At 55.4% G+C, this 115,343-nt stretch carries 104 protein-coding genes, 1 tRNA gene, 1 pseudogene and 3 riboswitches (1 of these 109 running past the window's edge); of the genes and pseudogenes, 89 read left to right on the forward strand and 17 right to left on the reverse strand.

What is annotated here, in order from left to right:
• Positions 1-221: 221 nt before the first annotated feature.
• Positions 222-866, reverse strand: a complete 645-nt coding sequence (locus J2Z49_RS04875; protein ID WP_307400356.1) for a DUF6431 domain-containing protein — start codon at positions 864-866, stop codon at positions 222-224.
• Between the two features lie 177 nt (positions 867-1,043).
• Here J2Z49_RS04875 and J2Z49_RS04880 point away from each other — a divergent pair, with 177 nt between their 5' ends.
• The 7 genes from J2Z49_RS04880 (at position 1,044) to J2Z49_RS04910 (ending at position 10,368) form a co-directional block, all read left to right on the forward strand.
• A complete protein-coding gene (locus J2Z49_RS04880; protein WP_307400357.1) occupies positions 1,044-3,086 on the forward strand; it encodes a S8 family peptidase in 2,043 nt (680 codons plus the stop codon).
• 55 nt (positions 3,087-3,141) lie between these two features.
• On the forward strand, positions 3,142-3,762 hold the full coding sequence (locus J2Z49_RS04885) for a sugar transferase (protein WP_307400359.1): 621 nt from the start codon (positions 3,142-3,144) through the stop codon (positions 3,760-3,762).
• 11 nt (positions 3,763-3,773) lie between these two features.
• Entirely contained in the window at positions 3,774-4,433 is a 660-nt protein-coding gene (locus J2Z49_RS04890; protein WP_307400361.1) for an acetyltransferase, read from the forward strand.
• Between the two features lie 60 nt (positions 4,434-4,493).
• Positions 4,494-5,702: a DegT/DnrJ/EryC1/StrS family aminotransferase gene (locus J2Z49_RS04895; protein WP_307400362.1), complete on the forward strand. Its 1,209-nt coding sequence runs from the start codon at positions 4,494-4,496 to the stop codon at positions 5,700-5,702.
• Positions 5,703-5,822: 120 nt separating this feature from the next.
• Positions 5,823-7,664, forward strand: a complete 1,842-nt coding sequence (locus tag J2Z49_RS04900; protein ID WP_307400597.1) for a polysaccharide biosynthesis protein — start codon at positions 5,823-5,825, stop codon at positions 7,662-7,664.
• 194 nt (positions 7,665-7,858) lie between these two features.
• Complete coding sequence (locus J2Z49_RS04905) at positions 7,859-8,932, forward strand: mannose-1-phosphate guanylyltransferase (RefSeq protein ID WP_307400364.1); 1,074 nt, start codon at positions 7,859-7,861, stop codon at positions 8,930-8,932.
• A 47-nt stretch (positions 8,933-8,979) separates the two neighbouring features.
• Positions 8,980-10,368: a phosphomannomutase/phosphoglucomutase gene (locus tag J2Z49_RS04910; protein ID WP_307400599.1), complete on the forward strand. Its 1,389-nt coding sequence runs from the start codon at positions 8,980-8,982 to the stop codon at positions 10,366-10,368.
• Between the two features lie 39 nt (positions 10,369-10,407).
• On the opposite strand, the gene J2Z49_RS04915 is transcribed toward J2Z49_RS04910, so the two are convergent.
• Positions 10,408-10,587 carry a hypothetical protein gene (locus J2Z49_RS04915; RefSeq protein ID WP_307400366.1) on the reverse strand — a complete coding sequence of 60 codons (180 nt, stop codon included), beginning with the start codon at positions 10,585-10,587 and terminating at the stop codon, positions 10,408-10,410.
• A gap of 2 nt (positions 10,588-10,589) precedes the next feature.
• Entirely contained in the window at positions 10,590-11,072 is a 483-nt protein-coding gene (locus J2Z49_RS04920; protein WP_307400368.1) for a type II toxin-antitoxin system VapC family toxin, read from the reverse strand.
• Positions 11,073-11,221: 149 nt separating this feature from the next.
• On the opposite strand from J2Z49_RS04920, the pseudogene J2Z49_RS04925 reads away from it, so the two are divergent.
• From J2Z49_RS04925 to J2Z49_RS04975, 11 genes and pseudogenes are all read left to right on the forward strand, one after another.
• Positions 11,222-11,419 (forward strand): annotated as a pseudogene (locus tag J2Z49_RS04925) (Uma2 family endonuclease); the annotation flags it as partial.
• Between the two features lie 27 nt (positions 11,420-11,446).
• Positions 11,447-11,596 carry a hypothetical protein gene (locus J2Z49_RS04930; protein ID WP_307400370.1) on the forward strand — a complete coding sequence of 50 codons (150 nt, stop codon included), beginning with the start codon at positions 11,447-11,449 and terminating at the stop codon, positions 11,594-11,596.
• Between the two features lie 164 nt (positions 11,597-11,760).
• Positions 11,761-13,503 carry an SWIM zinc finger family protein gene (locus J2Z49_RS04935; RefSeq protein ID WP_307400372.1) on the forward strand — a complete coding sequence of 581 codons (1,743 nt, stop codon included), beginning with the start codon at positions 11,761-11,763 and terminating at the stop codon, positions 13,501-13,503.
• Positions 13,504-13,581: 78 nt separating this feature from the next.
• Positions 13,582-14,769: an outer membrane protein assembly factor BamB family protein gene (locus J2Z49_RS04940; RefSeq protein ID WP_307400373.1), complete on the forward strand. Its 1,188-nt coding sequence runs from the start codon at positions 13,582-13,584 to the stop codon at positions 14,767-14,769.
• A 395-nt stretch (positions 14,770-15,164) separates the two neighbouring features.
• The gene (locus J2Z49_RS04945) at positions 15,165-15,329 is read left to right on the forward strand and encodes a hypothetical protein (protein ID WP_307400375.1); all 165 of its coding nucleotides are present in this window, start codon (positions 15,165-15,167) and stop codon (positions 15,327-15,329) included.
• 194 nt (positions 15,330-15,523) lie between these two features.
• A complete protein-coding gene (locus tag J2Z49_RS04950; RefSeq protein WP_307400377.1) occupies positions 15,524-15,763 on the forward strand; it encodes a YlcI/YnfO family protein in 240 nt (79 codons plus the stop codon).
• Positions 15,764-15,795: 32 nt separating this feature from the next.
• Positions 15,796-16,176 carry a PIN domain-containing protein gene (locus tag J2Z49_RS04955; RefSeq protein ID WP_207545645.1) on the forward strand — a complete coding sequence of 127 codons (381 nt, stop codon included), beginning with the start codon at positions 15,796-15,798 and terminating at the stop codon, positions 16,174-16,176.
• Between the two features lie 15 nt (positions 16,177-16,191).
• Positions 16,192-16,338 (forward strand): hypothetical protein, encoded by a 147-nt coding sequence (locus J2Z49_RS04960; protein WP_307400378.1) that lies wholly within the window; start codon positions 16,192-16,194, stop codon positions 16,336-16,338.
• A gap of 48 nt (positions 16,339-16,386) precedes the next feature.
• On the forward strand, positions 16,387-16,512 hold the full coding sequence (locus tag J2Z49_RS04965; protein WP_307400381.1) for a hypothetical protein: 126 nt from the start codon (positions 16,387-16,389) through the stop codon (positions 16,510-16,512).
• A gap of 26 nt (positions 16,513-16,538) precedes the next feature.
• Positions 16,539-18,209, forward strand: a complete 1,671-nt coding sequence (locus tag J2Z49_RS04970; RefSeq protein WP_307400383.1) for an S-layer homology domain-containing protein — start codon at positions 16,539-16,541, stop codon at positions 18,207-18,209.
• 89 nt (positions 18,210-18,298) lie between these two features.
• A complete protein-coding gene (locus J2Z49_RS04975; protein ID WP_307400384.1) occupies positions 18,299-20,182 on the forward strand; it encodes a tetratricopeptide repeat protein in 1,884 nt (627 codons plus the stop codon).
• 36 nt (positions 20,183-20,218) lie between these two features.
• Here the strand turns inward: J2Z49_RS04975 and hepT are convergent, their stop codons facing one another.
• Positions 20,219-20,641, reverse strand: coding sequence for a type VII toxin-antitoxin system HepT family RNase toxin (gene hepT, locus J2Z49_RS04980; protein ID WP_307400386.1), 423 nt, complete (start codon positions 20,639-20,641; stop codon positions 20,219-20,221).
• Positions 20,635-21,177 carry a type VII toxin-antitoxin system MntA family adenylyltransferase antitoxin gene (gene mntA / locus J2Z49_RS04985; protein ID WP_307400388.1) on the reverse strand — a complete coding sequence of 181 codons (543 nt, stop codon included), beginning with the start codon at positions 21,175-21,177 and terminating at the stop codon, positions 20,635-20,637. The genes hepT and mntA overlap by 7 nt, the downstream gene beginning before the upstream one ends.
• 186 nt (positions 21,178-21,363) lie before the next feature.
• On the opposite strand from mntA, the gene murJ reads away from it, so the two are divergent.
• On the forward strand, positions 21,364-22,944 hold the full coding sequence (murJ, locus tag J2Z49_RS04990) for a murein biosynthesis integral membrane protein MurJ (protein WP_307400390.1): 1,581 nt from the start codon (positions 21,364-21,366) through the stop codon (positions 22,942-22,944).
• Between the two features lie 141 nt (positions 22,945-23,085).
• Here murJ and J2Z49_RS04995 read toward each other — a convergent pair whose 3' ends face one another.
• On the reverse strand, positions 23,086-24,453 hold the full coding sequence (locus J2Z49_RS04995; RefSeq protein WP_307400391.1) for a DUF1015 domain-containing protein: 1,368 nt from the start codon (positions 24,451-24,453) through the stop codon (positions 23,086-23,088).
• Complete coding sequence (locus J2Z49_RS05000; protein WP_307400393.1) at positions 24,446-24,793, reverse strand: nucleotide pyrophosphohydrolase; 348 nt, start codon at positions 24,791-24,793, stop codon at positions 24,446-24,448. The genes J2Z49_RS04995 and J2Z49_RS05000 overlap by 8 nt, the downstream gene beginning before the upstream one ends.
• A 235-nt stretch (positions 24,794-25,028) precedes the next feature.
• Here J2Z49_RS05000 and J2Z49_RS05005 point away from each other — a divergent pair, with 235 nt between their 5' ends.
• The 26 genes from J2Z49_RS05005 to gatB all read left to right on the forward strand — a co-directional run bounded on the left by J2Z49_RS05005 (position 25,029) and on the right by gatB (position 54,017).
• The gene (locus J2Z49_RS05005; protein WP_307400395.1) at positions 25,029-25,730 is read left to right on the forward strand and encodes a hypothetical protein; all 702 of its coding nucleotides are present in this window, start codon (positions 25,029-25,031) and stop codon (positions 25,728-25,730) included.
• A 108-nt stretch (positions 25,731-25,838) separates the two neighbouring features.
• On the forward strand, positions 25,839-26,402 hold the full coding sequence (hpt, locus tag J2Z49_RS05010; protein ID WP_307400397.1) for a hypoxanthine phosphoribosyltransferase: 564 nt from the start codon (positions 25,839-25,841) through the stop codon (positions 26,400-26,402).
• Between the two features lie 36 nt (positions 26,403-26,438).
• On the forward strand, positions 26,439-27,983 hold the full coding sequence (gene guaA / locus J2Z49_RS05015) for a glutamine-hydrolyzing GMP synthase (protein WP_307400399.1): 1,545 nt from the start codon (positions 26,439-26,441) through the stop codon (positions 27,981-27,983).
• Positions 27,984-28,070: 87 nt separating this feature from the next.
• A riboswitch (guanidine-I (ykkC/yxkD leader) is annotated at positions 28,071-28,184 on the forward strand.
• 334 nt (positions 28,185-28,518) lie between these two features.
• Complete coding sequence (locus J2Z49_RS05020; RefSeq protein WP_307400401.1) at positions 28,519-29,895, forward strand: NCS2 family permease; 1,377 nt, start codon at positions 28,519-28,521, stop codon at positions 29,893-29,895.
• A gap of 22 nt (positions 29,896-29,917) precedes the next feature.
• A complete protein-coding gene (purE, locus tag J2Z49_RS05025; protein WP_307400403.1) occupies positions 29,918-30,451 on the forward strand; it encodes a 5-(carboxyamino)imidazole ribonucleotide mutase in 534 nt (177 codons plus the stop codon).
• Positions 30,448-31,740, forward strand: coding sequence for an adenylosuccinate lyase (gene purB / locus J2Z49_RS05030; RefSeq protein ID WP_307400405.1), 1,293 nt, complete (start codon positions 30,448-30,450; stop codon positions 31,738-31,740). Before purE ends, purB begins: the two co-directional genes overlap by 4 nt.
• Before the next feature lie 24 nt (positions 31,741-31,764).
• Positions 31,765-32,469 (forward strand): phosphoribosylaminoimidazolesuccinocarboxamide synthase, encoded by a 705-nt coding sequence (purC, locus tag J2Z49_RS05035; RefSeq protein ID WP_307400407.1) that lies wholly within the window; start codon positions 31,765-31,767, stop codon positions 32,467-32,469.
• A gap of 21 nt (positions 32,470-32,490) precedes the next feature.
• Positions 32,491-33,912 carry an amidophosphoribosyltransferase gene (purF, locus tag J2Z49_RS05040; RefSeq protein ID WP_307400409.1) on the forward strand — a complete coding sequence of 474 codons (1,422 nt, stop codon included), beginning with the start codon at positions 32,491-32,493 and terminating at the stop codon, positions 33,910-33,912.
• A gap of 13 nt (positions 33,913-33,925) precedes the next feature.
• Positions 33,926-34,966 carry a phosphoribosylformylglycinamidine cyclo-ligase gene (gene purM / locus J2Z49_RS05045; RefSeq protein WP_307400411.1) on the forward strand — a complete coding sequence of 347 codons (1,041 nt, stop codon included), beginning with the start codon at positions 33,926-33,928 and terminating at the stop codon, positions 34,964-34,966.
• 16 nt (positions 34,967-34,982) lie between these two features.
• Complete coding sequence (gene purN, locus J2Z49_RS05050) at positions 34,983-35,597, forward strand: phosphoribosylglycinamide formyltransferase (RefSeq protein WP_307400413.1); 615 nt, start codon at positions 34,983-34,985, stop codon at positions 35,595-35,597.
• A gap of 13 nt (positions 35,598-35,610) precedes the next feature.
• The gene (gene purH, locus J2Z49_RS05055) at positions 35,611-37,143 is read left to right on the forward strand and encodes a bifunctional phosphoribosylaminoimidazolecarboxamide formyltransferase/IMP cyclohydrolase (protein ID WP_307400415.1); all 1,533 of its coding nucleotides are present in this window, start codon (positions 35,611-35,613) and stop codon (positions 37,141-37,143) included.
• A gap of 21 nt (positions 37,144-37,164) precedes the next feature.
• Entirely contained in the window at positions 37,165-38,433 is a 1,269-nt protein-coding gene (purD, locus tag J2Z49_RS05060) for a phosphoribosylamine--glycine ligase (protein WP_307400417.1), read from the forward strand.
• Positions 38,434-38,581: 148 nt separating this feature from the next.
• The gene (locus tag J2Z49_RS05065) at positions 38,582-38,893 is read left to right on the forward strand and encodes a YerC/YecD family TrpR-related protein (protein WP_307400419.1); all 312 of its coding nucleotides are present in this window, start codon (positions 38,582-38,584) and stop codon (positions 38,891-38,893) included.
• A gap of 121 nt (positions 38,894-39,014) precedes the next feature.
• Positions 39,015-40,295, forward strand: coding sequence for a histidinol dehydrogenase (hisD, locus tag J2Z49_RS05070; RefSeq protein WP_307400422.1), 1,281 nt, complete (start codon positions 39,015-39,017; stop codon positions 40,293-40,295).
• Positions 40,296-40,426: 131 nt separating this feature from the next.
• Complete coding sequence (hisC, locus tag J2Z49_RS05075) at positions 40,427-41,500, forward strand: histidinol-phosphate transaminase (protein ID WP_307400423.1); 1,074 nt, start codon at positions 40,427-40,429, stop codon at positions 41,498-41,500.
• Positions 41,501-41,527: 27 nt separating this feature from the next.
• Positions 41,528-42,106 (forward strand): imidazoleglycerol-phosphate dehydratase HisB, encoded by a 579-nt coding sequence (gene hisB / locus J2Z49_RS05080; protein WP_307400424.1) that lies wholly within the window; start codon positions 41,528-41,530, stop codon positions 42,104-42,106.
• Between the two features lie 28 nt (positions 42,107-42,134).
• Positions 42,135-42,746, forward strand: a complete 612-nt coding sequence (hisH, locus tag J2Z49_RS05085; RefSeq protein ID WP_307400426.1) for an imidazole glycerol phosphate synthase subunit HisH — start codon at positions 42,135-42,137, stop codon at positions 42,744-42,746.
• Positions 42,740-43,486 (forward strand): 1-(5-phosphoribosyl)-5-[(5-phosphoribosylamino)methylideneamino]imidazole-4-carboxamide isomerase, encoded by a 747-nt coding sequence (gene hisA / locus J2Z49_RS05090; protein ID WP_307400428.1) that lies wholly within the window; start codon positions 42,740-42,742, stop codon positions 43,484-43,486. The genes hisH and hisA overlap by 7 nt, the downstream gene beginning before the upstream one ends.
• On the forward strand, positions 43,480-44,244 hold the full coding sequence (gene hisF / locus J2Z49_RS05095) for an imidazole glycerol phosphate synthase subunit HisF (protein WP_307400430.1): 765 nt from the start codon (positions 43,480-43,482) through the stop codon (positions 44,242-44,244). The genes hisA and hisF overlap by 7 nt, the downstream gene beginning before the upstream one ends.
• Positions 44,245-44,310: 66 nt before the next feature.
• Positions 44,311-45,081 carry a phosphoribosyl-AMP cyclohydrolase gene (hisI, locus tag J2Z49_RS05100; protein WP_307400431.1) on the forward strand — a complete coding sequence of 257 codons (771 nt, stop codon included), beginning with the start codon at positions 44,311-44,313 and terminating at the stop codon, positions 45,079-45,081.
• A gap of 470 nt (positions 45,082-45,551) precedes the next feature.
• Positions 45,552-47,756: a DNA helicase PcrA gene (gene pcrA, locus J2Z49_RS05105; protein ID WP_307400433.1), complete on the forward strand. Its 2,205-nt coding sequence runs from the start codon at positions 45,552-45,554 to the stop codon at positions 47,754-47,756.
• Positions 47,757-47,841: 85 nt separating this feature from the next.
• Positions 47,842-48,702, forward strand: coding sequence for a lipid II flippase Amj family protein (locus J2Z49_RS05110; RefSeq protein ID WP_307400435.1), 861 nt, complete (start codon positions 47,842-47,844; stop codon positions 48,700-48,702).
• Between the two features lie 23 nt (positions 48,703-48,725).
• Positions 48,726-50,732, forward strand: coding sequence for an NAD-dependent DNA ligase LigA (ligA, locus tag J2Z49_RS05115; protein ID WP_307400437.1), 2,007 nt, complete (start codon positions 48,726-48,728; stop codon positions 50,730-50,732).
• A 71-nt stretch (positions 50,733-50,803) separates the two neighbouring features.
• A complete protein-coding gene (gatC, locus tag J2Z49_RS05120; RefSeq protein ID WP_307400439.1) occupies positions 50,804-51,085 on the forward strand; it encodes an Asp-tRNA(Asn)/Glu-tRNA(Gln) amidotransferase subunit GatC in 282 nt (93 codons plus the stop codon).
• Between the two features lie 13 nt (positions 51,086-51,098).
• The gene (gene gatA, locus J2Z49_RS05125; protein WP_307400441.1) at positions 51,099-52,556 is read left to right on the forward strand and encodes an Asp-tRNA(Asn)/Glu-tRNA(Gln) amidotransferase subunit GatA; all 1,458 of its coding nucleotides are present in this window, start codon (positions 51,099-51,101) and stop codon (positions 52,554-52,556) included.
• Between the two features lie 15 nt (positions 52,557-52,571).
• Positions 52,572-54,017 carry an Asp-tRNA(Asn)/Glu-tRNA(Gln) amidotransferase subunit GatB gene (gene gatB, locus J2Z49_RS05130; protein ID WP_307400444.1) on the forward strand — a complete coding sequence of 482 codons (1,446 nt, stop codon included), beginning with the start codon at positions 52,572-52,574 and terminating at the stop codon, positions 54,015-54,017.
• A gap of 44 nt (positions 54,018-54,061) precedes the next feature.
• Here the strand turns inward: gatB and J2Z49_RS05135 are convergent, their stop codons facing one another.
• Positions 54,062-55,312, reverse strand: a complete 1,251-nt coding sequence (locus tag J2Z49_RS05135) for an L-lactate MFS transporter (protein WP_307400446.1) — start codon at positions 55,310-55,312, stop codon at positions 54,062-54,064.
• 429 nt (positions 55,313-55,741) lie between these two features.
• Between J2Z49_RS05135 and nifV the strand changes: the two genes are divergently transcribed.
• From nifV to J2Z49_RS05170, 7 genes are all read left to right on the forward strand, one after another.
• Positions 55,742-56,908 carry a homocitrate synthase gene (nifV, locus tag J2Z49_RS05140; protein WP_307400448.1) on the forward strand — a complete coding sequence of 389 codons (1,167 nt, stop codon included), beginning with the start codon at positions 55,742-55,744 and terminating at the stop codon, positions 56,906-56,908.
• 7 nt (positions 56,909-56,915) lie between these two features.
• Positions 56,916-58,172, forward strand: a complete 1,257-nt coding sequence (locus J2Z49_RS05145) for a 3-isopropylmalate dehydratase large subunit (RefSeq protein ID WP_307400450.1) — start codon at positions 56,916-56,918, stop codon at positions 58,170-58,172.
• Between the two features lie 24 nt (positions 58,173-58,196).
• Positions 58,197-58,697 carry a 3-isopropylmalate dehydratase small subunit gene (locus tag J2Z49_RS05150; protein ID WP_307400452.1) on the forward strand — a complete coding sequence of 167 codons (501 nt, stop codon included), beginning with the start codon at positions 58,197-58,199 and terminating at the stop codon, positions 58,695-58,697.
• A gap of 24 nt (positions 58,698-58,721) precedes the next feature.
• Complete coding sequence (locus J2Z49_RS05155) at positions 58,722-59,726, forward strand: isocitrate/isopropylmalate dehydrogenase family protein (protein ID WP_307400453.1); 1,005 nt, start codon at positions 58,722-58,724, stop codon at positions 59,724-59,726.
• A 228-nt stretch (positions 59,727-59,954) separates the two neighbouring features.
• Complete coding sequence (locus J2Z49_RS05160) at positions 59,955-60,329, forward strand: carbohydrate-binding protein (protein ID WP_307400455.1); 375 nt, start codon at positions 59,955-59,957, stop codon at positions 60,327-60,329.
• A 141-nt stretch (positions 60,330-60,470) separates the two neighbouring features.
• On the forward strand, positions 60,471-61,718 hold the full coding sequence (locus J2Z49_RS05165; protein ID WP_307400457.1) for a glycosyltransferase family 4 protein: 1,248 nt from the start codon (positions 60,471-60,473) through the stop codon (positions 61,716-61,718).
• A gap of 33 nt (positions 61,719-61,751) precedes the next feature.
• Positions 61,752-64,217, forward strand: coding sequence for a mannose-1-phosphate guanyltransferase (locus J2Z49_RS05170; RefSeq protein WP_307400458.1), 2,466 nt, complete (start codon positions 61,752-61,754; stop codon positions 64,215-64,217).
• Positions 64,218-64,248: 31 nt separating this feature from the next.
• On the opposite strand, the gene J2Z49_RS05175 is transcribed toward J2Z49_RS05170, so the two are convergent.
• On the reverse strand, positions 64,249-65,856 hold the full coding sequence (locus J2Z49_RS05175; RefSeq protein ID WP_307400460.1) for a glycoside hydrolase family 57 protein: 1,608 nt from the start codon (positions 65,854-65,856) through the stop codon (positions 64,249-64,251).
• Positions 65,857-65,873: 17 nt separating this feature from the next.
• Positions 65,874-66,623: a DUF4912 domain-containing protein gene (locus J2Z49_RS05180; protein WP_307400462.1), complete on the reverse strand. Its 750-nt coding sequence runs from the start codon at positions 66,621-66,623 to the stop codon at positions 65,874-65,876.
• 313 nt (positions 66,624-66,936) lie between these two features.
• On the opposite strand from J2Z49_RS05180, the gene J2Z49_RS05185 reads away from it, so the two are divergent.
• The 18 genes from J2Z49_RS05185 (at position 66,937) to J2Z49_RS05270 (ending at position 87,057) form a co-directional block, all read left to right on the forward strand.
• Complete coding sequence (locus tag J2Z49_RS05185) at positions 66,937-67,365, forward strand: CoA-binding protein (RefSeq protein ID WP_456151682.1); 429 nt, start codon at positions 66,937-66,939, stop codon at positions 67,363-67,365.
• Positions 67,365-68,054 carry an endonuclease III gene (nth, locus tag J2Z49_RS05190; protein ID WP_307400466.1) on the forward strand — a complete coding sequence of 230 codons (690 nt, stop codon included), beginning with the start codon at positions 67,365-67,367 and terminating at the stop codon, positions 68,052-68,054. The genes J2Z49_RS05185 and nth overlap by 1 nt, the downstream gene beginning before the upstream one ends.
• A 112-nt stretch (positions 68,055-68,166) precedes the next feature.
• The gene (trmL, locus tag J2Z49_RS05195) at positions 68,167-68,628 is read left to right on the forward strand and encodes a tRNA (uridine(34)/cytosine(34)/5-carboxymethylaminomethyluridine(34)-2'-O)-methyltransferase TrmL (RefSeq protein ID WP_307400468.1); all 462 of its coding nucleotides are present in this window, start codon (positions 68,167-68,169) and stop codon (positions 68,626-68,628) included.
• Positions 68,629-68,750: 122 nt separating this feature from the next.
• Positions 68,751-69,692: an AAA family ATPase gene (locus J2Z49_RS05200; protein WP_307400470.1), complete on the forward strand. Its 942-nt coding sequence runs from the start codon at positions 68,751-68,753 to the stop codon at positions 69,690-69,692.
• A 14-nt stretch (positions 69,693-69,706) separates the two neighbouring features.
• A complete protein-coding gene (locus J2Z49_RS05205) occupies positions 69,707-71,113 on the forward strand; it encodes a vWA domain-containing protein (protein ID WP_307400472.1) in 1,407 nt (468 codons plus the stop codon).
• A gap of 78 nt (positions 71,114-71,191) precedes the next feature.
• Positions 71,192-72,928 carry a sigma-54 interaction domain-containing protein gene (locus tag J2Z49_RS05210; RefSeq protein ID WP_307400475.1) on the forward strand — a complete coding sequence of 579 codons (1,737 nt, stop codon included), beginning with the start codon at positions 71,192-71,194 and terminating at the stop codon, positions 72,926-72,928.
• Between the two features lie 143 nt (positions 72,929-73,071).
• A riboswitch (TPP riboswitch) is annotated at positions 73,072-73,182 on the forward strand.
• 101 nt (positions 73,183-73,283) lie between these two features.
• Positions 73,284-74,063: a sulfide-dependent adenosine diphosphate thiazole synthase gene (locus J2Z49_RS05215; RefSeq protein WP_307400477.1), complete on the forward strand. Its 780-nt coding sequence runs from the start codon at positions 73,284-73,286 to the stop codon at positions 74,061-74,063.
• A gap of 73 nt (positions 74,064-74,136) precedes the next feature.
• Positions 74,137-74,547: a Fur family transcriptional regulator gene (locus J2Z49_RS05220; protein WP_307400480.1), complete on the forward strand. Its 411-nt coding sequence runs from the start codon at positions 74,137-74,139 to the stop codon at positions 74,545-74,547.
• A 136-nt stretch (positions 74,548-74,683) separates the two neighbouring features.
• Positions 74,684-78,082 (forward strand): DNA polymerase III subunit alpha, encoded by a 3,399-nt coding sequence (locus tag J2Z49_RS05225; protein ID WP_307400481.1) that lies wholly within the window; start codon positions 74,684-74,686, stop codon positions 78,080-78,082.
• 75 nt (positions 78,083-78,157) lie between these two features.
• A complete protein-coding gene (gene mtrB, locus J2Z49_RS05230) occupies positions 78,158-78,394 on the forward strand; it encodes a trp RNA-binding attenuation protein MtrB (protein WP_307400482.1) in 237 nt (78 codons plus the stop codon).
• An 88-nt stretch (positions 78,395-78,482) separates the two neighbouring features.
• Positions 78,483-78,674, forward strand: coding sequence for a putative signal transducing protein (locus tag J2Z49_RS05235; RefSeq protein WP_121451423.1), 192 nt, complete (start codon positions 78,483-78,485; stop codon positions 78,672-78,674).
• 20 nt (positions 78,675-78,694) lie between these two features.
• A complete protein-coding gene (gene accD / locus J2Z49_RS05240) occupies positions 78,695-79,537 on the forward strand; it encodes an acetyl-CoA carboxylase, carboxyltransferase subunit beta (RefSeq protein ID WP_307400484.1) in 843 nt (280 codons plus the stop codon).
• Position 79,538: 1 nt separating this feature from the next.
• Entirely contained in the window at positions 79,539-80,504 is a 966-nt protein-coding gene (locus J2Z49_RS05245) for an acetyl-CoA carboxylase carboxyltransferase subunit alpha (RefSeq protein ID WP_307400485.1), read from the forward strand.
• A 35-nt stretch (positions 80,505-80,539) separates the two neighbouring features.
• Positions 80,540-81,502 (forward strand): 6-phosphofructokinase, encoded by a 963-nt coding sequence (gene pfkA / locus J2Z49_RS05250; protein WP_307400487.1) that lies wholly within the window; start codon positions 80,540-80,542, stop codon positions 81,500-81,502.
• 13 nt (positions 81,503-81,515) lie between these two features.
• Positions 81,516-83,267 carry a pyruvate kinase gene (gene pyk / locus J2Z49_RS05255; protein ID WP_307400489.1) on the forward strand — a complete coding sequence of 584 codons (1,752 nt, stop codon included), beginning with the start codon at positions 81,516-81,518 and terminating at the stop codon, positions 83,265-83,267.
• A gap of 113 nt (positions 83,268-83,380) precedes the next feature.
• Positions 83,381-83,977: a DedA family protein gene (locus tag J2Z49_RS05260; RefSeq protein ID WP_307400491.1), complete on the forward strand. Its 597-nt coding sequence runs from the start codon at positions 83,381-83,383 to the stop codon at positions 83,975-83,977.
• A 99-nt stretch (positions 83,978-84,076) separates the two neighbouring features.
• The gene (locus J2Z49_RS05265) at positions 84,077-85,192 is read left to right on the forward strand and encodes an HD-GYP domain-containing protein (protein WP_307400494.1); all 1,116 of its coding nucleotides are present in this window, start codon (positions 84,077-84,079) and stop codon (positions 85,190-85,192) included.
• 254 nt (positions 85,193-85,446) lie between these two features.
• Positions 85,447-87,057, forward strand: coding sequence for an acyl--CoA ligase family protein (locus J2Z49_RS05270; protein WP_307400496.1), 1,611 nt, complete (start codon positions 85,447-85,449; stop codon positions 87,055-87,057).
• Between the two features lie 136 nt (positions 87,058-87,193).
• Here the strand turns inward: J2Z49_RS05270 and J2Z49_RS05275 are convergent, their stop codons facing one another.
• The 6 genes from J2Z49_RS05275 to J2Z49_RS05300 form a co-directional block, all read right to left on the reverse strand.
• Positions 87,194-87,925: a UPF0280 family protein gene (locus J2Z49_RS05275; protein WP_307400498.1), complete on the reverse strand. Its 732-nt coding sequence runs from the start codon at positions 87,923-87,925 to the stop codon at positions 87,194-87,196.
• A 61-nt stretch (positions 87,926-87,986) separates the two neighbouring features.
• Positions 87,987-88,388, reverse strand: coding sequence for an NIL domain-containing protein (locus tag J2Z49_RS05280; RefSeq protein WP_307400501.1), 402 nt, complete (start codon positions 88,386-88,388; stop codon positions 87,987-87,989).
• 20 nt (positions 88,389-88,408) lie between these two features.
• Positions 88,409-89,602 carry a homocysteine biosynthesis protein gene (locus J2Z49_RS05285; RefSeq protein ID WP_307400502.1) on the reverse strand — a complete coding sequence of 398 codons (1,194 nt, stop codon included), beginning with the start codon at positions 89,600-89,602 and terminating at the stop codon, positions 88,409-88,411.
• An 83-nt stretch (positions 89,603-89,685) separates the two neighbouring features.
• A riboswitch (SAM riboswitch) is annotated at positions 89,686-89,834 on the reverse strand.
• 129 nt (positions 89,835-89,963) lie between these two features.
• Positions 89,964-90,671, reverse strand: a complete 708-nt coding sequence (gene sigK, locus J2Z49_RS05290) for an RNA polymerase sporulation sigma factor SigK (RefSeq protein WP_307400504.1) — start codon at positions 90,669-90,671, stop codon at positions 89,964-89,966.
• Between the two features lie 185 nt (positions 90,672-90,856).
• Positions 90,857-92,344 (reverse strand): UxaA family hydrolase, encoded by a 1,488-nt coding sequence (locus tag J2Z49_RS05295; protein ID WP_307400506.1) that lies wholly within the window; start codon positions 92,342-92,344, stop codon positions 90,857-90,859.
• Between the two features lie 20 nt (positions 92,345-92,364).
• The gene (locus J2Z49_RS05300) at positions 92,365-93,885 is read right to left on the reverse strand and encodes a tagaturonate reductase (RefSeq protein ID WP_307400508.1); all 1,521 of its coding nucleotides are present in this window, start codon (positions 93,883-93,885) and stop codon (positions 92,365-92,367) included.
• A 220-nt stretch (positions 93,886-94,105) separates the two neighbouring features.
• Here J2Z49_RS05300 and J2Z49_RS05305 point away from each other — a divergent pair, with 220 nt between their 5' ends.
• The 13 genes from J2Z49_RS05305 (at position 94,106) to cooS (ending at position 109,541) form a co-directional block, all read left to right on the forward strand.
• On the forward strand, positions 94,106-95,107 hold the full coding sequence (locus J2Z49_RS05305) for a LacI family DNA-binding transcriptional regulator (RefSeq protein ID WP_307400600.1): 1,002 nt from the start codon (positions 94,106-94,108) through the stop codon (positions 95,105-95,107).
• 31 nt (positions 95,108-95,138) lie between these two features.
• Positions 95,139-96,653 (forward strand): sugar ABC transporter ATP-binding protein, encoded by a 1,515-nt coding sequence (locus J2Z49_RS05310; protein WP_307400510.1) that lies wholly within the window; start codon positions 95,139-95,141, stop codon positions 96,651-96,653.
• Between the two features lie 22 nt (positions 96,654-96,675).
• Positions 96,676-97,683 (forward strand): inositol 2-dehydrogenase, encoded by a 1,008-nt coding sequence (gene iolG / locus J2Z49_RS05315; protein WP_307400512.1) that lies wholly within the window; start codon positions 96,676-96,678, stop codon positions 97,681-97,683.
• Positions 97,684-97,707: 24 nt separating this feature from the next.
• Positions 97,708-98,706 (forward strand): ABC transporter permease, encoded by a 999-nt coding sequence (locus J2Z49_RS05320; RefSeq protein ID WP_307400514.1) that lies wholly within the window; start codon positions 97,708-97,710, stop codon positions 98,704-98,706.
• 127 nt (positions 98,707-98,833) lie between these two features.
• Positions 98,834-99,832, forward strand: a complete 999-nt coding sequence (locus J2Z49_RS05325; protein WP_013822730.1) for a sugar ABC transporter substrate-binding protein — start codon at positions 98,834-98,836, stop codon at positions 99,830-99,832.
• A gap of 257 nt (positions 99,833-100,089) precedes the next feature.
• Complete coding sequence (locus tag J2Z49_RS05330) at positions 100,090-101,121, forward strand: LacI family DNA-binding transcriptional regulator (protein WP_307400517.1); 1,032 nt, start codon at positions 100,090-100,092, stop codon at positions 101,119-101,121.
• Between the two features lie 188 nt (positions 101,122-101,309).
• Positions 101,310-102,512, forward strand: a complete 1,203-nt coding sequence (gene iolM, locus J2Z49_RS05335) for a scyllo-inosose 3-dehydrogenase (protein ID WP_207712929.1) — start codon at positions 101,310-101,312, stop codon at positions 102,510-102,512.
• Positions 102,513-102,581: 69 nt separating this feature from the next.
• Positions 102,582-103,604, forward strand: coding sequence for a zinc-dependent alcohol dehydrogenase family protein (locus tag J2Z49_RS05340; RefSeq protein ID WP_307400519.1), 1,023 nt, complete (start codon positions 102,582-102,584; stop codon positions 103,602-103,604).
• 37 nt (positions 103,605-103,641) lie between these two features.
• Complete coding sequence (gene iolN / locus J2Z49_RS05345) at positions 103,642-104,613, forward strand: 3-dehydro-scyllo-inosose hydrolase (protein WP_013822726.1); 972 nt, start codon at positions 103,642-103,644, stop codon at positions 104,611-104,613.
• A gap of 69 nt (positions 104,614-104,682) precedes the next feature.
• Positions 104,683-105,489 carry a 5-keto-L-gluconate epimerase gene (gene iolO, locus J2Z49_RS05350; protein WP_307400521.1) on the forward strand — a complete coding sequence of 269 codons (807 nt, stop codon included), beginning with the start codon at positions 104,683-104,685 and terminating at the stop codon, positions 105,487-105,489.
• Between the two features lie 53 nt (positions 105,490-105,542).
• The gene (locus J2Z49_RS05355; RefSeq protein WP_307400523.1) at positions 105,543-106,193 is read left to right on the forward strand and encodes a bifunctional 2-keto-4-hydroxyglutarate aldolase/2-keto-3-deoxy-6-phosphogluconate aldolase; all 651 of its coding nucleotides are present in this window, start codon (positions 105,543-105,545) and stop codon (positions 106,191-106,193) included.
• A 134-nt stretch (positions 106,194-106,327) separates the two neighbouring features.
• Complete coding sequence (locus J2Z49_RS05360; RefSeq protein ID WP_307400525.1) at positions 106,328-107,353, forward strand: sugar kinase; 1,026 nt, start codon at positions 106,328-106,330, stop codon at positions 107,351-107,353.
• Positions 107,354-107,630: 277 nt separating this feature from the next.
• Positions 107,631-109,541, forward strand: a complete 1,911-nt coding sequence (cooS, locus tag J2Z49_RS05365) for an anaerobic carbon-monoxide dehydrogenase catalytic subunit (RefSeq protein ID WP_307400527.1) — start codon at positions 107,631-107,633, stop codon at positions 109,539-109,541.
• A 163-nt stretch (positions 109,542-109,704) separates the two neighbouring features.
• Here cooS and J2Z49_RS05370 read toward each other — a convergent pair whose 3' ends face one another.
• Positions 109,705-109,992 carry a DUF3795 domain-containing protein gene (locus J2Z49_RS05370; protein WP_072871660.1) on the reverse strand — a complete coding sequence of 96 codons (288 nt, stop codon included), beginning with the start codon at positions 109,990-109,992 and terminating at the stop codon, positions 109,705-109,707.
• Between the two features lie 205 nt (positions 109,993-110,197).
• On the opposite strand from J2Z49_RS05370, the gene J2Z49_RS05375 reads away from it, so the two are divergent.
• The 6 genes from J2Z49_RS05375 to J2Z49_RS05400 all read left to right on the forward strand — a co-directional run.
• A tRNA-Pro gene (locus J2Z49_RS05375) sits at positions 110,198-110,275 on the forward strand.
• 469 nt (positions 110,276-110,744) lie between these two features.
• Positions 110,745-111,515, forward strand: coding sequence for a methyl-accepting chemotaxis protein (locus tag J2Z49_RS05380; RefSeq protein ID WP_307400530.1), 771 nt, complete (start codon positions 110,745-110,747; stop codon positions 111,513-111,515).
• A 315-nt stretch (positions 111,516-111,830) separates the two neighbouring features.
• Positions 111,831-113,273, forward strand: a complete 1,443-nt coding sequence (locus J2Z49_RS05385) for a methyl-accepting chemotaxis protein (RefSeq protein WP_307400532.1) — start codon at positions 111,831-111,833, stop codon at positions 113,271-113,273.
• Between the two features lie 234 nt (positions 113,274-113,507).
• Positions 113,508-114,659, forward strand: a complete 1,152-nt coding sequence (locus tag J2Z49_RS05390; protein ID WP_307400534.1) for a LysM peptidoglycan-binding domain-containing protein — start codon at positions 113,508-113,510, stop codon at positions 114,657-114,659.
• A gap of 89 nt (positions 114,660-114,748) precedes the next feature.
• Positions 114,749-114,937 (forward strand): ferredoxin, encoded by a 189-nt coding sequence (locus J2Z49_RS05395; RefSeq protein ID WP_307400536.1) that lies wholly within the window; start codon positions 114,749-114,751, stop codon positions 114,935-114,937.
• Between the two features lie 263 nt (positions 114,938-115,200).
• Positions 115,201-115,343 carry the start of a glycosyltransferase family 4 protein gene (locus tag J2Z49_RS05400; RefSeq protein ID WP_307400538.1) on the forward strand. Its footprint extends 1,018 nt past the window's final position, so 143 of the gene's 1,161 nt are visible here — the first part of the coding sequence; the start codon lies at positions 115,201-115,203; its stop codon lies off the right edge, out of view.

Genomic DNA, 115,343 nt, shown 5'->3' on the forward strand with positions numbered 1-115,343 from the left:
TACCGGTGCGATTAAAGAAAATTTCTTCAGGGCAATGGTTTCCCTTTCCTGGTCGGTGAGCATAAACTACCAGTCCTCCCTGTTACATTTTCTGGGAGGCTCTAAGCGCTTAAAGCCCTTTGACGCGTCACCAGCATAATAACACTTTCTCCGGTCGGCCCCAAGAAAAAAGGTTTGTTGGTGGTATCATGAACTGATTCCGGGTACTCTAAAGGTTCCTTTTATGCTAAAATATTGTGCAGAGGAGCCATAAAAGAGTACCCACATTGGGCATAAAACCTGCTGGAGAAGGTCTGGATCCGGGGAAATCCAGTTGCCACAATGTGCAGTACCTTTCTGGCTCCTTCTTTTTTGTCCGGGCTGTCCTGTGGGAGGCTGACCCTGGGGAGAAGCTGGCGCAGGCCCACTTTGATGTTGTTTAAGTTGGCTAAAAATCGCCTCACGTAAAATTGCAGATGGCTTGCTTCCCAGTACAGGTTCTCGAACAATTTTTTCAGCAGATTTAAACACTCGGAAAATGAGTGATGGGAAACCAGAGCATGCCAAAGGGTAGTAAAGATTATCTCGACCGTGTACTGGAAATACGGCAGGCAGAAGGAAGGCAGGTACGAAATGGTGGTCCGGCAGTATTTGCAATAGTAGCGGCGGATGAGAATCCGGCCACAGAAATTTGCCGCGATGACGTTGCGTTGATAAAAACCGTGTTTTTGAGGGGGTGCCTTGACCAGACAACCGGGGTTGGGGCATGAGAGTGGTTGGGGAAAAGGAAAATCTTTGCCCAGGCGGGCGTATTCTTCCGGCGGTACAGGCGTGTAAAATATCTGCTGCATGGCGGTCACTTCCAGCAAATATTCTACCTGTTCCACAGCCGGAAGAAAAGGGGTCAATCACTGGTTGTCATATTCTGGTGAATAGACGGACTGACTGACCTGAAATACCAGAACAATATGCGAAGCAGTTGCAGATTATTCTGGTATCGGAAATAGTTGCAGATTGTTTAGTCTGCGAAAATGGGCAGGGGTTGGGCTAAATTAAAGTGAGAATTGACACTTTTTGCTTCTCAAGAAGGTCTGGATGAGTTCAGAAGAAGGCTGGCACAAATGTCGCGTGGCGAGGTACCCACCAGAAAAGATATAATTTTTGCCGTAAAAGGGATTGAAGGCTGGACGCCCGAAGATCGCCAGGGACCGGCACTTCGCCAGGAGGGTATCCCGGAGGAGGAGCCGTTTATTGTGGATGTAGAACTTTGGCCTCTGGAGAGGGGGCCGCGGCGGGAACAAATGCTCAATTATTTCGAAAACTGGTATACAAAGAAAAACATAGTGAAAATAGACCGCGTTAACCAGGAAAATATCGTCATGTACAGGTTAAAAGTTACCCGGGAGTCGCTTCAGGCAATCCTGTTGCATCGTGATGTTCGTCTTGTGGACCTTCCACCCCGTTATCAATTGTCTGTAAGTTTGGTGCATATGTGTTTAAGGGATTTGCCGGAAATTCCTTCCCCGCCGGATGGTGCTCCTGGTGTTGTCGTCCTCGACAGCGGTGTGGCAACGGGGCATCCTTTGCTGGCACCGGCCATTGGTGATGCTCAGAGTTTCTTCCCTGGTTTGGGGCCGCAAGACGAGTCCGGTCATGGTACAATGGTTTGTGGTCTTGCCTTGTATGGAGATATTGAGGAGTGCCTTAATGAGGGGCGCTTTATACCAGAGTTTCGTATTTTTAGTGGCCGGATTATAGATGCTGCTAACCGGAATGATACTGGCTTTGTCGAGAACCACATTATTGCAGCAGTTAAATATTTTGTTGAACACTATAATTGCCGGATATTTAACCTATCTTTTGGGGATTTACGCAAAATATACCTGGACGGTCACGTTCGGGGGCTGGCAACGGTGCTGGATAGCCTGGCCAGGGAATACCAGGTACTTTTCGTGGTTTCAGCCGGAAATTTTGAGGGTACTGACGTTATTCCGGTCGATTGGCGGTCAGAATATCCAGATTATCTTTTCTCTCCCGAAGCACGGATAATTGACCCCGCACCAGCACTAAATGTTTTAACTGTGGGAAGCTTAGCCAGATATGAACAACCACGTATGGGGCAAAGACATCCTCATGATGTGGGATATCAACCGATCGCCCGTCGTGATCAACCGTCACCTTTCACACGAACGGGACCTGGTCCCCGGAAAGCGATTAAACCTGAGGTGGTGGAGTATGGGGGGAATTTCTCGGTAGACCTCAGGCTTAGTAATCGCGTTGCCGGACCAACTAATGGGCTTGGTGAAATAAGTACTGCGCATAATTTTGCTACCGGTAATTTGTTTAAAGTTGATCGGGGAACCAGTTTTGCAGCTCCTAAAATAGCGTACCTGGCCGGATTGTTGCTGCGGCGGTATCCTGATGCCGGTCCCAACCTTTTGCGGGCATTGATTGTAGCTCATTCCAGATGCCCAGAAGCCACAATAAATCTTTTTAATGGCGATCTAGAGAAAATATTTAACGTTGTTGGCTACGGAAAGCCGGACTGGGAAAAAGTTGTATATTCTTTTGAGAATAAAGTAACGTTAATTAATCAAGAAGAAATAGAGGGGGAAAGCCATCATTTCTATGAAATTCCTCTGCCGGAGGATTTCTTTGGCCCGCCAGCGAGAAGGCTGCGGCGGATAACAGTTGCTCTGGCTCACACCCCGCTCGTTCGCAGGACCAGAATTAACTATAAAGCAAGTGCAATAAATTTTAGGGTCGTTAAAAACAATAGTTTGGACAATGTTGTACGCGTTTTCCGGTATACACCACGAGAAGAACGGGAAAAGTTGATCCGGGAAGCAGGGAATTTTATCCCCAAGGCAAGGTTTCGAAATAATGGAACTGTCCAGGCGGCCACCTGGGATTTGCCCCAGGTTGATTCACGGTGGGGGAATAATAAGCTTTTTGTCGTGGTCACGAGAACAGTAGAACCATGGGCCAAAGATATTTTTGACCGCGAACCGTATGCTCTGGTGGTTGTTATTGAAGATTGTTCCAATCAACAGGTTAGATATTATTCACAAGTACGGCAAATGTTGCGTGCAAGGGTGAGAGTTTAGAGAGTTGGCTTAATAAATCAGGAAGTCTGGGTTTACTAAGGTGTGATTTTCGATTATGAGGTTTTTCTTTAAAAGATTAATGGATTTTTTTGGAGCATTGGTAGGTATCGTTCTTTTTGCACCACTAATGCTACTCATTGGCTTTTTCATTCGGTTGAAGATGGGGGCACCCGTGCTTTTTCGGCAGGTTCGCCCTGGTCTGCACGGGAGACCTTTTGTTATATATAAGTTTCGAACCATGAAGGAAGAACGGGACAGCAGGGGCGACCTATTGCCGGACGGGCAGCGTTTGACTCGTTTAGGGCGTTTTCTGCGTAGTACCAGTTTGGATGAATTGCCAGAACTTTTTAATGTTCTAAAAGGGGATATGAGCCTGGTGGGGCCGCGTCCACTTTTAATGGAATATCTTGAGCGTTACACTCCGGAGCAGGCCCGCCGGCATGAGGTAAAGCCGGGCATTACGGGGTGGGCGCAGGTAAACGGGCGAAACGCGATTACATGGGAGGAAAAATTCAAGCTTGATGTATGGTATGTGGATAACTGGAGTTTGTGGCTGGATGTAAAAATCATGTGGTTAACTTTAGTTAAGATTTTAAAGCGTGAAGGCATTAGCGCGCAGGGGCATGCAACCATGCCGGAATTTATGGGACGAAAAGGTAATGATTATCAGACTTGAGGGTGATCTTTTTGAAAAAATTGGTGATCATTGGTGCCGGGGGTTTTGCCCGGGAAGTAGCCTGGCTGGTCGAAGATATAAATGCAGTAAAAAAGGAATGGGAATTGCTCGGGTTCATTGATGAAAACCCGGTTAATCACGGCAAGGCGCTTAACGGTTATCCTGTGCTGGGCGATTTCGGTTTTTTCGTAAACCGGCAGTTTGATGAACCGGTGTATACGGTGTGTGCCGTGGGGAGCCCTTACGCAAAAATTAATCTAGTAAAAAAGGCTGCCGAATGCGGTTTGCAATTCACGAATTTGATTCATCCCTCAGTGAAGATGTCACGGTATGTGGAATTGGGAACGGGGAATATAATTTGTGCTGGGAATATTATCACTGTTAATGTTTCATTATCCAATCACATTATTGTTAACCTGAATTGCACAATTGGGCATGATGTTATTATTCAAGATTATGTAACAATATTACCTGGAGCTAATATTTCCGGTAATGTAAAGATAAAAAATGGTTGCGATATTGGAACCAATGTTTCAATCATTCAAGGGATTAACATTGGTGAATGGTCAATAATCGGAGCCGGGGCTGTTGTAGTCCGGGATGTCCCCCCCTATTGTACTGCCGTAGGCGTTCCGGCTAAGCCTATAAAATTTCATAAAATAGAGGCATAAAAAATGTTGCCGACTTTATATGATAATCGACTACAGAAAGGATAACGGGAGTGACTATCCTTGACTCTACTTGCCCTTGAGGGGGGAAACCCCATTCGGACAACACCTCTTGCCCCCTGGCCTTATTTCGAAGAGGATGAAATTAAAGCAGTTGAAAGGGTGCTGAAATCCGGCAGGGTAAATTACTGGACCGGCGAGGAAGGACGGTTATTCGAGCAGGAATTTGCGGTGTTTACCGGCTGCAAGTATGCCGTGGCCGTAGCCAACGGGACGGTGGCGCTGGAGCTGGCCCTTTATGCCCTGGGTATCGGTCCGGGGGACGATGTTGTTGTGACCAGCCGCACTTTTATTGCTTCGGCTAGTTGCGCCGTCATTCGGGGCGCCAGGCCCGTTATGGCCGATGTCGATCCAGTGAGCCAGAATATAACCGCTGAAACCGTTGCAGCGGCGTTAACGCCCAGGACGAAAGCCATCATTACGGTGCACCTGGCGGGGTGGCCCTGTGATATGGATCCCATTCTCGAACTGGCCCGGGAAAAGGGGCTTTTTGTTGTGGAGGATTGCGCCCAGGCCCACGGGGCCACCTATAAGGGGCGTCCGGTAGGTTCCCTGGGTGACGTTGCCGCCTTCTCCTTTTGTCAGGATAAGATTATCACCACGGGCGGGGAAGGCGGGATGCTTACTACCAACAGTAAGGAAATCTGGGAAAAGGCCTGGAGCTATAAGGATCACGGCAAGAGTTACGAGGCCGTTTATCACCGGCAGCACCCCCCCGGCTTTCGCTGGCTTCACGAATCTTTCGGCACCAACTGGCGGCTGACCGAAATGCAGGCGGCCATCGGGCGGGTGGCTTTGCGAAAGCTGCCAGGCTGGTTGCAGATTCGCCGGAGAAACGCGGCCATACTCACGGAATGCTTTGCAAATTTACCGGCCCTGCGGGTGACCCTGCCGCCGGAATCAATTGAACATGCCTATTACAAATATTATGTTTTCATCCGTCCTGAAGCCCTAAAAAGCGAGTGGGATAGAGATAGGGTGATGGCGGCCATATGTGCTGAAGGGATACCGTGCTTTACCGGTTCTTGCAGCGAGATCTACCTGGAGAAGGCTTTTGAAAAAGAAGGACTGCGCCCGCCTGAACGTTTAAAAGTAGCAAAAGAACTGGGCGAGACTTCTTTAATGTTTCTTGTCCATCCCACCCTGTCGGAGAAAGATATTTACGATACATGCCGTGCCGTAGAAAAGGTTCTTCGGGTCGCTACACGGTAAGCTTTACCTTTAGAGAAGGAAATGGAATTTTATTGTCGAATACTTGGATAGGTTTGCCATAAGAGAAGATGACAGAAGCGAAGCTTTTAAGGAGGACAGGCATTGGCCCGTTACCGGTGGATGTTTATTTTTATAGTTGTGGATGCCGTGTTGGTCAACATGGCCCTGCTTTTGGCGCTCTGGTTGCGTTTTGACGGGAACATCCCCGCCCAGTACTATGCTTCTTATCGTTCTACGGCTTTACTTTTCACGCTGGTGTGGTTGATATCTTTCTATGCCTTCGGTTTGTATGCCAGGATGTGGCAGTACGCCAGCGTAAACGACTTACTTTCGATTGTGGGAGCCGTCACCGCAGGTGTCTTTGTAAACATTTCTCTTGCCTATTTTTATATGGAGGGCGGCAAGTTTCCCCTGCCGCGCACTGTTTTTATCATCGCCTGGTTGCTGAATGTAGTCTTGATCGGCGGCTTTCGTTTTTCATGGCGTTTATTTTTAAAAAGGGGAATCCATTTTGGCAGGCTGCGCGCGGGTCGTCCGGTTTTGATTGTAGGTGCCGGCGAAGCGGGCGCGGCGGTAGCGCGGGAACTGAACAACCAGAACAATCATCACCACGTGCCGGTCGGCTTTGTCGATGACGATCCGGCCAAGCAAAAAATGCAGTTGTTCGGCCTTCCCGTGTTAGGTACGCGCGAAGATATTCCCCGCCTGGTGGACAGGTACGCCATAGAGGAAATCATTATTGCCATGCCTTCCGTTCCGGGGAGGGTGATCCGGGAAATTGTGGAGATTTGCCGCCCTACCGGGGCCAAGCTGCGGATCTTGCCGGGAATTTACGAATTGATTGACGGGAAAGTAACGGTCAGCCAGATTCGCAACGTTGAGGTGGAGGATTTGCTGGGCCGGGAGCCAGTGAAGGTGAACCTGGAGGAGATTGCCGGTTACCTGGAGGACAGGATCGTGCTGGTTACCGGGGCGGGGGGCTCTATCGGGTCTGAGCTTTGCCGCCAGATAGCCCAGTTTAACCCTCGAAAACTGATTTTATTGGGACATGGGGAGAACAGTATTTTTGAAATCCACCGGGAGTTGTCCCAAGGTTACCCGGAGCTTGAGCTTGCTCCGGCCATTGTTGATGTGCGTGATGCGGCTTCCGTAAACAGGTTGTTTGTGGTTCACCGGCCCCACGTTGTTTTCCACGCAGCAGCGCACAAGCACGTTCCCCTTATGGAAGAGAATGCCTTTGAGGCTTTAAAGAACAATGTGTGGGGGACCTTTAACGTTGCAAGGGCGGCCCATGATTATAATGTCCGGACATTTGTGCTGATTTCAACGGATAAGGCGGTCAATCCGGTCAGCATCATGGGTGCCACCAAGCGGGTTGCCGAAATGGTTGTGCAGGAGATGGCTTTAAAAAGCAAAACTTGTTTTGCAGCGGTGCGTTTCGGTAATGTGCTGGGCAGCCGGGGCAGCGTGGTGCCTATATTTAAAAAGCAGATTGCCTCCGGCGGGCCGGTAACGGTGACCCACCCGGAAATGACCCGTTATTTTATGACCATCCCCGAGGCCGTGCAGCTGATTATTCAGGCGGGGGCCATGGCCCGCGGCGGGGAAATTTTTGTGCTGGATATGGGTGAGCCGGTAAAGATTGTCGAGCTGGCCGAAACCATGATCCGCCTTTCCGGCTTTGAGCCCGGGGAAGATATCGAGATCGTTTTTACGGGCGTCCGGCCCGGGGAGAAGCTTTCGGAAGAATTGCTGACGAGTGCGGAAAAAGTGAATTCCACCCGCCACGAGCGCATTTTCATAGCCCGGCCGGAACCGGTGGACTCGGCCAAGTTGAACCATTTCCTCAGCGTGTTGGGTAATGCCGGATGGTTATCCGAAGAGGAAGCGGTCGCTTTATTACAGGGATTAATTCCAAATTTCAGGAAAGAGAAGTGGAATAAAGTTGCCCAGGTAGGGTAGACTTAAAAACTGCAAACAGAATGAAATTTCCTTTTTTCTTTTTATCCCGCATATCATAGTCATAAACGGGTGGTCAGGAGTGTTGGGAGGGTGCTGAAAAAGCATTTTGGGCCTCCGAAAAAAGGTGTGCGGGATAAAGACCCGGGTAGGGACGGCATAAGCGGCGCATGCCCCGCCGTACGGGGGGACGTGTTTTGTTTTATGCCGTAATTATGGCCGGTGGGGCGGGGGAGCGCTTCTGGCCCCTTTCCCGGCGGGATAGACCCAAGCAGTTTCTCTCCCTGGTGGGGGAGCGCACCATGCTGCAGCTTACTTTTGACCGGCTGGCAGGGTTGGTACCGCCGGAGAATGTGCTGGTCATTACCGGTGTGAATTATATCGAAACCGTGCGCCAGCAGTTGCCGGAGATTCCGCCGGAAAACATTGTGGCCGAACCGTGCGGCCGGGATACGGCGGCCGCCGTAGGGCTGGGAGCCCTCCATGTTTTGCGAAAGGACCCCCGGGGGATAATGGCGGTGCTGCCGGCAGATCACTACATTGCCCATGTACGGCGTTTTCAGTCAGTACTCAAAGCGGCAGTATCCCTGGCGGCCGGCGGACGGTGGCTGGTAACCATGGGCATTACCCCTACCAGGCCGGATACGGGATACGGGTACATATGCCAGGGAGAGTTGCATGAATATCAGGACGGGATACCCGTTTACCGGGTGGTAAGGTTTACGGAAAAACCGGGGCCGGAAAAGGCCCGGCAGTTTCTGGCTTCTGGCCGCTACCTGTGGAACAGCGGGATGTTTATCTGGCGGGCTGATTTAATTTACCGGCTGATTGAAGAACACCTGCCGGCCCTGGCAGCCGGGCTGGCGGAAATAGGGCGGGCCATGGACCGCGGCTCCTGTCAGGAAGTCTTATCCCGCGTATATCCCCGCCTGCCGAAGGTTTCCATTGATTACGGGATCATGGAAAAGGCCTCCAACGTGCTGGTCCTGCCGGGTGACTTTGGCTGGGACGACGTGGGTTCCTGGCCGGCCCTGGAGCGGTGCCGGGAGACAGAAGAAAACGGCAACGTAATAGAGGCGCGGGGGGTCTTTCTGGAAACCCGCAACAGCATCATCCACGCCCCCGGCAGGCTGGTGGCCACCCTGGGGGTGGAGAACCTGGTAGTGGTGGATGACGGGGAATGCCTGCTGGTGTGCCGCAAGGACTGCGCCCAGGAGCTGAAGCGTCTCACCGCCGCCCTTAAGGAAGCAGGTCTCGAAGATGCTTTATAAGGGAAAATGGTTTTGTGATGTAAGGAGGGTTTTTCGACTTGCCGAAGATATCTCCTTTCTTAAACCCCTCAATCTTCCGGGAATACGACATCCGGGGCGTGGCCGGAAAAGACTTAACCTTTGAAACTGCCCGTACCCTGGGAAAAGCCTTCGGCACCTTTCTTTTAGAACAGGGTTTAAGGGAAGTGCTGGTGGGCCGGGACAACCGGGCCAGCTCCGGAGAACTGCAAAACGGGATTTGCGAGGGGCTTTTATCAACGGGATGTGATGTTATTGATCTGGGCCTGGTGGTCACCCCCATCGTATATTTCGCCCGTTACCACCTGGGCGTAAAAGGTGCCGTGATGGTCACCGGCAGCCACAACCCGCCGGAGGAAAACGGGTTCAAGCTCGCTGCGGGCGGCGCGGAAACGATCTACGGGAAAGAAATCCAGAGGCTCAAGGAGATTAGCTCGCTCGGTTCCTTTGCCGCCGGCCGGGGGAAAATTAAAACTGCTGACGTTGTTCCCGCCTACCTGGAAATGCTGGCTGATAAAATTGAGCTTGGCCCCCGCCAGTTAAAAGTGGTCGTGGACTGCGGCAGCGGTACGGCGGGTTACTTCGCGCCGCAGCTCCTGCGCCGCTGGGGTTGTAACGTGATAGAGCTTTATTGTACTCCCGACCCGGCCTTTCCACACCACCACCCCGACCCGGTAAAAACGGCCAACCTCCTCGATTTGCAAAAGAAAGTTCTTGAGGAGGGGGCAGACCTGGGCGTGGCCTACGACGGGGATGCCGACCGCCTGGGGGTTGTGGACGACCGGGGGAACGTGGTCTGGGGAGATAAGCTGATGATCCTCTTCTGGCGCGAAATTCTTCCCCGCTTCCCCGGTGCCCCGGTGCTGGTGGAAGTCAAGTGCTCCCAGAGCCTGGTGGAGGAGACTGCCCGCCTTGGGGGGAAGCCCATTTTTTCCCGCACCGGGCATTCCTTGATCAAGGCCAGAATGAGAGAGCTAAACGCCCCCTTTACAGGGGAAATGTCCGGCCACATGTTTTTCGCCGACGAATATTACGGCTACGACGATGCGCTATATGCCACCGGGAGGCTTTTGCGTATTTTATCAAATACGGAAAAACCTCTTTCTCTGCTTTTGGCCGACGTGCCGCAATATCACTCCACGGCGGAGACGCGCGTACCCTGTCCGGACGAGGTTAAATTTGCCGTTGTAGAGCAACTTGTTAAGGAGTTTCAGCGCCAATTCGAAGTTATTGACGTGGACGGTGCCCGGGTACTGTTTGAGGACGGGTGGGGACTTGTGCGCGCTTCCAACACGCAGCCCGTGCTGGTGGCCCGCTGCGAGGCGAAAACGCCCGCAGGGTTGCAGAGGATCTGCGAACTAATGAAAAAAGCAATTACCGCCCAACCCCAGGTGGGAGATTTCGAGTGGGAGTTTTAGCGGACAACAAAGAAGAATAGATTTTCCCCGCCGGCATGTTTATTCAACTACCTTTTGGGGCGTGCTCTTTGCAGGAGAAATGCTGGCAAGCTTCTCATGATTTTTGCTTTCTTCTTCACGGATAAACTTGAAGAATTTATCCAAATCGCCTTTGAATTGATCGAGAATAAGTTCACGTGACTTTCTGACTTCATTGACAATATGATCTTCAAAGGCCATAATTAATCCCTCCTCATAAGCTCAATAGGGGTGACAATTTCAGGGGTTTCCAGCCCAATGGAGCCGTTATACCGTCTCAGCTTCCTGCGGATTTCTCCATGGGCGAGGTGCTTGCAGTTCCAGGTTAAAAGGTAGTCTAACTTATATACTACCGCATATGCGATATGTACAGCGTCCAGGGCCGACTTCTTTGGAATGCCAAGCACGGCGAGATACTCTTTTGCCATTTTTTCCACTTCTTCTGTGGCAGGTAAAATTTCAAGTCCTTCAAGATGCTTGACCCTTTGGAAAGCTACTTCAGGATCTCCAGCTTTTGCTTCGATCAGGACTGCTTGGGATATGTAAATTTTAAAATTTTTCCTTTCTTCGTTCCACCATTCATGAGTTGCCTGTTGATTTGCTGCGATGATCAAATCACGGCTTGGGCGGGCTGCCAGGTAACTGGGAATGGTTGTCTCAAGGTACAGAGTCGGTTTGTTCTCCATGAGCAACACCTCGCTTTAAAAAGTATAACTTTGAAATAAGTGTAAAGGCAACGGGAACGAAAGGATTTAAAGGCTTTTATCCCGCATATCATTGCCCGCCTTCCGGAAAAATGTTACAATGATACCGCGAAAGAACCGGTCAGAAAAAATTCAAGGTTTACGAGCGGTGCGGCGTCAAGGAATACTGGATCGTGGACCCGGAAGAAAAATCGGTACAGGTTTTTCTGCTCAAGGAGGGCAAATTCGTCCTCGACCAGGAGACGGATCAGAAAGGCGAAATCTCCTCCCGTGTTCTTTCCGGGTTCACCATTTGTTTGGAAAATATCTTCGAAGGTTGCCCAGGTTAACCTTCCCTGTTTCCAGGTGAAAGAAAAATGCAGGAACGATCAGCAGGAGGCAGCACCGGGGAACCGGGGGCAGCAATCTGCCTGGTAACCGCAGACATACTGTTGCAGAGCTACTTGAATGCCAGTAGCAGGAGGTGGGTGAATACCCTGCAGAGCGCCAACGTTGGTACCAAATGAAACAGACGGCAATGACCGGGTGGATAAAGGAATGGCTGAATGAGCTGGGGATCGAACCCGTAGAAAGGAAAGCTTAGATGCATACTAATAGCCGTGGAGAAGGCGGTTGTTCTACTATAGGCAACTTCTGTTAGTTTGTCCAAATCATGAAAGGCAGTGTGGCCGTGACTGGAAGAAAGAGCAAAACAAAGAAGGATAATTTGCCGCGACTAACCGAATCCCACATCCGCGACATGGCGGACCCTCAGAGTTTTGAGCGCGGCAGGAACTATTATAATGATGGAGCTATCATAGACCCCGTCCGCCAGGGGATGGAACTGCGCGGGGAATGCAGCGGTTCCCGGTACCAGCCATACAGGGTCAGGGTCAGGTTTAGCGACAAAGGCATTGTGGAAGCTTCCTGCACCTGCCCCCGGGGCGGGTTTTGCAAGCACATCGTGGCCCTGTTGCTTGCCTATGTCCATGAGCCGGAATCTTTCCGGGAACTGGCACCTCTGGAGGAAATGCTCGCCCGGTTCAGCAAGGAGGAGCTCATATCTTTAATTGGTGAGATGATTGCCCGGGAACCGTCCCTGATGGCCCTGGTGGAACTGTCGGCGTCCGCAGCCCGGGGGCATGTGGATGCGGCATCGTGCCGCCGGCAGGCGTTACGTGCGCTGCGGCATGAAGATCCGCTCCTCATCGAAGCGGATTTACGGGGAATGCTTAACCTGGCCCAACGTATGGCCGCAAAAGAAGACTGGCCTGGTGCGGGTACGGTTTGCCATGCCCTGTTGAGCGTGCTGTCATCCGATTATGAGGATATTCAGTTCATGGACGAAGAGGGGGACATCGCGGTTGTTGCCGGCGATTGCGCCCACCTTTTGGGCGAGTGTCTGGCGCAGGGACGGCCTGACGCCCGTACGCGGCAGGAGTGGCTGCAAACGCTGCTGGAAGCCGAACTGGCCGACATCAGACTGGGCGGTATTGACTTTGCTTCCGGCGCCTTTGATATCATTCTCGAGCACGCCACCGCAAATGAATGGGCCGTACTTGAGGAACGAATACGTGAGGCCATGGGGAAAAGCAATGACTGGAAGAAGGAAATGCTGGTCAGGATGCTTGTCTCCTGGCGGGAGAAACACGGCCGGCATGAAGAAGCAGGCGATATCATCCGCGAACTGGGCACCCCGGAACAGCGCATGCTGTGGTTGGTCAGGGACGGAAAACCGGATGAGGCTGTGACCATTGCGCGGCAGCATTGCCTGAATAAACCCGGCTTGATTACCAGGCTTGCCGGTGAGCTGGTGGAAGCCGGTGCCCGGAAACAGGCCGTAACCCTGCTGACCGAACTGGCGGAGGGGGCTGACTCCCACTGGAGCTATATGGAATGGCTGGCGAAATATTACCGGGCACACGGAGATTGGGAAGCGGCCTTGAAGTGGCAGCGCAGGGTTTTTCTCCAGAATCCACGGGTTAAATCGTTCATAGACCTGGAATACATTAGTAAAAAGCTTGATGTTTGGGAACAGGTGCGCTCCGAAGTACTGCACACTCCGGAGATTGAGAAAAAACCGCATGTGTTGCTTGAAATCGCCCTGCATGAGGGCGACGTGGCCAGGGCGCTGGAGTTATTGCCCCGGGCTTCCGGTTGGGGGTGGCGTAATTACAAGGAGAAGGTGGCCGGGGCCGCTGAAAAAGAACGGCCGGAAGACGCCATAGCGTTGTACAAAGAGCTGGTGGAAGAGGCCATCGGCCGCCGTCAGCGCGGGGCCTACCGGGAAGCCGCAGGCTACCTGTGCCGGATTAAAACTCTCTGCCAGCGCACCGGCGCGCAGGAGAACTGGGAAGATTACTTCGCCGCGTTGAGGAGAAAATATGCCCGTTTCCCCGCGCTTCAGGAAGAGCTGGACGGAGCGGGATTATAAAAACGGGGTGGCGCGCCCTTATCACCTTTAGTTTCCCTGCCGGCAACCGATAGGTATTAATAAAAAAGGGTGTTCGACATGTGTGGAGTAACGAAGCAATTATTAGCCCGGGTCGTCCTTGGGCTGCTTATCTTTCATCTAATCGTTCCTTCTCCCGCCCGGGCCACCCAGGAGCTGACTGTCTATTCCCCGGCCGAACAGGAGGGGAAACCGGCGCAGTTTATCTGGCAGTTGTCCGGGATAGGCCGCCTTTCCGGAGACATAACGGTTGGCCCCAACGGCCTTTTATATCTCCCCGTGGGCAACAAACTGGCGGCGGTGGACACCTGGGGGCGGGTGGTCTGGGAGGCGGCCGGTCCGGCGGGAGGAAGGATTGGCCGGCCGGTTTTCGGTCCCGCCGGTTCTATTTTTTTACCCGGGAGTACCGTGGTGCAGGAAGTGAAAATGAACGGGGCGGCGGGATGGAGTTTCAGTGCCTTCCAGGGTTCCACGGCATCCGGGCCTGCCTGGTTGTCTTCAGGTCCACGGGGTTACCTTTACCTGCCCCTGCCTGCGGCATTGTACGCCGTGGACACCGTCGGCCGCTATAAATGGGCATTGTTACACTGGGATGCCGGCGACCTGTACCGGGCCGTCCCCCTTAAAGACCGGGCAATTGACGGTTGTGCCGGCAACGACCGGGCGGTATACGTGGTTTGCAGCCGCAGGCAGGCTGGATCGACCTTGCTTGCCGTGGATGCCGCCGGGAAAATCCTCTGGCGTTACTGGCTGGGAGAGATAAAGGAGGTCCACCTGGTTCCGGGGGGCGACAGCGTTCTCTATGTAACGGTTAATCCGTCGAAACTCGACAGGTTGAACAAAGGGAAGGTTTATGCCTTCCGGCTGGAAGACAACGGCCGGCCCGTCTGGAGCCAGACCATACCCTTCGACGACCTGACCGCTCCGGTTCTTTCCCCGGATAAAACCCTTTATTTCACTGCCGGAGGACGCATTTATGCCCTGGATGCGCAAACCGGGCAGCAAAAATGGTACCAGCCGCTCTTGAATCTGGTTTCAGCCCCGGCGGTGGACGGCAGGCGGAACAGGATTTATGCCGGAACTTCCGACAAACGCCTGCTGGCGGTCGATACCGGAGGGCGGTTGCTCTGGGAATTGGAGCTGGACGGGGCCGTCAGCAGGACGCCGCTTGTGGGCCCGGACGGTTACCTGTACGTAGTCACAGACAAAGGGAGTTTGTACAAAATACTGGATGCCGGCAATCCCTAGTTACGCAAATCCAAGATGCAAAAGATTTGCCCGGCGCACCAGTTTCTGAACTTTGCCGTCGGTGAGCACGCCGCATTGCTCCGCCAATCTTTCTTTGGCAATTGTGCTTTTCCAGTAAGCTTTCGGGCAGGGTAAAGGTTACTTTCTTAAGTATCAATTTTTGTGCCATAAAAAATCACCCTCCTGTTGTATTGTAAAATATACATACTCATACTGCAAACATCCCTAAAGACAAAGAATCATTGCCCGCCTTCCGGAAAAATGTTACAATATTGCCGCGAAGATGCCCGAAAGAGCCTGCCAGGGCCTTTTCCCGCAAGCACCCAGGGGGTGAAATCAATGAAGACAGCACTTGCAGAGATCGCCGCTGCCGGCGAAAACCAGGTTAAAGAAAAATGGCCGGGAGATGCCGGCAAGCAGGCGGGATTTTGCTCGGTGCCGCCGACAACCTGCTCTACACGGAGCGGGGCAAACTGGCGGCACTAATTGGTGTAAGGACTTCGGTTCCGGAGCAAAAATTCAAAGACTACGAAATTGTGGTAGTTGTTGCTTGGAAGTAGAGCGAAGAGTTGAACGGAGCGGGTTGTTGTGAAGCGGTAGCGGGGAAATTCGGTAGATGAAAAGGCAAATTGCAGGATAAAAACCGGGGGTTGGGACGGCATAAGCGGCGCATGCCCCGCCATTAAGCAGGAGATTGTAAGGCTTACTTCGTTATGTTATACTTAATGTAATACAGGGCAGGAGTGTGATGTAAATGACCACTGGAAATTCTAAAATCACAGCCGTAAGGTTGCCTTTGGGGATCGTCCAGAAAATTGACGCCCTGGTGGGTAAAGGGAATCGCTCCCGGTTTATAGCCGCGGCCATCGAAAAAGAGCTCAAACGCAAAGCGCGTCTTGCCCATATCGCGGGTGCGGAAGGTTTTATCGCCGACGATATAGACACCCTGGCTTTTGTTAACCGCTTAAGGGCTGCGGACGAAAGGAGAAAATAATGATTTCGGAAAATGACAGAGCCGGATTTTTATTGGACACGGACTTTTTAATTGATTTAAACCGGGGCCGGCGGAATAATTTAAGGGTCAGGGCAGAAAAGCTGCTCCTCGAGATTAACCAGGAAGATCTCTTTATTTCCAGCGTTGTGGTCACAGAATTTATGACGGGTGTACCGCAGCCGGTGCAGGAGCAGGTGGAGAAAATGCTGCGGGAACTTTACTTTTACCTTACTCCCACTTTCGAAGAGGCGGCTTTGGCCGGCCGGTTGAGGCAGGAGTGGCTTTCCAGGGGTTATACCCTGGCCATCGCGGATGTGACCAACGCTGCCCTGGCCATTTCCAGAAACCTGGTCCTGGTTACCAGAAACCTTTCCCACTACCCCTTCGAACAATTAGTAATTAAAGGCTGGTAAAATAGTCCAGTTTCTATGGGTATACGTGGTTTGCAGCTTTATTTCACTGCCGGAGGACGCATTTATGCCCTGGATGCGCAAACCGGGCAGCAAAAATGGTATCAGCCGCTCTTGAATCTGGTTTCAGCCCCGGTGGTGGACGGCAGGCGGAACAGGATTTAATCCGGAACTTCCGACAAACGCCTGCTGGCGGTCGGCACCGGAGGGCGGTTGATCTGGGATCTGGAGCTGGACGGGGCCGTCGACAGGCCGCCGCTTGTGGGCCCGGACGGTTACCTGTACATAGTCACAGACAAAGGGAGTTTGTACAAAATACTGGATGCCGGCAATCCCTAGCGCCTGTTCAAGTAGGTGTTCCTGATATGAGACGATGTTATCTCCAGTTTGTCCTGCTGATGGCGGGAATTATTGCAGGGATTATGTTTATTTTGCCTCCCCGGGTGGTAGCGGGGGAGTCGGCCGGAACAGAATGGTTTAAGGATATACGGAACCACTGGGCCAGAAGCCACATCCTGCGCCTGGCCGCCCTGGATCTGGTCCGGGGTTATCCCGATGCCACCTACCGGCCCCAGCACCCCCTCACTCAGCTGGAGTTGGTGGCCCTGGTGATGCGGGTGGGCGATTTCGAAAAGGCAGCGGCAGAGGCGGCCCGCCGGGGAACCCGGGGGCGCACCGTTGAGGTTGCCGGCACGCCTTCGCCTGCTGGAAGCCCTATCCCCCGGGTTCCCTGGGGCCAGGATTCCTTTACCCTGGCAGTAAAAAAGGAATTTTTGCCCCCGGAGTGGGTGGCATCCTTTAATCCGGAAAAACCGGTAACCCGGGCCGAAGTGGCCGCTTTACTGGCCCGGAGTTTTTACCTGGCCGTACCGGAAGAGGGAGACACTTCCGGCAGTGCCCCTTCCACCGGCGACTTTCCCGACATCGACCGCGCCCCCACCCCTTACCGCCCCTACATCCGGGCCGTGGCTGCAGCCGGGATTATGTCCGGGTATTCCGACGGCACTTTTCGTCCCGCCCACATATTGAACCGCGCTGAAATGGCAGTCATTCTTTCCAGCCTGCTGGATCGCAACTGGGTTAAAGTGCCGGCGGGCCGTAGGCTGGAGGGTTGGGTTTCCAATGTGCGTATGGACCCGAAAGGCCTGGAACTGGAGCTCACCTCCCTGGTCGGGGTGCAAAAGTTGCGGGTAAGTCCAGATTGTAACTGCTTTGCCAATGCCAGGGAATGCACGCTGCTCCAGGCCGGCAACCACCGGGTGGAAGTCATCCTGGACGGCCGCCGGCAGGTCCGTTGGGTCAACCTGCTGGAGGAACGGAAGATAGCAGGTAATACAGAGAAAGTAACCGGTTCGGTGAAATCCGTAGTCCTGGGCGAAGATAACCTGCTGGTATTGAACGATTTGAACTGCGAGGATCGTATTTTTTCTCTGGCCTGGGATGCAGTGCTGGTGGGGAAAAGGGCCAAACAGGATTTCCGCTCCCTCAAACCGGGCGACTTTGTGGAAGTGGAGCTTGACGGCGGCCGGGTAAAGCGGGTTACCTTGCTCGAGGTGAAAAAAATCTCGGGTACCGTAGGTACACTCACCGGCAAAACGCTGGGGCTGCTGGGCAGGTCCAGCCAGAAGGGCAACCCGGATCGTTTCGATTACTGGGACCGGGCCAGAATAGTGGACAAGGAAGACCGGCGCGCCGGGGGCGTTGTACGGGGAGACCGGGTGGAAATTACCTACCTCGATCCTATCCCTGGGGAAATCCAGGACGAACGGGTGCTTCAAATTAAGATAACCTCCCGTCCCGGCCTGAAAAAACAAACGGGCAAACTGCAGGCCATCAAAACAGCTGGAGGGACTTACCGCATTGTCCTGGAAAAGGACAAGGAGTATGATGTGGACCCTGCGGTGAGGGTAACTGATCCCTCGGGCAGCAGGATTGCCTTTTCCGACCTGGATCGGTACATCAAATCCCAGGTCGAGTTGTGGCTGGATGGAGCCGGCGTGGTCATGGAGGTGCGGATTACTACAATCTCCCATTGAGGAACAGGAAATAAAGGGCTTCCAACCGAATTACGACAGGAGTGGAAAATCACGCGGATGATTTTTTAAGGAGGCAATCTGGTGGAATTATGAACGCAAATAAAGCTGAGGAACTTGTTTCAAAAGGTAGAGAGTTCCTGGAGAAGGGCGACTTCCGGGCCGCGGAAAAGGCCTTTGCCGCAGCCCTGGAAGAAGACGACGCTACACCCGTACGCAACAACCTGGCGCTGGCCGTCTTTATGGCCGGGGAGCCCCGGCGCGCCCTTGAGATTCTGGAACCGTACCTGGACCCGGAAAAGGAAGATGCCGGGGCGAATCCCTTTACCTACGCCCTGGCCGCCAGGGTTCACTGCTCCCTGGGTCAGGAGGAGCAGGCCCGCCGGCGGCTGCAGCAGGCCGTGCGGAGCTTTGAGAAGGGATTGTCGGAACTGCGCCAAAGCCTGGGACGGGTCCCGTATGCATTCCGGGAGTATACGGTGACCATCATGCTGGCGGCAGCCGACCTGGGAGATCACCGGCAGGTGTTCGAACTTTACCGCCGCTGGGAATCTTACCATGTTTCCTGGGAAAACAAATTTCTGGCCGCAGTGGCCTGCTTCAACCTGGGCCGCTACAAGCGGGCCGCAACCCTGTGGTCTTCCATAGCACAGGTGTCCAGGCTGTTTTCCGGCATGCAGCAGGTGGCCTTCCTGGTAGAGCGGGGCGTCATCCCGCCCTTTGAAGTGAGCTACGAACGCTATTCCCAGGAAAAAATGCAGGAGATGATGGAAGAGGCCACGGCCAGCGAGGAAGCGCGCCGGCGGTACGCTCAGGACGGCTTTTTCCGCATGATGCTGCTTGCCTGGCTGCTGGAGGGGGATAGCTCCAAAAATGCCGCCCAGGGGGTATATACCATGGTGTATTACGGCGGCGAATGGGGCGAAAAGCTGGGGCGGCAGGTGCTGGAATACCCCGGGTTTTCTCCCTCCCTGAAAATTGCTGCGGTGGAAGCCCTCACAGCCAGGGGCATCCTGCGGGAAGGCGAGCCCGTTCCCATGTTTATCGACGGGGAGCGGCGGCTGGTGGAGATCAAAAAGACCCCCGTTTTGATGGAACCGGACCAGGAGCTGGACCAAATAGTGGACCGGGCGATTAAGTTGCGGGACGAAGGGAAAATAGACGAAGCTGTGGAGCTGCTGCAGGGTATCTACCGGGAAGGGAAGTTCTACCCACGGGCGATGATGACCCTCGCCAACCTTCTGCGCCGAAAGGGCGATCTGGATGATGCTCTAAATATAATGGAAATGTTGGAGGAAATAGACCCGGACAACCCGGTTTTCCTGTTCAACCTTTCCTCGCTGATGCTGGAAATGGGAGAAATAGAGAAAGCCCGCGAATATTTCGACAGGATCGATGATCCGGAATTTGAGGAAGAGTTCGCCGAAAAGTTAAAAATGCTGGAAAGGGAAATAGAACGCTATGAAAATGTTGCTCTCTTGCCGCAAATGATTATGCAGGCCTATGAGGAAGATGAGCGCCGGAAAATAGAAGAGAAACCCCTGCCTGTGGACGCCTCCCTTGCCCGGGGATTGAAAAACATGCCCGCCCACTGGCTGGAGGGCGCCTGTATATACTACGGCCTCGAACCAGCGCGGCAGCGCCGGCAGCGGGAGGAGCAACTGCGGGACTTTCTCTCCCGCCGCGACAACCTGGAAAAGGAAGTGGGGGAACTGGAAGAGGAAGAAAGGGAACTTTTAAAATATCTTTTGCAGCGGGGCGGCTGGAGCCGGTTGAACGCCGTCACCCGCAAATTCGGCTCTTTAGAAGGGGATGGTTTTTTCTGGCATGAGCGGGAACCGGAATCTTTTCTGGGCTTCCTGTGGTCCCTGGGCCTGGTGATGGTGGGTAAAGCTACGCTGGAAGGTCGCCGCGTCAAGATTGCCACAATCCCCCTGGAACTGCGGCAACCCCTGAAGGAAATACTGGGCATATAACATTTACGCCACCGGAGGCAATTACGCCCACTCTTATTACTCCTTCAAAAACATGTCCCTGACCATGCCGGCAAACAGGCGTAAATCACCGAGATTGTTTCGTAAAATCCCGTACAGGATTTCGGGATCAATTCTGGCGTAATCGTGAACGATAACGTTACGAAATTGCGCCATTTTTTTTAAATTCTCCAGCCTGGCGGGAGGAAGATATCCTGCTTCAGTAAGAACAACCATGATGTCTTTGTAGTCCTGGGGTTCGCGTAGCTGAGAGTCGGCAATAATATGGTTGCCGATATCCAGGCAGGCTTCAACAGCCAGGTGAAGGGTTCGCTCAATGTATCGCCTGATCATTTTGTTTTGTTTTAGTTCCTTTAAGCTGACGTGAGACTGTTCCTCCAGGTCGGTAATGTACTCTGTTAACAGTTTGCATTTTTCCCGTAACAATTCACGATCTACCATTTTTTATCCCCCAGTTTTTTTAACCGTATATCCAGGCGCCGCCGGTCGTACCATTGCATGTCCAGGTAGCGGCGGCGTGACCGCACTTCAAAAGCAACGCGGTAGGACCTGTCTTTGTCCACCAGAAGAAGCCCGTATTTGCGCACCTGATGTTGCAATCCGGGGGAAGCTGTTTCGAGGTCGACCACCTGCACAGGGCGCTTGAGCTTTTCTTCCAGGGCAATCTCCATTTCCAGGCGCCGGTTAAAACGGGCAAATTTGTCCTCCATGGAAGGGGTGAACAGCACCGCTATATCTACGTCACTGTCCTGTTTGCCCCGGCCCCGGGCCAGGGAGCCAAACAGGTAGGCCGCCAGCACATCCGCCTGCTGTTCCATAAAACTGGTGACCGTGTTTATAATGTTGCTTGGTTCCGGTTTTCCTTTAAAGTTAGAGCCGGCACACAACATGTACACATCCCCTGGAACCTTTATGAAAATTATAACATTACCTGCTGTTAAAGACAATTCACTCCCTCCGGTTGTCAGCGGGGCCATCCTGACAGCCAGCCGTTACAGAATTGCTCCTATTTTCGGCAGGAATCGCCGGCCCCCTGACGAATTATGACCGGAAGGGAAAGTCAGCCGTGGAGAACATTTTAAAGATCCCGCACGCTGCTGGAAACGAGGTGAACTAGCACACTGACCAACCAGGGACGGATCGCCCGGGCCACGGCGCTGGTCATGGGCGCCACCATTTTAAGCAAAATCATGGGGTTTGGCCGGGAGGCGGTTTTAGCGGCGGCCTTCGGGGCCAGCGCGGCCACCGATGCTTACCTGGTGGCCATGATTATCCCGGCACTCCTGTTTGGCCTGGTGGGCACCACCATTACCACTGTGGGCATTCCCTTTTTCAGCGAGTACATCCACCGGCCGGATAAAAGGTCCGAGCTGCCGGCATTGATCTGGACCAGTTTTCACGCCGTCACCGGCGCCCTTTTAGTCATTGCCCTGCTGGGGCTGCCGGCGGCCCCCTGGCTGGTGCGCATCCTGGCCCCGGGATTCACCCCGGAGCAGGCGGCGCTTACCACCCAGCTGGTGCGGGTGCTGCTGCCCATGGTGGTGATCATGGGCATGGTGGGCTGGGCCCAGGGGGTGCTCAACGCCCACCAGCATTTCGCCGCCCCGGCTTTTATGGGCATTCCCTATAACATCATCATGATCGGGGGCATTTTGCTGGCCGGGGCTTACGGGGGCATTGCCGGGGTGGCCTGGGCCACGGTGCTGGCCACGGCAAGCCAGTTTCTCATCCAGGTGCCGGCCCTCTACCGGCGGCGCATCAGCTACCGCCCGGTCTTTAACTGGCGCCACCCGGCTTTAAAGAAAATGCTCTGGTTGGCCGGGCCGGTGTTGATTGGGGTGGGGGCCAACCAGTTAAATGTGATTGTAGACCGCATGCTGGCCTCAAGCCTGGCCGAAGGCAGCATTTCCGCCCTTAATTACGCCCAGCGGGTTTTAAACCTGCCCCAGGGCCTTTTTGCCATTCCCCTGATTACCGTGCTTTACCCCACCCTGACGGAACGGACGGCCCTGGAGGATTCCACCGGCTTTTTGGCGGGTTTAAGCAGGGGTTTACGGGTGCTGGCTTTTGTTTTGATTCCCCTGACGGTGGGAATGATGGTTCTCCGGGAGGACCTGGTGCAGTTTATCTTTCAGCGGGGCGCCTTTGACACCCGGGATGCCGGCATGACCGCCGTGGCACTCCTCTTTTACACTCCGGGCCTGCTTTTCCTGATGTGGCGGGAGTTCCTCAACCGGGCCTTTTATGCCCTGCAGGATACCTGGACTCCCATGGTTACGGGCCTGGTGGCCGTAGCCGTAAACATCGTTTTAAACCTGATCCTGGTCCGCTACACCGGCCTGGCCGGCCTGGCCCTGGCTACCTCCGCGGCCGCGGGGGTTGGTTGCATGCTCTTGTTCTGGCTGCTGCGCCGCCGGCTGGGGCACATTGGCGGTACGGCCCTGCTACGGGAAACGGGGCGTATTCTCGCGGCCTCCCTGTTAATGGGGCTTTTAGTATGGTGGCTGGATGTACGGGGGCTGGCGTTAATGGGCTGGTCCTTCCTGGAGGGCCTGGCGGGAGTTTTCCTGGGCAGCGGCGGCCTGTCCGGTTTTGTGCTGCAGGGCCTCCGCCTGGGAGCGCTCATCACCGCCGGCGGGTGTTTCTATTTTTTAAGCTGCTGGCTGTTGCGGGTAGGGGAGATGAACTACACCCTGGAACTGGCCCGGAACATCCTCCACCGCCTCCGCCCGGCGGCCCGGTAAAGAATGCACCAGAACACAGGCGTTTTAGGACCTTCACAATTGGCGCTTCCTAACAACATCGGGCAACCGCTGTAAGAAAACAGGGGCGGCGGCCGTTCCTTCGTTGATTGAAGGACGGCCACCGCCCAACCAGTTTAATAATCAGTCAATATTAAAAAGAGGATTGATGACTAAACCGGTAATCAGTTTGGGGTAAAAGAAAGTGGATTTCTGGGGCATTTTTTCGCCGCTGGCGGCCACCGCCGTGACCTCCTCCACCAGGGGGGGGTTAAGGAAGAAGGCCAGCTGGTACTCGCCTTCGTCCACGGCTTTCAGTGCCCCCGCCTCTTCCCGGGTGTAGGTGAGGTGGCTCTCCCTGGCCCGCTCCGCGCCGCCGATGCCCAGAAGGCGTTCCAGGATCAGGTGGTGCAGCACCGAAACATCCAGTCCCTGCCAGGCGGCGGAATGGCCGTCAGGCATCAGGCGGGGCAACGCCCCTTCATCCCGCAGGGTCAAGAGATACAGGCGCCCCCCGCCGCAGTACAGGCCGAAGGAGTGACGGTGGGAAAGGGGGCCCGCGCCGGGCCGGGCGTCTCCCGTGAAGCCCCCCCGGGCGGCCAGTTCTTTGATGAAACCGGCAAAGTTGCCGTAGCCGGGGGCAAGAGGGAAGACCTCTATCTCAAAATGTTCCTGTATCTTACCCAAAAGTTCATCCACATCCAGGCCCTCAACGTTGCGCACCAAGCGGTGGGTCGGCAGCACCACCAGGCCGGGATCGTACAGGTTGACCAGGGTCATCATCACATAATCATAAGGTCCCGGTCCGGCGGGGTTGCCCTCCTCCTGCCGCCTTTCCCGGCTGTAAGCCAGGGCCGTTTCGTAGCGGTGGTGGCCGTCGGCAATGAAAACGAGCCTGCCGGCCATGGTCTGCCGCACCTGCTCAATAACGGTTGGGTCCGTGATCACCCACAGGCGGTGGGCATGGCCGTTTTCATCGGTAAACTCCAGGTCCGGCGAACCGCCGGCCCGTTGCCGCAGAAGGTTGTCCACAGCCATTTCTGCATCGGTATAAAGGCCAAAGATCGGACTGAAATTGGCCCGGCAGGCCCGCATCAGCGCCAGGCGGTCGGCCTTGTGCTTGGGCAGGGTCTCCTCGTGGGGCAGGACCACGCCCTTCTCGTAGGGCTCCAGCCTGACCGCGCAGATCATTCCGCTGCGTACCAGACGTTTTCCACCGGCGCTAAATTCCTGTTCGTAAAGATACAGTGCCGGGGATTCTTCCGGCACCAGCACGCCCTTCTCCCGCCAGGCGGTAAAATCGGCTGCCGCCCGGGTGTAGCGGTTGTTGCTTTCGTCATCGCCGGGATAGACCTTGCCGTATTCCAGGCGAATGATATTGTAGGGGTGGCGCTGGTAGTAGCCGTCCTGGGCTTTTGCGTCAATGACATCGTAGGGGGGGGTCACCAGGTCGGCGAGGGGCCCCACACCGGGGGCGTAGCGCAGTCCCCTGAAGGGTTTGATTTCAGCCAATCTCTTCACACTCCTTGCTATCGCTCTTTTTCCTCGTCCAGCGGTTGCTGTCCCGCTGCCGGTATTTTTCCATCATGCGGCAAAAGGCCTCTTCCAGGTCAATGCCCAGGGAGTTGGCATAACAAACGATGATAAAAAGCACGTCGGCCAGTTCCAGGGCCAGATCCCCCGGAGGTTCCCCGGGTTTTTTCGGTTTCTGGCCGTAGAGATGGTTGACTTCCCGGGCCAGCTCACCCACCTCTTCGGTCAGGCGGGCCAGCATGGCCAGCGGGTGCCAGTAACCCTCTTCAAACTGGCTGATCCAGCGATCCACTTCCTGCTGCATTTCCCTGATCTCCACGCCAAACCTCTCCCGTTGTTAAAATAACTTCCCAAGCGCCTGCGAGGCTCACCGGAGAACGCGTGCAAACGGCCAGGCAAACTGGCCTTACCTTTGCCATTATACCCTGCAGGACACAAGGTGAAAAGACCTATTTCCTGAAGTCCACCTGGCAACGACCACATCTTTCCACTTAATGGTCATATTTTCCCCCGCCGGAACATATTGTTTTCACAGCAGGAAGGAGGGAAAAGCCATGGAACCTATACGCGGGCCGCACTGGTTGATTTTACGCAGGAAATACCTGCTGGCCATCCTGGGCCTGCTTCTTTTCCTCCTGGCCCTCCGGGTATTATCAGGAGGGCTGGCTCCCGAACCGGAGATAGCTCCCGAACAACTGCTGGCGGAAGCCCTGGAAAAAACGGCCACCAGCAAAAGCTTTCGTTACCAGGTGGAAGCCAGGCTGGGCCGGGACGGCGTACTCAGCCGGGTGGAAGGGGAACGGCAGGCTCCCGACCGCATACACATTAAGGGTACTATGTATAACAACCCCGTGGAATTTATCCAGGTGGGGAACACCACTTATATGCGGGACCTGTGGACCAAAAAGTGGCTTACCATGGAAGGAAACCGGCTGGCCCAGTCGGAACTTTTTGTGGCTGAATTTAACCCCCTGGGGTTTTTGAAATTCAAGGATGCCCTGGGTGTCCGTTACCGGGGCAAAGAAAAGTCAAAGGAAGGCCAAATGCTGGTGCTGGAGTGCCAGCCCCTTTTGGATAATTCCTACCTGGAATTGAAGTATACGGACTACTACTGCAAGTTGTGGATCGATCCCGAAGACCACCGCATTCGCCAGGCCGTTTTGGAGGCCAAAGGACCGGGGAACACAACGGGCCTCTCGGTGGGCCTGAAGCTGTGGGATTTTAACCGGGAAATGAACATCAGCCCGCCGGTATGATTTTCGACAAATAATTGACGCTACCCCGTTTTTCTTTTATTATAAATTAAGGACTTTAAATAACGCGGCGTTGTTGCTGCATTTTTTGTTTTCAGGAGTGGTGTTTCTTTGTATGAGGATATGGAAAGAGTTTTAATTGCCGAGGACGAGATTGCCCGGCGGGTACGCGAGCTGGGGGCGGAGATTTCCCGGGACTATGCCGGGAAGGAACTACTGGTAGTCGGCATATTAAAAGGGGCGGTAATCTTTATGGCCGACCTGGTACGCTGCCTGAACATCCCGGTACGCCTGGACTTTATGGCCGTCTCCAGTTACGGTGCTTCCAGCGAGTCCTCAGGGGTTGTGCGTATTTTAAAGGACCTAGAGCAGAACATCGAGGGCCTGGACGTTTTAATCGTCGAGGATATTGTGGATACCGGCCTGACGCTTAACTACCTGCGGGAGAACCTGCTCACCCGGGGGCCGGCCAGTTTAAAAATCTGCACCCTCCTGGACAAGCCCAGCCGGCGCAAAGTAAACGTGCAGGTGGACTACAACGGCTTCGTCATCCCCGACGAATTCGTGGTCGGCTACGGCCTGGATTACGATGGCCGCTACCGCCACCTGCGGGATATTCTGATCCTGAAACGGCAAGTTTATTGCGGCAAAGAGCAAAGGGAAAACTGTACTTGATTTTTAAGGCAGGAAAGCCGGGAGGTTATCCGCACCATGTCCATCCAAGACCAGCAGGAAATGGTCATTGTCCTGGACTTCGGCGGCCAGTACAGCCACCTAATCGCCCGCCGCATCCGGGAGTTGAAAGTATTTTGTGAAATGCTGCCCTACAACACGCCCCTTGATGAAATCAAAAGACATCATCCCCGGGGCATTGTTTTTTCCGGCGGGCCGGCCAGCGTCTACCAGCCCGGGGCTCCCACCGTGGACCCGGCCGTTTATGAGCTGGGCATCCCCATCCTGGGCATTTGTTACGGCATGCAGTTAATGACCAGGCAACTGGGGGGGATGGTTACCCGGGCCGAACATCACGAGTACGGCAAAACGGCCCTGGAAATCCTTGACACCAGCGACCTTTTTTGCGGCTTCGAGCCCATTGAACAATGCTGGATGAGCCACGGCGACCGGGTGGAGGCCCCGCCCCCGGGATTTGAGGTCATCGCCCGTACGGAACTGGCTCCCGTGGCCGCCATGGCCAACCGGGAGCGCAGGCTTTATGCCGTTCAGTTCCACCCGGAAGTGATCCATACCCCCAGGGGCCAGGACATCCTGCGCCACTTCCTTTACGATGTCTGCGGCTGTAAGGGCCGCTGGACCATGGGCTCTTTTATTGAAGAATCCATCAGGGAAATCCGCGCCCGGGTGGGGGACAGGCGTGCCCTCTGTGCCATCAGCGGCGGCGTGGATTCCTCGGTGGCCGCCGTACTGGTCCACCGGGCCATCGGCGACCAGTTGACCTGCATTTTTGTGGACCACGGCCTGTTGCGCCAGGGCGAGGCCGGGCAGGTGGTCAGGGTCATCCGGGAACAGTTTCACATCCCGCTGATCCATGTGGACGCCAGCCGGCGGTTCTTAAACCGCCTGGCGGGGGTAACCGACCCGGAACAAAAGCGCAAAATCATTGGGGAGGAATTCATCCGGGTTTTTGAGGAAGAGGCCGCCAGGCTGGGACAGGTGGACTTCCTGGTCCAGGGGACTCTCTACCCCGACGTGGTGGAAAGCGGTACGGCCACGGCAGCGGTAATCAAGTCCCACCACAACGTGGGCGGCCTGCCCGAGGACATGCAGCTGGAACTGATCGAACCCCTGCGCTGGCTTTTCAAGGACGAGGTGCGGGAACTGGGCAAAGAGCTGGGCCTCCCGGAAGAAGTGCTCTGGCGCCAGCCCTTCCCGGGATCGGGGCTGGCTGTGCGCATCCTGGGGGAAGTAACCCCGGAAAAACTGGAAATCCTGCGCCACGCCGATGCCATTGTCAGGGAGGAAATCCGCCGGGCCGGCCTGCACCGGCAAATCTGGCAGTATTTTGCCGTGCTTCCGGACCTGCGGAGCGTGGGAGTGATGGGTGACGGGCGGACCTACGCCTACACCGTAGCCGTGCGGGCGGTGCACAGCCACGACGGCATGACGGCGGACTGGGTACGCCTGCCCTACGAAGTGCTGGAACGTATATCCAGCCGCATTGTCAACGAAGTGGCGGGCGTAAACCGGGTGGTCTACGACATCACCTCCAAGCCGCCGGCCACCATCGAATGGGAGTGAAATGGTTATTGACAAGCCCGTTCCCGCCTTGCTAAGATACATTTGTAAGGATGGCTATTTTTCCCGATTTCAAGATAAAAACTTTCGAGAAAGTGTACCTAGGGTTCCACACCCGGTTTACAGGGTGGTTCGGTCCGAGCGGTACAGGCCCGGAAAAGCAATTTTCCGGGTTACACCGGCAGGGAGAAAAGCCCAGGCGGTAGGTTTCTCACATGTACACGGAAACCTGCCCGCCTGGGCTGATTGTTTAATCCTTAATTCCGGTGTATATTCAGTAAAACCGATATGACAAGGATGCGGCGCTGTCCGGAGCGAACGACTTGCGAAGCGCCGTTAACAGCACCCGGTGAACCCAGCACTCACTGGCCATAATGCTCTTTCTAAGCCTGCTGTAACAAAATAGCAAGTGCAGAGCTTTACAGTATAACTTTTTTCGGTGAGTGCTGGGCGGCCCGAAGCGAGCCGCAGTGCTGTCGGCGCGAAGCATTGGAGTGAGCGAGGACAGCACCGCATCCAACAAGGAGGAGGTTAAAAAATGCTCGAAAAAATTTTCAAACTGCGCCAGTACCACACCAGTGCACGTACAGAGGTTATTGCGGGACTGACCACCTTTATGACCATGGCCTATATCCTGTTCCTCAACCCCAACATCCTGGCCGCTACCGGCATGGACAAAAACGCCGTCTTTTTTGCCACTGCCGTTAGCGCGGGCCTGGTCACCATCGCCATGGGCCTCCTGGTCAACTATCCCATCGCCCTGGCACCGGGCATGGGCCTCAACGCCTATTTTGCCGCCGTGGCCGCCCAGCATGTGGGCATGCCCTGGCAGGCGGCCCTGGGTGCGGTATTCATCTCCGGTATCATATTTATTCTCCTCACCGTCACCCGGATCCGCCAGTTGCTGGTGGTGGCCGTGCCAAACTCCATCAAACGGGCCATTATTGTGGGCATCGGGCTATTCATCACCATGCTGGGCCTGAAAATGGCCGAATTCATGGTCATCAAAGCCGGCCCGGTAATCCCGCCCACCATGGAGGCGCTCTCCAAATCCGGCGGCATTGCCACCCTGCGTTTCTTCGAGTGGAATATTTTCCTGGGCAGCTTTGCCAACCCGGTTACCCTGCTGGCCCTTATTGGCCTGGTTATCTCGGCCCTGTTGATGGCCAAGAGGATTAAGGGGGCCCTGCTGCTGGGCATTATCCTCACCACCCTCATTGGCATCCCCCTGGGCGTCACCCAAATCCCGGCCAATTTCCATCCCTTCGCCCTGCCCGATTTTTCCCGCCTGGCGGTGGGCAAGCTAGATCCGGCCGGGGCGCTGCACATGGGCATCTGGACGGTAATCTTCACCTTTACCTTTGTGGAACTCTTTGATACCTTCGGCACCCTGGTGGGCACTGCCGGTAAGGCGGGTCTGCTGGATGAAAACGGCCAGTCCCCCCGCCTGGGCCGGGCCATGCTGGTGGATGCCTGCGGGGTGGCTTTCGGCGCCTTAATGGGCACCAGCACCGTCACCGCCTACATCGAAAGTACCGCCGGCATTGCCGAGGGTGGCCGTACCGGCCTCACGGCCGTAACCACGGGCATTTTGTTCCTCCTGGCATTGATCCTGGCACCCATTGCGGGGTTGATTCCGGGAGCGGCCACCGCCCCGGCGCTGATCATCGTCGGCCTTCTCATGGCCCAGGCCATCAAGGGCATTGATTTCGAGGACTTTACCGAAGGAATGCCGGCCTTCTTAACCATAGTTTTGATGCCTTTCACCGGCAGTATCGCCAACGGCATTGCCGCCGGGATCATTTTTTACACCTTGCTCAAACTGGTCAGCGGCCGGGCCCGGGAAGTACACTGGCTGATGTGGGTCCTGACCGCCCTTGTGCTCGCCCGCTACCTGTTCCTGGCGGAACACTGAACGCAGAAAATGAGGTGAAACCATGACCAAACCGCTGGTTGGCATTGTTATGGGCAGCGACTCGGATCTGCCCGTAATGAAAGAGGCCGTGGATATGCTGGAGAAATTCGGCCTGCCATACGAAGTGAGCATTTCCTCCGCCCACCGGGCACCGGAGCTCACCGCCGAGTACGCCCGGTCGGCGGTGGAACGGGGGCTGGCGGTGATCATCGCCGCCGCCGGGGTGGCCGCCCACCTGCCGGGGGTCATTGCCGCCCAAACCCCCCTGCCCGTAATCGGCGTACCCATCAAAAGCGGGCCCTTAAGCGGAGTGGATGCCCTCTACTCCATGGTCCAGATGCCCCCGGGCATTCCCGTGGCCACCATGGCCATTAATGGCGCCCGAAACGCCGCCATCCTGGCGGCCCAGATTATCGGCGCAACCAACCCCGAAGTGCGGGCTAAGGTCCTGCGGTACAAGGAAGAGCTGGCCCGGGTGGTGGAGGAGAAGGCCCGGCGGCTGCAGGAACTGGGTGTGGCGGGTTATCTTGAGCAAATGGGAGGAGCCAAGGGATGATCGAGCGTTACACCCTGCCGGAAATGAAGGCCATCTGGTCCCAGGAAAACAAGTTCCGCAAGTGGCTCGAGGTGGAAATTTACGCCTGCGAGGCCATGGCCGAAATGGGACTTATCCCGGAAGAGGCTTTCAAGCAGATCAGGGAAAAGGCGGACTTCAACGTACGGCGCATTGAAGAAATCGAAGCAGAGGTCAACCACGATGTAATTGCCTTTCTTACCTGCGTGGGGGAATATGTGGGTGATGCGGCCAAGTACATCCACATGGGCCTCACCTCCTCCGATGTGCTGGATACGGCCCTGGCCGTGCTGATGAAGGAGGCCGGCCAGCAGATTTTAAGGCGCCTGGAGGAGCTGCGGGCGGTGCTTTTGGAGCGGGCCAGGGAGCACCGCTACACCCTGATGATCGGCCGCACCCACGGGGTGCATGCCGAACCCATCACTTTCGGCTTGAAAATGCTTCTCTGGGTGGCGGAGACGGAACGGAATATAAATCGTATGAAGCGGGCCATCGACGTCATCAGTGTGGGTAAAATTTCCGGTGCGGTGGGTACCTACGCCAACATAGATCCCCGGGTGGAAGCCCATGTCTGCCGCCGCCTGGGCCTGCGCCCGGCCCGGATTTCCACCCAGGTGCTCCAGCGGGACCGCCACGCCGAGTTTATGACCACCCTGGCCGTCATCGGCAGCTCCCTGGACAAGTTTGCCACGGAAATCCGCAACCTGCAGCGCACGGACATTCTCGAGGTGGAGGAATACTTTGCCAGGGGACAGAAGGGCTCCTCGGCCATGCCCCACAAGCGCAACCCCATTACTGCCGAGCGCATCAGCGGCCTGGCCCGGATCCTGCGGGGCAATGCCCTGGCCGCCCTGGAAAACGTGGCCCTGTGGCACGAACGGGACATCTCCCATTCCTCGGTGGAGCGGGTGATCATTCCGGACAGCACCATCACCCTGGATTACATGCTCTACAAGATGACGGCCATCATGAAAAATCTCCTGGTTTACCCGGAAAACATGCGCAAAAACCTTGAGCGCACCCACGGCCTGCTCTTCTCCCAGCGGGTGCTCCTGGCCCTGGTGGAAAAGGGCCTGTCCCGGGAACGGGCCTACGAGCTGGTACAGCGCAATGCCATGCGCTCCTGGCGGGAGGGCACCGGCTTTGAGACGCTCTTAAAGGAAGATGCGGACATTACCTCCGTTCTCCCCCCTAAAGAAATTGAATCCCTCTTTAACTACGACTATCACCTGCGCCATATAGATGACATATACCGGCGTTTCGGCCTCTAACTTTGCCAGAAGGGAAGGATTAACTTGCAAAAGGGAGAAATGCTCTACGAGGGAAAGGCCAAGAAGATTTACCGCACCAGCGATCCGGGTGTGTACCTGGTGGAATACAAGGACGACGCCACCGCCTTTAACGGGTTAAAAAAGGGAACCATTTCCGGCAAAGGCGAACTAAACAACAAGATCTCGGCCCACTTCTTCCGCCTTTTGGAACACAGGGGTATAGCCACCCATTTTTTGGAACAGGTGGGCGACCGGGAGATGCTGGTCCGGGCGCTGGAGATAATCCCGGTGGAAGTGGTGGTGCGCAACATTGCCGCGGGCAGCCTGGCCAAACGTTTGGGCCTGGCCGAGGGCACGGCCCTCCCCCGCCCGGTGGTGGAGTATTACTATAAAAGTGATGAGCTGGGAGATCCCCTGATTAATGACGACCACATCGCCGTCCTGGGCCTGGCCAGTGCGGAGGAAATGAACGTTATAAGAAACACGGCCCTGGTAGTAAACGACATCCTGCGGGAATACCTGGTCGGGCGCAATCTGGTACTGGTGGATTTCAAGCTGGAATTCGGACGCAGTGACAAAGAGATCCTCCTGGGGGATGAGATTTCTCCCGACACCTGCCGTTTCTGGGATGCCCAAACAAAGGAAAAACTGGACAAGGACCGCTTCCGCCGGGATTTGGGCGGCGTGGAGGAGGCCTACCAGGAGGTCTGGCGCAGGCTGGTTGGTTAACCAAAAAGAGGGGGGATAACGGTGGGAGCCGCCAACGACTGGTGGACGGACAAGCCAAAGGAAGAGTGCGGCGTTTTTGGGATCTATGCCCCCGGGAAAGATGTAGCCCGGCTCACCTATTACGGTTTGTATGCCCTGCAGCACCGGGGACAGGAAAGCGCCGGCATTGCCGTGGGCGACGGCAGGCATGTGCGGCTGCATAAGGCCATGGGGCTGGTGCCAGAGGTTTTCCAGCAGGGGGACCTGGATGAACTGAAGGGCCATGCGGCCATCGGCCACGTGCGTTATTCCACCACTGGAGCCAGTTCCCCCATTAATGCCCAACCCCTGGTTTTCCGTTATGCCGGCGGCATGCTGGGTCTGGCCCATAACGGCAACCTGACCAACGTCAGCGAATTAAGGGCCAGGCTGGCCTCCACGGGTTCTGTCTTCCAGTCCTCCACCGACAGCGAGGTAATTGTCAACCTGATCGCCCGCTACGGCCAGACGAGCCTGGTCGACGCCATTCTGAAGTGCATGATCGACCTGAAGGGCGCCTATTCCCTGGTCATCCTCACCGAAAAAAACCTGCTGGCCGTGCGGGACCCCCATGCCTTTCGCCCCCTTTGCCTGGGCACCCTCCCGGGCGGGGGCTATGTGGTAGCCTCGGAATCCTGCGCCCTGGACACCGTAGGTGCCCACTGGCTCCGGGACGTGGCCCCGGGAGAAATAATCATCGTCGATGAAAACGGGTTGACCAGCCTGCAGGGAATGCTCCCCCGCCGGCGGGCCCATTGCATCTTTGAATATATTTACTTTGCCCGGGCCGACAGCCTGATGGACGGCTTCAACGTCAACCGGGTGCGCCGGGAAATGGGACGCCAGCTGGCCCGGGAATACGCGGTGGAAGCCGACCTGGTCATTCCCGTCCCGGACTCGGGCACGGCCGCCGCCCGGGGTTATGCCGAAGCCTCGGGGATCCCCTTTGAAGAAGGGTTGATGAAAAACCGTTATATTGGACGGACCTTCATTCAACCCAGCCAGGACCTGCGGGACCTGGGGGTGCGGCTGAAGCTCAATCCCATCCGGGAAGTGCTGGCCGGCAAGCGGGTGATCATGGTGGACGACTCCCTGGTCAGGGGTACCACCAGCAGCAAACTGATCGCCATGTTGCGGGATTGCGGCGTCAAGGAGGTACACCTGTGCCTCTCTTCCCCGCCGGTGGTACATTCCTGCTACTACGGCATTGATACCTCCAACGAAGAGGAGTTGATTGCCGCCCGGATGCCCCTGGAAGAAATTCGCCGCATGATTAACGCCGATGGCTTGTATTATTTAAGCATCGAAGGCCTGCTTTCCGTCTTCGGTGAACGCCGCAACGACTTCTGCACCGCCTGTTTTACCGGAGACTACCCGGTAGCAGTGCCACAACCCGAAAAAGCGGGAAAACTCAGTCTGGAGTAGGGGGAAGGAAACTGTGACCCTAAAGAAAGGGCTCACCTATGCCGATGCGGGAGTGGACATCGCCGCCGGAAACCGGGCGGTGGAACTGATCAGGGACAGCGTGCGCAGTACCTTCCGTCCGGAAGTGCTTACAGAAATCGGCGGATTCGGGGGACTCTTTGCCCTGGATACCTCCCGCTACCGCCAGCCCGTGCTGGTATCCGGCACCGACGGGGTGGGCACCAAGTTAAAAATAGCCATGCTCATGGACCGCCATGATACCATCGGTATAGACGCCGTGGCCATGTGCGTGAACGACATCCTGGTCCAGGGAGCCGAACCCCTCTTTTTCCTGGATTATCTCGCCGTGGGCAAACTGGTGCCGGAAAGGGTGGCGGCCATTGTGTCCGGGGTGGCCGCGGGTTGCCGGCAGGCCGGCTGCGCCCTGATTGGCGGGGAAACGGCGGAAATGCCCGGTTTTTACGGCCCCGGGGAATATGACCTGGCGGGGTTTGTGGTGGGCGTGGTGGAAAGGGAGCGGATCATCGACGGCTCGACCATTCGCCCCGGCGACCGGCTGGTCGGCCTTCCTTCCTCCGGCCTGCACAGCAACGGTTATTCCCTGGCCCGGCGGGTGCTGCTGGAGGTGGCCGGCTACGGGGTGGACACTTACCAGGAGGACCTGGGACGCACCGTGGGCGAGGAAATGCTGGAACCCACCCGCATCTACGTCCGCACGGTACTGCCCCTGCTGGAACAATTCGACATCCGGGGCATGGCCCACATTACCGGCGGCGGTCTTACCGAAAATATACCCCGCATTTTGCCCCCGGGTACGGCCGCGGTTCTGGAACGCCGGTCCTGGCCCGTGCCCCCGGTTTTTTCCCTCATCCAGTCCATCGGCCGGGTAGCGGAGGAGGAAATGTTCCGTACCTTTAATATGGGCCTGGGACTGGTAATGGTGGTCCCGGGAGAACAAACCGACGCCCTCTTAACACACCTGTCGCAGCTGGGCGAAAAAGCCTACCTTGTGGGCGAAATAGCCGGAGGCGGGCGGGAAGTAAAGTATGTTTAGGTCGGGGGGAGGATATATGAAAAAACTGCGTCTGGGAGTCCTGGCCTCGGGAAGGGGCTCCAACCTGCAGGCCATCATGGATGCCATTGACGAGGGGCGCCTGGCGGCCGAGGTGGTGGTGGTGATCAGTGACAACGGGGAGGCAAAAGCCCTGGAACGGGCCCGCCTCCGCGGGATACCGGCCATTCATATTAACCCGGCCCAATTTCCCGACAAACACACGTATGAAGAAGCCATTGTGGACACCTTAAAAAAACACCAGGTTGAACTTGTTTGCCTGGCCGGCTACATGCGCCTGGTGGGCAGGGTCATGCTGGAATCTTTTCCCAACCGCATCATGAACATCCACCCGGCCCTTTTGCCGGCCTTTCCCGGCCTGCATGCCCAGCAGCGTGCCCTGGAATACGGCGTCCGCTACAGCGGCTGCACGGTGCACTTTGTAGATGAAGGGATGGATACCGGCCCCATCATTTTACAGGCCGTGGTTCCGGTTTTGCCCGACGACACTCCCGAAACCCTGGCCGACCGCATTTTAGAACAGGAGCACCGTATTTATCCCGAAGCTATTGCCCTCTTTGCCGCCGGCCGGCTGGAATTACGGGGCAAGCGGGTTTACATCAAGGAAGCATAAAAGGAGGCTTTATATGCGTGCTCTGATCAGCGTTTCGGATAAAACGGGACTGGTAGACTTCGCCCGAGGTCTGGTAGAACTGGGGGTGGAGATTGTATCCACCGGGGGGACCGCCCGCACCCTGAAAGAAGCCGGCCTGCCCGTTACATATATCTCAGAGGTCACCGGCTTCCCCGAAATTTTAGACGGCCGGGTAAAAACGCTGCACCCCGCTGTCCACGGGGGCATTCTGGCCCTGCGCACCCCGGACCACCTGAACCAGCTAAAAGCGCACCACATCACCCCCATCGATATAGTGGTGGTTAACCTGTACCCGTTCCGGGAAACCATTGCCCGCCCCGGCGTAACCCTGGAAGAAGCCATAGAAAACATTGATATTGGCGGCCCGGCCATGGTGCGGGCGGCGGCGAAAAACCACCGTTATGTACTGGTAGTGGTGAACCCGGCCCGCTACCCCCAGGTGCTCAAAGCCCTCGCGGAAGGAAAAATCAGCGATGATTTGCGCCTGGAACTGGCCCGGGAGGCCTTTGCCCATACGGCCGCCTATGACACCGCCATTGCCGCCTACCTGCAGAAACAGATCCAGGGGGATGAGCCTTTCCCGCCGGCCTGGCACATTTCCGTTGAGCTGGCCCAGCCCCTGCGTTACGGGGAGAACCCCCACCAGCGGGCCGCCTTTTACCGGGATCCTTCCGTGACCGGCCCCTGTGTGGGCAATGCCGTGCAATTGGCCGGCAAAGAGCTTTCCTTTAATAATATTCTTGACTTGAATGCCGCCCTGGAACTGGTGCGTGAATTCATCGATCCTTCGGTGGTAATTATCAAGCACAACAACCCCTGTGGGGCAGCCAGTGCCGGCGACCTGGCCACGGCCTACCGCCTGGCCTACGAAGGTGATCCCGTATCGGCTTTTGGCGGCATAGTGGCCTGCAACCGCACCGTGGATAAAGAAACGGCCGAGCAAATGGCCGCCATATTCCTGGAAGCCGTGATTGCCCCCGACTTTACCCCTGAGGCCCTGGAAATACTGACCCAAAAGGCCAACCTGCGCCTTTTAAAAACCGGCCCCCTGACCGTCCGGCCCACCGACCGGCTGGACATCCGTAAAGTTAACGGTGGTCTGCTCATTCAGGAGGCCGACCTGGAACTAACCCGCCCCGATGAGGTGAAGGTGGTCACCGAAAAACAACCCTCGGAAGAACAGTTGGCCGAGATGGCCTTTGCCATGGCCGTGGTCAAGCACGTGAAGTCCAACGCCATTGTGGTCACCAGAAACCGCCAGCTTATCGGCGTAGGGGCAGGGCAGATGAACCGGGTGGGAGCGGCCCGGATTGCTCTGGAGCAGGCCGGCGAAAAGGCCAGAGGTGCAGTGCTGGCTTCGGACGCCTTTTTTCCCTTCCGGGACACGGTGGATGAAGCAGCTAAAGCCGGCATTGCCGCCATTATCCAGCCCGGGGGGTCGCTGCGGGACGAAGAGTCCATTGCCGCCTGCAACGAGTACGGCATAACCATGGTCTTCACCGGTATGCGCCATTTCAAACACTAGTGCAGGGGGAGGACTGTCACAATGAAAGTGCTGGTGGTGGGCGGTGGCGGCCGGGAACACGCCCTGGTATGGAAGCTAAAACAGAGCCCCCGGGTAGAGGAAATCTTTTGCGCCCCGGGCAACGCCGGCATTGCTTCCCTGGCCCGCTGTGTGCCCATCGGGGCGGAAGACATCTCCGGCCTGGTTGCATTTGCCCGGCAGGAAAAAATAGACCTCACCGTGGTGGGACCGGAAGGCCCCCTAACCATGGGCATTGTTGATTCCTTCAGCGAAGCGGGCCTGGCCATTTTCGGGCCTACCGCCTGCGCCGCCGCCATTGAGGGCAGCAAGGTGCTGGCCAAGGAACTCATGGCTAAATATGGCATTCCCACGGCGCGGTTTGCCGCCTTTAGCGATGCCGGGGAAGCAGCCGCCTACATCCGGAAATTAAATGCTCCCTGTGTGGTAAAGGCCGACGGCCTGGCCGCCGGCAAAGGAGTGGTTGTCTGTCAGACGGTGGAAGAGGCCCTGGAGGCAGTGGAAGACATCATGGTTAAGGGTGTGTTTGGTGCCGCCGGCAGCCGGGTGGTGGTGGAGGAATACCTCACCGGCCAGGAAGTGAGCATTCTGGCCTTTACCGATGGAGAAACGGTTATTCCCATGCTTCCCGCCCAGGACCACAAGCAGGTTTACGACGGCGACCGGGGCCCCAACACCGGCGGCATGGGGGCCTATGCGCCCGCTCCCGTCTGCACACCGGAGGTTTACCAGACCGCCCTGGAGAAGATCCTTATCCCCGCCGTGCGGGCCATGGCTGCCGAAGGGCGGCCTTACCGGGGAGTTCTCTACGCGGGATTAATGGTCACCGGTGAAGGCCCCAGGGTCCTGGAATTCAACGCCCGTTTCGGCGATCCGGAGGCCCAGCCGGTGCTCATGCTCCTGGAAACCGACCTGGTGGAAATAATCGAAGCGGTATTGTCCGGCCGCCTGGGGGAAAAGGAAATCCGCTGGCGGCCGGGAGCAGCCGTGTGTGTGGTGCTGGCCTCGGGGGGGTACCCCGGCCCTTACCGTAAGGGTTACCACATTTCCGGCCTGGACCGGGTGCCTCCTGACGTGGTGGTCTTTCATGCCGGCACAGCCCTGGAAGACGGCCGGGTGGTTACTGCCGGCGGCCGGGTCCTGGGTGTAACCGCTGCGGCCGAAACCATTGCCGCAGCTATCGAAAAAGCTTATGCCGCCGTGGAACAAATCCACTTTGAAGGCATGCACTACCGCCGGGACATCGGCCGCAAGGCTTTGAGTGCAATTTAGAAAAAACTCTCACGAGGGGCATCCAGGAGGTGAGGTGCCCCTTTACTTTTGTAAAGAAGAAAAGGATTTTTTCCCTGCGTGTCGAAGTCCATTGGAAAGAACCCTGTTCCCTTTGGGAATAATAGGATAAGACCAGGGGGAGTGGCCAATGGCATACACGGGCAAACTAAGAGACCCATTATTGGACGAATTATTTGAAGCGGTGCTCACACTGCGGGATATAGACGAATGCTACCAGTTCTTTGAAGACATCTGTACCGTGGCCGAGATCAAAGCCATGGCCCAGCGCCTGGCCGTAGCCAAGATGCTGCAGGAAAACCGCACCTACACGGAAATTGCCGCCCAAACGGGGGCCAGCACAGCTACCATCAGCCGGGTTAAGCGCTGCCTGAATTACGGTGCCGACGGCTATAAACTGGTCCTGGCCCGGCTGGCCGGAAAAGAGAAAGCCCCCCGGTAAGGGCAGGCTATTGACATAGGCCGCATTGTTGGTTTATCATGTTGTCATAGTAGCAATTTAACTAATTAAAGCAAAGTTGTCCGGTCATTTTTCCCGGGCTGTTCCAAAGGAGGAAACCCGCTTGATTAGAATTATTGGTGCGGGCGATCCGGCCGTGGAGCAACTCCTGTCCCGCCACCCGGCTGGCTGGGAGGATGCTGCCGCCAGGGTGAGGGACATCCTTGCCGGCGTGCGGGACGGAGGGGACGAGGCCCTTTGCCGGTATACGGCCCGTTTCGATGGAATTAACCTGACTCCGGAAGAACTGAAGGCAAAGCCGGAGGAAATCTCCGAAGCCAAAAAGCAGGTTAAAGGGGAATTCCTCGCCGCCCTGGCGGTGGCGGCGGAGAACATTACCGCCTACCACCGACGCCAGTTAACCAGCTCCTGGATGGAGCCCGACGCCCGGGGCCTTCTGGTGGGACAGCTTGTGCGTCCCCTGGCCCGGGTTGGTGTTTACGTGCCGGGAGGGACGGCAGCTTATCCCTCTTCGGTATTGATGAACGTCCTTCCCGCCCGGGTGGCCGGGGTGAAGGAAATCGTCATGGTTACCCCTCCTGGCCACGAGGGAAAGATCAATCCCCATACCCTGGCGGCTGCAGACCTGGCGGGAGTAACGGAAATTTACAAGGTGGGCGGGGCGCAGGCCATTGCCGCCCTGGCCTATGGAACGCAAACCATCCGGCCGGTGGACAAAATCGTCGGGCCGGGCAATCTTTACGTTACCCTGGCCAAGCAGCAGGTCTTTGGGCTGGTGGATATAGACATGCTGGCGGGGCCCAGCGAAGTGCTGGTAATCGCCGATGATTCAGCCGATCCCCGGCATGTGGCCGCCGACATGCTTTCCCAGGCCGAACACGATCCCCTGGCCCGGGCATTGCTTCTCACTCCTGACAGCCGGCTGGCACAGGCCGTCAAGGAGGAACTGGAGCGCCAGTTGAACGATTTACCGCGGCGGGAAATTGCCGCCGGTTCTCTAGCCAACCACGGAGCCATTATCCTTACCCGGGACATTACCCAGGCTGTGGACCTGGCCAACCGCTTCGCCCCGGAACATTTGGAGCTGGTGGTGAGGGAGCCTTTTTCCTGGTTGGGACGCATTGCTACGGCCGGGGCCGTTTTCCTGGGGCCCCATGCCCCGGAACCCCTGGGGGATTACCTGGCCGGGCCCAGCCATGTTCTGCCCACCGGGGGTACCGCCCGTTTTTATTCCCCCCTGGGCGTGGACGCCTTTTTAAAAAGAATCAGCGTTATCTCCTGCTCCCGGGAAGCGTTCCTGGAAATGGCCCCCCACATTATCCGGCTGGCCCGGGTGGAAGGCCTGGACGCCCACGCCAGGGCTGTAGAGATAAGGTTGGAGTAAATACAGTAAAATCGTTATGACAAGGATGCGGTGCTGTCGGCGCGAAGCACTGGAGTGAGCGGGGACAGCGCCGCATCCACGCCGATTCACTGAATATTTACCGGCAAGTCATGCCTGGAGAGTGAAAAATCATGAATGCTGCCTTTGATCCCGCAGCGCTGGTGCGTCCGGACCTGGACGGGCTGGTACCCTACCAGGTTCATGTCCATCACAACGTAATTAAACTGGACGCCAACGAAAATCCCTACGATTTTCCTGTGTCCATCCGGGAGGAAATCTGGCGGGAACTGGGGAATCATACCTTTACCCGCTATCCCGACCCCGTGGCCGGCGATCTGGTCGACCGGCTTTCTGATTACACCGGCGTGCCGGCCGGCGGCATCCTGGCGGGCAACGGCTCCGACGAGCTGATCCTCACCCTGTTATTAACCTTTGGTACCGGAGGGCGGGTGGTCATCACCCCTCCCACCTTTTCCATGTACGAGGTGCATGCCCGCATAGCAGGGGCCCGGCCAGTAAACGTACCCCGCAGGCAAAACTTTGCTTTGGACGTACCGGGCGTGATCGCGGCGGCCCGGCATCCCGAAACCCGGGTGATCTTCCTGTGTTCACCCAACAACCCCACGGGGAACGCCACCCCGCCGGAGGAAGTGGCCGAAATACTAAAGAACAGCCGCGCCCTGGTGGTGGTGGACGAGGCCTACCAGGAATTTGGCGGGGAGAGCTGTATACCCCTGTTGAAGGAATACTCCAACCTGGTGGTCCTGCGCACCTTTTCCAAGGCTTTCGGGTTGGCCGGCCTGCGGGTGGGCTATTTGCTGGCCGATCCGGCAGTGGTTCAACAACTGCTGCGCATCAAACAGCCCTTTAATTTGAACGCCTTTTCCCAGCTTGCCGCCCGCACGGTAATGGCCCGCCGGGAAGAGTTCAACCGTTTGATCAAACTGATCCTGCAGGACCGGGAGGAACTTTACCGGGAACTGGCTGCCCTGCCGGGGGTTGAGGTTTTTCCCACGGCGGCCAATTTTATTCTTTTCCGCACTCCTTTACCGGCGGAGCAGGTTTACCGGGAGTTGCTGGCGAAAGGGATCTTGATCCGCAACATGCACGGCCCCGGGCTGGAACAATGCCTGCGGGTAACGGTGGGGAAAAGGGATGAAAATCGACTTTTCCTGGAAAAGCTAAAAACGATTTTGGGGTTGTAGGGGGTGGGGAAAATAAGTTCACAGAGGGTGGCCGGGATTAAGCGCCGTACCGGTGAAACGGAAATCCGGGTGCACCTGAACCTGGATGGGACGGGCAACTACCAGATCAGAACGGGCATCGGCTTTCTGGATCACATGCTTTGCCTTTTCACCCGGCACGCCTGTTTTGACCTTGAGCTTAACGCCCGGGGTGACCTGGAAGTGGACGGCCACCACACGGCGGAAGATACGGCCATTTGCCTGGGCCGGGCATTGAAGGAAGCCCTGGGCAAAAAGGAAGGCATCAATCGTTACGGCCACGCCCTTTTGCCCATGGATGAGGCTCTAGTGCTGGTGGCGGTAGATTTAAGCGGGCGGGGCTTTTTGGCCTACGATGTTTCCCTGCCGTCACCCCGGGTGGGGAATTTCGATACCGAGCTGGTGGAAGAATTCCTGCGGGCGCTGGCCTTAAACGGGGAGTTTACCCTGCACGTACGCCTGCTGGCCGGGCGGAACACCCACCATATTATTGAAGCCATCTTCAAGGGCCTGGGCCGGGCGCTGAAATCTGCCCTGGCCGCAGATCCCCGGACGCCGGGTGTACCCTCCACTAAGGGGTTGTTGTAGTGTTCTGGCGGGGGAGGGGACGAGAGTTTTGATTGCCATCATTGATTACGGGATGGGGAACCTGCGCAGTGTACAGAAAGCCTTTGAGAGAGTGGGGTTTGGAGCCGAGGTGGTGCAGGATCCGGCCCGGGTAGGACAGGCCCGGGGAGTGGTCCTGCCGGGAGTGGGAGCCTTCCGGGATGCCATGGACAATCTTATAGCCGCCGGCCTGGACCAGGCGGTGAAAGAGGCCATCGCCGGAGGCAAACCCTTTTTGGGCATCTGCCTGGGGCTGCAGCTCCTGTTTGAAACGAGTGAGGAGTTTGGCTCGACACCGGGCCTGGGTATTTTCCCCGGCCGGGTGCGCCGTATTCACTGGGAGGTTAAAATCCCCCACATGGGGTGGAACCAGGTATTTTTCCAGAAGGAGATTTCCCTGACCCGGGGAATTCCTGACGGAGCAACTTTTTATTTCGTTCATTCATATTATGTAGACCCGGGGGACCAGGACCTGGTGGCGGGGGTAACTACCTACGGTCAGCCCTTTACCTCCATGGTCAATCGGGGTAACGTTTTTGGCATCCAGTTTCACCCGGAAAAGAGCAGCACCCTGGGGCTAAAAATTCTGCAAAACTTTGGGGAGTTGGTGGCCAAATGTTAATTATCCCGGCAATTGACCTGCGGGCAGGTAAATGTGTACGCCTGGTGGAGGGCCGGCTTGACAGGGAAACGGTTTATTCCGATGATCCCGTCGCCGTAGCCCGCCTTTGGGAAGACCAGGGCGCCCGCTGGCTGCACGTGGTGGATCTGGATGGAGCCTTTACCGGCGAGCCCAAAAACTGGGACATGATCCGGGGCATCCTTTCCGCCGTTCGCATACCCGTGCAGGTGGGAGGGGGTATCCGGGACATGGCGGTAATTGAACAACTGCTGGAGCTGGGGGCTGCCCGGGTAATCCTGGGCACGGTGGCCATTATCAATCCCGGTATGGTGGCCGAAGCCTGTACCCGTTACGGCGAGTCCATTGTGGTGGGCATTGATGCCCGCAACGGCAAAGTGGCCATTGAAGGCTGGGGAGTTACGGCCGAAAAGAACGCCCTGGAACTGGCCGCCGAGATGAAAGGCCTGGGTGTCAAACGGGTGGTGTTTACCGACATCTGGCGGGACGGTACACTGAAAGGCCCGAACCTGGCCGTGGTGGAAGAAGTGGCCCGGTCCACGCAGCTCAAGATCATTGCATCCGGGGGAGTTTCCAGTCTGGCCGACCTGCGGGCACTGAAGGCCATGGAACCCCTGGGGGTGGAAGCGGTGATTATCGGCAAGGCCCTTTATGCCGGCACTATAAATTTGCGGGATGCCCTGAACATTGCCCGGGAGGAATTGGAGGAACAGGTGTGCTGACCAAACGCATCATCCCCTGTTTGGACGTCACCGATGGCCGGGTGGTGAAGGGAACCAATTTTCTAAACCTGCGGGACGCCGGGGATCCCGTGGAGCTGGCTGCTCTTTATGACCGGGAAGGGGCCGACGAACTGGTCTTCTTAGATATTACCGCCTCGGCCAGGGGCCGCAAAACGGTCCTGGACATGGTTTACCGCACGGCGGGAGAAGTATTCATCCCTTTTACCGTGGGCGGCGGGATTAGCTCCCTGGATGACATCCGGGCCATCCTGTCTGCAGGAGCCGACAAGGTGTCCATAAATACTGCGGCGGTAAAAAACCCCCGGCTGGTGGCGGAAGCGGCCCAGCGATTTGGCAGTCAATGCATTGTGGTGGCCATTGATGCCCGCCGGGTTGGTGAAGCAAAATGGGAAGTGTACATACACGGCGGACGTACCCCCACCGGCATCGACGCCATCCATTGGGCCAGGCAGGTGGAAGCACTGGGGGCAGGGGAAATCCTGCTCACCAGTATGGACAGGGACGGCACCAAAGACGGCTATGACCTTGAACTAACCCGTACCGTGGCCCGGGCGGTAAACATACCGGTAATTGCTTCCGGTGGGGTGGGAACTTTAGAACATATTGCCCAGGGGCTGACCACCGGCGAGGCCGATGCTGCCCTGGCGGCTTCCATCTTCCATTTTGGTGAGTACTCCATCCGCCAGGTTAAGGAGTACCTCAAGGAACGGGGTGTCCCCGTACGGCTGCCCTGCTAGGTAAAGGTACACGGCATTTACGCGGCATATAATCGCGGCATATTAAAAAAACAGGAGGATAAACCTATGACCTTTGACGCCAGTTGTTTGAAATACGACGGTGCCGGTTTGATCCCGGCCATCATCCAGGACACCGATACCAATATAGTGTTGATGATGGCCTACATGAACAAGGAAGCGCTGGAAAAAACCCTGGCCACCGGGGAAACCTGGTTTTGGAGCCGTAGCCGGCAAAAGTTGTGGCACAAGGGGGAAACCTCCGGCAACGTGCAAAAGGTGCAGGAGATAACCTACGATTGCGACCGGGACACCCTGCTGGTCAAGGTGAAGCAAACGGGAGCCGCCTGCCACGAAGGTTATTACACCTGCTTCCACTACCGCATTAATCCGGAAACAGGGCAAACGGAAGTGATTGGGGAGCAGCAGTTTAACCCGGAAGAGGTTTACGGCCCCAAATCCCAGCCGGAGGATAACCCGCCGGCGGCAGAAGATAGCGGTGGCGCACCTGCACTGGGGCACGAAGGTGATGAAAAAAAAGCTCCAGCGGTTAATGCCTTGATACTGGAGGAACTGTTCCAGGTAATCAAGGAACGGCAGGAAAAACGTCCCCCCGGTTCCTATACCGCCAAACTCTTCAACAAGGGCCTGGACAAAATGCTCGAAAAGCTGGGGGAAGAGACCACCGAACTGATCATCGAGGCCAAGAACCGGGACCGGGAAGAGGTTGTCGAGGAAAGCGCCGATGTCCTTTACCACCTGCTGGTAATCCTGGCCGAACAGGGCATTACGCCGGCAGAGGTGTTTGCTGAACTGGCCGAGCGGCGGAAGGACGATTAACTGGAGTTTCCCGGCTGAACTGCATATAAGCAGTTCAGTCTTTGAAGGCATGGCGTTGTCCTGAGCGAACGACTTTGCGGAGCGCCGGTAACAGTACCCGGTGAAGCGAGGCCGCCGGCTCGGCTCTCGAGGACACCAAACGCAATCAAACGGAAGAACACCTATTGGAACACATCGGGCAGTTTGAAGACGACTGAAAGACAGCGGTGACGATGGTAATCCGCAGAGAGCCAGAGCCGGCCCGAAGCGAACCGTGGTACTGTCGGCGCGGAGCACTGGAGTGAGCGTGGACAACGCCGTGCCTCATCACAGACAAGCTTTGGTTCTGTTGTAGAACAACGAGCCTTCCGACATGACTAATAAAAATTTCCCCGGTCTTGTTGTTAAATACGCCGGGTTTTTCTTTTGCAGTGGTACCGAAAGACCAGGGCCTGTGGTATAATGCACCCTGGATGGGAAGTGATCGGCAAATGGACCTGTTGAAAAACCTGAATGAAGCCCAAAAAGAAGCAGTGCAGCACAAAGACGGGCCCCTTTTAGTGCTGGCGGGCGCGGGCAGCGGTAAAACCCGGGTACTGACCACCCGTATCGCCTATCTCCTGCAGCAGGGGGTGGACCCGCACCATATCCTGGCCATCACCTTTACCAACAAGGCGGCCCGGGAAATGAAGGAACGGGTCCAGACCATGGTTCCCCATGTAGCGCGGGACCTGTGGGTTTCCACCTTCCATTCGGCCTGCCTGCGCATCCTGCGCAAGCAAGCCCGTTTTCTGGGCTACTCCGAGAATTTTGTGGTTTACGATGAGCATGACCAGCAAACGGTTCTGAAAGATTGCCTGAAAGAATTAAACCTGGATGAGAAAAGGTTTCCACCCCGGGCCGTGGCCGCGGTCATTTCCGGAGCGAAAAATAAACTGTTAGGACCCGATGCTTACCAGGACGAGGCCTTTGATTTCTATTCCCGTCATGTGGCCCGTATTTACGCCCTGTACCAGGACAAGCTATTCCGCAACAACGCCCTGGATTTTGACGACCTGATCATGCTCACGGTGCGCCTGTTCCGGGAAAACCCCGCGGTCTTACGCTATTATCAGAACCGTTTTCGTTATATCCTGGTGGACGAGTACCAGGACACCAACCACGCCCAGTACGTGCTGGTGAACCTCCTGGCCCGGGAGCACCGTAACCTCTGCGTGGTGGGGGATCCGGATCAGGGTATTTATAGCTGGCGTGGGGCGAATATCCAGAACATCCTCGACTTTGAAAAAGACTACCCCGACGCAAAGGTGGTCAAACTGGAGCAAAACTACCGCTCCACCCAGACCATTCTGGATGCCGCCAATCACGTCATCCGGCGCAACCGGGGGCGCAAGGAAAAAAGGCTCTGGACGGCCGCCGGTGCGGGGAACCCGGTGGTGGTTTACCTGGCCCACGACGAGCGGGCCGAGGCCGATTTCGTGGCCGACCGTATCACCCGGCTCCACCGCCTGGGAGTGCCCTACCGGGATATGGCGGTGCTTTACCGCACCCACGCCATGTCCCGGGTGCTGGAGGAAATTTTGCTGCACCGGGGGATTCCCTACACCATTGTGGGCGGCCTGCGTTTCTACGACCGCAAGGAAATCAAGGACCTGCTGGCCTACCTCCGGCTGGTGGTGAACCCGTCAGACACGGTAAGTTTAAGGCGCATTATTAACGTACCACGGCGGGGCATCGGGGAGGCTTCCTTTAATAGACTGCTTGCCTTCAGTGCGGCCAGAGAAATTCCGGTACTGGAGGCCCTGGCCCGGGCGGAGGAAATACCCGGCCTGACCAAAAGCGTACGGGCGGCCTGCATGGAACTGGCCCGCCTCTTTGGCTGGCTTTATGAACACCAGGGCGAGTTAACCGTAACCGGTCTGGCCTGGGAAGTGCTCCAGCGGTCGGGATACTGGCAGGAGCTCCTGACCGAAAATACGGTGGAATCCCGCACCCGGCAGGAAAACCTGAAGGAATTCCTCTCGGTGACCCAGGACTTCGACCGCCAGGCCGGGGAACGAACCTTGAGCGCCTTTCTGGCCGAGCTTTCCCTGGTGAGCGACATAGACCGCTACGACGAGGAAGCCGACCAGGTGGTGCTGATGACCCTGCACAGCGCCAAGGGGCTGGAGTTCCCGGTGGTCTTCCTGGTGGGGATGGAGGAGGGGGTTTTCCCGCACTCCCGTTCCCTCGTTGAGCCGGCGGAACTGGAGGAGGAAAGGCGCCTCTGCTACGTAGGCATTACCCGGGCCAGGGAACGGCTATATTTAACTCACTGCTGGCAGCGCACCCTGTACGGTGCCACCCGGCACAACGACCCGTCCCGTTTTCTGGAAGAGATACCGCCCCACCTGGTTACGGTCGATGACCCCCTCGATAGCGGGAATGGGGAAGGGCGGCCAAAACCCGCCCCGGGCGGGGCCGGACTGCTCCGGGGAGCAGGCAAAGACAGGGAACCCGGTATGCTCCCGCCCGTCCGGGAGCAGGCTCCAGGGTACGCCTTCAGCCCCGGTGACCGGGTCAGGCACCGCAAATGGGGGCAGGGTACGGTGGTCAACGTAAGAGGACACGGGGAAAACGCCGAATTACAGGTGGAATTTCCCAACCTGGGCACCAAAATCCTCCTGGCCCGCTACGCCCCCCTGGAACGGGTTTAAGTCTGATCCATAATTTTCCCGGCAATAATAAAGACAAGGGAAACCAGCGCCGGTTAGATTTGCGTCGCGTCCTGCGGAGGCTCATATGACCCGTTTGCTGATTGTGGCCCTGTTAACGGCCATCATTCACATGATCAATACCCTTATTTATTCCGTACGCCTGGCCGGGGTGCGCACCCAGCGCCTGGCCACGGCCCTGTCCCTTTTCCAGGTGATCTTTCTCATTGCCAGCACGGCCAACCTGATTCAGGCACCCCTGATGTCCTCCATTGTGGAACACGCCATTAACGCCGGCTTAAGTCACGCCGGCGGCGGGGACATCCTGGCCGATCCCTACTACCAGGCCCAGCTTGCCAGGTTAAACATGGAAATCCGCCTGGTCATCCTGGCCGCCACCGGAGGAACCATCCTGGGGGGGCTTTTTATCCCCACCTTCGTCCGGATATTCACCCGGGGGATAATGCTCCTGGAGGACCTGGGTTCGGTACCCCGCATGTTCTTAAAAATGATCCTCTCCCCCCGGCAGCTTTTAGCCATGGCCAGAAAGGTCAAACTACCGGGAGTGGGCCGTTTCCAGGACGCCCTGCGGGGGCCGCTGAACATACCCCGGTACTTCCTGGTGGCCAATATTTTAATCACCGGCATCTGGACCACCGGTGTGCTCTCGGCCCTGTATGCGGGGGCGTTGATACCCCAGTTCCGGTCCACGGCCACCCTTACTTCGGGAATTGTCAACGGCGTGGCCGCCGTTCTGGCGGCCACCGTGGTGGATCCCACGGCAGCCATGATCACCGACCAGGCCATGCGTGGGGTGCGCCCGGAGGAAGATGTGAAGCAAATGGCCGTCTTCCTTGCCCTGACCAGACTTGCGGGCACGTTGTTGGCCCAGGCCCTCTTTGTTCCCGGGGCACTGGTGATCCGCTTTGTGGCCGAACTGATTACCTGATCCAGTTCTTGGGGGTGTACTTTTTGGACAGCGCCTTGGAAAGAGCCCGCCAGCGGATTGAGGAGCTGCGCCGGGAAATTGAATACCACAATTACCGTTACTATGTGCTGGACGACCCGGTAATTTCCGACGAGCGCTACGACGCGTTGATGCGGGAACTGATCAAACTGGAAAGCAAATACCCGTCCCTGGTCACCCCGGATTCACCCAACCAGCGGGTGGGGGGACAACCCCGGGAAGGTTTTGCCACCGTGCGCCACCGTACCCCCATGCTCAGCCTGGCCAACGCTTTCGATGAGGGAGAGTTGCGGGATTTTGACCGCCGGGTGCGTTCCGCCCTGCCCGGGGAACCGGTGGAATATGTGGTGGAGCTGAAAATAGACGGGCTGGCCGTTTCCCTGCGCTATGAAAACGGCCTGCTGGTTACCGGGGCCACCCGGGGGGATGGGGAGACCGGCGAGGACATAACCGCCAACTTGAAAACCATCCGGGCCGTCCCCCTGCGCCTGCGCCGCCCCGTTCCCCTGCTGGAAGTGCGGGGTGAAGTCTACATGTCCAAAGAGGCCTTTATGCGTCTAAATGAAAGCCGGGAAGAAGCGGGCGAGCCCCTCTTTGCCAACCCGCGCAACGCCGCTGCGGGCAGCCTGCGCCAGCTGGACCCGGCCGTAACAGCCTCCCGGCAACTGAGCATCTTTGTCTACGGGATCGGGGAGATCGAGGGGGTTAGTGTAAATACCCATGCCGAAACCCTGGCCCTGCTCAAGGAGCTGGGCTTTCCCGTCAATCCCCATCACCGCCTTTTGCCCGATATCCAGGCGGTGATTGATTACTGCAACCGGTGGCAGGAAGAGCGCTTTAACCTCCCCTATGTCATTGACGGCCTGGTCATTAAAGTCAACTCCCTGGATCAGCAGGCCCGGCTCGGTGCCACCATGAAGAGCCCCCGCTGGGCCATTGCCTTCAAGTTTCCAGCCGAACAGGCCAAAACTAAAGTGCGGGACATTATCCTGCGGGTGGGGCGTACCGGAGTCCTGACTCCCACCGCCATTTTAGAACCGGTCCGCCTGGCCGGCACCACCGTCAGCCGGGCCACCCTGCATAACGAGGACATAATCAAGGAGAAGGACATCCGGATCGGGGACACGGTAATTGTACAAAAGGCCGGCGATGTTATTCCGGAAGTGGTCGCGGTAATCCCGGAAGAGCGCACCGGAGACGAAAAACCCTTTGTCATGCCCCGCCGCTGTCCCGAATGCGGCGCGGAGGCTGTCCGTCCCCCGGGAGAAGCGGGAACCCGCTGCACCAACATCGCCTGCCCGGCCCGGCTGCGGGAGGGATTGATCCACTTTGCTTCCCGCAATGCCATGGATATTGCCGGCCTGGGGCCGGCGGTAATCGGCCAGTTGCTGTCAGCGGGACTCGTGCGGGATCCGGCAGATCTTTACACCCTGCGCCTGGAGGACCTGGTACCCCTGGAGCGCCTGGGCAAAAAATCGGCCCAGAACCTCCTGGAGGCCATTGAAAAAAGCAAGTCCAACCCCCTGTACCGCCTGATTTTTGCCCTGGGCATCCGGCACGTGGGGGAAAGGGCCGCGCGCATTTTAGCCCAGCGCTTCGGTTTCCTGGACCGGCTCTCCCGGGCCACTTATGAAGAACTGGTAGCAATTCCGGAAATCGGCCCCAAGATTGCCGAAAGCGTGATAACCTTTTTTGCCCAGGAACAAAACCGCCGGGTGCTGGAAAAACTTGCCGCCGCCGGTGTTAATACCCGGGAAGAGGCAGAAGAAGAGCCCGGCGACAAACCCCTGGCGGGCAAAGTTTTCGTCCTCACCGGCAGCCTTGCGCATTTCACCCGGCAGGAGGCCCAGGAACTGATTGAGCGCCTGGGCGGGCGCGTGAGCTCCAGTGTGAGCAGGAAAACCGATTATGTGGTGGTAGGGGAAAATCCCGGCAGCAAATACGACAGGGCCCTGGCCCTGGGCATCCCCATCCTGCGGGAAGAAGACTTTCGCCGGCTGGTGGGGCAGTGAAAGTTGCAACCTCCCCCATGGAGCGCTATAATATTGTCATTTAAAGTCTTGAAAGTAAGGAAGGTGCTGGTATGATAACCATCAAGGACGTGGAGCATGTAGCCCTTCTGGCCCGCCTGGAATTGAGCGAAGAAGAAAAGCAAATGTACACCAAACAGTTGAACGCCATCCTGGAATACGCCCAGATGCTCAACGAACTGAACACCGACGACATCCCGCCCACCGCCCACGTGCTGCCCCTGAAAAACGTCTGGCGGGAAGATGAAGTGGGTGAACACCTGCCGCCCGAAGAGGTACTGGCCAACGCCCCGGAAAGGGAAGGCCAATTCTTCAAAGTGCCGCGGATAGTTTAAGGAGGGAATTTTGTTGGAGCTGTACTACCTCACCGCCCACGAACTGCACGATTTGCTCGTCAAAAAGGAAATCAGCGCCGAGGAAATTTGCCGCGCAGTTTTTGACCGTATTGATGCCGTAGAAGACAAAATCAAAGCCTATGTCACCCTGACCAGGGACAGGGCCTTTGCCCGGGCACGGGAGATCGACCGTAAAATTGCCGCCGGGGAAGAAGTCCCACCCCTGGCCGGCATTCCGGTAGCCATCAAGGACAACATGTGCACCCGCGGTGTACGCACCACCTGCTCCTCGAAAATTCTCTACAACTTTGTGCCCCCCTACAACGCCACGGTGGTGGAAAAGCTGGAGGCCGCCGGCACAGTAATGGTGGGCAAGACAAATATGGACGAGTTTGCCATGGGTTCTTCCACGGAAAACTCGGGCTATTTTGTGACCGCCAACCCCTGGGATCCGGATAGGGTACCCGGCGGGTCAAGCGGCGGCTCCGCCGCGGCGGTAGCGGCAGGGGAAACCATTACCGCCCTGGGTTCCGATACGGGCGGCTCCATCCGCCAGCCGGCGGCGTTTTGCGGGGTGGTGGGATTAAAACCCACCTACGGGGCCGTTTCCCGCTACGGGCTGGTGGCCTTTGCCTCCTCCCTGGATCAAATCGGGCCCTTTACCCGGGATGTCACCGACTGTGCCCTCATGTTAAACGCCATTTGCGGGCACGATCCCCTGGATTCCACCTCGGCGCCAGGGGACATCCCCGACTTCACATCCTGCTTGAGGGATGACGTGAAGGGCCTGAAAATCGGCGTACCCCGGGAATACATGGGGGAGGGCATTGACCCCGCCGTAAAGGAGATCATTGGACAGGCCACCGGGTTGCTGGCCTCCCTGGGGGCGGAAATTGAAGAAACCAGTTTGCCCCACAGCCGTTACGCCCTGCCCACTTATTATTTAATTGCCCCGGCAGAAGCCAGCTCCAACCTGGCCCGTTATGACGGCGTCCGTTACGGCTACCGGGCGGAGGACGCCCGGGATGTGGTGGACATGTTCATGAAGACACGCAGCCAGGGCTTCGGCCAGGAAGTAAAACGGCGCATTATGCTGGGCACGTACGCCCTGTCCGCAGGCTACTACGACGCCTACTACTTAAAGGCCTTGAAGGTGCGCACCTTAATCAAGCAGGATTTTGACCGGGCCTTCGAAAAATTTGATGTGCTCCTGGCTCCCACCGCCCCGTCCCCGGCCTTCAAGCGGGGAGAGAAGACCGGCGACCCCCTTCAGATGTACATGTCCGACATCTGCACCCTGGCGGTAAACCTGGCCGGTATGCCCGGAATATCCATCCCGGCGGGGTTTGTGGATGGGTTACCCGTGGGCATGCAGTTAATTGGCAGGCCATTTGGCGAGGGCACCCTCTTGCGGGTGGCCTACACCTTCGAGCAACACACGGATTATCACCGGCGCCGGCCGTCTTTATAGGGAGGGAAGCAAGCTTTGACTGAATACGAAACCATCATCGGCCTGGAAGTGCACGTGGAATTAAAAACAAAAAGCAAGATCTTTTGCCCGTCCACCACGGAATTCGGGGGGGACCCCAATACCCACGTTTGCCCCGTTTGCCTGGGGTTGCCGGGGGTGCTGCCGGTTTTAAATAAAAAGGTGCTGGAATACGCCATCCGGGCTGCTCTAGCCCTGAACTGCGAAATTGCCGAATACTCCAAGTTCGACCGCAAAAACTACTATTACCCGGATCTGCCCAAAAATTACCAGATATCCCAGTACGACCTGCCCCTGGCCAGAAACGGCTACCTGAACATTGAAGTGAACGGGCAAACCAAGCGCATCGGGATCACCCGCATACACATGGAGGAGGATGCGGGCAAGCTGATCCACCAGGGCACCATTGCCACCTCCCCCTATTCCCTGGTAGACTACAACCGCACCGGGGTGCCGCTCATTGAAATCGTCTCCGAGCCGGATATGCGTTCCCCCGAGGAGGCCCGGGCTTACCTGGAAAAATTGAAGGCCATCATCCAGTACACCGGAGTTTCCGACTGCAAAATGGAGGAAGGGTCTCTACGCTGCGATGCCAACGTTTCCGTACGCCCCAGGGGGAGCCGGGAATTCGGCACGAAAACGGAAATTAAAAACATGAACTCCTTTAAAGCGCTGCAGCGGGCCCTGGCCTACGAAGTAGAGCGGCAAATTGCCGTGCTCCAGGAAGGCGGCCGCATCGTCCAGGAGACCCGCACCTGGGATGAAAACAAAGGGGTAACCCTGCCCATGCGCAGCAAGGAGGAAGCCCACGATTACCGCTATTTCCCCGAGCCGGACCTGGTACCCCTGGTGATTGACCGGCGGTGGGTGGAGGAAATCCGGGCCACACTCCCCGAGCTTCCCGACGAACGGCGCAACCGCTACATCAAGCGCTACGATCTCCCGGCCTACGATGCCACCGTGCTTACGGCCACCAAGGAAATGGCCGATTACTTTGAGGAGTGTGTAGCCCTTTATCCCAACGCCAAGGCGGTCAGCAACTGGATGATGGGGGACCTCTCGCGCCTGTTAAATGCCCATAACATGGACATTACCCGGTGCAAGGTATCGCCCCGGCAGCTGACCGACATGCTCAAGCTGATGGACAGGGGCACCATCAGCGGAAAGATTGCCAAAACGGTCTTCGAAGAGATGTTTGCCACCGGCAAGGATCCGGAACAGATTGTGCAGGAAAAGGGGCTCGTGCAGATTACCGATGAGGGGGCCATTGCCGCCGTAGTGGAGGAAGTGCTGGCCGGCAACGCCAAGGTGGTGGAGGATTATCTGAAAGGAAAGGACAGGGCCTTCGGCTTCCTGGTGGGCCAGGTAATGAAGGCCACCCGGGGCAAAGCCAACCCGGAGCTGGTCAACCGCCTGCTCAAGGAAAAACTCCATTCCAGTTAAAGGCTCACCCTGATGGTAAGGGGCGGGTGAAAACCCGCCCCAATCTAGACCTTTACTGCTTGCCCGTCCGATACCGGTTTCATGGGCGGCTTGGTGACGAAGCTGAGGATGGCGGCCACCACCAGCAGGGCGGCAGAGATCAGGTAGCTGGCATTGTAGCCGCCGGTAAGGTCTGCCGCCCGCCCCGCAATGATTGGCCCGATGAGGGCACCGGCACCCCAGGCGGTAAAGACCAGGCCGTAGTTGATACCGGCATTCTTCAACCCGAAGTAGTCGTAAGTAGCCGAGGGGAAGAGGGAAAGGTTGGCCCCGTAAGCTATCCCGGTGAGAACCGAACCAATAAAGAGGGTTGCCGCACTCTCGTAGGAGGCAAACAGCAGCATGTTGGCCGCTTGAATGGCAAACACCAAAAGCATGGTGTTGGTCCGGCCCAGCCGGTCGCTCAACCATCCGGCCAGTACGCGCCCGCCGGCATTGGCTACGGCCAGCACCGCCACAAACACGAAGCCCCAGTTGATTCCCCCCTGGATCTGGGCAATCTTGGCCAGGTGGCCGATGACCAGCAACCCCGCCGAAGCGGCAAAGCAGAACATCAGCCAGAGCAGGTAAAACTGGGGTGTGGCCAGCATCTCGCGGGGGCTGAAGTCATACTTGGAGCTGGCGGCGGTGGCCGCCCTGGTGGCGGGAGGCTGGCCGCCGTAAGGCACATAACCCGGCGGCGGGAAGGCAAGTACCTGGGCCAGGATGACAATAACGGCTAAGAATATGATTCCTTCGTAGATAAAGGTTCGGGAAATACCGTAATTAGCCAGGAAATACTTTGTCATGGGGGCGGTATAAACCGAAGCCAGGCCGAAGCCGGCCACCACCAGACCGGCAATCAGTCCCTTCTTATGGGGCTGGAACCATTTCACCGCTGCCGGTGTGGGAGCGCCATATCCAAACCCCAGGGCCGCACCAACGATTAGCCCAAAACCGATAGTAATGCCTGCCAGGGACTGGGTAACTCCCGAGATGATCATACCCGCACCGGCCAGGATACCACCTATGGTGGCCACCAGCCGGGGGCCGAATTTATCCACCATACGCCCCGCCGGAACCATGAACAGGGCAAACATCACACAGGCCAGGGTATATGGAAACTGAGACTGGGTTTTGGTCCAATGCAACTGATCAATGAGGGCCGCGGCAAAAACACTCCAGGTGTACAATACACCCAGGGCCAGATTTATACCCATGCCGGCAAGGGGAACCGACCAGGCCCGGGCCAAACTGGGCTGGTTGGGCTGATTCATGGGATACACCTCCGGTCATATTTGGTTTAAACCCACTTGTTACTGCACTGTCTTTTAAATACGATGGGAGTTTCTGCTGGTCATGGCATCCCTCCCCGGGGCATCCCTCCGCCATTTTTATTGTATTTCATTTAACCTTGTAAGAATATAAATTTTCCGGCAAAAGACAAAACCATCGACTAAATGGCTTCGCTTTCGCTCAGAGAAAGCAAAAGGGCCCCCACCTGCCGGCGGTTTTTCTATCCGCAGCCGGATTTTGACCGCTGGGTGCCCGAGAATGGCCACCGGGAGGAAGCACCCGGGTGAGCGTGGGCCAGTCTAAATAATGCTTTTCAGTTAGCCAATTTCATGGTATTATTAAAGCTGTATATTTTTGTGTCGCAATTTGCTACGGGCCTTCGGGAAAAGGACACAACAAGGGGTGAAAAAATGAGTGAAAAACTGACTGAAAAAGAAACCGGGAAAAACGAGCAAAGGAAAATTATTATCGTGGATACCACCCTGCGGGATGGCGAGCAGACGGCAGGAGTGGTCTTTGCCAACCGGGAGAAGGTACGCATAGCCAAGTTTTTAGATGAAATTGGCGTGCACCAAATCGAAGCAGGCATCCCAGTAATGGGCGGCGATGAAATGGAAGCCATTAAGGAAATTTGCAGGGCGGGCCTTAAAGCCAGCATTATGGGGTGGAACCGCCCGGTAATCAAAGATATCGAAGCCTCCCTGGCCTGCGGGGTAGATGCCGTGGCCATTTCTATTTCTACCTCGGATATCCACATTAAATATAAGCTGCAAACCAGCCGGGAATGGGTGCTGGAGCAAATGGTCAAGGCCGTGGAGTTTTCCAAGAAAGAAGGCATGTATATCTCGGTTAACGCCGAAGACGCCTCCCGCACCGACATGGATTTCCTGATCCAGTTTGCCAGGGCGGCCAAGGAGGCCGGTGCCGACCGGTTGCGCTACTGCGATACCGTGGGTATTCTGGATCCCTTCACCACCTACGAGCGCATTCAAACCATCCTTAAACATGTGGACATAGATATTGAGATGCATACCCATAACGACTTCGGTATGGCCACAGCCAACGCCCTGGCCGGCGTCAGGGCCGGTGCTACTCACGTGGGGGTGACCGTGATCGGCCTGGGTGAGCGGGCAGGAAACGCCGCCCTGGAGGAAGTGGTCATGGCCTTGAAACACTTGATGGGCATTGTTCTGGGATTCAAGACCGAGATGTTCCGGGAAATTGCCGAGTACGTGTCCCGGGCTTCCGGCCGGGAGCTGCCGGCCTGGAAGGCCATTGTGGGCTCCAATATGTTTGCCCATGAATCGGGTATCCACGCTGATGGCGCCCTGAAGAACCCGAAGACATACGAGGCCTTCCATCCGGAAGAGGTGGGCCTGGAGCGCCAGATCGTGATCGGCAAACATTCCGGAACCGCCGCCCTGAAGGCCAAGTTTGCCGAATATGGGATCCATCTGAGCGAATTCCGGGCCCAGGAGCTGCTGGCCAAAGTACGTGCTTACTGTGTAGCCTTAAAGCGGCCGCTCTTCGACAAGGAGCTCATGTATATCTACGAAGACTATTTTGGAAAGAAGTGAATCCGCTTTGGGTCAGACCATCATTGAAAAAATTCTTTCCAGTCACAGCGGTCAGGAGGTCTATGCCAACGATATTGTGGTGGCCCGGGTTGACTTCATCATGGGTCAGGACGGTACCTCCCCCCTGGCCATCCGGGCCTTCGAGGAAATGGGGGGTTCAAAGGTCTTTGATCCCGACCGGGTTGCCCTTGTTATCGATCACAGTGCCCCGAGCCCCAATGAAGGGGTATCGGCTTTGCACCAGTTGATGCGCCGGTTCGCCCGGGAAAAGGGCATTCATCTTTACGACATTGGAGAAGGTGTCTGTCACCAGGTGGTGCCGGAAAGCGGGCGGGTGGGTCCCGGAACCCTGGTCATTGGTGCCGATTCCCATACCTGCACCTACGGGGCGCTCAATGCCTTTTCCACAGGCGTGGGTTCCACCGATCTGGCCGGTGCCCTGATTTCGGGGCAGATGTGGTTTAAAGTGCCTGAAACCTTCAAGTTTGTCTGTCACGGTACCCTGCCCCGGGGGGTTTACGCCAAAGATCTTATTCTGTATCTCATCGGTGATGTAACAGCCGACGGCGCCACTTACATGGCGGCGGAATACACCGGTGAAGCTATAGCCGGCCTGTCCATGGACGGGCGTTTTACCATTGCCAACATGGCCATTGAAATGGGGGCCAAGGCGGGTTTAATGGAAGCCGACGAAAAAACCTTCGCCTGGCTGGCCCGGTTTACCCGCCGGCAGTTCATCCCCGTAAGCCCGGATCCTGATGCCCGTTATGCCCGGATCAAGGAATATGACGTATCAAACCTGGAACCCCAGGTGGCCCGGCCCCACCGGGTAGATAACGTCTGCCCGGTGGCGGAGGTGGCCGGAACCCCCATCCAGCAGGCGGTGATCGGCACCTGCACCAACGGGCGGCTGGAGGATTTACGCATCGCAGCCCAAATTCTGGCCGGAAAGCGCATCCACCGGGACGTTCGCCTGATTGTCGCACCCGCTTCCAAGCGCATTTACCTGCAGGCCATGCAGGAAGGAATCATCCAGACCCTGGTGGAAAGCGGTGCCGCCGTGGTTACCCCCGGCTGCGGGCCCTGCGTGGGCACCCATAACGGCGTGCCTTCCGATGGGGAGAATGTAATCTCCACGGCCAACCGGAACTTTAAAGGCCGCATGGGCAACAGCAAAGCTTTTATTTACCTGGCCTCCCCGGCCACGGTGGCAGCCTCGGCCCTCACCGGACGGATCACCGACCCGCGGGAGTTTTTGGGTTAAACTGAACATAAAGTAGGTGACGGGATGCTTTTACAGGGAAAGGCCCATAAATTTGGCAATGACGTAAATACCGACTACATCATTTCGGGTAAGTATAAATTTAAAACCCTGGACATGCAGGAACTGGCCAAACATGTCATGGAGGACCTGGACCCTGACTTTTACCGGAAGATTAACGCGGGCGATTTCATCGTGGCCGGCCGTAATTTTGGCTGCGGCTCATCCCGGGAACAGGCCCCCCTGGCCATTAAACACGCCCGCATTTCCGCCGTGCTGGCCAAATCCTTTGCCCGCATTTTTTACCGCAACGCCATCAATACGGGGCTGCCCGTAGTGGAATGCGACACCGACCAGATCGACCCGGGGGATGAGCTGGTTGTGGACCTAAGCACCGGCGTGATTACCAACAAAACGAAAGGCCTAACCATTGCGGCCAAACCCCTCCCCCCGGTGATGATTAAAATCCTCAACGATGGCGGCCTGGTGGCCCACTTCCGGAAATACGGCGGTTTTAATTTCGATTAGGCAAGCATTAGGAGGAATTAAGCGGTGGCACATAAAGTAACCCTGATCCCCGGTGACGGCGTGGGCCCGGAAATTGCCCAGGCCGCCCGCCGGGTTATCGATGCCAGCGGTGCAAATATTGAATGGGAAGTGGTAGAAGCCGGGGAAGCATTGATCCCCAGGTACGGCACTCCTCTACCCGGGCATGTACTGGATTCCATCCACCGGAACCGGGTAGCCTTAAAGGGACCCATTACCACCCCGGTGGGAGGAGGCTTTCGCAGCGTAAACGTTACCCTGCGCCAGGAATTAAACCTTTACGCCAACGTGCGCCCGGCCCGCACCCTGCCTGGAATAGTCACCTGTTACCAGAACGTGGACCTGGTGGTGGTAAGGGAAAATACGGAAGACCTTTATGCGGGCATTGAACACCGGGTGGGCCCGGATGCGGCCGAAAGCATCAAAATCATCACCCGCCAGGCCTCGGAGCGCATTGCACGCTTTGCCTTCGAGCTGGCTCGAAAACAGGGGCGCAAAAAAGTCACCGCCGTACATAAGGCCAATATCATGAAGCTCACCGATGGCCTGTTTTTGGAATGCGCCCGGCAGGTGGCCCGGGAATACCCGGATATTTTCTTTGAAGACATGATCGTCGACGCCATGTGCATGAAACTGGTACAGGCCCCGGAAAACTACGATGTCCTGGTGCTCCCCAACCTGTACGGGGATATCGTCAGCGACCTCTGCGCCGGCCTGGTGGGCGGCCTGGGTGTCGCCCCGGGAGCAAACATCGGCCACGAGGTAGCGGTCTTTGAGCCGGTTCACGGCAGCGCCCCCAAACATGCCGGCAAGAACCGCATTAACCCCCTGGCCATGATTTTGTCAGGCATAATGATGCTGCAGCACCTGGGGGAAGATGAGGCGGCCAACCGCATATACGAGGCCGTGCTGGCCGTACTGCGGGAGGGCCAGGCCCTGACCTACGACCTGGGAGGCAATGCCGGTACCAGTGACATGGCCGATGCAATTATAAGTAAAATGCATGCTTAAAATGCAGGGTACTGCACTTTAAGGACATTAAGGAAGCTGAAAAAGCCCGCCGGAGCCGGAAACACTGGCCCCTGGCGGGCTTTTTTTTCCATTGCTGGCCTCCGCCGAAGATGGGCATCAGTACCTGCAGAAGAGCCTAAAAGTTATGTGCATAAAAAAGGTCAGCCGGCATAATAATAAGCCTGTGGCCTGATTTCGCTTACCGTTACAGCCAGGAGGTGATGTTGTTTGGCGCATCCAAGCAATTTCGGGGAAGGTGAGGGGCGGCTGAAAGCCATGCACGACGCCGGCTTCCCTGGAGGAGTTGTGGTCGATCCCACACCGATCACAGCCTACGATGAGATCACCGTATTTTACAACGGATTGCTGGCCCAAAGCGGCGCCGAACAGGTTTACCTGCACGTGGGATTCGGGGACCCCCGGAACTGGCACAACGTCCAGGATTTGCGGATGTCCCGCACGGGATGGGGTTTTGTCAAAACGCTGGAAATGCCCGACGAAAGTCGCTTCAACTTCTGTTTCCGGGACAACGCCTATAACTGGGATAACAATAACGGGCTCAACTGGAGTTTCGAAATCCATAACGGCCAGCGCCGGATTTAAAATTTCCAGGGAAGCTTTATGGTCACCACTGGCTTTAAAGCACAGCTTGCCATTTGCCTCTTAAATCCCTACCGCCAGGGCCCGGTAGGGATTTCACTTTAGGGTAAAAGCCAAAAAACGGAGCAGGGAGGGAAAAACTTTTTGCGCATCCTGATGCTTTCATGGGAATACCCGCCTAAATCCGTAGGGGGACTGGCCCAGCACGTCTACGACCTGTCCTGCGCCCTGGTGGGAATTGGAGAGGAGGTACACGTGCTCACCTGCGGGGCACCCGGTATTCCCGATTACGAGCAAGTAAAAGGCGTACACGTCCACCGCTTTCATACCTACCAGATATCTGCCCCCCATTTTGTCACCTGGGTTGCCCAACTGAACATAGCCATGCTGGAACGGGCCATCCCGCTCTTCTCCGAATTGGGAGGGGTACATATCATCCATGCCCATGACTGGCTGGTGGCATATGCGGCCCGGGCCCTAAAACACGCCTGGCGCCTGCCCCTGGTAGCCACCATTCATGCCACCGAATACGGCCGCAACTGTGGTTTACATAATGATATCCAGCGACATATTAGTGACATTGAATGGTGGCTGACGTACGAGGCCTGGAAAGTGATCTGCTGCAGCCAGTACATGAAAAATGAGGTGCATCACGTCTTTCAAGTGCCGGATGATAAGATCGAGGTCATCGTCAACGGGGTTAATCCGGCCAATTTTGCCACCCGCACCATACGGGTAACCAGGGACCAGTTCGCCGCGCCCGACGAACGCATCGTTTTTTATGTGGGACGGCTGGTGCGGGAAAAGGGTGTCCAAGTCCTTTTAGACGCCGCCCCGCAAATTCTAGCCCGGCATCCCCAGACCAAATTTATTATTGCGGGCAAAGGCCCTTACGCGGAAGAACTGCACCGCCAGGCCGCCAGCCTGGGCATTGCCCAGCGGGTTTATTTTACCGGGTATATAGATGACGAGGTACGGAACACCCTGTACAGTTGGGCCGATGTAGCCGTCTTTCCCAGCCTGTACGAACCCTTTGGCATTGTCGCCCTGGAAGGTATGGCCGCCCGGACTCCGGTGGTTGTGGCGGATACCGGCGGCTTAAGTGAAATTGTGGAACATGGAGTGGACGGTTTAAAGTTTTACCCCGGCAACAGCCGTTCGCTGGCCGATATGATCGTCTGGCTGTTACAGGACCGCCGGCTGGCCCAGAACCTGTGCCAGCGGGCTTTTCGCAAGGTGCAGGAAAAGTTCAACTGGCATGATATTGCCCTTGCCACCAGGCGGGTTTACCGGCAGGTGTGGAATGAATACCGCCACGTTCCATGGTACAGCCCGTACATGCGTAGCAACCGTCTGTTCACCCGCATGTCCAAAATCTTCGCCCGGGCCTAACCCGGGTTTTTAGTCCAGAACAGGAGGGATTAAATGAAAGCAATCATTATGGCCGGGGGAGAGGGTTCCCGCCTGCGCCCCCTCACCTGCAACCGCCCCAAGCCCATGGTGCCGGTAGCCAACCGGCCCATGATGTCTCACATTGTGGAACTGCTGAAAGCCCACGGTTTTACCGACGTGGCGGTAACCCTGCAATACATACCGGAAGCGATCCGGGATTATTTCGGAAACGGCGCCCGGCACGGGATTAACATGCAGTACTTCATCGAGGAAACCCCCCTGGGCACCGCGGGCAGTGTAAAGAATGCCCGGGAGTTTCTGGATGAAACTTTTCTGGTGATCAGTGGAGACGCCCTTACGGACCTGGATCTATCCCGGGCCGTTGAATTTCACCGCCGGCAGGGAGCCATGGCCACCCTGGTGCTCACCCGGGTGAGCTGTCCCCTGGAGTACGGTGTGGTTATCACCAGACCCGACGGGCTTATCACCCAGTTTCTAGAAAAACCTGCCTGGGGTGAAGTCTTCAGTGATACGGTAAACACAGGCATCTACGTGCTGGAACCGGAAGTCCTGGAATATATCGAACCCGGCCGCATGGTCGACTTCAGCAAGGACCTCTTTCCTCTACTGTTGCGGGAGAAAAAGCCGCTGTTCGGCGTGGTGCTGCCGGGCTACTGGTGCGACATAGGCAACTTGCAGCAATACTTACAGGCCCATCAGGACGTTCTATCGGGCCGGGTGAAAATTACCATTCCGGGCCGGGAAATTCAACCGGGAGTTTGGGTGGGTGACGGAGCGGATATCAGTACCGGCGCCCACATTACCGGTCCGGTCCTGATTGGAGGCGGGTGTTACATCGGTCCCGGCGCGAAGATAGATCCGTTCAGCGTCCTTGGAGAAGGTTGTTTAATCCAGGAACGGGCCTCCATCAAGCGCAGCGTTCTGTGGAACAACGTATATGCGGGGCCGGGGGCGGCCTTAAGGGGGGCCATCGTAGCCAGCCGCGTGCAGGTGCAGGCGCACGCGGCAGTATATGAAGGAGCCGTCATTGGCAGTGACTCGGTGATCCAGGAAAGAAGCATAATCAAACCAGGCGTGAAGTTATGGCCCCATAAACTGGTGGAAAACGGTACCGTTGTCCAAAACAGCCTGGTCTGGGGTACCAGGTATCCGAAGAAAATTTTCGGGCTTGAAGGGATAAGCGGCCTGGTCAATGTGGAATTAACTCCGGAATTTGCCTGCCGGGTAGGAGCGACCTTTGCCTCGGCCATGGGCAGCCGGGGGGTGCGCCTGGCTGTAAGCAGCGATGCCTGCCCGGCTTCCCGGATGATTAAAAGCGCCCTGACCTGCGGGTTGCAGTCGGCCGGCGCACAGGTGGTGGACCTGGGTACCGGTATTACCCCCATGCAGCGTTTTGCCGTGCGCCATCTGGCGCTGGCCGGAGGGGTACATGTACGGCTATCTCCCCACCGCTCCGACCATGTGACCATGATTTTTATCAACGGCAAGGGCGGGAACATTTCCCGCAACGTCGAGCGAAAGGTGGAGAACCTGCTCATGCGCGAAGACTTCCACCGGGTTGAACCGCAGGCCATCCTTCCCCCGGAGTTTGTTCCCGGCGTTCCCGAAAGTTACATCGAAGCCCTGATGCGGGATCTCGACCCGGCAGCGCTGGAGAAAGCGCGATTCCGGCTGGTGGTAGCCTACGACCGGGATAATTTGGGCCCCTTCCTGGAACATCTGACCGGAAGATTGGGCGTTATAGTGGAAAACCTGGACCTTCCGGCAGGCACCCATTCCACTGCCTGGCGGAATTACCAGGAAGTGTTGCCCCTCTTGGGCCGGCGGGTGCGGGAAACGGGTGCTTCGGCCGGGGCGCTCCTGGATGCCAGCGGCGACCGGCTGGTGCTGGTGGATGAACGGGGGCGGGTAATCCAGGATAACCTGCTTACCGCCCTGATCGCGCTTATCATCCTCCGGGCCCGGGGAGGACCGGTGGTAGTCCCGGTTACGGCCCCGCGGGCCATTGATACCCTTGCCGAAAAGTACCGGGGACGGGTGGTACGCACCAAGACGGCCGTCCAGGACTTTGTGGAAAAAGTGCTGGGACAAGATGAGTTCCAGTTCCTCCTGAATTTTGATGCCCTGGGGGCGCTTATCCGCATCCTGGAGTTTGCCGCCAAAAACGGGCTTACCCTCGGTAAGCTGGTAGATGAAATACCCACCTTTTTTATGGACCAGAAGGAGGTGCCCGTGCCCTGGGAGGCTAAAGGCCGGGTGATCCGGCGGTTGATTGAAGATCCCCCCACCGCACAACTGGAATTGCTGGATGGTGTCAAGGTTTTTCACCCCCAGGGATGGGCGCTGGTCCTGCCGGACCCCGACGAACCGGTTTGCCGGGTATTCACCGAGGGAGCATCCATGGAAATCGCCCGGTCCTTGAGTGATTTTTACATTGATAAAATAAGTCAAATTGCTTCTGCCGAAGCTACCGGTTAAAAAAGCTCCCCGTGAGAAACGGGGAGCTTTTTTAACCGGCTGCCATCAGCTCCTTTTCTTTAGAACGATACCAGGAGTAATCCATATCGGGGAAAATATTATTGGTGTGTTCCAGCCAGGACAACCAGCCCTCGTCGATATGCCGCCCTTTGATTTCATCGTAAAGCCGCAGGAAATTTGACAAGTGGCCTTTGGTGCGCCTTACCGCATAATCGACCATGGTGCCTGTGCTCATGATGAAAGCCCAGTCACTGCTCTGGGCCAGGAGCAACTCCCGGGCCGCCTGATTTAAAGCCCGGCGCAGGAGCCCCTGCGCATCGATATGGGTATTGGCCAGTTCAACCATCCTGGAGGCGGCCAGGTGTAGGTGACGGTAAATCCAATCGTTGGCCTGGCAGAGCCAGACTTCATTATATCCCTTGTTCCCCCAGCTCGAAGGACAGGGCCTGGCCACCTGGTTGCAGGGAAAGCGCTGCAGGTAATCGCTGGGGGTAACCAGTTCCACCGTATCCTGGTCAAAATGAATTTTGCGGATGAGAAATTCCAGCCACATGGGACCTTCAAACCACCAGTGGCCAAAAAGTTCGGCATCATAGGGAGCGACAATAATGGGCGGCCTGTCCATGTGCCGGCAGAGGTACTTGATCTGCAGTTCCCGGTTGAACATAAAGTTTCCGGCATGGATGGCGGCCTTTTCCCTGGCCCAGGCCGGCACATAAGGTTCTTTATGGTTTGTCCGCCCGGTGATGCGGTAATATTTAATTCCGGTGTGCACGCGGATGCCGTCGGGGTGGATATACGGCTTGATGTAATCATAGTCCAGGTCGAAACCAATATCCCGGTAAAACTCCCGGTAATCAAAATCCCCGGGGTAACCTTCCTGGGCACTCCACACCTGCTTGGAAGACTCCACATCCCGGCCAAAGACGGCCACCCCCGAAGGACAGTAAATAGGGGCAAACACCCCGTAGCGGGGCCGGTGGGAGGCAAATAAGACCCCGTGGGTATCGGTAAAGAAAAAGCGAATACCGAACTCTTTGAGAATCTGATCAATACCCGGCCCGTAGGCACATTCAGGCAACCAGAGTCCCCGGGGGGGCACGCCAAAATGCCGGCGGTGCAGATCTACGGCCACGGCAATTTGTGCCCGCACCGCCTCGGGATTGACCATAAGCAGGGGCAGGTACCCGTGGGTGGCCGCACAGGTGATAATCTCCAGGCGACCTAAATCCTGAAAACGCCTGAACCCCTGGATCAGGTTGCGCCCGTAAGTGTGGTGGTAGGTATGGGCAATCTCCCGGAATAGCCCCTGGTACATCAGGGCCGTTTCGTGGAAGGGGCTGTTTTGCGTACGCTCCACTTCCTTATCGGCCAGTTCCATTAATTGTCCCAAATGGCGGGAATAGCGCTCCTGCAACAGGGGATCGGTAAGCATGGATACCAGGGGTGGCGACAGGGAAACGGTAAGGCGGAAAGGGATGCCGTCGGCCACCAGGCGTTCAAAGACATGCAAAAGGGGGATATAGGTTTCGGTAATGGCCTCGTAAAGCCATCTTTCTTCTAAAAAATGCTCATGCTCTGGATGGCGTACATAGGGTAGATGGGCGTGCAACACCAGCGCCAGGTATCCTTTGGCCACTTTAGCCAGCTCCTCCCTTACTCTTTAACCTCTACTTTGGGGCCTGCTACCGGCGGTCCAAAACCGGGAGAACTGATCCCCAGGGGAACCACGGCCGCCCGGCCGGCTACCTCCTGGATTAGTATGGGTGAACTGACACCAAACTGGAATTGATAGGAGCGATATACTCCCTCAATCCACATCCATTCTTCATCCAGGCATTCCGAAAGGCCTGACCTGGGGGTAGTGACCACATTGGACCGCAAAAGGGTGACAAAACGGCCATCGGGAAACATGCGGCCCAGGTCGACACAAAAGGAACGGTTGGGCTGGCCCACGGGGATATGCCAGTTATCCACCCCTTCCTGGACGTTGATATCCATATAGCTGTTGGCATTGTACCCGTTAAAAGTTACCCCTGTAACATCGTAAACCCTTAAAACCGGGCGGGTAGTATTCCACGCCCGGGGCCCGTAAGTGGCATTAAACTCTTCCTGCCGGGTGGCGGTTATTTCCCAGTATGCGTAGAGCCAGTAAGGATCCCGGACCAGAAGCACCAGACGATCCACCCCGTAGCGACAGGGCAGTTCGGGAACCGGCGGTGGGGATGGTTCGGCCTGCGGAGCAGGCAAGGCCAGTTCTTCCGCGACTTCCTCGGTAAAAAGGGGGGGGATAACTTTTTCCGCGGGCACCGGCCGGGGTGCCCGGCGCCGGGAAGGCCATAAAAAAATAACCAGAAACAGGACCACCAGGGCGATCCCGAAAAGAAGCGGAACTATCGCGCTCATGGAATACCCTCCTTTAAAAAATATAAATAACACCAGTTTCGGGGTGAGATAATTTAAGAAGTGTTAAAAAGCTTTTTTTATTATTGCCCCGGTGCCGGGATTTATGAACGAAAAATGAGTCCAGCCGGCATAAATTAACTTATTTAGAAAAATCAGGTAGATTTGCTTTCACAGCTTCTAGCGGGAGACACCCATATAGTGTGGGTGTATATGACCGGGAGCAATCGCGATCCCCGTTTCATCACGTACGGGTTGTCTTGAAAAAATAAAGGGATTAAGATAAAAATAAGTTTTTTACAAAGAGGTGGTCATGTTGTTTCAAAACCCAGACGATGCCGTTTTAAGGGAAATATTAAGTAAAAGCCGGTGCATTGCCGTGGTAGGTTTATCCGATAAACCGGAACGGGATAGTTACCGGGTGGCCCGTTACATGAAAGAACAGGGCTATGATATTATCCCGGTCAACCCCATGCTCCAGGAGGCCCTGGGTGAAAGGGCCTACCCGGAGCTCAGTGCTATACCCCATCCCGTGGACATAGTTAATGTTTTCAGGCGTGCAGAGGAAGTCCCGGCGATTATCGAAGCCGTACTAAAGCTTAACTTCCGGCCGACCATCTGGTTGCAACTGGGAGTGGTGCATCAGGAAGCGGCTGAAAAGGCACGGGCCCGTGGCCTGACAGTGGTTATGGACCGTTGTCTGATGGTGGAGCACCGGCGGCTGCTGGGAGGCGGCAACTGCTAATGCCGGCCCTGCACGGGACAACCCAACCGCAGGAAGAGCAGGACCGGGCTGCCCGGGCCAGTGAAATCCTGGCCATATTATCCAAAACCTACCCCGACGCCGGAACAGCACTGTGCTTTGGGACTCCCTTCCAGCTGCTGGTGGCGGCCATGCTTTCAGCTCAAACCACGGACCGGCAGGTCAATAAGATTACTGAACGGTTATTTAAACGCTACCGGGAACCCCGGGACTTTGCCCGGCTAAAACCCGAGGAGTTGGCCCGGGAAATCAAGGGCTGTGGATTGTATAAGAATAAAAGCAGGAATATCATTGCCACCAGCCGCATCCTGGTTGAAAAATACAACTCCCAGGTTCCCCAGAGCCTGGAGGAACTGGAGGGTCTTCCGGGAGTAGGTCGCAAGACTGCCAACGTAGTGCTTAATGTAGCCTTCGGTCGACCCGCCCTCCCGGTGGATACGCATGTCTTCCGGGTCAGTCACCGCCTGGGCCTGGCCCGGGGTAAGACTCCCCAAAAAACTGAGGAGGAACTACTGGCAATTATCCCGGAACACGCCCGCCGGGCCGCCCACCACCAGCTAATTGCCCACGGCCGTACCGTTTGCACCGCCCGCCGGCCCCGGTGCAACGCCTGCCCCGTGGCCCATCTTTGTCCAAGCCGCGACGGGCGAGAACCGCTAACAAGTGCTTGAAAAAGCTCCCGCCCGTTCGGGCGGGAGCCAAAAGGCTGCAATCTAATGTTGCTGGCTTGTCGTTGATACCGGTAAACGAGGATAGAACTTCTACTCAAAGGAGTCGATCCCAGTGCACATTGTTCTGGTTGAACCAGAAATTCCTGCCAACACCGGCAATATTGCCCGCACCTGTGCGGCCACCGGCAGCATTCTCCACCTGGTTCGCCCCCTGGGCTTCTCCACCGATGATAAGCATCTTAAACGGGCGGGCCTGGACTACTGGCATCTGGTGGAAATACACTACCACGATTCCTTTGAAGAAGTACGCCACCTGTATCCCCAACACCGTTTTTATTTCTTCAGCACCCGGGGCATACATTTATATAATGAGGTCAGATATGGAGCGGATGACTTTCTGGTCTTCGGCAAGGAAACGCAGGGACTGCCTGCGGAACTGCTGTCCGCCAACCGGGACTATACCCTGCGCATTCCCATGCGGGAGGGCACTACCCGCTCTCTAAACCTGGCCAACTCCGTAGCCCTGGTTCTGTACGAGGCCTTGCGCCAGCAGGGCTTTCCAGGGTTACGTTAACACAAACTTATGTAATTTCAAAAAATTATTGAAGGATTTCGGTGCCGTCAGAACGAATACTATTGTTTACACTCGGCTGTTTGCACTTGTTACCAGGGGTAATACCGGGAAAGGAGAAATCCATGGAGCTGACCGTCGAACAGCTACAACAAAAACTGGAAACCCAGGGCTACATTTGTGATCAGGACCTGGTGATTACCCTCTACCTGTCCTTAAAACTGGCCAAGCCCCTGCTGGTGGAGGGGGCCCCCGGGGTAGGCAAAACTGAGGTGGCCAAAGCCCTGGCCGGGGCTTTGAATACGGAGCTGATTCGCCTGCAGTGTTACGAGGGGCTGGACGAAAACCGGGCCCTTTACGAATGGAACTACCAGCGGCAGTTGCTAAAGATCGAAATCGCCAGAGGCAGTTGCGATCCTGCCGCCCTGGAAAAGGATCTTTTCGATGTGGAATATTTGCTGGAAAGACCGCTTTTAAAGGCCATCCGGGCCGAAAAACGAGTTGTTTTGTTAATTGATGAAATTGATAAAACCGACCCGGAATTCGAGGCCTTTTTATTTGAGCTGCTGTCCGATTTTCAGGTATCCATTCCCGAACTGGGCACACTCAAAGCGAAGCAAATCCCGGCGGTAGTTTTAACCAGCAATGGTGAAAGGGAATTATCCGACGGGTTAAAACGCCGGTGCGTCTATTTGTACATTGATTATCCTACGGTGGAAAAGGAAGTGCGCATTTTGCAGGTCAAAGTGCCCCAGGCCCGGGAGGAACTGGTGCGCCAGGTGGTCCGGGCGGTACACTTCATCAGGTCCCGCCTGAAGTTGAAAAAGAAACCGTCCATTGCCGAAACCCTGGACTGGACCCGGGCCCTGGTAGCCCTGCATGCCGATGCCCTGACGCCGGAAATCCTCGGGCAAACCCTGAGCCTTTTCCTGAAAAACCGTGATGACCAGGAAACGTTAAAAAGGGAGGTGGGATTAAGCGGACTGGTAGAGCAGATCCGGGGGGTAAAGGATGATTCGCCCGGCCCTGCCGGGGCCACCTGTCATTGCGGCCACCATCACCGTTAGCGGGGGGAGCACACATGGAAATTGATCCGGTCACCCGGGCAGTGACCCGGGTAGAAGGGCAGGGCGAAAATACCCTGCACCATAACCTGGTACGCTTCACCCATATCCTGCGCCACCTGGGGATCCGGGTAAGCATGGCCGAAGCCCTGGATGCTTACCAGGCCCTGGCGCTGGTTGACCTTATGTCCAGGGAACAGGTCAAGGCTGCCCTGGGGGCGGTGCTGGTAAAAAACGCCTCCGACAGGCAAATTTTTAACCTGGCCTTTGATCGCTTCTTTGTCCCCCCGGAGGAAAAAAAGCGGCGGCGCATGTTAAGAAAACAGCTGGAGGAAGAGGAACGGCAGCGTCTGGCAGATGCCCGGGAAAAATTAAACCAGGCCCTTTCTCCCTGGTCCACGGAAGTAAATTTTACCCCGGAGGAAATCCAAACTTTTGCCCGCATGCCAGCACGGGAACAAAGGCGTTTAACGGAGCTTATCCGCCAGATGCACGGCAATCCGGTGAACAACCCGGGACACCTGATCGCCCGGGTAATGCAATCAGCTCTCAACTACTGGCGCTACTACTTGCTGAAAACCCAGGGGGAAGAAGCCAGGCGTCAACTGGAGGCAGAGCTGACCGGGGAAACGGAAATGGATGACGTAATTGCCGGTGTGGCCGCAGATTTTTACCGGGACCCGGATGATCAGCTGCTCCACCAGGACATGCAGCAGGTTGCCGATGCCGATCTGGAAAAGTTTACCTTAGCCCTTGAGCGCCTGTCCACACACCTGGCCAACCGGCTTTCCCGCCGTTACCGGAAAAGCAACCGCCGGCAAAAACTGGATATGCGCAGGACGATTCGCCGGAACATTGCCTTCGGCGGGTCACCCCTTAAATTATGCTACCGGTCCCGCCGCCGGCACCGTCCCCGTCTGCTCCTCATCTGCGACGTGTCCGCTTCCATGGCCCGCTATGCCCGGTTTGTCCTCCAGTTTATCTATGGTTTAAGCAGTGCGGTACGAGATATCGAAAGCTTCGTCTTTTCCGAGGATCTAGAACGGGTTACCCCTTACTTCCGGCGGGATGATGGTTTTGTACCCGTAATGACCGAGCTTGTTAATGCCAGCCGGCAGTGGGGAAAAACCACCGACTTTAACGTAGCCCTGAAAACTTTTCACCGCCACTGGCGCCACCTGCTTACCGGCGATACCCTGGCAATCATAGTCAGTGACACAAAGACCGTTGCCCCCCAGGAAGCCGCTCGAGAGCTGGCCTCTTTACGGGAGCGGGTCCAGGAGATCCTGTGGCTCAACCCCGTTCCCAGCAAGCAATGGCCCTATTTACCAGGCGTTAATGCCTTCCTGCCTTATGTACGCATGTTTGAATGCTATTCCCTGCATCACCTGGAAGCAATCCTGCACCGGCAAATGCTGAAGTAAAAGGACGGTAAAAAATTCACCGGATCATGAAATAAGTTAATTAAAACGGTTCTGGCTACAGGTGGGGGAGGTGAAACCTTGGCGATCAACAAACTGGAAAGCACCGCCTTTTTAGGGGATGAGCTATCTATTTTTAACTCCGTACACAATATGGTCGTTGCCGTAGACTATCAGGGCCGCGTGATCATTTTTAACCCCACCAGCGAACGGATTTTTAATTACCCGGCAGAAAAGGCCCTGGGTCGCCCCATCAGGGAGGTCGTTCCTTTTACTGGTCTCCCCAAGGTGTTGCAGACGGGAAAACCCCACATCGGACGCAAATTTGTCGTAGGCAATGCCCTGTATGTGGTCAACCGCACACCCATAATCCGCAATAACACCATTGTGGGCGCCATTGGCGTGGCTCAAGAAATCACCGAGTTGCAACATCTGGCACAGGAACTGGAAGAAATCAAGGAAATAAACGGCCTCCTGGAAAATATTTTTCACAGCACACACGAAGGCTACATTGCCATCGATAATGACGGCCGGGTCCTGATGCTAAACGAGCCCATGGCGGAACTGCTGGGCGTTACCATCGAAACGGCCGTGGGCCGGCACATCCGTGAGGTGGCTCCCGACAGGCGGTTGTTCCAAATCCTCTGGATTGGTAAATTACAGTATGGGGAAGTGGTACGGATCCGGGGCAGGGAAACGGTAGTCATGCGGGTACCCCTTTATAACCGGGGCAAGATGGTGGGCACAGTGAGTAAAGTAATGTTCCATGATGTGGAACAGTTGCTGGCCCTGGCGAAAAAGATCAGTACCCAACGGCGAAATTTCTCCTACCCTTCCACAACGCAAAACGACAACCAGACCGCGCGTTACACCGTAGACAACCTGATCGGTGCCAGCAGGGATATGATCCGGCTCAAGGAAACCATCCGGCGGGTGGCCCAGGGACCTTCCACAGTGCTGATCCGGGGGGAAAGCGGCACAGGCAAAGAACTGGTAGCACATGCCCTGCACACGGCCTCCCCCCGCCACCGGGGGCCTTTCATCAAGGTCAACTGCGCTGCCGTGCCGGAAAACCTTTTAGAATCGGAGCTTTTCGGTTACCAGGAAGGCGCCTTTACCGGGGCGAGAAAGGGCGGGCAAATCGGCAAATTCGAACAGGCCGATGGGGGAACAATTTTTCTCGATGAAATTGGAGATATGCCCCTGCCCATGCAGGCCAAAATATTGCGGGTCCTGCAGGAAAAGGAAATTGAGCGCCTGGGAGATACCCGGACCCGTGCCGTTGACGTACGGGTGGTGGCAGCTACCAACCGGGATCTGGAGGAATTAATCAGGCAGGGACACTTCCGGGAAGATCTTTATTACCGTTTAAATGTAGTTTCCCTTTATATCCCGCCCCTGCGGGAAAGACTCGATGACCTCCCCCTGCTGGTCAATCATTTTATCAAGAAATTCAACCGGGAATTTGGTCTTCTGGTGCGGGGTGTGTCACCGGAAGTCTGGGAGATGCTTTGCGCCTACGATTGGCCGGGCAACGTGCGGGAACTGGAAAACGTAATGGAAAGGGCTTTTAACCTGGTGGAAGGAGATACCATTGAAGTTAAACATATGCCCCCCTACCTTCAGAAAATGAGCCAGGGCAAGAAGAGAAACCTGCACAACCGCACGCTGGCAACATTACTCCAGGAGGTGGAAAAGGAAGCCCTCCTGGAAGCCCTGGCTACTGCCGGTGGTAATAAAATGCAGGCGGCCAAAACTCTGGGTATTTCCAGGGCCTGGTTGTATAAGAAGATGAAACAGTACGGCATCAGGGGATAAAAAAATTTTTACCCCATAAAAAGGAGGATAACCGGCCGGAAATATCGAAGTAGCAATTTCAGGCGGCCGTATTTAAAATGGCTTAAAAGGCAAGGGTTACCTTTAAGCCGGGACGACCCGGCCTTTCACGCCTGATAAACCGGCAAAGTACAACGGGGAGCTCCTGTTAGGGGCTGAGAAAGGGCTAGTGAGCACCTGACCCGCTAAACCTGCTCGGGGTAATGCCCGCGAAGGGAAAAGCCGTACGTGCTGTTGACTGTGGCGCATCCTTTTGTGGGTGCGCTGTTTTTATTTGCCACCGGGATGCCCACCAGTCAACCGCTACAAATAAAGAAAAAAGGAGTGGTATTACAAAATGCACCTGGAAGACGTAACTATTTCCAAGGCTATTATCACGAGGTACCAGGAGGAACTGCTGGAAGCGCTGGAATCAGACGTGGCCGTAGTGGGCGGAGGTCCGGCAGGACTGGTGGCCGCCTATTACCTGGCCCGGGCAAACAAAAAAGTGGTTCTCTTTGAACGCAAGCTCAGCGTCGGCGGCGGCATGTGGGGCGGGGGGATGATGTTCAACCAGATTGTGGTCCAGGACGAAGCATTACCCCTTCTCAAGGAGTTTGGTATCTCCTTCAGGACATTCGAGGAAGGATATTATACGGCCAGCTCCGTGGAAGCCGTTGCCGCCTTAACCCTTGGTGCGGTACGGTCCGGAGCAAAGATCTACAACTTAATTTCCGTGGAAGACGTCATGGTCAGGGACAACCGGATAACCGGCCTGGTAATAAACTGGACCCCCGTTGATTTGGGCCGCCTGCACGTGGACCCCCTGACGGTACAGTCGGCATACGTCATCGACTGCACCGGACATGATGCCCAGGTGGCCAGTATGGTGGTCAAAAAAATGGGGGCGGTTTTAAGAACCAGGACCGGCAATCTGGAAGGAGAAAAGCCCATGTGGGCCGCGCGGGGTGAAACGGCCACCGTAGCCAATACACGTGAAATTTTCCCCGGGCTCCTCGTGGCCGGTATGGCGGCAAACGCGGTTTGCGGCGGCCATCGCATGGGACCGATTTTCGGCGGGATGCTCCTGTCAGGCAGACGGGCGGCCAGGCTTATTCTCGGTGAAGATGAAGAATAGAACTTGACATTGGGGAAAAAAAGGCTGTATATTTAATTATAAAAGTAGCTGTTATTAGATAGGGGTGAGGTTAATGGTAAAAACCACACGGATGACCAGGCAAAAAAAATTAATCCTGGAAATCCTGCGCAATACCGACACTCACCCCACGGCAGACTGGATTTACGAGCAGGCCCGCAAACAAATTCCGGACATCAGCCTGGGCACCGTGTACCGCAATTTAAATAACCTCAAACAGGCCCGGGAAATCATGGAACTTAACTACGGCAGCACGTTCAGCCGCTATGATGGTAATCCCCATAATCACTATCATTTTGTTTGCGATAGCTGTGGCCGGGTATTTGATCTGGATTTACCCCTGCTGAACAACCTGGAAAGAGAAGTAGAAAACCGCACGGGCATGCAGGTAACCCGGCACCGGCTGGAATTTTACGGGTACTGCCCTGATTGCCGGCAAAGACAACCGGGCGAAGCAGAGCAGTAAACTTCCATAGAGTTTTAAAAAGGGGGGGCTAAGAGCCACCCCCTTTTCTTTACGACCGGGAGCAGGATTTTGTCTGACTTAAACGAATGAGGATCATAGAAAAAAGGCTAGGTTGTCCAGGAGTGTTTGGAAGACCATGTTTATACACCTTCATGTACACACCGAATACAGTCTACTGGACGGTGCCGCCCGGATCAAGGAAGTAGTGGCCAGAGCCAGGGAACTGGGTATGGACTCCCTGGCCATTACCGACCATGGCGTTATGTTTGGAGTGGTGGACTTTTACAAGGCCTGCCAGAAAGAAGGGGTTAAACCCATCCTGGGTTGCGAGGTTTACGTAGCCCCCCGCACCATGAAAGATCGCACGCCCAGGGTGGATGACCACCTTTACCACCTGGTATTGCTGGCCGAAAACCAGACCGGGTATCGCAATCTCCTGCAGCTGGTATCTTTGGCCTACACCGAAGGTTTTTACTACAAGCCCCGGGTGGACAAAGATGCCCTGGCCCGCTACAGCGAAGGGTTAATTGCCTTAAGCGGGTGCATAGCCGGGGAGGTGGCCGACCGTCTCCTGGCCGGGGAGAAGGAAAAAGCCGTGGAAGCCGCCGCCCTCTACCAGGATATTTTTGGACGGGGGAATTTCTTTTTAGAACTACAGGACCACGGCCTTCCCGAACAACGCAAAGTCAACCGGGAACTTTTGCGCCTGCACCGGGAAATGAATATACCCCTGGTGGCGACCAATGACGTCCACTACGTAAACAAAGAGCATGCCGAAATGCAGGACATCCTGCTCTGTATTCAAACGGGTAAAAGTGTGGACGATCCTTCCCGGATGAAATTTGATTCCCAGGAACTTTACCTGAAAAGCGAGGAAGAAATGGCCCGTCTCTTCGGAGAGCTAAAAGACGCCATGGACAATACCCGCCTCATTGCCGAGCGCTGCCAGGTGGAACTAAGCTTCGGCCAGATCCATCTTCCCCATTATCAGGTACCCCCGGGTCATAACGTGGATAGCTACCTGGAGCAATTGTGCCTGGAAGGGGTACGACGTCGCTACGGGGAGATGACCGAGCCGGTACGGCAGCGGCTGGAATATGAGTTAAAAGTGATCCGGCAGATGGGCTATTCCGCCTACTTCCTGATTGTGTGGGATTTCATCCATTATGCCCGGCAACGGGGTATCCCGGTAGGGCCCGGCCGGGGTTCTGCCGCCGGCAGCCTGGTAGCCTACGTGCTGGGGATTACCAACCTCGACCCGTTAAAATACGGCCTGTTATTTGAGCGTTTCCTCAACCCGGAACGGGTCTCCATGCCGGACGTGGACGTGGACCTGTGCTTTGAGCGCCGGGGAGAGGTAATTAACTACATTACCAGCAAATATGGAGCCGATAAAGTAGCCCAAATTGCCACCTTTGGTACCATGGCCGCCAGGGCGGCCATCCGGGACGTGGGGCGGGCACTGAATATGCCCTACGGGGAAGTGGATAAAATAGCCAAACTGGTGCCCGCGGAACTGCACATGACCATTGAACGGGCCCTCAGTGAATCCAGCGAATTAAGGGAACTCTATGAACGGGACCCGCAGGTGAAAAAACTAATTGACACCGCCGCCCTCCTGGAAGGTATGCCCAGGCACGCCTCCACCCATGCGGCCGGCGTGGTGATCACCAGGGAACCCTTAACCCACTACCTGCCCCTGTACAAGGCCGCCGACGGTCCATTAACCACCCAGTTTGCCAAAGACCAGGTAGAGGAATTGGGCCTTTTAAAAATGGACCTCCTGGGCCTGCGCACCCTAACGGTCATTGCCGACACTTTAAAGCTCATCCGGGAAAGTGGCGGACCGGAAATAAACATTGATGAAATTCCCTTAGACGACCCGAAAACCTTTGCCCTGCTATGCCGGGGAGAAGGGAGCGGCGTATTCCAGCTTGAATCCAGCGGCATGCGGGCCCTGTTAAAAGAGCTGCGCCCGGAGGTTTTTGAAGACATCGTGGCCCTGGTGGCCCTCTACCGGCCCGGCCCCCTGGGCAGCGGCATGGTGGAGGATTTCATCAAGAGCAAGCACGGGGAAAAGAAAGTTACCTACCTGGACCCCAGGCTGGAACCAATATTAAGGGACACCTACGGTGTCATTCTCTACCAGGAGCAGGTTATGCGCATAGCCAGCGACCTGGCTGGCTTCACCCTGGGGGAGGCCGACCTTTTGCGGCGGGCCATGGGTAAAAAGAAGCCCGAAATTATTGCCGGGCTAAGGAACCAGTTTATCGAAGGGGCGGTAAAGAACGGGGTAGACCCCCAGGTTGCCGGGCAGATTTTCGATCTGATGGAGTACTTTGCCGGTTACGGTTTTAACAAAAGCCACAGCGCCGCCTATGCCCTGGTGGCCTACCAGACGGCCTACCTGAAGGCCAATTACCCGGCCCAATACATGGCGGCACTGCTTACCTCGGTGCGGGATAACACGGACAAGGTAGCGGCATACGTGGAAGAGTGCCGCCGTATGGGCCTGGAAGTCCTGCCTCCCGATGTCAACGAAAGCCGGGAAAGTTTTACCGTGGTTGACGGTAAAATCCGTTTCGGGCTGGCGGCAATTAAAAACGTGGGCGAGGGTGCAGTGCAGGCCATTATCAAATCCCGGGAGGAAAAGGGACCCTTCAAAAACTTTGCCGACTTCTGCCGGCGCCTGGACACGCGGATCATTAACCGGCGGGTGCTGGAAAACCTCATTAAAAGCGGAGCTCTGGATTCCCTGGGCCACCACCGGGCACAGTTGATGGCAGGCATTGAGCTTGGGCTGTCCATAGCCCAGCAATCGCAGCAGCAGCGACAGAACGGCCAGCTTACCTTTGAGCAGTTCTGGCAGGGAACAGGAGAAGATATAGTGCTGCCCCAGGTGCAGAAATATTCCCGTGCGGAAATGCTGGCCCTGGAAAAGGAGGCCCTGGGACTTTATATCAGCGGTCATCCCCTGGAAGAATACCGCCAGGCCCTGGTGGAAGAAACCACCGCTACGGTGGCGGAACTCGGGGAGGGGGAGCAGGCGGGGGTCACGGTCGGCGGCATGCTTACCACCCTGAAGCGCATCAGCACCCGGCGGGGGGAACCCATGGCCTTTGGCACCCTGGAAGATCTTACCGGGAGCATCGAAGTGGTTTTCTTCCCCCGCGTCTACCAGCAGTATGCTAAACTCATCATCCCTGAAGGGGTGGTGTTAATCCGGGGGCAAATAAGCTCTGCCGGTGATACATTAAAGATTGTTGCTGAAGAGGTATCCCCCTTACAAAAGAAAACCAGTGCCAGCCTTTATTTACAGTTCAGGGAAGCCACCCCCCAGCTAATCAGGCGGGTCCAGTTGGTCCTGCGCAGTTATCCCGGTTCCTCACCGGTCTACCTGTACTTCCCCCTGGAAAAGAAGCTGGCCCGGACTTCCCGGGACTACTGGATTAACCTGTCTTCACCGGTAGTCACAGAACTGGCCACCCTTTTAGGACCTGAAAACGTGAGAATAAAGGAATCACCCGGCAGGTAGCTTGCCAAAGACCTTGCTGTATGCTATGATGGAACTGCTAAAACCCAGCAGTCTACCTGAAAAGGGGGTACTTGCATGCCTGAGAGCTGGGAAATTAACGCCGACTATGTAGCGGTCAAGGCCCTGGAAAACGGGGTAACCATCATCGGCCTTACCCGTGGGAAGGATACCCGCTTTCATCATTCGGAAAAGCTTGATAAGGGCGAAATTATGATCGCCCAGTTTACAGAGCATACCTCGGCGATTAAAATCCGCGGCAAGGTAGAACTACTGACCCGGTACGGCGTCATGCGCAATGACGATCTGGCCTGAAAGTATCCAGGGTATATACTCTGGATATACTTATTGTTATCTTTAATTTATAAAGGACTTAAAAATCCCGGCCCCGGGGGTGGGAATCTTGTGGACTGTGGTTTATATTGCCCCAAATAAAAAAGAAGCGACCCGGATCCAAAACATTCTTTCCAACGAAGGAATACTGGTAAAATTGCGGGAACTCTCGCCGACCCATTGCGGGCATAACTGTTCGGTGGAAATTCTGGTACCGGAAGCAGAAGTGGACGAAGCCCTGGAAATAATAAACACCATTTAAATTCCTTTGGAGCGAGCAAAATGCTGGATATTTTTAAAAGACAGCGACAGCGTTATGCTACGGTCAATCCCGCCAGTCGGGAAATACCCGATGGCTTATGGGTAAAATGTCCCCGTTGCCACGAAATCCGGTTCACAGGGGAGCTGGGAAAACAATTAAAGGTTTGTGCCAGGTGCGGCTACCACTTTCGCCTCACTGCCGGGGAACGCCTTAAAATAACCATTGATGAGGGTACCTTTACCGAATGGGATGGGGACATGATGCCTGTAAACCCTTTCGGATACACCGAGTACGACGAAAAGCTGGCCAGGGCCCGCCAGGAAACCGGGCTGAACGAAGCGGTAGTCACCGGAGAAGGGAAAATTGGCGGACACCGGGTAGCGGTGGCCGTAATGGACGCCCGCTTTATGATGGCCAGCATGGGCACGGTGGTGGGAGAAAAGATTACCCGGGCCATTGAGCGCGCCCGGGAAAAACAGTTGCCTCTCGTCATTTTTGCCGCTTCCGGGGGTGCCCGCATGCAGGAAGGGGTACTTTCATTAATGCAAATGGCCAAGACATGCGCGGCCCTATCCGCCTTTTCCGAAGCGGGACTGCTGTACATATCCGTGCTAACCGACCCGACAACGGGGGGAGTCAGCGCCAGCTTTGCCTTTTTAGGGGATATTATCCTGGCTGAGCCGGGGGCACTAATTGGATTTGCCGGCCCCAGGGTGATTGAGCAAACCATTCGCCAGAAGCTGCCCGAAGGATTTCAAAGGGCCGAGTTTTTGCGGCAGCATGGCTTTTTAGACGCTGTGGTTCCCCGGCCGCAGTTGAAATCCACCCTGGCCCAAATATTAGATTTACACCGGAGCGAGTGAGATGGTTTACGATTTTGAACGGCCCATCATTGAACTGGAAGAAAAAATTGCCGAACTACAACGTTTTGCCAGCGAAAAGGGTATTGATCTAAGCACAGAAATCGAAAACCTGGAAAAAAGGGCCCGGGAACTGAAACAAACCATTTACGGGCAACTCTCCCCCTGGCAAAAGGTGCTGATCGCCCGCCATCCCGGGCGCCCCAATATCCTGGACTATATCAACCTGCTATGTACTGATTTCATTGAGCTACACGGGGACAGGTGCTTCGGGGATGACCCGGCAATAGTCGGAGGTATCGCCAGGTTCCGAGGACGGGCAGTAACCGTAATCGGTCACTTGAAAGGCCATGATACCAGGGAGAACCTGGCCCGCAATTTTGGCATGGCCCATCCAGAAGGATACCGCAAAGTCCTGCGGCTTATGCGACAGGCCGAAAAGTTTAACCGGCCGGTGCTGGCCCTTATCGATACCCCCGGCGCGTACCCTGGAATGGGAGCGGAAGAAAGGGGGCAGGCTCATGCCATTGCCTGCTGTATAGCCGGCATGCTTGTCCTTCGCGTACCGGTAATCTCGGTGATTCTTGGTGAAGGGGGTAGCGGAGGAGCCCTGGCCCTGGCTTCGGGTGACCGCATCCTGATGCAGGAGCATGCCATTTTTTCGGTGATTTCCCCGGAGGCCTACGCCACCATTCTCTGGAAGGACGCGACCCGCTGCCGGGATGCCGCCGAAGTAATGAAAATCACCGCCCAGGACCTCTACGCGCACCAACTGGTAGATGAGGTTATTCCAGAACCACTGGGCGGCGCCCACCGGGATAAAAATGAAGCCGCCCGGCTGGTGGGGGAAGCTATAGCCCGCCACCTGGACGAACTGCGGGGCTATCCCACCGACGAACTCTTAAAACGGCGTCACGCCCGTTTCAGGCGCATCGGTCCTGAATATTTACCCGGCAATAACATAACTTAATAATGCATCTACCTGAAAGCCAGGGAGGTATATTTTTGCAAAGGATAGGGATTTTGACCAGCGGCGGCGATTCTCCGGGAATGAATGCGGCCATCCGGGCGGTAGTACGCAAGGCTATTTATCACGGCCTGGAGGTAATCGGCATCAAAAGGGGCTTTAACGGTTTCATTGAAGGTGACATGGAACCCATGCGGCTGGGTTCGGTAGCAGATATCATTCACCGGGGAGGAACCATTTTACATACGGCCCGCTCCGAGCAGTTCAAAACGCCCGCGGGGCGGGCCAAAGCATGGGAAAATGTGGAGCGATTCGGCCTGGAAGGGCTGGTGGTTATTGGCGGTGACGGTTCCTTTACCGGCGCATCCATCTTTCACCGGGAATACGGGCTCCCGGTGGTGGGCATCCCGGGAACCATCGACAATGATATCAGCGGTACGGATTATTCCATTGGCTTTGATACCGCAGTAAACACCGCGGTTGACGCCATCAACAAGATCCGTGATACCGCTACCTCCCACGAGCGCACCTTTATTGTGGAAGTAATGGGTCGCGATACGGGCTTTATTGCCGTCGCCGCCGGCCTGGCCGGAGGAGCGGAGTCCATTCTCATTCCCGAGCATCCCTTCAGCATTGAAGAAGTTTGCCACAAACTTTGTAAGGGCTACCGGCGCGGGAAACTGCACAGTATCATTGTGGTGGCCGAGGGAGCAGGCAGCGGACTGGAAATAGGCAAACAAATTAAGGAACGCACCGGCTTTGATACCAAAGTGACCATCCTGGGCCACCTGCAACGTGGTGGCACGCCGACAGCTTTTGACCGCATTCTGGCCAGCCAACTGGGAGCCCGGGCCGTGGAATTGCTCATGCAAGGGGCAACCAGTAAAATGGTCGGCATGTCAGCCGGGAAAATAGTGGAAACCAATCTGGATCTGGTCCTGGGACAGAAAAAAACCGTTGATCTCGATGTTTACCGGCTGGCGAGCATTTTAGCCATATAAGGAGGAACAGGCCGTGAGACGAACCAAAATAATCTGCACCATCGGTCCAGCCTGCGAACAGGTAGAAACCCTCATGGAAATGATGCGGGCGGGCATGAATATTGCCAGGCTTAATTTTTCCCATGGTACCCACGAAGAGCACGCCCGGCGCATTGCCAATATCCGCGAAGCTGCCGGCCGGGTGGGTAAAAATATTGCCATTTTGCTGGATACAAAGGGGCCTGAAATTCGCCTGGGTTACCTGGAAAAGGAACCTGTAGTGCTTAAAGCGGGCCAGCGGGTAGTCCTTACCACCGAGAACATCAAGGGTACGGCGGAACGCCTGCCCATTACCTATGCCGGATTACCCCGGGACGTGGCCCCGGGAAATACCATCCTGATTGCCGATGGGCTCATCGAGCTACGGGTAATATGCAGCAACGGGCACGAAGTGGAATGTGAGGTAGTCCACGGGGGGGAACTGACCAGTCAAAAGGGGGTCAATCTTCCCGGAGTGCCGGTCAACCTGCCCGCCATTACCGAGCAGGACATCCGGGATATCAAGTTTGGCATTGAGCAGGAACTGGATTTTATCGCCGCCTCGTTTATCCGCAAGGCTTCAGATGTGCTGGCCATCCGCCGCATCCTGGAAGAGCATGGGGCGGACATGGACATTATCGCCAAGATCGAAAGCCGTGAAGGTGTGGAAAACCTGGATGAAATCATCAAGGTTGCCGACGGCATTATGGTGGCCCGGGGTGATTTAGGGGTTGGCCTCCCGGTGGAGGAAGTACCGCTGATCCAAAAATCCATCATTGAAAAATGCAATCTGGCCGGAAAGCCGGTCATTACCGCCACCCAGATGCTGGAATCCATGATCCATAACCCCCGGCCTACCCGGGCCGAGGCCAGCGACGTGGCCAACGCCATTCTGGACGGTACCGATGCCATTATGCTCTCGGGAGAAACAGCCGCGGGGCACTATCCGGTGGAGGCGGTAAAAACCATGGCCCGCATTGCCAGCCGCGTGGAGCGCGCCCTGCCCTACGGAGAAATTTTACAACGGCGGGGCCGGGCGCTGGCCCGCACGGTCACCGATGCCATCAGCCACGCCACCTGTACTACCGCCCAGGACCTGGGAGCCGCCGCCATTATTACCTCCACGGAGACAGGCTACACGGCTAAAATGGTGAGCAAATACCGTCCCCGGGCACCGATCATCGCCGTGACCCCGGCAGCCCGGGTGTTGCGCAAGCTGGCTCTGGTCTGGGGCGTGCAACCCCTCCTGGTAGGACGCACCCGGGACACTGACAGTATGATTGCTTCGGCCATTGAAGCATCCCTGGCGGCGGACCTGATCAAACCGGGGGATCTGGTGGTCATCACTGCCGGCGTTCCCGTGGGTGTTCATGGTACCACCAATCTTTTAAAAGTCCATACTGTTGGGGACATCCTGGTCCGCGGCCAGGGTATTGGCACCCGGGCAGTCACCGGGCGAGTGCGCATCTGCCACACCGTGAAAGATGCTCTGGAAAAGGTGGAACCCGGGGACATCCTGGTCACACCCTTCACCGACAAGGACTTTATACCGGCCATTGAAAAAGCGGCCGCCCTGATTACGGAGGTGGGAGGACTGACTTCCCATGGAGCCATCGTCGGCCTGGAATTCGGCATTCCGGTAATTGTAGGGGTAGATGCCGCCACCTCCATCCTTACCGACGGGGAAACGGTGACGGTGGACGGACAACGGGGCCTGGTATACCGGGGCACAGCCAGGGTGTTATAACGTTTGGACAGGCCATCTTTTCAAAGATGTTTAACGGGCAAATTTGGGACAAGCGTGCCTATATATAACGCACCTTTTCCGGGCATGTTAAAGCCCGGGAAGGTGAGTTTTTTATGAAGGACTGGGTCTTACACTACCTGGGCACCCTGGGTGCAGGGGGGTTGTTCCTGGGGTTAATTATCGAAGCCCTGGGCATTCCATTTCCCGGGGGGCTGATGACCCTCCTGGCCGGTATTCTGGTAAACCAGGGGAGGCTTGATTTTTATCATATACTTACCGCTGCCGTGCTTGGTTTTAACGTGGGGGCCACAGCGGCCTATTTGATTGGCCGCTATGTAGGCGAACCGTTTTTGCTCCGTTACGGAAAATATTTAATGGTTACAGCGGCCAAATTTAACCAGGCCCGCAACTGGATGTACCGGTCAGCACCGGCCTTTATCATTTTCGGTCGCTTTGTGCCCATGGTGAGCAATCTTACCCCCTATCTGGCCGGCATCAGCCGCTTACCGTTTATGCAGTTTTTAATTTACAATTCTCTTTTCGCCTTAAGCTGGGTTTCGTTTAACCTGGGCATTGGCATCTTTTTCGGGCATCACTGGGAATCCATCTTCTCCCTGATCCAGTCGCGGTTGCCTCTGCTGGCCTTAGGGGTATTAGTTGCTTATTTGATCTATCTTTTCCTCAAGCAAAAAGCGTTGCACCGGACATAAAAACACTTTAGAAAGATTTTTTCCTTGCTGTAGGGATACATTAGTTTTCGTCGAATTAGGGTAATAGGGTAATAAGGCAATAAAACAAAGGAGTAAAGTATGCGCAGGGTTCCCACAGCTCTTTTACGGCCCGGTTTAAAGGTCGGCCGGGCGGTTTACAATGCTTCCGGACAGGTATTGCTCCAGGCCGGGACCATTCTTACCGAAAGGTTTATTGTCAGGTTGAAAAAGCTGGGTATTCCGGCCGTATACATAGACGACTTTCTGGATGTAGAAGTAGAGGATGTCATTTCCGAGGAAACACGGGCCCAGGCCATAGCCAAAGTCAAGGCCCTGCTCCTTTCCACGTCTCAACAGAGAACCGGTCCGAGCCGGGCGTTAATTGGTGTAAAGGATATGATCAGCACCGTAAACGAAATCATTGACGAATTGCTCAGCCGGCGCTCATTGATGGTCAACCTGGTGGATATCCGGAGCCTTGATGAGTATACATTCGGTCATTCGGTTAACGTCTGTGTCCTGGCAGTAATTACGGGCATAACCCTCGGCTACAGCCGCACCAAGCTGTTCCATCTGGGCATGGCGGCTTTACTGCACGATATTGGCAAAACGCGTATTCCTCTTGAAATTTTAAACAAACCCGGGCCACTGACCAGTGAAGAATTCCAGCTCATCAAAAAACACTGTATTTACGGTGCCGAGATCCTGCAGCAGGACCCCGGAGCCAACCTCCTGTGCCGGATCGTGGCCATGCAGCATCATGAACGCCATAACGGTCAGGGTTATCCCCTGGGGCTCAAGGGGGCGGAAATTCATGAATTCGCCCAGATCACCGGCCTGGTGGACATGTATGACGCTCTGACCGCCGACCGGGTTTACCGTCCGGCCTATCCCGTACACGAAGCTTATGAAATGATTGCCGGCGCGGGTAACTTTTTATTTGACTTTGATATTGTGCAGGCCTTTTTAAGTAACGTGGCCGCTTACCCCGCAGGCAGCCTTGTGCGCCTATCCAGCGGTGAGATTGGCGTGGTGATTGAAACCAGGCAGGGCTTTTCCCTTTATCCCAGGGTGCGCATTTTGTTTTCCGCCCAAAGGCAACCCCTGGGCGAACCCTATGAAATCTGGCTGGCGGAACACCGCCACCTTACCATAACCGAAGTTATTAAAGATTACTGGGAATCGTTCCCTGAAGCCATAAAGAGTGCCACTTGAATAACAATGATACTTAAGGTCGTACCTGTGATCGCCGGGGGAAGTTAACACTTCCCCCAGAAAAATTTTTACTATCCCGCTGTAGCCGGCAGGAAAAGGGAAGGCCGGCGCTGAAGTAATTGAAAATATTCATTAACGTGGCATAACCAGAGCTGCCACAATAACAACTGTTTTGTTCGAAAAAACGCCGGTTGCCGCCGTCAGGCCAGCGCCCTGATAAACTACCATACCGGGAAAGAGAGGAGTAAAAAGCCATGACCCAGCGCATGGTTTTCTTTGAACCGCTAAGTCCATTAAGTTTTTTGCGGCGCAGCGCCTTTGTTTTCCGCAATAAAACGGCAGTGGTATACAATGACAAACGTTATACCTACAGCGAATTTTACGAACGGGTTAACCGGCTGGCCAGCGCCTTAAAAAAGGTTGGTATTGGGAAAGGGGACAAGGTAGCTTTTTTGTGCCCCAACATTCCACCCATGCTGGAGGCCCATTACGGAGTACCCATGCTGGGAGCAGCCCTGGTAAGCATTAACATACGGCTGTCCCCCCGGGAAATAGCCTACATCCTCAATCATTCCGACAGCAAAGCCCTCTTCGTGGACAATGAATTTGCTCATTTAATTACCGCCATTAAAGATGAACTTCCCAATATCAAAACTATTGTTAACATCTGTGATGTTAATGACAGCCGCCCGTTGGAAGGACCAGAGTATGAAGAATTCCTGGCCGGAGGTTCCCCGGATCCCCTGTCCAATGTAATTGAGGATGAAATGGAAATTATTTCCATTAACTACACCAGCGGGACCACCGGCCTGCCCAAGGGTGTCATGTATCACCACCGGGGGGCCTACCTGAACGCCCTTGGGGAAGCCCTAGAACATAAAATGAGTTCTAATTCGGTCTACCTGTGGACGTTACCCATGTTCCACTGCAACGGGTGGTGTTTTACCTGGGGTGTCACTGCGGTAGGTGGGACCCATGTTTGCCTGCGTAAAGTGGTGCCGGAAGACATTTACCACCTCATCGAAAGGGAAGGAGTTACCCACCTTTGTGCCGCCCCAACGGTGCTGGTGTCCATGGCTAATTATCCGAAGGCGAAAGAATGCAGGATGAAAGCAAAACTAAATGTAATCACGGCGGGTGCTCCTCCATCTCCGGCCGTGATCAGGAACATGGAGGAGATTGGGGCGGAGGTAACCCACGTTTACGGCCTGACGGAAGTATACGGGCCTCACACCATTTGTGAATGGCAGGCCCCGTGGGATGCACTGGATGAAAGTGAAAGGGCGAAAATTAAAGCCCGCCAGGGAGTGGCCTACATTCACTCCGAGTTTGTGCAGGTCGTGGATCCGGCAGACATGACCGATGTCCCGGCCGACGGCCACACTATAGGTGAAATAGTCATGCGCGGCAACAACGTCATGCTGGGTTACTACAAGCAACCGGAAGAAACTGAAAAGGCCTTCCGGGGCGGATGGTTCCACAGCGGGGACCTGGCCGTGATACACCCTGACGGTTACATTGAAATCAAGGACCGCCTGAAGGATATTATCATCAGCGGCGGGGAAAACATTTCCACGGTGGAAGTGGAGAACTGCATTTACGAACATCCCGACGTGCTGGAAGTAGCGGTAATCGGCATTCCAGATCCCAAGTGGGGGGAAGTACCCAAGGCCTTTGTGGTACCAAAACCGGGCACCAATCCCACGGCGGAAGACATCATTAACTTCTGCCGGGAACGCATAGCCCGCTTTAAAGTGCCCAAAGCAGTGGAATTTGGCGAGCTACCCAAGACCTCCACGGGTAAAATTATGAAGTACCGGTTGAGGGAGAAGGAATGGCAGGGTTATGAAAAACGGGTCAATTAAACCGGGGCAGGGTGATATAAACAAAAGCAGAGATTTTTAGAACCGGGAAGTGGTTGAAGCGCTGGACGGGTGGAAGCAATAATCACGGGATAAATGAAAAGGCGGGCAAAAAAGCCCGTCTTTTTTTACGAGTAATTTATGCGGGTACCAGTTTCAGGCGGCCCCAGGCGGCCATTTTGTCCCGGCAAATGATCAGCGCCCCGGTGACCCCGGGGATACCGGCGGCAAAATCCGCAGCCTGCTTCACGTGATTGGGATCCTTTACCAGATTTCCCGCCGCCGTGGCCACTGCATCGGCCAGGGCCGTATTGGGGGAAAGGATAACCACCGCATCGGCCATGCCGAAACTCAGAGAGTGCCCTACCGTGCCTGAGGAAGTACAAATGCCTAAAGGGGTATCCTGGGGGCGGACCTCCAGGGCCAGGCGATGGGAAAAGGGCGAATTCCCGGCATAAATACCAATCCGCCGGATCCGGGCACTGCGCAGGTAAATGTCCCCGCCATTTTCCACAATAACATCGCGGCTGAAGCGTGCCAGAGCCCGTCCCACCCTTTCGGCAATGGCCCCGGCCACGGCAGCCATGGGGCCAACGCCGGCCAACCTGGCCGCTTCGGCCATCTCCCGCACAATGGGGGGGGCGTCGGGCGGCACATCGTAGGGTGTATGGGCTTTAAGGAATGCCGGGTCCCTTTTAATATATTCTTCCAGGGGGGCCCGGCATTCCCGCACCACTTGCGTTACCCGCTCCACCAGTTCCGGGGAAAAGCGCTCCCTGCGCACACCAATATCCAGGTCCGTTTCCCCCACCACCACCTGAAAGTGTACCAGATCCTCCTGCCGGTGGCGGTAACGATAGGTACGTTCCAACTAAAGTTTAACCTCCATTATCCTGCTCCCGGCGGCAATGAAGCGTGCCTCCGGCAAGCTCCTACAGCTTAACCTCCATCGCTCGTACTGGACAGGCCTTCACGCATAGCTGGCAGATCACGCAGTTGTCCCCGTCAAAATGCACTTCCATGCCCGGCCGGTCCAGGTACAGGGCACCGGTGGGGCAGATGGCGGTACAGGCGCCGCACATGGTGCAGCGTTGTTCATTGCGCACCACCTCGTGGGTGAGGGCCTGGACCGTTACCCCCTGTTCCCGCAGGTACTTCAGACCCTGCTCGTAGTTATCCCCCGTTAACTCCAGGACCATAATGCCTTCTTTTTGGGGGTTAACATTGGCCTTTACTATGTTCATCACCAGGTCGTAATCCTTGACCAGGCGGTAAATAATAGGTTTATCAGAAATCTCGGGTCCAAAGCGAAGGACTATTTTCCTGGGCGACATGGTTGTTTGCCCTCCTTAACTTAACCTTTTAAAACTTTTCCGGTCAAACCATCGGCCGGCGAGGGTAGGAGCTGCACTGGTTCGGAAAGGAAAAACTCACCCTTTTGAATCCATTCCTTCAAGATGCTGGCAATTTCCCGGGCCCGGGGGTAGCTGGACAACGGTGCCGTGGGCACTTCTTTACCCTGGACCATGATCTTCCCCGACTTCAACTGGGCGTAACTGACATAACCCAGGTTTCCCGGCTTCCGGTTGGGATAGGCCTCACCATAATCCACAATGGGGGCATAAAGATCCGCATCGGTGGCTGCGGCATAACGGGCAATTTCTTCATTTAAAATGGGAATGGGTACGCCAATGCCGACGCTCAAGGTGGCTCCGTAGCCCAGGTAACTGGTGCCCATGAGCCAGCGGGGACTCATTTGCTTTAAGTCTCCAATAACCGCCAGGGTACCGCCGGCAGGACCCAGTTCCTTGCCGCTGGCATCGGTTTGTATGGCCGGGAAGTGCTGGGTGCCGTGCCAGGCCACATACCCGATACCGCCGCCCAGGAAAATGCGGGTACCAATGCCTATAGTTTTAAAGTGGGGATCTTTGAGCAAAGGACTTAATTGACCGGAAGTAGAATAATGGGCGTTACCCAGATTGGGCTTCAAGATCCCCATATAGGTGTATATGGTCCGGTTGGAAAGGTTAACGGCACAGTTGTAATTCTGGTAAGCGTTCCGCGGGTTAAACAAAATGGCCTCGTTAAGATCATGAATGGTGATGGTGGTTTCAATTTCCCGCCGCGGGTAGCAATCGGTGCCGTAACCCACCGCTTTCAAACGCACAGGCCTTCCGGCTACCAGGTCTTCAATCACATGGCCGCCGCCGTAACGGAATTCTCCTGGATGATTGCTGTTTAAGGGATCATCTTCAGGAAGTTCGGTGGCTCCAATATAGGCATCTACCGCCGCGATGCCCGTATAGGCCGGTACGTTATTGAGCCAGACCCGGTGCATTTTGATGCGCGGGGCCGGGTGGCCGAAATTGAGAAAAGCGCCGGAGGAGCACATGGGGGCAAAGGTGCCGGTGGTCACCACATCCACTTCCCGGGATGCATGGGTAAGCCCCTTCTCTCGGACGATGTTGATAAATTCTTCCGCCGTTACCACTACTGCTTTGCCGCTTCTAATCCGGGCATTGATCTCCTGATAGGTTTTTTCGCTCATTCACCTCATCCCTTTCGTCGTGTGCTCTACTCCAGACGTCAGGAGGCCTCTTCTAAACAGAAGAGGCCTCCCTAATACGAACCCTCTTATCTGTCAGAAGATAAACTTCTGCAGGAATTAGCACCATTCCCCGGGCAAAGGTAAGAGCCACCGGCGGTTTGCGGGTTCACCTTCACCCCAGGGCGGTTGCCGGGTTTCATCGGGCCAGTCCCTCCACCACTCTGGATAAGAGCACCTCGGTATTCGTTTTTAATTCGATAGATATTCTAACAACTAGCCAGGAAAAAGTCAACGGTTTTATAAATTTATTTATATATCCGGAATTTTTGGGCCATTTTGTCCGTTCAATCACGCAAATTATTCATCTCCCGGCCTCACAGGCGAAATACTGGGTTAAACGACTGAGCGCCCGCTTCTCAATGCGGGAAACGTAAGAACGGGAGATGCCCAGGCGCCGGGCGATTTCCCTCTGGGTGCGGCGGGCACCGTCCTTCAAACCGAAACGCAATACCAGCACCTTGCGTTCCTGGGGTGACAACTGCTCCAGTTGCTTCCACAGGCGGTCCTGCTCCATCTGGCCGGCCACGATATCACTGACAACTTCCGGATCGGTCCCCAGGACATCGATAAAACTAATCTCATTGCCTTCTTTATCCACGCCAATGGGATCATAAAGGGAAAGCTCTGCCCGGATTTTTTTGCGAGCCCGCAAATGCATGAGGATTTCATTTTCAATGCAACGGGAGGCATAGGTGGCCAGGCGGGTAGCCTTTTCGGGATTGTAGGTATCCACGGCCTTGATTAAACCAATGGTACCTATGGAAATCAGGTCGTCAAAATCTTCACCGGTGTGATCGAACTTCTTGATGATGTGGGCTACCAGGCGCAAGTTGCGCTCAATGAGCACCCGCCGGGCCGACTCATCCCCGGCCAGCATTTTTTCCAGGTATAGGGCTTCCTCCTCCTCGCTCAAAGGTTTGGGAAAGCTGTTCCCGGCCACATGGCAGATCAGGATCACCAGACCGTTAAGCATCGACAATACTGCCAGCGCCAACAGACCAGGCCCCATGGTATCCCTCCCCCAAAAGAGTAGGCTATATATTTTATGGGGCCAAAAAAGAAAAGGTGCCTGGCCTTGAGGGCAATCTCTCAGTTATAAAAAAGAGCGGGCAAAACCGCTCGGTACAGATCCACCGGGGAAACCAACTTTTCGTGCTAAACTCCCAGTAGAGCCCTTACTAAAATATCCTAGAACTACAGAGTCACTCCCTGCTTGAAAATGGCAATCTCCCGGAAATTGTTAATTTCGTTCCGAGTCTTGCGTCCGGAGGCCACTTCCAGGATATACTGCCACAATTCCCGGGCCAGGTCCGGCAGGGTAGAGCCGGTTAACAGGCAGCCGGCGTCAAAGTCAATCCAGTTCTTTTTGCGGGTGTAAAGGCTTGAATTGGAAGAGATCTTAACCGTGGGCACCGGGCAACCCAGGGGAGTGCCCCGGCCTGTGGTAAAAAGCACCAGGTGGGCGCCCGCCGCAGCCAGGGCAGTAGTAGCCACCAGGTCGTTGCCCGGGCCTTCCAGGATATTGAGTCCGGCTCTGGTTGCCTGCTCCCCGTAGCGCAAGACATCCACCACCGCACCCTGGCCGCCTTTTTGGGTGCAGCCGAGGGATTTTTCTTCCAGGGTGGTAATTCCCCCCGCCTTGTTACCGGGGGAAGGGTTTTCGTAAACCACCTGCCCGTGATTCAAAAAGTATGCTTTGAAACCATTAATCAGTTCAACCAAACGTTGAAAGACATCCTGATTGATGGCCCGGTTCATTAAAATTGTCTCGGCGCCAAACATCTCCGGGACCTCGGTAAGGATGGAAGTACCTCCCTGGGCCAGCAGAATGTCAGAGAGCATTCCTACCAGCGGGTTGGCGGTTATGCCGGAAAAGGCATCAGAACCGCCGCATTTGAGGCCGATCTTCAGCCGGGAGGCGGGAACCGGCTGCCGGCGAAAACCGGCAGCATACCTGGCCAGGCGCTCCAGGAGTTCCAAGCCGGTTGTAATTTCATCCTCCACTTCCTGGGCAGTAAGAAATAGTATTCGCCGGGGATCATATTCGCCCAGCACACCCCGGAACTGGTTGATCTGGTTATTTTCACATCCCAGCCCCAGTACCAGTACCCCGGCGGCATTAGGGTGGCGGGCCAGTCCGGCCAGGATTTTTTGGGTGTTGACATGATCTTCTCCCAGTTGGGAACAGCCATAGGGGTGGGGGAAATGGTAAATCCCTTCCACCCCGGGCATGCGGATCCATTCCCGGGCTTTTCTGGCCAGGAGTTCGGCCACTTTGTTTACACAACCTACGGTATTGATAATCCAGATTTCGTTCCGTATCCCGACACTACCGTCGGAGCGCACAAATCCCTGGAAGTGATCCTTTTCCTCCGGCACAGGTAGAGGTTTTATTTCTAGAGGCTGGTAGCTATAGCTTAAGGTCCCTTCCAGGCTCGTTTTCAGGTTGTGGGCATGCACATGATCACCGGGAAGGATTTTTGCGGTAGCCACACCGATGGGATAACCGTATTTGACCACCGTTTCCCCGGGGTTCAGCTCTGCCAGAGCCAGCTTATGCCCTGCGGGAATATCCTGCCGGATGGTAATACTCTTGTCCTCCAGGGTTATGATTTCACCTGCGGCCAGATCCCGCAAGGCCACGGCCACATTGTCGTCGGGTTTTATTCTTATTACAGACATAACACCCATAACGCCCTGCCTCATTTCGCCAGCAACTGCTTTACACTTGCCGCCATGCCCTGCTCTACAATGTTCTCCAGAGAACGCGCAACCCGTTCATATAGGCCTGGTATTTCATTTAAATCCATACCCCACAGGGACCGGTTGGCCAGGACATTGCGCACCAGCCTATCTATGCTACCGGTTACGCCGTCAAAATTTGCCCACTGTTGCTGGAAGAACAGAAGGGATTCCCGGTCGTCCCGCAGCCGGTAGGTCCCCTTGTCCCGGCGACCCACCAGCATACCATCCTCAATTGTTTCCCCCCGGTAAAAGGCAATTAAAGCCGCTAAAGAAAAGGACAGCAATGGTGGAGCAATCCCCCGGATGCGGGCATATTCGATAACGGAAGGAAGCACCCGGGTTTTAAATTTAGATGTGGAATTCAAAGCAATATCGATCCAGTAATGTTTGATGAAGGGGTTCTGGAAACGCTCCAGCACACTTTGGGCAAAATCGTTGATTTCCCGGGCGTCCATATGCAATGTGGGCAAGATTTCTTCAAAAATACCCCGGCGCACATAGGTGCCGACGAGTTCATCTTCCACGGCTTCCCTGACCGTATCGAGTCCGCATAAATAGGCTACAGGAACGGTCATGGTGTGGGCACCGTTTAAAACACGCACCTTGCGGGTGCGGTAGGGGGTCATGTCCGGCACCCACTTGACGTTCAAACCAACCTTATGGAAAGGCAGTTCTTCACTGAACCGGGTATCACCTTCAATTACCCACAGGTGAAAAATTTCACCAGTATTAAGAAGGGCATCCTCGTAGCCCAGGTAGGCGCTGATTTCATCTATCTGGTCCCGGGGATAACCGGTGACAATGCGGTCGACCAGAGAATTAAGGAAGGAGTTATGTTTTTCCACCCACTCGACGAACTCAGCGGGCAAATTCCATTCCCGGGCTAATTGCAGGACGATACTCTTCAGGTTATCCCCGTTCCGGTCAATTAGCTCGCAGGGAATGATCATCATACCCATGGCGGGATCCGGGCCGAACTTCCGGAAACGACGGTAAAGATAAGCCGTAAGCTTGCCGGGATAGGAGGAAAGGGGAACACCCTCCCGGTATTCTTCCGGCACATAGGCGATACCCGCCTCGGTGGTATTGGAAATGACATAGCGGATTTCCGGCTTTTCCGCACAGGCTAGAAAACCTTCCCAGTCTTCATAAGGGTTAATACCCCGGCTGATGGAAGAGATCACTTCCTTTTTTTCCACTACCTGACCATGTTGGATTCCCCGTAGAAACAAAGTATAAAGGCCGTCCTGCTGGTTCAACTGGGGTACCAAACCGGAAGGTAGGGGCTGCACCACCACCACCCGGCCGTTAAAAAGACCCTGTTTGTTTGCTTGATGCACCATCCAGTCCACAAAAGCCCGTAAAAAGTTCCCTTCCCCAAACTGGATAATCCGCTCGGGAAGAATTGGTAACCGTGTAACCTGTACGTCCTTCGGAAAAGCAAAATCTGATTCCAGGAGCTTCCTGTTTAATTTCAAATCTCCAACCCCCTGCCTGTTTTAATCTCCAGGTTTGTCTCATTTTAATTTAAAAATTTTTTTGTCGCAACAAGCAGGAAAGGGGGAAAAAAGGTCGAATTAACAATTATCAGATTCCTGTAAGCGCTTTCATCCGAAAGCGTTTATTAACGGTCAGTTATGTAAGCGCTTACAAATGTGGGACACCGGGAGGTGATTACTCCTGACCACCATCTACGATATAGCCAAAGCAGCGGGGGTTTCCATTGCCACCGTTTCCCGGGTACTCAATAACCCCAACATGGTTTCCGAAAAAACCCGCCGCCGCGTAGAAGCAGTTATGAAAGAGCTAAATTACTCCCCTAACATTGTGGCCGCAGCTTTATCGAGTAAACGCACTTATAGCATTGGCCTGTTACTTCCTGATATTACTAACCCATTTTTCGCTGAAATTGCGCGGGGAGCGGAGGATGAGGGAAACCGGCACGGTTTTAATGTTATCATTTGCAACACGGATAATCAGTTAGAAAAAGAAAAAAACTACGTGAGTTTACTGTTACAGAAACAGGTAGACGGTTTAATCTTTGCCACTGCCGAAACAGACCACCAGGTCATACGCGAGGTACACGCCAAAAATCTTCCTCTGGTGCTCATTGCCCGGGAAATGAGGGACCTGGTACTGGACGCCGTATTAGTAGACAACCGCACAGGAGCCTACCTGGCCACCAGACACCTCCTGGACCTGGGACACCGGTACATTGCTATGGTAAGCGAACCTCTTACCATTACTTCCAGTATAGAACGGCTGGAAGGTTACCAGCAGGCACTGGAAGAAGCCGGCCTGGCTATACAGGAGAAACTCCTTTTTCAGGCGCCATCCACCCTGGCCTGGGGAATAGAAGCAGGCCACCGGTTGATGGAATTATCCCCCCCGCCCACGGCAGTCTTTGCCGGCAACGACGTGCTGGCTATAGGGGTAATCAAAGGTATCCGGGAAAAAGGGGGGAAGGTACCCGAAGATGTTTCGGTGGTGGGCTTTGATAACACCATCCTGGCGGAAGTGAGCGACCCGCCACTGACTACGGTGGCACAGCCCATCTATGAAATGGGGATTCTGGCTACCAGAAAGCTAATCAACCGCCTGCAAAGTAAGACCGGCTCCCGGGTTGAGCGCACGGTACTGCAGGCAGAGCTGGTTGTTAGAAAATCAACGCAGCCCCCAAAGTGCAACAATTATCCTTAAGCATTGTTTTAGCGAGAAGGAGGTATGGGTAGTGTCGGAAAAAGGCCCGCTATTAAATCCGTTATTAAAATTAAAAGGGATTTGCAAACGATTCCCTGGAGTGCAGGCCCTTGACAACGTGGACTTAGAAGTACATACCGGGGAGGTCCACGGCCTGCTAGGGGAAAACGGTGCAGGTAAGTCAACGTTAATTAAGATTCTTACCGGTGCCCATCCCGCCGACGAAGGGGAAATGTATTTCCTGGGCCAAAAGGTGGAACACCTTACTCCCAAAAAGGCAAGGGACATGGGGATCGCCTGTATCTACCAGGAGCTTAATTTAGTACCCCACTTGAGTGTGGCTGAAAATATCTTTCTAGGCCGGGAGCCATGTGTTAACAAAAAGCTGGGCCTTATTGATCGAACATACATGCACCAGCGTTCAAGGCAATTGCTACAGGAACTGGGGCTGGATATCGACCCCGGTACCAAAGTGGGAAACCTGGGTATAGGCAAACAACAAATGGTGGAAATTGCCCGGGCCTTATCCGTGAACGCGAAACTTATTATCATGGACGAACCCACTTCCAGCTTAAGCGAACGGGAAGTGGAAGAACTGTTAAATATCGTCCTGCAACTGAAATCCCGTGGCGTAGCGGTCATCTATATCTCCCACCGCCTCGAGGAAATTAAACGTATCTGCGACCGGATCACCGTACTGCGGGACGGCCAGAAAGTGGCCACCCGAGAGGCGGCAGACGTTAGCATTGAAGAAATAATCCGCCTGATGGTGGGGCGTGATTTAAGCGAACAATTTCCCAAAATACAGATTGCCCGGGGAAAAGAGGCCCTGGCAGTGGAAAATTTAACCCGCCGGGGGGTGTTGCACAACATTTCTTTTAAGGCATACCAGGGGGAAGTACTGGGCATTGCCGGTTTGGTTGGTTCTGGACGCACCGAGCTGGTACGGGCCATTTTTGGCGCCGATCCCGTGGATGGAGGCACAATCCGGGTATTCGGAAAGCCGGTAACGATTCGCTCACCCCGAGACGCCATCAATGCAGGAATTGCTCTGCTAACCGAGGACCGCAAGGGGCAGGGCCTGATCCTTATTCAAGACATTACTTTCAATACCACCCTGGTTAGCCTGGGCCGTTTTGCCCGGGGAGGAATCCTCAATGTCCGAGCAGCCAGGGAAGCAACAGGGAAACTGGTCAGGGAGCTTAAGGTACGACCGCCGCACATCAACCAGGTAGTGGGGCAATTGAGCGGCGGCAACCAGCAGAAAGTGGTTATCGGCAAGTGGCTTTGTTCCCGAGCCAGGATCTTTATCTTTGACGAACCCACCAGGGGAATCGACGTGGGTGCAAAAGTGGAGGTTTATAACTTAATCAACCAGCTGGTTTCTTCAGGGGCGGCGGTAATTATGGTTTCCTCCGAACTGCCCGAAGTGCTGGGAATGAGTGACCGCATCCTGGTCATGCACGAAGGACGCATCACCGCGGAATTTGACCGTAGCGAAGCAAACCAGGAGAAAATCATGCATGCCGCTACCGGCGGTTGCTAAAAAAGTTAAAGGAGGGTTAACCTTGAGCAAGCTGGCCTGCGGGGTAATAGGGTTGGGACGCTTGGGTTTCAAACATGCAGAAACGATAGCCGGACGGCTTGCCAATGCTAAACTGGTAGCCGTAGCGGATCCCTTAAAGGACAACCGGGAAAGATTCCTGGACCGGTTTAACCAGGTAAAGGCCTATGCCGACTACCATGACCTGCTTAATGACCGGGATGTCAATGCCGTTATCATCGCCACTCCCACCAGCACCCACGCCAGAATTGTTGTCGAAGCAATGGAAGCGGGAAAGGCGGTCTTTTGCGAAAAACCTCTCTCACTGGATATAGATGAAGCAAACTGGGTGGTCCAGGAAACGGAAAAACGCGGCGCTTTTGTCCAGGTGGGCTTTATGAGGCGCTTTGACCGGGGTTATGTCGCGGCCAAGGAAAAGTTATTGTCCGGTGAGATGGGACAGCCCGTTTTCATTCACTGTATCGGCCGCGATCCCTGTGCGCCGCCCCTGGAATTTGCCAGGGATAGCGGCGGGCTTTTCCTGGACATGTGTATCCACGACATTGATCTGGCCCGGTGGCTCATGGACAGCGAAGTTACCCGGGTCTACGCCCAGGGTGGTATATTGATGTATCCGGAACTAAAGGAAATTGGCGACATTGATCACGCCAACATCCTGGTTACTTTTGCCAATGGCACCCTGGGAAGCCTGGAAGGCAGCCGCAATGCCCGCTACGGGTATGATGTACGCACGGAAATAATCTGTACCAGAGGAGCACTCTTTGTTGGGCAGTTGCAACATACACCATGCCTGATTTTAAACAAAGCCGGCGTCACCCACGATGTGGTGCCCTGGTTTGCCCAGCGCTTCGACCAGGCTTATCTCGACGAGCTTTCCAACTTTGTGCAAAATGTGCTGGAAAACCGGGAACCTTCCATTACGGTTCAGGACGGTTTAATGGCAGTGAAAATTGCCGTGGCGGTACAAAAATCCTTTATATCCGGTCAGGCTGTAACACTTGATCAGGTCTAAAACAGTAAGGGAGGACAAGCAAAGATGAACTGTGCAACGGAAACCGTACCGGCAAAAAATAAGTCCCTTTTTTCGAAGGAGACACTTTACAACCTTGGAGCCTTGCTGGGCCTGGTGTTGCTCTGCATAGTACTTTCCATCCTTTCTCCTAAGTTTCTTACTTTAGATAACTTGATGAATATTGCCGGACAAGCTTCAATTAACGCGATTATTGCTGTAGGTATGTTTTTGGCAATTCTAACGGCCGGCATTGACCTTTCCGTGGGCTCCATTTTGGCCCTCTCCACCATGGTTATGGGCGTGCTTAATGTCAATCTCGGTTTGAACCCCATACTTTCCATCCTGGCCTGTCTTACCCTGGGAGCTCTTCTTGGGTTAACCAACGGGATACTTTTAACCAGGTTGAATCTTCCTCACCCTTTTATTTCCACCCTGGGCACCATGAACATGGCCAGGGGCCTGGCCCTGGTCATTACGGGCGCCGCACCGGTCAGCGGTTTCCCCGAGTCCATTCAGTTTTTGGGCGCTGCTTTCGCCGGTCCCATACCCGTAAGCTTCATTTTAGTGGCTGTTCTTTATACCGGCATGTATTTCTTCCTCAACCGGACCACCATCGGACGCTACATTTACGCCGTGGGCGGCAACCCTGAAGCCAGCCGTCTAAGCGGTATAGATGTAAAAAAGATCCTCAACCTGGTTTATACCATCAGCGGCTTTACCGCCGCCCTGGCCGGTTTGGTCCTGGTGGGACGGGTTAACTCGGCATACCCGCTCGCCGGTCTCGGATATGAGCTGGACGCCATTGCCGCGGTAATCATTGGCGGTGCAAGCTTCTTTGGCGGCATCGGCACCATTGGCGGCACTTTAATTGGCGCCATCCTGATTGCCGTGCTAAGGAACGGATTAAACCTGCTCAACGTTTCGGCTGACTGGCAAACTTTCGTTATCGGCGCGGTGATCATTGCCGCTGTATATGTAGATATACTGCGCCAGCGGGCAGCCAAAAAGAAAGCACTAAGCTAAAGTTTTTATCTCAACAAGATTAAAGGAGGTGGGCTATGGGAGAAGTGTTGCTATGATCAGTGGGTATGCAGAAGGGACAGTGTCCGCAATTCAGTGGCTACTTTAATTAAAAAAAGGAGTGACCAGCATGAGAAAGTTGAACCGTTTCAAAGTTGCCCTGATTACAGGTGTGGTAAGCCTGGCCCTGCTTCTGAGCGGCTGCGGTTCTTCCGAAAAGAAAAACCAACCAGCCGCAGACAGCAATCAGGGGAGTAATGAGAAGCAGGTGCATGTAGCCATGGTATTAAAAACCCTGAGCAGCCAGTACTGGAAACTGGTAGCTGCCGGGGCCCAGGATGCAGCTAAGAAGTACAACGTAAAGCTCACCCTGCTCGGCCCGAACGCTGAATCGGAAGTGGTGCAGCAGGTCAACATGATGGAAGATGCCTTGACCCAGAACCCCGATGTGCTGGCAGTGGCACCTTCCCAGCCACCTACTGCCATTCCGGTTTTCCAGAAAGCCAAACAGAAAAATATTCCGGTCATTCTGGTAGACACTGACGCACCCTGGGATGACAAGGCAACATATATTGGCACGGCCAACAAAGATGCCGGCAAACAAGGGGGGGAATACCTGGCCTCGCTCCTGCAAAAAGGCGATAAGGTTGCCCTCCTTGAAGGCGCCCGCGGCAATACCGCCATGGACGACCGCATCAAAGGGGCTGAGGAGGCCCTGGCGGCCGCCGGCATCCAGGTGGTGGCCAAACAGCCGGCCAACAGCGACCGGGCACTGGGCATGAACGTCATGCAAAACATCCTCCAGTCCCACCCCGATATTAAGGGTGTTTACTCGGCCAACGACGAAATGGCCCTGGGAGCCATCCGGGCGCTCCAGCAAAACAAAAAGAACATCCCCGTGGTGGGTACCGATGCCATTCCAGACGCCGTGAAAGCTATTATTGACGGTTCAATGGCCGCCAGTGTGGCCCAGAAACCTTACGACATGGGCTACCTGGCCGTGGAAGCAGCCGTCAAACTGGCCAAAGGGGAAACCCTGCCCAAGTACATCAACAGCGGCACTGAACTAATCACCAAGGAAAATGCCCAGGCCAAACTTGACTGGTTGAACAAGACACTGTCCCGTTAACCTGTTATCAAACTTAAACCACCTCTTATGCCAAGGACGCCTGCCAGGTACTTCCCGTGCAGGCGCCCTCTTTTATTGCGGTACAATAATTTGCGGCCTTGCCTACCAGAGTTCCCGCCAGCAAACGATGGTTCCGTAATCGTTTGAGACAGTATGACAAAAACCAATAGAGATTTTAGTCAAAATTTACTTGACTTTAAATGTAAACGCTTGTATAATAACTACGAAGCGAAAACGTTTACGAGGCGTGATATGCCATGACGGTAACCATTAAAGATATTGCCAGAAAAGCCGGAGTTTCCTACGCCACAGTATCGCGAGCGTTAAACAACCGGCCGGAGGTAAGCGAAAAAACCCGCCGGGAAATTCAGCGTCTTGCTGCTGAAATGGGTTACAAACCCAATGCCATCGCTCGGGGCCTGGTAACAAGGGAGACGCTCACCCTGGGACTGGTCATTCCCGACATCACCAATCCTTTCTTTCCCGAAGTGGCCCGGGGTGTTGAAGAGGCAGCCAGCGAGGCTGGCTATAGTGTATTCTTGTGCAATACCAACTGGGATGTCGACAAAGAACGAACTTACATTGAACTGCTTGAGGAAAAACGGGTAGACGGCCTGATCCTGGCTTCCGTAACCGAGGACGAAGAGTACCTGGCAGAGTTGCTCTCCCGCGAAACGCCCGTGGTGCTTATCAACCGGATTCTGGACCAGGTGGACACCAATTATGTGGCTATTGACAACGTTAAAGGGGCGCAGCAGGCAGTCGAACACCTGATATCACTGGGGCACCGTCGCATTGCCTATGTGGGCGGTTTGGAACATGTGGAGTCCACCGCGGAGCGCCTGCATGGATATCGCCTGGCCCTGGCCATTAACAATATCCCCTTTGAGGAAGAGCTGGTGCGCTATGGCAGTTTTAAAAAGGAAAGCGGTTATGAGAACGCCCTCTCCCTGCTTTCCCTGCCCGAACCACCAACGGCCATCTTTGCCGCCAACGACATTTTAGCCCTGGGGGTGATCCAGGCCATTAAAGAAAGGGAACTGAAGGTACCGGAAAATGTGGCCGTAGTGGGTTTTGACGACATTCCCTTTGCTGCTTACGCCGAAGTAAATCTGACCACCGTTGCCCAGCCCAAATATACCATGGGTGAAATGGCGGCCAAAATTTTAATTGATGAAATCCGCAAGGGCCCCTCGCCGGAGAAAAAACATATTGTGTTACCGCCTACGCTGGTTATCCGGGCTAGCAGCGGAGGAAGGCGGGAAGACCCCAAAAACTCTAAACATTAAAAACTGCAACTTTCCCAAAAGAGGGCAATTGCTTGGTTTATATAAATAAACTAACCAAACAATATCTCAGAAAGTACCCCTCCTTTGATAGAAGCAATTTATTTTTGCCCTTATCCGTAAACGTTTTCAGCCTTCTTCAAACGTTTTCAGGTTCTCTTAAAATAAATTAAACCAAGGAGGAGAAACAGATGTCGCAAAAAATGCGGGCAGCAGTATTGTATGCAGACTGGGATCCTAAACCGGATTTCAAGCTAGGAGCCAAGGATATTGAAGGCAGGCAAACTTACCTTGGCAGTAAAGTCTGGCGCAATCCCCGGGTAGTCATTGAGGAAAGGGATATCCCAAAACCGGGCCCGGGAGAAGTGTTGATTGAGGTCAAAGCCTGCGGCATTTGCGGCAGTGACGTGCACATGGCTCAACCCGACGAGCAGGGCTATATCTGGTACCCGGGGCTCACCGGTTTTCCCGCCGTCCTGGGCCACGAATTTTCCGGAGTAGTTGTGGAAGCAGGCCCCGGGGCCATTAACAAGGCCACCAACCGGCCTTTTAAGGGCGGGGAAGAAGTATGCGCCGAGGAAATGCTCTGGTGCGGCCGTTGCCAGCCCTGCGCCGACGGCTACCCTAACCACTGCGAGCGCCTGGACGAAATCGGTTTCAATGTTGACGGTGCATTTGCCAAGTACATTGTGGTTCCCGACCGGGTCGTGTGGAGCCTGGAACCTTTGAAGGAAAGGTATCAGGGCATGGATTTATTCCTGGCCGGCAGCCTGGTAGAGCCCACCAGCGTGGCCTACAACGCTGTAATCCAGCGGGGCGGCGGAATTAAACCCGGTGATAACGTGGTTATATGCGGCGGCGGTCCAGTAGGTCTGGCGGCCTGCGCCATCCTCAAGCGCCAGGGCGCGGCACGGGTGATCCTTTCCGAACCGGAACCGGCCCGGGCGGAACTGGGTCTCAAGATGGGCGCTGATTATGTAATTAACCCCCTGAAGGAAGATTTTGTCCACCGGGTGTTAGAAATCACCGACGGTTATGGGGCCAAGCTATACCTGGAAGCTACCGGTTTGCCCACCGTGGTTTACCCCCAAATTGAACAGGTTATCTGGGAAGCGAGGGGCTTAAATGCCACCGTGGTTGTGGTGGCCCGGGCGGACGCCAAAATGCCTGTTACCGGTGAAGTGCTTCAGGTGCGGCGGGCACAAATCGTGGGTGCCCAGGGTCATTCCGGTGAAGGCACCTTCCCGCGGGTCATTCAGAGCATGGCCACAGGGATGAACATGCTCCCCCTGATTACCAAACAAATCACCCTGGACGAGGTGCCGGAAAACCTGGTCACTTTGCGTACCGACCGCAAGGAATGCAAGATTACCGTACGCCTGGATAAAGAGTAACAAGTGAAAAAGGCAGGTGGCCGTGAATTGCGGCCACCTTGCATAAAACAAGGTGAGGAGTGCAACAAGATGCAGGAAACCATGCTGGCAGCAATCTTTTCCGCTCCGGGCGAACTGAGCTTAAAGGAAGTACCTGTACCCACCATTAAAAAGGCTGATGAAGTGCTCCTGAAAGTGGAGGCAGCCAGTATCTGCGGTACCGACCTGCATATTCTCCATGTTCCACCGGGGCACCCCGGCACCATCGGCGCCATATTGGGCCATGAATATGTAGGAGAAGTCCTGGCCGTAGGCGATGAAGTTAAGGGGATAGCACCCGGTGACCGGGTAGTGGTAGATCCCAACGTCACCTGTGGGAATTGCCGCTACTGCAAAATGGGCCAGCCCAACATGTGCGAAAACATGACGACCCTGGGTATTTTCATTGACGGCGGCTTTGCGGAATATAACGTTGCCCCGGCCAGGGCGCTGCACAAAATCAGCAAGAAAATCCCCCCGGAAATCGCCGTATTTGCCGAACCCCTTTCCTGTGTAGTCAATGCCACGCAAAAGATCGCCTTGCATCCCGGAGAAACGGTGGTTGTGCTGGGGGCAGGTCCCATTGGTCTGTATTTCACCATGCTTTTGAAAGCCGCTGGCGCCGGCAAAATCATTGTTTCCGAGGTATCGGATTTCCGCAAGCAATATGCCCTAACCTGCGGAGCCACCCGGGTAGTGGATCCGACGAGAGAAGACCTGGCGGCAATGGTAATGGAGGAAACGGGCATCGGCGCCGATGTGGTGGTGGATGCGGTAGGGTGCCTCTTTAAGGACACACTTAATCTGGCCCGCCGGGGCGGAAGGATCCTGTTGTTTGGCCAGAATCAAAATGCCCGCGCAGAAATCGTACAAAATGTTATCACCCGCTACGAGCTTACGGTCATGGGCAGCTTCATCGCCAAATACACCTTCCCGGCCACCATCAAGATCCTGGAAAGCGGCATTTTACCGCTGGATAAATTAATTACCCATCGCTTAAGCCTGCAGGAAATCGAAAAGGGTTTTGCCGCCATGCGAAAAGGCGAAGCCATTGAAGTGGTAATAACACCGTAGGGTGTTCAAATTTAAATAAATCAAAGGAGTGTTTGAGATGAGCAAATGGGGTTTGCCTTTAAAAAACGGCGGGCACATGGACAAGGCCGATGGCATTTATCTCCAGAACATGACCTGGAAGCAAATCGAAGAGAGGCTGAAAAAGAACGACATCATCATCATCCCCGTGGGAGCCACCGAGGCGCACGGCCCTCACGCATGCATTGGCGAAGACACCTTCCTGGTCACCCGCATGGCTGAACTGGTTGCCCAAAAGACCGGTTGCACCGTGTCCCAACCCCTGTGGTGGGGCTCCCACCCCTATCACCACGTGGGGATGCCGGGCACCGTGGTGGTACCGGAAGAAATATTCATTGGCATGCTCAAATCCATCATGGCCGGGTACTGGAACATGGGCTTCCGCAAAATGATCCTGCTTAACGGCCACGGCCAGGAATACGTCATTCCCACTGCCATTCACCAGTTTGCCAAGACCTACCAGCTACCTATGATCGTAGTCAACGTTAACTGGTACCACGCCATTCAGGATCAGTTTAAACTGAAGTCCGAAGGCGGACCCTATGAAACCAACTTCATCCATGCTGACGAAGTAGAAACCTCCTGGTCGCTGGCCCTCTTCCCGGAAATGATCCGTATGGAAGACGCCGTAGATACACAGGTTAAAGGGTACATGCCCGAAGGACACGTGGACAAAGCGGGCAACCTGCTGCACCGCCCCATCGCCTGGTACGGTCATGTAGGTCTGGGGCCCATTGAAGTCTCCGCTTATCCGGAAGGCGTGGTTGGCAAAGCCACCCTGGCCGACGCCCAAAAGGCCATTCCAGGCATCGAAGCTTTCCTGGACTACATGGTTAAACTGCACGATGACATTCTCAAGCGTTTCCCGCCCGGAGTGCTGCCGCCCATTGAAGAGTTCACCCAGCGGCCCAGGGAAGAAGTGGAAGCCTATCTCAAAGGGCCCCTTAACGGCGGCCGGAGCATTTACGAGCTGCGCTACCCTCCCGCCTAAATTCATTTAAGGGACCGCCGGCAACCGGCGGTCCTTACCCCGCTTTAGCGAAAAGGAGGGTAGCTTATCATGAAGAAATGCATTGTAGTTTCCGGACCCACCCGCTTTGCCGCCCTGGCCTTTAAAGACGGCTTTACTGCAAGCATTCGCAAAGTGGCCCAACTGGGATACGACGCGGTGGAGCTGGCCATCCGGGATCCCCGCGCCATCGATGTGGAGGACATAGAAAAACTCCTGGCCAGCGTAAGCTTACCCGTAGCGGCCATTGGCACGGGTCAGGCATACGGGGATGAAGGGTTAAGCTTTACCGACCCCGAGGAAAGCGTACGTCAGAAGGCCATTCAACGTGTGAAAGATCACATCGCCCTGGCCGCCCGCTGGCAAAGTCAGGTGATAATCGGCCTGATCCGGGGAAAAGTCACCGCCGGTACGCCCAGGGAACTGGCCCAGTCCTGGCTGGTGGCGGCGCTGCAGGAATGTTGCGCCCTGGCCGAACAACAGGGGGTAAACCTGGTTCTGGAACCCATAAACCGGTATGAAACGGATCTAATCAATACCATTGCCGAAGCCATCGAATTAATCCGCCTGGTCGGTTCTGACAATCTGAAAATACTGGCCGATACCTTCCACATGAACATTGAGGAACCCTCAATCGTGGAAAGCATCAAAACCGCAGGCCCTTATCTAACCCATTTTCACATCGCCGACAGTAACCGCTGGGCCCCGGGTTACGGGCATTTGGATTTTCCATCCATCATCAGTACCTTAAAAGAGATCAATTATCAAGGGGCCGTTTCCGCAGAGATTCTTCCCAAACCCGATCCTGAAACCTGTGCCGGGGCTACCATTAATTATTTAGTCAGGCTGGGTTTATAGCATTTTTGCCTTCCACCGGCCGTAGTGCGTCTAAAATAAAAGGAGGGGCTCCTGTGCTAAAAAAACACGTCCACTTGAAACAAATCCTTGATTGTGGCATTGTCGCCGTAGTGCGGGCTGAAACACCCGGACAAGCTCTGAAGGTAGCGGAAGCCGTACGCAAGGGCGGCATTACAGCCATTGAAATCACCATGACGGTGCCTGGAGCAATCGACGTGATCAGGGAACTGGTCAGCAATTTTCGCCCAGAGGAGATGCTGGTAGGGGCGGGTACCGTGCTGGATGCGGAAACCGCGCGCCTCGCCATGCTGGCCGGAGCAGAATTTATTGTCGGACCCAATTTGAATCCAGAAGTGGTACGCATCTCCAACCGTTATCAAAAAATCTGTATGCCCGGCGCCATGTCCGTAACGGAAGTGGTGCAGGCTATGGAGCTGGGCGCCGACGTGGTAAAGATTTTCCCGGGCAGCATCTTTGGACCGGAAATTATCAAGGCCATCAGAGGGCCCCTGCCCCAGGCTCCCTTGATGCCCACCGGCGGAGTTAGCCTGGACAACGTAGACCGCTGGATCAAGGCAGGAGCGGTAGCCGTGGGGGTTGGCAGCGAAATTACCAAAAAGGGCTTGCAGAACAACGACTATGACCTGATCACCGAAACCGCCCGGGCCTTTGTAGAAAAGATCCGGGCCGCCCGCCAGCAGTAAAACGAGATGATCCGGAGCACTTTTTGCGGTTATAGGAAACGGGCATGAGTACTGAAATAAAACTCCAACTCTTATGTCCAGTGCAAGAAACCGGCATCACAGCTACACTTGCGTTTATTTAAGGAGGGTTTCATATGGCTGCCAAGGTAGTTTGTTTCGGAGAAATTATGCTGCGCCTGTCCACTCCCGGTTACCAAAGGTTTGTGCAGGCCCAGTCCTTCGATGTCACCTACGGTGGGGGAGAAGCCAACGTGGCCGTTTCTCTGGCCAATTTTGGCCTGGACGCCTATTTTGTAACCAAAGTACCCAATAATCCCATCGGCCAGAGCGCGGTAAACCATTTACGCCGGTTTGGGGTTAATACCAGCTACATTGCCCGGGGCGGAAACCGGTTGGGCATCTATTTCCTGGAAACCGGAGCTTCCCAGCGTCCTTCCAAGGTGGTTTATGACCGGGCCCATTCCGCCATTGCCGAAGCCCGGCCCGAAGATTTCAACTGGCCGGAAATCCTGGCAGGTGCCAGGTGGTTTCACTTCACCGGCATTACGCCAGCTTTAAGCGACAATGTGGCCGAAATTACCCTGGCGGCCGCAAGGACCGCCAAAGAGCTGGGCCTTACCGTGAGCTGTGACCTCAATTACCGCAAGAATCTTTGGACACCGGAGAAGGCCAACCAGGTTATGTCCCGTCTCATGGAATATGTGGACGTGTGCATCGCCAACGAAGAGGATGCCGAAAAGGTCTTTGGGATCAAAGCAGCCGGTTCCGATGTCATCAAAGGCGCTTTAAGCGATGCCGGTTACCGGGATGTAGCCCGGCAGCTGGTCGAACGCTTTGGATTTAAATATGTGGCCATTACCTTAAGGGAAAGCTACTCGGCATCGGACAACGGCTGGTCGGCACTGCTTTACGACGGCAAAGAGTTTTATAAATCCCGTAAATACGATATCCGTATAGTGGACCGGGTAGGCGGCGGGGATTCTTTTGGCGGGGGCCTTATCTATTCTTTGCTGACCGGCAAGGGGCCTGAGGAAGCAATTAACTTTGCCGTGGCCGCTTCCTGCCTGAAACACACCATCCCCGGCGATTTTAACATGGTTACCGTAGACGAGGTGGAAACCCTGGTCAAAGGCGACGGCTCGGGCCGGGTACAAAGGTAGGTCTCCTATTGCACATTAACTGAAAACTGTTCTAAAATTAGGTGAAAGACGGCTGTTCCGGTGCTTGACTATTACACTGCCCGGAGTAGCCGTCTTCTTAAATTTATCTTTAGCTCAACTTCAGTATAATAGCCAGTTTTCTGCGGGAAGGAACTGCCGGGATAACACTTTACTTTTTCCCCGGGGTTCCTGTATTGCTTTTCACAAGCACCTCCACCATGTATACACCTTCCTTCTCCGGGCATTACTAAAAAAAATGTTTCCGGGAGGAAGACAGATGGCCAAAAGGGAAAGGGTCCAGCTAGGCGGCCGGGTCAGTGTACACGACTCGGTCCAGGAAATGTACGAGCATATCCACCGGGACGGTTTAACCAATGTATGGGATCGCTTTGAACCCCAGGAGAAAATCCGGTGTAACTTCTGCCTGGCGGGAGTTAGCTGCCAGCTTTGTACCAATGGTCCCTGCCGCATTTCGGATAACGTAGGAGCCATTCTGGGTGTATGCGGCATCGACCGCAACGCTATGGCCATGCGGGACATGCTTTTGCGCAACGTGATGGGTACCGCCACCTATACCCACCACGCCTACGAAGCCTTCCGCACCCTCAAGGCCACGGCGCAGGGGAAAACGCCTTTTTCCATCACAGATAAAGATAAGCTGTACAGCTTCGCCGGGCAGGTAAAGGTAGATACCAACGGTTCTCCCGAACAGGTGGCCATTCGCCTGGCCGATTTTCTGATCAGCGAACTTTACCGCGACTACGATGAACCCAGCACCATGGTGGAAGTTTTCGCCCCCGAACCACGGAAAAAACTATGGCGGGAACTGGCCATTTACCCTGCCGGAGTGATACATGAAATTAAAGACGCTACTGCCAGTTGCCTGACCAATGTGGACGGGCACTTTGTTTCTTTGGCCCAAAAGGGTCTGCGCCTGGGCATAGCCTGTATATACGGCGCCCAGATCGGCCTGGAAATGGTGCAGGACATCCTTTTTGGCACCCCCATGCCCCATGAGGTGGAAGTGGACCTGGGCATCATGGACCCGGACTACGTGAACATCGTGTTCAACGGACATGAACCCTGGATTGGCGTGGCCACCATTCTGGCCGCCCGGGACACCCAGGTCCAGGCCCGGGCCCGGGAGGCGGGCGCAAAGGGCGTGCGGGTAACCGGTTCCATCGAAAGCGGCCAGGAGGTACTCCAGCGATTCACCATTGACGATGTCTTCCGGGGATTAACGGGAAACTGGCTGACCATTGAACCCCTGTTGGCCACCGGTACGGTAGACGTCTTTGCCATGGACGAAAACTGTTCTCCCCCCTGGCTGGCCCCTTATGCCGAAAAATACGGGGTTACTCTGGTATGCGTCTCCGACCTGGTGCGCATGCCCGGGGTGGAAAAACACCTGGACTATAAGCCCACGGAAGTGGCCAGTCAGGCCCGGGAACTGATCCGCCTGGGCATTGAAAATTTCAGGAAACGTCGCGGCCGCATTACACCCAGGGTGCCCAGGAGAGTGCAAAAGGCCATTGCCGGGTTTTCCACCGAAGCGGTACTCAAAGCACTGGGGGGCAGGCTGGACCCCCTGGTGGATGTGCTTAAGGCCGGAAAAATTAAAGGCGTGGTGGCCCTGGTCAACTGCACCACCATTTCCACCGGTCCCCACGACTACATGACCGTGGAGTTGGCGAGAGAACTGATCCGGCGCAACATACTGATCGTCAGCGGCGGTTGCGGCAACCACGCCCTGGAAGTGGCCGGCTTGGCCAGTCTGGAAGCGGCAGAACAGGCGGGGGAGGGCCTCCGGGAAATCTGCCGGTCTTTAAATATCCCTCCGGTGCTCAGTTTCGGTACCTGTACTGACACGGGGCGCATCTCCATGCTGGTCACCACCGTGGCCAACCACCTGGGGGTGGACACCAGTGCCCTGCCCGTGGCCGTAACCGCGCCGCAGTACCTGGAGCAAAAGGCCACCATTGACGGGCTTTTTGCCCTAGCCTTTGGCCTTTACACCCATCTTTCGCCCACTCCTCCGGTAACCGGGGGCCCCGACCTGGTCAAGCTGTTGACCGAAGATATGGAAGGCATTACCGGAGGGAAGGTTGCCCTGGGAGACGACCCGGTGCAGGCGGCCAACGGCATTGAGGAACACATTAACAAAAAACGTGCCGCCCTGGGAATTTAAGCATTAGCTGAGCGAAAAAGGTTCAGGCAAAATCTCTCAAAATCTTTTAGGAAAGCATCATTAGCCGATAACCCACTTCCACGCGACCAAATACGAACGCAGGAACGAAAAAGTGCGCCCGGACTAAGTTAACCCCCTTGCCATGTCACGTGGCGAGGGGAGTCTAATGCTGGGGACCGGATCGGCGCCTGTACATTTGCAAAAAACTCTGGCTCAACGGATAGGGACCACGCTCATAGCGGGAACAGGGAAATTCGGAACAATCCCGGGAGCAGTAATCGATGTTCCGGGTAATGGCGCAGGCCAGCACGGGGCAGCGAAAACCCAACTGTTCCTGAATGTTGATTTTGGCCCGAGCTTCAATGCTGTTGCCGGGACCGCAGGACGCACATTTGCCCCGGTTGTACAGGCCACAGGCATCGCAGGCCAGCCCACAGGGACCGGTAGCCATGAAAAAACCTCCTTGAAACAATCAAAAAACCAGCATGATGGCATTGCAAACACGACATTCCGGAAAATATTTTATCTATCGCTTTTTGCCATTTCAATGACTTCTTGTTTTTCTGAGAGGGCGCGTCCACTCCGGCCCACCAACATCTAACCCCTTGACATTGGTTTGGGGATACAGTAAAATTAATATTGCCAGCAGGTAATGTCGGGGCGTAGCTCAGTTTGGCTAGAGCGCTACCTTGGGGTGGTAGAGGTCGCACGTTCGAGTCGTGTCGCTCCGACCAGAGAAAAGCCCGTAAGGCCGCATAAATAAGGCTTACGGGCTTTAATTTTTTGGAGCAGGCCGGGCGGGGGTCCGGAAGGAATGATTGCCGCAGGGAATTTGGATATTTTCCCCCTGCGGCTTTTTGCTCATACCACAGCTTCACAATGTACGCCCCCCTGCATAAATTCTCTGCGCTCGTCACCCTCCCTCTAATTTCTTAGTAAGAAACTGCCGAAGTAGTACTTGGAGTAGTTTCACTATTAAATTAATGAAATAACTTAAAATAAGGAAGGAGAATGCCCATCATGATCCTGCCCCGATTGAACGGTAAAAAAGCATGCCAGAAAAAAATAGAATCAACTCCTGTTGTGCCTTCCGAATAATCATTATCAGACTCCCGGGAGAAAACGGCTGTTGACCAGCTAGAGCAGGCAGAACGCGATCTGCTTAGCTGTGCTCTAGAGCTGGCTCCTTTTATCAAGGGGCTGTTGGGTGAAGAGGTGGGTATATACGTCTCGGACCTGGAACGGTACATATATTGCGATCCGGGGCGTGTAGGCCTCTCTCTAAAAGCAGGGGATATCGTCAAAGAAGGCAGCGTGACGGCCCTGGCTCTGGACACCGGCAAAAGACAAACCAGACGGGTGGGAAAAGAGGTCTACGGCATACCTTACATCGGCATTTCTTATCCTATTACCGACCCCAGGACGGGCAAAATAGTCGGTACCCTGGGCATGACCACCCCCATTACACGCCAGGAAAATCTAATCTCATTATCAGAAGAAATGGAAAACCAGATTAACACCATTGCCATGGCCACCTCAAACCTTTCCGCCACCTCGGAAGAACTGGCGGCGACCACGGAGAACCTGAACAACAATGCCCAAAAGATCAGGAACGAAATTAAGAAAACCGATGGTATTGTCGCCCTCATCGAGGAAATCGCCGAGCAGACTCACCTGCTGGGTTTGAATGCGGCCATTGAAGCGGCCCGGGTGGGTGACGCCGGACGGGGTTTTAATGTGGTGGCCGGGGAAATACGCAAACTATCCCAGGATACCCAGCGCTCGGTTAAAGAGATCATGCAGACCCTGCATGACGTACAGCAATCCATTCTGGACCTGACTAACTCAATTGAGCAGATGTCTATGGCTGCCCAGCAACAGGCTGCCTCGTCCCAGGAAATTAACGCTTCTGTCAACGAACTGGCTGCCGTATCCGGGCAACTGAAAAAACTGGCCGACGAACTGGTCGTTTAAGTATCTGGGAATTTGCCTAAAAAGATAAAAAAATGCAACTTACTAAAGAAAAAGACGCTTAAGGCCGAGTATCAGTATAGCAAGCTGGGTTGTTTTAAAACGCCAAGAAACCTTGAACCCCGGATTATCCTTGACACATGCTAAATACACCGAAAGGGCAATGAGTATCCCAATGGCACAGAAAAACTGCTGGAAAGTTTTAAAGTGTTTGGGCTCTCTAAAGTGGTTCATATTACCATGGAAGAAGGATAAAATTAGGCCCTGGGCCTTTTGTCCCTGGCCCAGCTAAATGCCATCAATGAATCTTATACCGACTTGGTAGAACATAAAACGGCAAACATGAGTAAAGTTCAGGATATCCTTATACGGTATGAGAAAACGGCCCTGGATTTACGAGGCTACATGCTTACCGGCAATCCCAGTTATCTCAATGCCTATTTGGTGGAAACCAGGTACCTGCAAAGGGACCTTTCCGAACTGGCCAAACACCTGCAAAGCAACGACGAACGCTCGTTGCACTTGGCCCTTCAAGCAGCCCACGCCGATTCTGAAAAATATGCCCAGACGGCAATCCGGCTCAGGCAAAATAACCAAATGGAAGAATTAACCCAGTATCTCCAAACCAGTGGGGATATAATCACCGCAGTTATCTACGCCGGCCAGGCCCTGGTGGATGAAGAACAGCGGCTTTTGAACTTGGGAAAGCAAGAAAACGCCAGGCGGGTTAAGCAGGCTATAGCCCTGGTCCCGACGATGATCGTCTTAGCCTTACTTGTCGGCCTGGGGGTTAGTTTATGTATGTCCCGCTCAATTGCCAACCCCCTGGTCAGAATTGAAAAAAGGGCTGCCCGCATTGCAGCCGGCGACCTGACCGGCGAAGCAGTAAGCGTCAAAACCCGGGATGAGGTGGGCCGGATGGCCCGGGCGTTCAACCAAATGGCCGGCAGTTTAAAACAAATAGTGCAGGAGTTGAGGGACAAAGCCCAAACCCTGTCCTCCGCTTCCCAGCAACTGGCTGCCACCGCTGAAGAGACTGCCGCCATGGCCAACGAAACGGCAGCTACCATCAGCCAGGTAGCTACCTCGGCCCGGCAGGTATCCGACAACGCCCAGGAGGTGTCCCGGACCGCGGCTATGGCATCCCGGCATGCTAACGATGGTACCCGGGCTATCATGCAAATTACCGCCCAGATGGAAAACATGGCCCGGGTTTCGGAAGCCGCCTCCCGGGCCATGGAAAGCTTAAAATCCAAGTCACAGAACATCAGCGCTATGGTGGAACTGATTACCCAAATTGCCGATCAAACCAACCTGCTGGCTTTAAATGCAGCCATTGAGGCCGCCAGGGCCGGTGAGCACGGCCGTGGTTTTGCAGTAGTTGCCGAAGAAGTACGCAATCTGGCAGAACAATCGGCCCGGGTGGCACAGGAAATACAGAAGGTCATTGAATCAATCCAGCAGGAAACGAAAGAAGCAGTGAACGCAACAGAAACCAGTGCCCGGGAGATCGAAGCCGGAAACCAGGTGGTAACAGAAGTAAAACGCTCCCTGCAGGAGATTATCCGCTCGGTACAGGAACTTTCTTCCCGTATACAGGAGGTGGCTGCAGCCGCCCAGGACATTTCCACCGGAGTGCAGGACGTCACGGCCGCAGCCGAGGAACAGTCTTCTGCCATGGAAGAATTATCGACTACTGCCGAATCTTTGTCCGGTATCGCCAGTGAACTAAAGAATCTGTCCTCCAGGTTTAAAGTGTAGCAGGCTGCCCCGGGGAACAGTCGGTCTTTTCCCTGCGAACTTGTAAATCGCCAGGCAGGGGTTGCTCAAAAATAAACCGGCTTACTGGCATCATCTCAGAAGGCGGGTATGTCATTAGCCATACTCGCCTTTATTTTTATGCCTTGAGTGCCACTACGTCCTTCAGTCAAAACACCTGGTGGTCAACTGGCGCATATTTTGTGGTTGAGGATTTTACTGAGGGGGCGAAGGACAATGGCTAAAGGAAAGGACCCGCAGTGGGAAACCCGGATTAACCGGGAACCGGTGCTGGTGGGGAGCGGGAGAATCATCAGCGAGCAGGGGGACGTGGTGGCAGCCACCGGGCGCCGCACAGCCGTTTTCGCACCAGAAAATAATATTTACCGCCTGCTGAGTACTATCGATGTACCGGCGGAAGTATTAAGCCTGACAGTGGGAATGGGAAACTTCACGCCGGATCAGATTATTGCCGGCACCCTGGACAAGATCCTGACCTGGTCGGCCCGCGGGGAAACTATTATTCCCTTCTGGAGTACTCCGCCGGAACCCGAGGCCCGTTTCGTCAGTTTGGCCCTGGGAGACGTGAATGGGGACGGGCGGTTGGAAGTCGTAGCCGCCGCCGAGGGGGCAGGTGCTTTTTATGTTTATGAACAGCCGGAGATGCCGGGGGCAGGAATGAATCTCCAGTTGCTGGCCATCCGGCTGGTACCCGGGGCACCGCAGAAAGTAACCGTAATCGAACGAACCGGGATGTTACCTTTAATTGCAGTTGCTTTCCTGGAAGCAGGCAATTGGGGCATCGTTACTTTTTCCTATACGGAGAGGGGCTTTGTAAGCGGACCCTTACTGGAACGTCTGCCCGCCGGCTTGACGGCCATGGCATCCGGGAGATTAACAGGTGCCACCGGGGAAGATCTGGCCTGGGGCGGCGATGACGGGCGGGTCCGGGTAATGGCAGTGGAGGAAACCCTTTCTACCGTACTCACCACCGATGACCTGGGAAGCACCATCTCAGCCCTGGCCGTGGGGAGGTTGGGTGACCGGGAGGTGCTGGCAGCAGGAACCCCCGAAGGACATATCTTTATTTACCCCGTGCCGGTGTTTTCCCCGTCACCCGAACAGGCGATAACGGTAGAAGTTCCGGTTAATGACCTGGTTTTCACCGCTAACGGCCGACTGGTAGTGGGCAGCCGGGAAGGACGGGTTCTGGTAACCTGGATGGGCAGCGGTTCTTCTTTTTTCCTGCACCGGGTACGCCCCGGAGAAACCCTTTGGGCACTGGCCCGCCGTTATAACACATCGGTAGAGGAAATCATCCGGCTTAACGGGTTGACCAACCCTGATTGCATTTATCCGGGGGACCTCTTGCAAATTCCTTTGGCGTAACACTTAAGCCTTCAAAAAAAGCATAATTTTGCTATCCCGGGACAAAGAATAATAGTGCTTCGGCAAAACCAACAAGGGAGGCGATGTTCATGCGCGTTGAAGTGGACCAGGATCTTTGTATCAGTTGCGGCACCTGCGTGGACACTTGTCCTGAAGTATTTGACTGGAACGATGAAGATAAAGCCCACGCCATTGTAAACGAAGTACCCCCTGAGTTGGAGGATCAGGCCCATGAGGCCGTAGAAAGCTGCCCCACAAACGCCATCTCAGAGTATTAGGTCGTACCTCTATTTTTACCCGTAGCCCTGAGTCATCTCTACTTTCCAACCCTGCCTGTAGCCAGCAAGGTCCCGGGATTAAATTCCAAAGGCCCCTTTGCAAAGCACGGTTTATATTATAAACCGTGCTTTTGATCTGAAGGAGGTAAATTCCCCTGACGTAACGAATAAGAGAGAACGGGGAGAATAATACTGGTTAATGCTGGTAAAGTAAATGGTAAAAGTCCGGCCGCTCGAAAAACCGTACCTGGGGGAGAAGAAGCGTGTCCAAATTTAAGGTACTGCATGTTATTCGCCCGGCCAGGGGCGGCATGAAAAACCACCTGCTTTCCCTTTTATCACTGGGAGATAAAAAATTATTTGAGCCTGTTGTAGCCTGCCCTCCTGGAAATATGATCCAGGAAAT

The organism is Desulfofundulus luciae (assembly GCF_030813795.1).
In the GTDB taxonomy this organism is placed as follows: Bacteria; Bacillota; Desulfotomaculia; order Desulfotomaculales; family Desulfovirgulaceae; genus Desulfofundulus; species Desulfofundulus luciae.

Excerpts from the sequence above, each read along its gene's own strand:
- J2Z49_RS04885 (WP_307400359.1), top strand. The coding sequence starts at position 3,142 with ATGAGGTTTTTCTTTAAAAGATTAATGGATTTTTTTGGAGCATTGGTA.
- J2Z49_RS04900 (WP_307400597.1), top strand. The coding sequence starts at position 5,823 with ATGTTTATTTTTATAGTTGTGGATGCCGTGTTGGTCAACATGGCCCTG.
- J2Z49_RS04915 (WP_307400366.1), bottom strand. The coding sequence starts at position 10,587 with ATGGCCTTTGAAGATCATATTGTCAATGAAGTCAGAAAGTCACGTGAA.
- J2Z49_RS04920 (WP_307400368.1), bottom strand. The coding sequence starts at position 11,072 with ATGGAGAACAAACCGACTCTGTACCTTGAGACAACCATTCCCAGTTAC.
- J2Z49_RS04930 (WP_307400370.1), top strand. The coding sequence starts at position 11,447 with ATGCAGGAACGATCAGCAGGAGGCAGCACCGGGGAACCGGGGGCAGCA.
- J2Z49_RS04940 (WP_307400373.1), top strand. The coding sequence starts at position 13,582 with ATGTGTGGAGTAACGAAGCAATTATTAGCCCGGGTCGTCCTTGGGCTG.
- J2Z49_RS04945 (WP_307400375.1), top strand. The coding sequence starts at position 15,165 with ATGGCCGGGAGATGCCGGCAAGCAGGCGGGATTTTGCTCGGTGCCGCC.
- J2Z49_RS04950 (WP_307400377.1), top strand. The coding sequence starts at position 15,524 with ATGACCACTGGAAATTCTAAAATCACAGCCGTAAGGTTGCCTTTGGGG.
- J2Z49_RS04960 (WP_307400378.1), top strand. The coding sequence starts at position 16,192 with ATGGGTATACGTGGTTTGCAGCTTTATTTCACTGCCGGAGGACGCATT.
- J2Z49_RS04970 (WP_307400383.1), top strand. The coding sequence starts at position 16,539 with ATGAGACGATGTTATCTCCAGTTTGTCCTGCTGATGGCGGGAATTATT.
- J2Z49_RS04975 (WP_307400384.1), top strand. The coding sequence starts at position 18,299 with ATGAACGCAAATAAAGCTGAGGAACTTGTTTCAAAAGGTAGAGAGTTC.
- hepT (WP_307400386.1), bottom strand. The coding sequence starts at position 20,641 with ATGGTAGATCGTGAATTGTTACGGGAAAAATGCAAACTGTTAACAGAG.
- mntA (WP_307400388.1), bottom strand. The coding sequence starts at position 21,177 with ATGGCCCCGCTGACAACCGGAGGGAGTGAATTGTCTTTAACAGCAGGT.
- murJ (WP_307400390.1), top strand. The coding sequence starts at position 21,364 with ATGGGCGCCACCATTTTAAGCAAAATCATGGGGTTTGGCCGGGAGGCG.
- J2Z49_RS05005 (WP_307400395.1), top strand. The coding sequence starts at position 25,029 with ATGGAACCTATACGCGGGCCGCACTGGTTGATTTTACGCAGGAAATAC.
- guaA (WP_307400399.1), top strand. The coding sequence starts at position 26,439 with ATGTCCATCCAAGACCAGCAGGAAATGGTCATTGTCCTGGACTTCGGC.
- J2Z49_RS05020 (WP_307400401.1), top strand. The coding sequence starts at position 28,519 with ATGCTCGAAAAAATTTTCAAACTGCGCCAGTACCACACCAGTGCACGT.
- purE (WP_307400403.1), top strand. The coding sequence starts at position 29,918 with ATGACCAAACCGCTGGTTGGCATTGTTATGGGCAGCGACTCGGATCTG.
- purB (WP_307400405.1), top strand. The coding sequence starts at position 30,448 with ATGATCGAGCGTTACACCCTGCCGGAAATGAAGGCCATCTGGTCCCAG.
- purN (WP_307400413.1), top strand. The coding sequence starts at position 34,983 with ATGAAAAAACTGCGTCTGGGAGTCCTGGCCTCGGGAAGGGGCTCCAAC.
- purH (WP_307400415.1), top strand. The coding sequence starts at position 35,611 with ATGCGTGCTCTGATCAGCGTTTCGGATAAAACGGGACTGGTAGACTTC.
- purD (WP_307400417.1), top strand. The coding sequence starts at position 37,165 with ATGAAAGTGCTGGTGGTGGGCGGTGGCGGCCGGGAACACGCCCTGGTA.
- J2Z49_RS05065 (WP_307400419.1), top strand. The coding sequence starts at position 38,582 with ATGGCATACACGGGCAAACTAAGAGACCCATTATTGGACGAATTATTT.
- hisC (WP_307400423.1), top strand. The coding sequence starts at position 40,427 with ATGAATGCTGCCTTTGATCCCGCAGCGCTGGTGCGTCCGGACCTGGAC.
- hisA (WP_307400428.1), top strand. The coding sequence starts at position 42,740 with ATGTTAATTATCCCGGCAATTGACCTGCGGGCAGGTAAATGTGTACGC.
- hisI (WP_307400431.1), top strand. The coding sequence starts at position 44,311 with ATGACCTTTGACGCCAGTTGTTTGAAATACGACGGTGCCGGTTTGATC.
- pcrA (WP_307400433.1), top strand. The coding sequence starts at position 45,552 with ATGGACCTGTTGAAAAACCTGAATGAAGCCCAAAAAGAAGCAGTGCAG.
- J2Z49_RS05110 (WP_307400435.1), top strand. The coding sequence starts at position 47,842 with ATGACCCGTTTGCTGATTGTGGCCCTGTTAACGGCCATCATTCACATG.
- gatC (WP_307400439.1), top strand. The coding sequence starts at position 50,804 with ATGATAACCATCAAGGACGTGGAGCATGTAGCCCTTCTGGCCCGCCTG.
- J2Z49_RS05135 (WP_307400446.1), bottom strand. The coding sequence starts at position 55,312 with ATGAATCAGCCCAACCAGCCCAGTTTGGCCCGGGCCTGGTCGGTTCCC.
- nifV (WP_307400448.1), top strand. The coding sequence starts at position 55,742 with ATGAGTGAAAAACTGACTGAAAAAGAAACCGGGAAAAACGAGCAAAGG.
- J2Z49_RS05150 (WP_307400452.1), top strand. The coding sequence starts at position 58,197 with ATGCTTTTACAGGGAAAGGCCCATAAATTTGGCAATGACGTAAATACC.
- J2Z49_RS05170 (WP_307400458.1), top strand. The coding sequence starts at position 61,752 with ATGAAAGCAATCATTATGGCCGGGGGAGAGGGTTCCCGCCTGCGCCCC.
- J2Z49_RS05180 (WP_307400462.1), bottom strand. The coding sequence starts at position 66,623 with ATGAGCGCGATAGTTCCGCTTCTTTTCGGGATCGCCCTGGTGGTCCTG.
- nth (WP_307400466.1), top strand. The coding sequence starts at position 67,365 with ATGCCGGCCCTGCACGGGACAACCCAACCGCAGGAAGAGCAGGACCGG.
- J2Z49_RS05200 (WP_307400470.1), top strand. The coding sequence starts at position 68,751 with ATGGAGCTGACCGTCGAACAGCTACAACAAAAACTGGAAACCCAGGGC.
- J2Z49_RS05205 (WP_307400472.1), top strand. The coding sequence starts at position 69,707 with ATGGAAATTGATCCGGTCACCCGGGCAGTGACCCGGGTAGAAGGGCAG.
- J2Z49_RS05215 (WP_307400477.1), top strand. The coding sequence starts at position 73,284 with ATGCACCTGGAAGACGTAACTATTTCCAAGGCTATTATCACGAGGTAC.
- J2Z49_RS05220 (WP_307400480.1), top strand. The coding sequence starts at position 74,137 with ATGGTAAAAACCACACGGATGACCAGGCAAAAAAAATTAATCCTGGAA.
- J2Z49_RS05225 (WP_307400481.1), top strand. The coding sequence starts at position 74,684 with ATGTTTATACACCTTCATGTACACACCGAATACAGTCTACTGGACGGT.
- mtrB (WP_307400482.1), top strand. The coding sequence starts at position 78,158 with ATGCCTGAGAGCTGGGAAATTAACGCCGACTATGTAGCGGTCAAGGCC.
- accD (WP_307400484.1), top strand. The coding sequence starts at position 78,695 with ATGCTGGATATTTTTAAAAGACAGCGACAGCGTTATGCTACGGTCAAT.
- J2Z49_RS05245 (WP_307400485.1), top strand. The coding sequence starts at position 79,539 with ATGGTTTACGATTTTGAACGGCCCATCATTGAACTGGAAGAAAAAATT.
- J2Z49_RS05260 (WP_307400491.1), top strand. The coding sequence starts at position 83,381 with ATGAAGGACTGGGTCTTACACTACCTGGGCACCCTGGGTGCAGGGGGG.
- J2Z49_RS05265 (WP_307400494.1), top strand. The coding sequence starts at position 84,077 with ATGCGCAGGGTTCCCACAGCTCTTTTACGGCCCGGTTTAAAGGTCGGC.
- J2Z49_RS05270 (WP_307400496.1), top strand. The coding sequence starts at position 85,447 with ATGACCCAGCGCATGGTTTTCTTTGAACCGCTAAGTCCATTAAGTTTT.
- J2Z49_RS05280 (WP_307400501.1), bottom strand. The coding sequence starts at position 88,388 with ATGTCGCCCAGGAAAATAGTCCTTCGCTTTGGACCCGAGATTTCTGAT.
- J2Z49_RS05285 (WP_307400502.1), bottom strand. The coding sequence starts at position 89,602 with ATGAGCGAAAAAACCTATCAGGAGATCAATGCCCGGATTAGAAGCGGC.
- sigK (WP_307400504.1), bottom strand. The coding sequence starts at position 90,671 with ATGGGGCCTGGTCTGTTGGCGCTGGCAGTATTGTCGATGCTTAACGGT.
- J2Z49_RS05295 (WP_307400506.1), bottom strand. The coding sequence starts at position 92,344 with ATGTCTGTAATAAGAATAAAACCCGACGACAATGTGGCCGTGGCCTTG.
- J2Z49_RS05320 (WP_307400514.1), top strand. The coding sequence starts at position 97,708 with ATGAACTGTGCAACGGAAACCGTACCGGCAAAAAATAAGTCCCTTTTT.
- J2Z49_RS05325 (WP_013822730.1), top strand. The coding sequence starts at position 98,834 with ATGAGAAAGTTGAACCGTTTCAAAGTTGCCCTGATTACAGGTGTGGTA.
- J2Z49_RS05330 (WP_307400517.1), top strand. The coding sequence starts at position 100,090 with ATGACGGTAACCATTAAAGATATTGCCAGAAAAGCCGGAGTTTCCTAC.
- iolM (WP_207712929.1), top strand. The coding sequence starts at position 101,310 with ATGTCGCAAAAAATGCGGGCAGCAGTATTGTATGCAGACTGGGATCCT.
- J2Z49_RS05340 (WP_307400519.1), top strand. The coding sequence starts at position 102,582 with ATGCAGGAAACCATGCTGGCAGCAATCTTTTCCGCTCCGGGCGAACTG.
- iolN (WP_013822726.1), top strand. The coding sequence starts at position 103,642 with ATGAGCAAATGGGGTTTGCCTTTAAAAAACGGCGGGCACATGGACAAG.
- iolO (WP_307400521.1), top strand. The coding sequence starts at position 104,683 with ATGAAGAAATGCATTGTAGTTTCCGGACCCACCCGCTTTGCCGCCCTG.
- J2Z49_RS05360 (WP_307400525.1), top strand. The coding sequence starts at position 106,328 with ATGGCTGCCAAGGTAGTTTGTTTCGGAGAAATTATGCTGCGCCTGTCC.
- cooS (WP_307400527.1), top strand. The coding sequence starts at position 107,631 with ATGGCCAAAAGGGAAAGGGTCCAGCTAGGCGGCCGGGTCAGTGTACAC.
- J2Z49_RS05370 (WP_072871660.1), bottom strand. The coding sequence starts at position 109,992 with ATGGCTACCGGTCCCTGTGGGCTGGCCTGCGATGCCTGTGGCCTGTAC.
- J2Z49_RS05390 (WP_307400534.1), top strand. The coding sequence starts at position 113,508 with ATGGCTAAAGGAAAGGACCCGCAGTGGGAAACCCGGATTAACCGGGAA.
- J2Z49_RS05395 (WP_307400536.1), top strand. The coding sequence starts at position 114,749 with ATGCGCGTTGAAGTGGACCAGGATCTTTGTATCAGTTGCGGCACCTGC.